125 protein-coding genes and 1 pseudogene (2 of these 126 only partly in view) are annotated in these 115343 nt (G+C 35.3%); 67 read left to right on the plus strand and 59 right to left on the minus strand.

Annotated elements, in window-relative coordinates; genetic code table 11:
• Together HS129_15935 and HS129_15940 are read right to left on the minus strand one after the other, a co-directional pair.
• Positions 1–1134: the 5' portion of an MFS transporter gene (locus HS129_15935; GenBank protein ID MBE7413525.1), read on the minus strand. The gene continues 114 nt to the left of window position 1, outside the view; the window shows 1134 of its 1248 coding nt (coding positions 1–1134); its start codon is at positions 1132–1134; its stop codon lies beyond the left edge, outside the window.
• Entirely contained in the window at positions 1131–1721 is a 591-nt protein-coding gene (locus HS129_15940) for an NUDIX hydrolase (GenBank protein MBE7413526.1), read from the minus strand. The genes HS129_15935 and HS129_15940 overlap by 4 nt, the downstream gene beginning before the upstream one ends.
• An 86-nt stretch (positions 1722–1807) precedes the next feature.
• Between HS129_15940 and HS129_15945 the strand changes: the two genes are divergently transcribed.
• Genes HS129_15945 through HS129_15955 form a run of 3 tightly spaced genes read left to right on the plus strand, consistent with a single transcriptional unit; the run spans position 1808 to position 3988 of the window.
• A complete protein-coding gene (locus tag HS129_15945) occupies positions 1808–2368 on the plus strand; it encodes a hypothetical protein (GenBank protein ID MBE7413527.1) in 561 nt (186 codons plus the stop codon).
• Positions 2365–3234 carry a hypothetical protein gene (locus tag HS129_15950; GenBank protein ID MBE7413528.1) on the plus strand — a complete coding sequence of 290 codons (870 nt, stop codon included), beginning with the start codon at positions 2365–2367 and terminating at the stop codon, positions 3232–3234. The genes HS129_15945 and HS129_15950 overlap by 4 nt, the downstream gene beginning before the upstream one ends.
• 40 nt (positions 3235–3274) lie before the next feature.
• Entirely contained in the window at positions 3275–3988 is a 714-nt protein-coding gene (locus tag HS129_15955; protein ID MBE7413529.1) for an ATP-binding cassette domain-containing protein, read from the plus strand.
• Here HS129_15955 and moeB read toward each other — a convergent pair.
• The 5 genes from moeB to HS129_15980 form a co-directional block, all read right to left on the minus strand.
• Positions 3968–4807, minus strand: coding sequence for a molybdopterin-synthase adenylyltransferase MoeB (moeB, locus tag HS129_15960; protein ID MBE7413530.1), 840 nt, complete (start codon positions 4805–4807; stop codon positions 3968–3970). The genes HS129_15955 and moeB overlap by 21 nt on opposite strands.
• Positions 4767–5246: a HEAT repeat domain-containing protein gene (locus HS129_15965; GenBank protein MBE7413531.1), complete on the minus strand. Its 480-nt coding sequence runs from the start codon at positions 5244–5246 to the stop codon at positions 4767–4769. Before HS129_15965 ends, moeB begins: the two co-directional genes overlap by 41 nt.
• 73 nt (positions 5247–5319) lie before the next feature.
• The gene (locus HS129_15970; protein MBE7413532.1) at positions 5320–5988 is read right to left on the minus strand and encodes a rhomboid family intramembrane serine protease; all 669 of its coding nucleotides are present in this window, start codon (positions 5986–5988) and stop codon (positions 5320–5322) included.
• Positions 5985–6554 carry a DinB family protein gene (locus HS129_15975; GenBank protein MBE7413533.1) on the minus strand — a complete coding sequence of 190 codons (570 nt, stop codon included), beginning with the start codon at positions 6552–6554 and terminating at the stop codon, positions 5985–5987. Before HS129_15975 ends, HS129_15970 begins: the two co-directional genes overlap by 4 nt.
• A 55-nt stretch (positions 6555–6609) precedes the next feature.
• Positions 6610–6789 carry a hypothetical protein gene (locus HS129_15980; protein MBE7413534.1) on the minus strand — a complete coding sequence of 60 codons (180 nt, stop codon included), beginning with the start codon at positions 6787–6789 and terminating at the stop codon, positions 6610–6612.
• A gap of 113 nt (positions 6790–6902) precedes the next feature.
• Here HS129_15980 and HS129_15985 point away from each other — a divergent pair, with 113 nt between their 5' ends.
• Positions 6903–7253 carry a PilZ domain-containing protein gene (locus HS129_15985; GenBank protein ID MBE7413535.1) on the plus strand — a complete coding sequence of 117 codons (351 nt, stop codon included), beginning with the start codon at positions 6903–6905 and terminating at the stop codon, positions 7251–7253.
• A 36-nt stretch (positions 7254–7289) separates the two neighbouring features.
• Positions 7290–9209 (plus strand): PAS domain S-box protein, encoded by a 1920-nt coding sequence (locus HS129_15990; GenBank protein ID MBE7413536.1) that lies wholly within the window; start codon positions 7290–7292, stop codon positions 9207–9209.
• A 13-nt stretch (positions 9210–9222) separates the two neighbouring features.
• On the opposite strand, the gene HS129_15995 is transcribed toward HS129_15990, so the two are convergent.
• The 4 genes from HS129_15995 to tnpA all read right to left on the minus strand — a co-directional run bounded on the left by HS129_15995 (position 9223) and on the right by tnpA (position 12318).
• A complete protein-coding gene (locus HS129_15995; GenBank protein ID MBE7413537.1) occupies positions 9223–9708 on the minus strand; it encodes a DUF1564 family protein in 486 nt (161 codons plus the stop codon).
• A gap of 347 nt (positions 9709–10055) precedes the next feature.
• Complete coding sequence (locus HS129_16000; GenBank protein MBE7413538.1) at positions 10056–10601, minus strand: cob(I)yrinic acid a,c-diamide adenosyltransferase; 546 nt, start codon at positions 10599–10601, stop codon at positions 10056–10058.
• 89 nt (positions 10602–10690) lie between these two features.
• Positions 10691–11797, minus strand: coding sequence for a thermonuclease family protein (locus HS129_16005; protein MBE7413539.1), 1107 nt, complete (start codon positions 11795–11797; stop codon positions 10691–10693).
• An 83-nt stretch (positions 11798–11880) separates the two neighbouring features.
• Positions 11881–12318 (minus strand): IS200/IS605 family transposase, encoded by a 438-nt coding sequence (gene tnpA / locus HS129_16010; GenBank protein ID MBE7413540.1) that lies wholly within the window; start codon positions 12316–12318, stop codon positions 11881–11883.
• A 72-nt stretch (positions 12319–12390) separates the two neighbouring features.
• Here tnpA and HS129_16015 point away from each other — a divergent pair, with 72 nt between their 5' ends.
• On the plus strand, positions 12391–12555 hold the full coding sequence (locus tag HS129_16015) for a hypothetical protein (protein MBE7413541.1): 165 nt from the start codon (positions 12391–12393) through the stop codon (positions 12553–12555).
• On the opposite strand, the gene HS129_16020 is transcribed toward HS129_16015, so the two are convergent.
• From HS129_16020 to HS129_16100, 17 genes and pseudogenes are all read right to left on the minus strand, one after another.
• Entirely contained in the window at positions 12518–13891 is a 1374-nt protein-coding gene (locus HS129_16020; GenBank protein MBE7413542.1) for an LIC20035 family adhesin, read from the minus strand. The genes HS129_16015 and HS129_16020 overlap by 38 nt on opposite strands.
• Positions 13888–14436, minus strand: coding sequence for a PaaI family thioesterase (locus HS129_16025; GenBank protein ID MBE7413543.1), 549 nt, complete (start codon positions 14434–14436; stop codon positions 13888–13890). Before HS129_16025 ends, HS129_16020 begins: the two co-directional genes overlap by 4 nt.
• A 52-nt stretch (positions 14437–14488) precedes the next feature.
• Positions 14489–15880: an MBOAT family protein gene (locus HS129_16030; GenBank protein ID MBE7413544.1), complete on the minus strand. Its 1392-nt coding sequence runs from the start codon at positions 15878–15880 to the stop codon at positions 14489–14491.
• Entirely contained in the window at positions 15880–17025 is a 1146-nt protein-coding gene (locus HS129_16035; protein ID MBE7413545.1) for an SGNH/GDSL hydrolase family protein, read from the minus strand. The genes HS129_16030 and HS129_16035 overlap by 1 nt, the downstream gene beginning before the upstream one ends.
• 1 nt (position 17026) lies before the next feature.
• Complete coding sequence (locus tag HS129_16040) at positions 17027–18436, minus strand: MBOAT family protein (protein ID MBE7413546.1); 1410 nt, start codon at positions 18434–18436, stop codon at positions 17027–17029.
• Positions 18437–18508: 72 nt separating this feature from the next.
• A complete protein-coding gene (locus HS129_16045) occupies positions 18509–19252 on the minus strand; it encodes a hypothetical protein (GenBank protein MBE7413547.1) in 744 nt (247 codons plus the stop codon).
• A gap of 11 nt (positions 19253–19263) precedes the next feature.
• The gene (locus tag HS129_16050) at positions 19264–19500 is read right to left on the minus strand and encodes a hypothetical protein (GenBank protein MBE7413548.1); all 237 of its coding nucleotides are present in this window, start codon (positions 19498–19500) and stop codon (positions 19264–19266) included.
• A 108-nt stretch (positions 19501–19608) separates the two neighbouring features.
• Positions 19609–20580 (minus strand): hypothetical protein, encoded by a 972-nt coding sequence (locus tag HS129_16055; GenBank protein MBE7413549.1) that lies wholly within the window; start codon positions 20578–20580, stop codon positions 19609–19611.
• Between the two features lie 259 nt (positions 20581–20839).
• Positions 20840–21355, minus strand: coding sequence for a type II toxin-antitoxin system VapC family toxin (locus tag HS129_16060; GenBank protein ID MBE7413550.1), 516 nt, complete (start codon positions 21353–21355; stop codon positions 20840–20842).
• Positions 21352–21582, minus strand: coding sequence for an AbrB/MazE/SpoVT family DNA-binding domain-containing protein (locus HS129_16065; GenBank protein ID MBE7413551.1), 231 nt, complete (start codon positions 21580–21582; stop codon positions 21352–21354). The genes HS129_16060 and HS129_16065 overlap by 4 nt, the downstream gene beginning before the upstream one ends.
• Before the next feature lie 218 nt (positions 21583–21800).
• Complete coding sequence (rsgA, locus tag HS129_16070; GenBank protein ID MBE7413552.1) at positions 21801–22877, minus strand: ribosome small subunit-dependent GTPase A; 1077 nt, start codon at positions 22875–22877, stop codon at positions 21801–21803.
• A gap of 251 nt (positions 22878–23128) precedes the next feature.
• Positions 23129–23986, minus strand: a pseudogene (locus HS129_16075) (DNA adenine methylase).
• Positions 23987–24175: 189 nt separating this feature from the next.
• Positions 24176–25060, minus strand: a complete 885-nt coding sequence (gene htpX, locus HS129_16080; GenBank protein MBE7413553.1) for a protease HtpX — start codon at positions 25058–25060, stop codon at positions 24176–24178.
• A 41-nt stretch (positions 25061–25101) separates the two neighbouring features.
• A complete protein-coding gene (locus HS129_16085; GenBank protein MBE7413554.1) occupies positions 25102–25947 on the minus strand; it encodes a hypothetical protein in 846 nt (281 codons plus the stop codon).
• Positions 25944–27551, minus strand: a complete 1608-nt coding sequence (locus HS129_16090) for an NCS2 family permease (protein ID MBE7413555.1) — start codon at positions 27549–27551, stop codon at positions 25944–25946. The genes HS129_16085 and HS129_16090 overlap by 4 nt, the downstream gene beginning before the upstream one ends.
• Position 27552: 1 nt before the next feature.
• Positions 27553–28017, minus strand: coding sequence for a stringent starvation protein B (locus tag HS129_16095; GenBank protein MBE7413556.1), 465 nt, complete (start codon positions 28015–28017; stop codon positions 27553–27555).
• Between the two features lie 10 nt (positions 28018–28027).
• Entirely contained in the window at positions 28028–29845 is a 1818-nt protein-coding gene (locus HS129_16100) for a polysaccharide biosynthesis protein (protein MBE7413557.1), read from the minus strand.
• Positions 29846–29993: 148 nt separating this feature from the next.
• On the opposite strand from HS129_16100, the gene HS129_16105 reads away from it, so the two are divergent.
• The 4 genes from HS129_16105 to HS129_16120 are packed head-to-tail and all read left to right on the plus strand — an operon-like array spanning position 29994 to position 38756.
• Positions 29994–30491 carry a hypothetical protein gene (locus tag HS129_16105; GenBank protein ID MBE7413558.1) on the plus strand — a complete coding sequence of 166 codons (498 nt, stop codon included), beginning with the start codon at positions 29994–29996 and terminating at the stop codon, positions 30489–30491.
• Positions 30488–33604 carry an exodeoxyribonuclease V subunit gamma gene (locus HS129_16110; protein ID MBE7413559.1) on the plus strand — a complete coding sequence of 1039 codons (3117 nt, stop codon included), beginning with the start codon at positions 30488–30490 and terminating at the stop codon, positions 33602–33604. The genes HS129_16105 and HS129_16110 overlap by 4 nt, the downstream gene beginning before the upstream one ends.
• The gene (locus HS129_16115; GenBank protein MBE7413560.1) at positions 33604–37005 is read left to right on the plus strand and encodes a UvrD-helicase domain-containing protein; all 3402 of its coding nucleotides are present in this window, start codon (positions 33604–33606) and stop codon (positions 37003–37005) included. Before HS129_16110 ends, HS129_16115 begins: the two co-directional genes overlap by 1 nt.
• The gene (locus HS129_16120) at positions 37002–38756 is read left to right on the plus strand and encodes an AAA family ATPase (protein ID MBE7413561.1); all 1755 of its coding nucleotides are present in this window, start codon (positions 37002–37004) and stop codon (positions 38754–38756) included. The genes HS129_16115 and HS129_16120 overlap by 4 nt, the downstream gene beginning before the upstream one ends.
• Here HS129_16120 and HS129_16125 read toward each other — a convergent pair.
• From HS129_16125 to HS129_16160, 8 genes are all read right to left on the minus strand, one after another.
• Positions 38753–39661, minus strand: coding sequence for a UDP-3-O-acyl-N-acetylglucosamine deacetylase (locus tag HS129_16125; GenBank protein ID MBE7413562.1), 909 nt, complete (start codon positions 39659–39661; stop codon positions 38753–38755). The genes HS129_16120 and HS129_16125 overlap by 4 nt on opposite strands.
• Positions 39662–40141: 480 nt before the next feature.
• The gene (htpG, locus tag HS129_16130; GenBank protein ID MBE7413563.1) at positions 40142–41959 is read right to left on the minus strand and encodes a molecular chaperone HtpG; all 1818 of its coding nucleotides are present in this window, start codon (positions 41957–41959) and stop codon (positions 40142–40144) included.
• Between the two features lie 94 nt (positions 41960–42053).
• On the minus strand, positions 42054–42497 hold the full coding sequence (locus HS129_16135) for a TraR/DksA family transcriptional regulator (protein MBE7413564.1): 444 nt from the start codon (positions 42495–42497) through the stop codon (positions 42054–42056).
• Positions 42498–42653, minus strand: a complete 156-nt coding sequence (gene rpmG, locus HS129_16140) for a 50S ribosomal protein L33 (GenBank protein ID MBE7413565.1) — start codon at positions 42651–42653, stop codon at positions 42498–42500.
• An 85-nt stretch (positions 42654–42738) separates the two neighbouring features.
• The gene (locus HS129_16145) at positions 42739–43692 is read right to left on the minus strand and encodes a bile acid:sodium symporter family protein (GenBank protein MBE7413566.1); all 954 of its coding nucleotides are present in this window, start codon (positions 43690–43692) and stop codon (positions 42739–42741) included.
• Positions 43693–43709: 17 nt separating this feature from the next.
• Positions 43710–44870, minus strand: coding sequence for an aminotransferase class V-fold PLP-dependent enzyme (locus HS129_16150; GenBank protein MBE7413567.1), 1161 nt, complete (start codon positions 44868–44870; stop codon positions 43710–43712).
• A complete protein-coding gene (locus HS129_16155) occupies positions 44867–47449 on the minus strand; it encodes a SpoIIE family protein phosphatase (protein ID MBE7413568.1) in 2583 nt (860 codons plus the stop codon). Before HS129_16155 ends, HS129_16150 begins: the two co-directional genes overlap by 4 nt.
• A 5-nt stretch (positions 47450–47454) precedes the next feature.
• Entirely contained in the window at positions 47455–48318 is an 864-nt protein-coding gene (locus tag HS129_16160; GenBank protein ID MBE7413569.1) for an alpha/beta hydrolase, read from the minus strand.
• A gap of 122 nt (positions 48319–48440) precedes the next feature.
• Between HS129_16160 and HS129_16165 the strand changes: the two genes are divergently transcribed.
• Genes HS129_16165 through HS129_16175 form a run of 3 tightly spaced genes read left to right on the plus strand, consistent with a single transcriptional unit; the run spans position 48441 to position 50993 of the window.
• On the plus strand, positions 48441–48836 hold the full coding sequence (locus tag HS129_16165) for a hypothetical protein (GenBank protein MBE7413570.1): 396 nt from the start codon (positions 48441–48443) through the stop codon (positions 48834–48836).
• Between the two features lie 29 nt (positions 48837–48865).
• Positions 48866–50248: a UTP--glucose-1-phosphate uridylyltransferase gene (locus tag HS129_16170; GenBank protein MBE7413571.1), complete on the plus strand. Its 1383-nt coding sequence runs from the start codon at positions 48866–48868 to the stop codon at positions 50246–50248.
• Between the two features lie 19 nt (positions 50249–50267).
• Entirely contained in the window at positions 50268–50993 is a 726-nt protein-coding gene (locus tag HS129_16175) for a ubiquinone/menaquinone biosynthesis methyltransferase (GenBank protein MBE7413572.1), read from the plus strand.
• Here the strand turns inward: HS129_16175 and HS129_16180 are convergent, their stop codons facing one another.
• The gene (locus HS129_16180; protein MBE7413573.1) at positions 50994–53069 is read right to left on the minus strand and encodes an O-antigen ligase family protein; all 2076 of its coding nucleotides are present in this window, start codon (positions 53067–53069) and stop codon (positions 50994–50996) included. It lies immediately after the preceding gene.
• A complete protein-coding gene (locus tag HS129_16185; GenBank protein ID MBE7413574.1) occupies positions 53070–54524 on the minus strand; it encodes an amino acid permease in 1455 nt (484 codons plus the stop codon). It lies immediately after the preceding gene.
• Positions 54525–54903: 379 nt separating this feature from the next.
• Between HS129_16185 and HS129_16190 the strand changes: the two genes are divergently transcribed.
• The 11 genes from HS129_16190 (at position 54904) to HS129_16240 (ending at position 63060) form a co-directional block, all read left to right on the plus strand.
• Entirely contained in the window at positions 54904–55383 is a 480-nt protein-coding gene (locus HS129_16190; GenBank protein MBE7413575.1) for a DUF1564 family protein, read from the plus strand.
• An 81-nt stretch (positions 55384–55464) separates the two neighbouring features.
• Complete coding sequence (meaB, locus tag HS129_16195; protein ID MBE7413576.1) at positions 55465–56442, plus strand: methylmalonyl Co-A mutase-associated GTPase MeaB; 978 nt, start codon at positions 55465–55467, stop codon at positions 56440–56442.
• 60 nt (positions 56443–56502) lie between these two features.
• On the plus strand, positions 56503–57012 hold the full coding sequence (locus tag HS129_16200) for a hypothetical protein (protein MBE7413577.1): 510 nt from the start codon (positions 56503–56505) through the stop codon (positions 57010–57012).
• Between the two features lie 62 nt (positions 57013–57074).
• Entirely contained in the window at positions 57075–57449 is a 375-nt protein-coding gene (locus tag HS129_16205) for a hypothetical protein (GenBank protein ID MBE7413578.1), read from the plus strand.
• Positions 57430–57909 carry a hypothetical protein gene (locus HS129_16210; protein MBE7413579.1) on the plus strand — a complete coding sequence of 160 codons (480 nt, stop codon included), beginning with the start codon at positions 57430–57432 and terminating at the stop codon, positions 57907–57909. The genes HS129_16205 and HS129_16210 overlap by 20 nt, the downstream gene beginning before the upstream one ends.
• Before the next feature lie 7 nt (positions 57910–57916).
• Positions 57917–58285 (plus strand): hypothetical protein, encoded by a 369-nt coding sequence (locus tag HS129_16215; GenBank protein MBE7413580.1) that lies wholly within the window; start codon positions 57917–57919, stop codon positions 58283–58285.
• A gap of 16 nt (positions 58286–58301) precedes the next feature.
• Positions 58302–60797: a TonB-dependent receptor plug domain-containing protein gene (locus HS129_16220; protein MBE7413581.1), complete on the plus strand. Its 2496-nt coding sequence runs from the start codon at positions 58302–58304 to the stop codon at positions 60795–60797.
• The gene (locus HS129_16225; protein ID MBE7413582.1) at positions 60794–61300 is read left to right on the plus strand and encodes a hypothetical protein; all 507 of its coding nucleotides are present in this window, start codon (positions 60794–60796) and stop codon (positions 61298–61300) included. Before HS129_16220 ends, HS129_16225 begins: the two co-directional genes overlap by 4 nt.
• Before the next feature lie 83 nt (positions 61301–61383).
• On the plus strand, positions 61384–62004 hold the full coding sequence (locus HS129_16230; protein ID MBE7413583.1) for a MotA/TolQ/ExbB proton channel family protein: 621 nt from the start codon (positions 61384–61386) through the stop codon (positions 62002–62004).
• Positions 62005–62008: 4 nt separating this feature from the next.
• Positions 62009–62410 carry a biopolymer transporter ExbD gene (locus HS129_16235; GenBank protein MBE7413584.1) on the plus strand — a complete coding sequence of 134 codons (402 nt, stop codon included), beginning with the start codon at positions 62009–62011 and terminating at the stop codon, positions 62408–62410.
• Positions 62407–63060 carry an energy transducer TonB gene (locus tag HS129_16240; GenBank protein MBE7413585.1) on the plus strand — a complete coding sequence of 218 codons (654 nt, stop codon included), beginning with the start codon at positions 62407–62409 and terminating at the stop codon, positions 63058–63060. The genes HS129_16235 and HS129_16240 overlap by 4 nt, the downstream gene beginning before the upstream one ends.
• Before the next feature lie 9 nt (positions 63061–63069).
• Here the strand turns inward: HS129_16240 and HS129_16245 are convergent, their stop codons facing one another.
• The gene (locus HS129_16245; GenBank protein MBE7413586.1) at positions 63070–64308 is read right to left on the minus strand and encodes a diguanylate cyclase; all 1239 of its coding nucleotides are present in this window, start codon (positions 64306–64308) and stop codon (positions 63070–63072) included.
• Positions 64309–64462: 154 nt separating this feature from the next.
• Here HS129_16245 and HS129_16250 point away from each other — a divergent pair, with 154 nt between their 5' ends.
• Entirely contained in the window at positions 64463–64906 is a 444-nt protein-coding gene (locus HS129_16250; protein ID MBE7413587.1) for a hypothetical protein, read from the plus strand.
• A gap of 103 nt (positions 64907–65009) precedes the next feature.
• Positions 65010–67334: a C39 family peptidase gene (locus tag HS129_16255; protein ID MBE7413588.1), complete on the plus strand. Its 2325-nt coding sequence runs from the start codon at positions 65010–65012 to the stop codon at positions 67332–67334.
• A 305-nt stretch (positions 67335–67639) separates the two neighbouring features.
• On the opposite strand, the gene HS129_16260 is transcribed toward HS129_16255, so the two are convergent.
• Positions 67640–68932 carry an ATP-dependent 6-phosphofructokinase gene (locus HS129_16260; protein ID MBE7413589.1) on the minus strand — a complete coding sequence of 431 codons (1293 nt, stop codon included), beginning with the start codon at positions 68930–68932 and terminating at the stop codon, positions 67640–67642.
• A 130-nt stretch (positions 68933–69062) separates the two neighbouring features.
• Between HS129_16260 and HS129_16265 the strand changes: the two genes are divergently transcribed.
• Complete coding sequence (locus tag HS129_16265) at positions 69063–69971, plus strand: hypothetical protein (GenBank protein ID MBE7413590.1); 909 nt, start codon at positions 69063–69065, stop codon at positions 69969–69971.
• Positions 69972–69975: 4 nt separating this feature from the next.
• Here the strand turns inward: HS129_16265 and HS129_16270 are convergent, their stop codons facing one another.
• Complete coding sequence (locus tag HS129_16270; GenBank protein ID MBE7413591.1) at positions 69976–70491, minus strand: hypothetical protein; 516 nt, start codon at positions 70489–70491, stop codon at positions 69976–69978.
• A gap of 169 nt (positions 70492–70660) precedes the next feature.
• Between HS129_16270 and HS129_16275 the strand changes: the two genes are divergently transcribed.
• The 6 genes from HS129_16275 to HS129_16300 all read left to right on the plus strand — a co-directional run bounded on the left by HS129_16275 (position 70661) and on the right by HS129_16300 (position 75890).
• Positions 70661–71419: an SDR family NAD(P)-dependent oxidoreductase gene (locus HS129_16275; GenBank protein ID MBE7413592.1), complete on the plus strand. Its 759-nt coding sequence runs from the start codon at positions 70661–70663 to the stop codon at positions 71417–71419.
• Positions 71389–71910, plus strand: coding sequence for a low molecular weight phosphotyrosine protein phosphatase (locus tag HS129_16280; GenBank protein ID MBE7413593.1), 522 nt, complete (start codon positions 71389–71391; stop codon positions 71908–71910). The genes HS129_16275 and HS129_16280 overlap by 31 nt, the downstream gene beginning before the upstream one ends.
• 116 nt (positions 71911–72026) lie before the next feature.
• Positions 72027–72725 carry a fructosamine kinase family protein gene (locus HS129_16285; protein ID MBE7413594.1) on the plus strand — a complete coding sequence of 233 codons (699 nt, stop codon included), beginning with the start codon at positions 72027–72029 and terminating at the stop codon, positions 72723–72725.
• A gap of 52 nt (positions 72726–72777) precedes the next feature.
• The gene (locus HS129_16290; protein ID MBE7413595.1) at positions 72778–73653 is read left to right on the plus strand and encodes a patatin-like phospholipase family protein; all 876 of its coding nucleotides are present in this window, start codon (positions 72778–72780) and stop codon (positions 73651–73653) included.
• Positions 73653–75551 carry a cellulase family glycosylhydrolase gene (locus tag HS129_16295; protein ID MBE7413596.1) on the plus strand — a complete coding sequence of 633 codons (1899 nt, stop codon included), beginning with the start codon at positions 73653–73655 and terminating at the stop codon, positions 75549–75551. The genes HS129_16290 and HS129_16295 overlap by 1 nt, the downstream gene beginning before the upstream one ends.
• A gap of 63 nt (positions 75552–75614) precedes the next feature.
• Positions 75615–75890: a TIGR04454 family lipoprotein gene (locus HS129_16300; protein ID MBE7413597.1), complete on the plus strand. Its 276-nt coding sequence runs from the start codon at positions 75615–75617 to the stop codon at positions 75888–75890.
• 357 nt (positions 75891–76247) lie between these two features.
• Here the strand turns inward: HS129_16300 and HS129_16305 are convergent, their stop codons facing one another.
• From HS129_16305 to HS129_16330, 6 genes are all read right to left on the minus strand, one after another.
• Positions 76248–77288, minus strand: coding sequence for a DUF1574 domain-containing protein (locus HS129_16305; protein ID MBE7413598.1), 1041 nt, complete (start codon positions 77286–77288; stop codon positions 76248–76250).
• On the minus strand, positions 77275–78345 hold the full coding sequence (locus tag HS129_16310) for a DUF1574 family protein (protein ID MBE7413599.1): 1071 nt from the start codon (positions 78343–78345) through the stop codon (positions 77275–77277). Before HS129_16310 ends, HS129_16305 begins: the two co-directional genes overlap by 14 nt.
• Positions 78320–79738, minus strand: coding sequence for an MBOAT family protein (locus HS129_16315; protein MBE7413600.1), 1419 nt, complete (start codon positions 79736–79738; stop codon positions 78320–78322). Before HS129_16315 ends, HS129_16310 begins: the two co-directional genes overlap by 26 nt.
• Before the next feature lie 119 nt (positions 79739–79857).
• Entirely contained in the window at positions 79858–80217 is a 360-nt protein-coding gene (locus HS129_16320; GenBank protein ID MBE7413601.1) for a PLU-1-like domain protein, read from the minus strand.
• 52 nt (positions 80218–80269) lie between these two features.
• On the minus strand, positions 80270–80725 hold the full coding sequence (locus tag HS129_16325) for an SRPBCC domain-containing protein (protein ID MBE7413602.1): 456 nt from the start codon (positions 80723–80725) through the stop codon (positions 80270–80272).
• A gap of 4 nt (positions 80726–80729) precedes the next feature.
• Positions 80730–81518 carry an SDR family NAD(P)-dependent oxidoreductase gene (locus HS129_16330; GenBank protein MBE7413603.1) on the minus strand — a complete coding sequence of 263 codons (789 nt, stop codon included), beginning with the start codon at positions 81516–81518 and terminating at the stop codon, positions 80730–80732.
• Between the two features lie 155 nt (positions 81519–81673).
• On the opposite strand from HS129_16330, the gene HS129_16335 reads away from it, so the two are divergent.
• From HS129_16335 to pyk, 5 genes are all read left to right on the plus strand, one after another.
• Positions 81674–82363, plus strand: a complete 690-nt coding sequence (locus HS129_16335; protein MBE7413604.1) for a hypothetical protein — start codon at positions 81674–81676, stop codon at positions 82361–82363.
• Positions 82364–82421: 58 nt separating this feature from the next.
• Complete coding sequence (locus HS129_16340; GenBank protein ID MBE7413605.1) at positions 82422–84167, plus strand: SpoIIE family protein phosphatase; 1746 nt, start codon at positions 82422–82424, stop codon at positions 84165–84167.
• Positions 84168–84247: 80 nt separating this feature from the next.
• Complete coding sequence (asd, locus tag HS129_16345; GenBank protein ID MBE7413606.1) at positions 84248–85300, plus strand: aspartate-semialdehyde dehydrogenase; 1053 nt, start codon at positions 84248–84250, stop codon at positions 85298–85300.
• 112 nt (positions 85301–85412) lie between these two features.
• Positions 85413–87377 carry a hypothetical protein gene (locus tag HS129_16350; protein MBE7413607.1) on the plus strand — a complete coding sequence of 655 codons (1965 nt, stop codon included), beginning with the start codon at positions 85413–85415 and terminating at the stop codon, positions 87375–87377.
• A gap of 25 nt (positions 87378–87402) precedes the next feature.
• Complete coding sequence (gene pyk / locus HS129_16355; GenBank protein ID MBE7413608.1) at positions 87403–88824, plus strand: pyruvate kinase; 1422 nt, start codon at positions 87403–87405, stop codon at positions 88822–88824.
• Positions 88825–88835: 11 nt separating this feature from the next.
• Here the strand turns inward: pyk and HS129_16360 are convergent, their stop codons facing one another.
• The 4 genes from HS129_16360 to HS129_16375 form a co-directional block, all read right to left on the minus strand.
• Positions 88836–89066, minus strand: a complete 231-nt coding sequence (locus tag HS129_16360; protein ID MBE7413609.1) for a hypothetical protein — start codon at positions 89064–89066, stop codon at positions 88836–88838.
• 62 nt (positions 89067–89128) lie between these two features.
• The gene (locus HS129_16365) at positions 89129–89503 is read right to left on the minus strand and encodes a hypothetical protein (protein MBE7413610.1); all 375 of its coding nucleotides are present in this window, start codon (positions 89501–89503) and stop codon (positions 89129–89131) included.
• Positions 89504–89788, minus strand: a complete 285-nt coding sequence (locus HS129_16370) for a DUF883 family protein (protein ID MBE7413611.1) — start codon at positions 89786–89788, stop codon at positions 89504–89506.
• A 69-nt stretch (positions 89789–89857) separates the two neighbouring features.
• The gene (locus HS129_16375; GenBank protein ID MBE7413612.1) at positions 89858–90286 is read right to left on the minus strand and encodes a thioredoxin family protein; all 429 of its coding nucleotides are present in this window, start codon (positions 90284–90286) and stop codon (positions 89858–89860) included.
• A gap of 210 nt (positions 90287–90496) precedes the next feature.
• Here HS129_16375 and HS129_16380 point away from each other — a divergent pair, with 210 nt between their 5' ends.
• The 6 genes from HS129_16380 to HS129_16405 all read left to right on the plus strand — a co-directional run bounded on the left by HS129_16380 (position 90497) and on the right by HS129_16405 (position 94427).
• On the plus strand, positions 90497–90925 hold the full coding sequence (locus tag HS129_16380) for an S-adenosylmethionine decarboxylase proenzyme (protein ID MBE7413613.1): 429 nt from the start codon (positions 90497–90499) through the stop codon (positions 90923–90925).
• 225 nt (positions 90926–91150) lie between these two features.
• Positions 91151–92050 carry an S-adenosylmethionine decarboxylase gene (locus HS129_16385; protein MBE7413614.1) on the plus strand — a complete coding sequence of 300 codons (900 nt, stop codon included), beginning with the start codon at positions 91151–91153 and terminating at the stop codon, positions 92048–92050.
• 85 nt (positions 92051–92135) lie between these two features.
• Positions 92136–92513, plus strand: coding sequence for a hypothetical protein (locus tag HS129_16390; GenBank protein ID MBE7413615.1), 378 nt, complete (start codon positions 92136–92138; stop codon positions 92511–92513).
• Positions 92503–92835: a DUF86 domain-containing protein gene (locus HS129_16395; protein MBE7413616.1), complete on the plus strand. Its 333-nt coding sequence runs from the start codon at positions 92503–92505 to the stop codon at positions 92833–92835. The genes HS129_16390 and HS129_16395 overlap by 11 nt, the downstream gene beginning before the upstream one ends.
• Positions 92825–93925: a carboxynorspermidine decarboxylase gene (gene nspC, locus HS129_16400; GenBank protein ID MBE7413617.1), complete on the plus strand. Its 1101-nt coding sequence runs from the start codon at positions 92825–92827 to the stop codon at positions 93923–93925. The genes HS129_16395 and nspC overlap by 11 nt, the downstream gene beginning before the upstream one ends.
• Before the next feature lie 316 nt (positions 93926–94241).
• On the plus strand, positions 94242–94427 hold the full coding sequence (locus tag HS129_16405) for a hypothetical protein (protein ID MBE7413618.1): 186 nt from the start codon (positions 94242–94244) through the stop codon (positions 94425–94427).
• 133 nt (positions 94428–94560) lie between these two features.
• Here the strand turns inward: HS129_16405 and HS129_16410 are convergent, their stop codons facing one another.
• On the minus strand, positions 94561–94890 hold the full coding sequence (locus tag HS129_16410; protein MBE7413619.1) for a hypothetical protein: 330 nt from the start codon (positions 94888–94890) through the stop codon (positions 94561–94563).
• Positions 94891–95100: 210 nt separating this feature from the next.
• Positions 95101–95550 carry a hypothetical protein gene (locus HS129_16415; GenBank protein MBE7413620.1) on the minus strand — a complete coding sequence of 150 codons (450 nt, stop codon included), beginning with the start codon at positions 95548–95550 and terminating at the stop codon, positions 95101–95103.
• Between the two features lie 65 nt (positions 95551–95615).
• Here HS129_16415 and HS129_16420 point away from each other — a divergent pair, with 65 nt between their 5' ends.
• From HS129_16420 to HS129_16445, 6 genes are all read left to right on the plus strand, one after another.
• Positions 95616–96044 carry a helix-turn-helix transcriptional regulator gene (locus HS129_16420; GenBank protein ID MBE7413621.1) on the plus strand — a complete coding sequence of 143 codons (429 nt, stop codon included), beginning with the start codon at positions 95616–95618 and terminating at the stop codon, positions 96042–96044.
• Between the two features lie 611 nt (positions 96045–96655).
• Positions 96656–97210, plus strand: a complete 555-nt coding sequence (locus HS129_16425) for a hypothetical protein (protein ID MBE7413622.1) — start codon at positions 96656–96658, stop codon at positions 97208–97210.
• Positions 97200–98633: a terminase gene (locus HS129_16430; protein ID MBE7413623.1), complete on the plus strand. Its 1434-nt coding sequence runs from the start codon at positions 97200–97202 to the stop codon at positions 98631–98633. The genes HS129_16425 and HS129_16430 overlap by 11 nt, the downstream gene beginning before the upstream one ends.
• Positions 98633–99994, plus strand: coding sequence for a DUF1073 domain-containing protein (locus HS129_16435; protein ID MBE7413624.1), 1362 nt, complete (start codon positions 98633–98635; stop codon positions 99992–99994). The genes HS129_16430 and HS129_16435 overlap by 1 nt, the downstream gene beginning before the upstream one ends.
• A 55-nt stretch (positions 99995–100049) precedes the next feature.
• Complete coding sequence (locus HS129_16440; GenBank protein MBE7413625.1) at positions 100050–101447, plus strand: phage head morphogenesis protein; 1398 nt, start codon at positions 100050–100052, stop codon at positions 101445–101447.
• Positions 101444–101647, plus strand: a complete 204-nt coding sequence (locus HS129_16445) for a hypothetical protein (GenBank protein MBE7413626.1) — start codon at positions 101444–101446, stop codon at positions 101645–101647. Before HS129_16440 ends, HS129_16445 begins: the two co-directional genes overlap by 4 nt.
• Before the next feature lie 190 nt (positions 101648–101837).
• Here the strand turns inward: HS129_16445 and HS129_16450 are convergent, their stop codons facing one another.
• On the minus strand, positions 101838–102038 hold the full coding sequence (locus HS129_16450) for a hypothetical protein (protein ID MBE7413627.1): 201 nt from the start codon (positions 102036–102038) through the stop codon (positions 101838–101840).
• A 92-nt stretch (positions 102039–102130) separates the two neighbouring features.
• On the opposite strand from HS129_16450, the gene HS129_16455 reads away from it, so the two are divergent.
• The 8 genes from HS129_16455 to HS129_16490 all read left to right on the plus strand — a co-directional run bounded on the left by HS129_16455 (position 102131) and on the right by HS129_16490 (position 106969).
• The gene (locus HS129_16455) at positions 102131–103297 is read left to right on the plus strand and encodes a DUF2213 domain-containing protein (protein MBE7413628.1); all 1167 of its coding nucleotides are present in this window, start codon (positions 102131–102133) and stop codon (positions 103295–103297) included.
• Positions 103297–103791, plus strand: a complete 495-nt coding sequence (locus HS129_16460; GenBank protein MBE7413629.1) for a hypothetical protein — start codon at positions 103297–103299, stop codon at positions 103789–103791. Before HS129_16455 ends, HS129_16460 begins: the two co-directional genes overlap by 1 nt.
• Before the next feature lie 16 nt (positions 103792–103807).
• Complete coding sequence (locus HS129_16465; GenBank protein MBE7413630.1) at positions 103808–104755, plus strand: DUF2184 domain-containing protein; 948 nt, start codon at positions 103808–103810, stop codon at positions 104753–104755.
• Positions 104756–104771: 16 nt separating this feature from the next.
• Positions 104772–105182, plus strand: coding sequence for a hypothetical protein (locus tag HS129_16470; protein ID MBE7413631.1), 411 nt, complete (start codon positions 104772–104774; stop codon positions 105180–105182).
• Positions 105179–105529, plus strand: a complete 351-nt coding sequence (locus HS129_16475; GenBank protein MBE7413632.1) for a hypothetical protein — start codon at positions 105179–105181, stop codon at positions 105527–105529. The genes HS129_16470 and HS129_16475 overlap by 4 nt, the downstream gene beginning before the upstream one ends.
• Entirely contained in the window at positions 105514–106056 is a 543-nt protein-coding gene (locus HS129_16480; GenBank protein ID MBE7413633.1) for a hypothetical protein, read from the plus strand. The genes HS129_16475 and HS129_16480 overlap by 16 nt, the downstream gene beginning before the upstream one ends.
• Before the next feature lie 104 nt (positions 106057–106160).
• Complete coding sequence (locus HS129_16485; GenBank protein ID MBE7413634.1) at positions 106161–106646, plus strand: hypothetical protein; 486 nt, start codon at positions 106161–106163, stop codon at positions 106644–106646.
• An 11-nt stretch (positions 106647–106657) separates the two neighbouring features.
• Complete coding sequence (locus HS129_16490) at positions 106658–106969, plus strand: hypothetical protein (GenBank protein ID MBE7413635.1); 312 nt, start codon at positions 106658–106660, stop codon at positions 106967–106969.
• Positions 106970–106975: 6 nt separating this feature from the next.
• Here the strand turns inward: HS129_16490 and HS129_16495 are convergent, their stop codons facing one another.
• Genes HS129_16495 through HS129_16505 form a run of 3 tightly spaced genes read right to left on the minus strand, consistent with a single transcriptional unit; the run spans position 106976 to position 107826 of the window.
• Entirely contained in the window at positions 106976–107389 is a 414-nt protein-coding gene (locus tag HS129_16495) for a DUF1018 domain-containing protein (GenBank protein ID MBE7413636.1), read from the minus strand.
• Entirely contained in the window at positions 107367–107585 is a 219-nt protein-coding gene (locus HS129_16500) for a helix-turn-helix domain-containing protein (GenBank protein MBE7413637.1), read from the minus strand. Before HS129_16500 ends, HS129_16495 begins: the two co-directional genes overlap by 23 nt.
• A complete protein-coding gene (locus tag HS129_16505) occupies positions 107548–107826 on the minus strand; it encodes a helix-turn-helix domain-containing protein (protein MBE7413638.1) in 279 nt (92 codons plus the stop codon). The genes HS129_16500 and HS129_16505 overlap by 38 nt, the downstream gene beginning before the upstream one ends.
• 109 nt (positions 107827–107935) lie before the next feature.
• Between HS129_16505 and HS129_16510 the strand changes: the two genes are divergently transcribed.
• The 6 genes from HS129_16510 (at position 107936) to HS129_16535 (ending at position 109846) form a co-directional block, all read left to right on the plus strand.
• Positions 107936–108184 (plus strand): hypothetical protein, encoded by a 249-nt coding sequence (locus HS129_16510; protein ID MBE7413639.1) that lies wholly within the window; start codon positions 107936–107938, stop codon positions 108182–108184.
• Positions 108171–108455: a hypothetical protein gene (locus HS129_16515; GenBank protein ID MBE7413640.1), complete on the plus strand. Its 285-nt coding sequence runs from the start codon at positions 108171–108173 to the stop codon at positions 108453–108455. Before HS129_16510 ends, HS129_16515 begins: the two co-directional genes overlap by 14 nt.
• Before the next feature lie 272 nt (positions 108456–108727).
• Entirely contained in the window at positions 108728–108913 is a 186-nt protein-coding gene (locus HS129_16520) for a hypothetical protein (protein ID MBE7413641.1), read from the plus strand.
• Positions 108885–109418 carry a host-nuclease inhibitor Gam family protein gene (locus HS129_16525; GenBank protein ID MBE7413642.1) on the plus strand — a complete coding sequence of 178 codons (534 nt, stop codon included), beginning with the start codon at positions 108885–108887 and terminating at the stop codon, positions 109416–109418. Before HS129_16520 ends, HS129_16525 begins: the two co-directional genes overlap by 29 nt.
• Entirely contained in the window at positions 109419–109616 is a 198-nt protein-coding gene (locus HS129_16530) for a winged helix DNA-binding protein (protein ID MBE7413643.1), read from the plus strand.
• Entirely contained in the window at positions 109613–109846 is a 234-nt protein-coding gene (locus HS129_16535; GenBank protein MBE7413644.1) for a hypothetical protein, read from the plus strand. Before HS129_16530 ends, HS129_16535 begins: the two co-directional genes overlap by 4 nt.
• A 553-nt stretch (positions 109847–110399) precedes the next feature.
• On the opposite strand, the gene HS129_16540 is transcribed toward HS129_16535, so the two are convergent.
• The gene (locus HS129_16540) at positions 110400–111263 is read right to left on the minus strand and encodes an IS3 family transposase (GenBank protein MBE7413645.1); all 864 of its coding nucleotides are present in this window, start codon (positions 111261–111263) and stop codon (positions 110400–110402) included.
• Positions 111194–111526, minus strand: a complete 333-nt coding sequence (locus HS129_16545) for a transposase (protein ID MBE7413646.1) — start codon at positions 111524–111526, stop codon at positions 111194–111196. Before HS129_16545 ends, HS129_16540 begins: the two co-directional genes overlap by 70 nt.
• A 105-nt stretch (positions 111527–111631) precedes the next feature.
• Between HS129_16545 and cas6 the strand changes: the two genes are divergently transcribed.
• The 3 genes in view from cas6 to cas8a1 are tightly spaced (each overlapping or abutting the next) and all read left to right on the plus strand, a layout consistent with a single transcriptional unit that may run on beyond the window.
• Entirely contained in the window at positions 111632–112036 is a 405-nt protein-coding gene (gene cas6 / locus HS129_16550) for a type I-MYXAN CRISPR-associated protein Cas6/Cmx6 (GenBank protein MBE7413647.1), read from the plus strand.
• Entirely contained in the window at positions 112036–114324 is a 2289-nt protein-coding gene (gene cas3 / locus HS129_16555) for a CRISPR-associated helicase Cas3' (GenBank protein ID MBE7413648.1), read from the plus strand. Before cas6 ends, cas3 begins: the two co-directional genes overlap by 1 nt.
• Positions 114312–115343 carry the 5' portion of a type I-MYXAN CRISPR-associated Cas8a1/Cmx1 gene (gene cas8a1 / locus HS129_16560; GenBank protein ID MBE7413649.1) on the plus strand. It continues 570 nt past the right edge of the window, so only the first 1032 of its 1602 coding nucleotides appear in the window; the start codon lies at positions 114312–114314; its stop codon lies off the right edge, out of view. Before cas3 ends, cas8a1 begins: the two co-directional genes overlap by 13 nt.

Consider the following 115343-nt stretch of genomic DNA (forward strand, 5'->3'; position numbering starts at 1 on the left):
AAGTAGTTTGGCAGCCACACCAGATTCAAAAGCTCCAAGTTCGTTGGAAGAGCCGATAAAAATACTATTTACTGCGGATACTCTGCCACGCATATTTTCCGGAGTATTCGTTTGAACTACCGTTGATCGAATTACAACACTTACCATGTCCAACATTCCACTGACCGCAAGAATAAATACAGACAAGAAAAATGATTTGGATAAAGCAAAAAGAATCATACAAACTCCAAAACCAGCAACAGAAAAAAGAAGAAATTTGCCTGCTTTTTTTAATGGAGGTTTGTAAGCTAAAAAAACTGCCATGATCGATGCGCCGATACTCGGTGATGCTCTGAGTAGTCCTAAGCCCTCCGGTCCAACCATTAATATTTCGCCTGCAAAGATTGGTAAAAGAGCAACGGCTCCACCGAATAAAACTGCAAATAAATCAAGAGTCAAAGCTCCTAATATGATTTGATTTCTAAATACATATCGAATTCCGGAAAAAAGTCTTTCGCTAATTGTATCGTCAATAGAAGTTTTAGGGATTTCTTTTTTGGAAACTCTTAAAAATAAAAATAAAGAAATACAAATCAATATCGCTACAATAGAAAAAGTATGGGTTGCATCAAAAAATCCGTAGATAGCTCCACCAAGTGCAGGACCGCCTACTGCTGCGATTTGCCATGCTGTGCTATTCCATGTTGCAGCATTTGGAAAAATATCTTTCGGAACAAGTTGTGCTGCAAATGCAGAAAGTGACGGGACTAAAAATCCTCTTACTATTCCACTAAAAAATATGACGAGGTAGATTTCCCATACGGAAGAATTATAACTTGGTAAAGATAGTCCGACTAAAGCCAGATAGCACAACAGAAGTCCGATGATGCAAGTGACTATAATAAATCTTCGATCGGTCTTGTCTGCTATATGCCCTGCATAGAGCGCCACAGATATTGCAGGGACAACTTCACAAAGACCGATGAGTCCGAGAGACAGCGGGTCTTTTGTTTTTTCGTAAACTAACCAACCCACTACAACAGCCTGCATTTGAATTGCAAAAACAGATACAAACCGAGCCACTAAAAAATATCGGAAGTCTTGAAATCTTAAAGATGAGTAAGGGTCTCTTTTTTCTTCGTTTGAGATTTTCATTTTACAATATGTTTTTCACAAAGAAAATACAAACCAAGTGCAGCTACCATAAGAGAATGATGAAAAATTCCTTTTTGAATCAGATCGGGAATTTCATTTATAGAAATTTCGTGTATCTCTATCATTTCATGAATGTCTAAATTTTGCTTGTTGGTTCTTTCTGCGTTCTTGGCTAAAAAAGTATGACTAAAATTATTTAGGATACCGGGGTTTGCGCTTAATTTTCCGAGATATTTCCAGTCATTAGAAGTGTATCCGCATTCTTCCGTAAGCTCTGCTTTTGCGGCTCTTAATAATTTATCTTCACCTTCAAATTCACAAATCCCTCCGGGAAGTTCCAAGCTCATCTGGTTTATCCCATGTCTATACTGTTCAACTAAAATAAGTTTCTCGTTATTGTTAAAACAAATTACATTCACCCAATCATTGGTTTCTAATCCGTAAAATGTGCCTTTGATTTTTTTATCGGGAGATTCTGAATCCCAAGAAATTGTGTCAAAAATTCTGTTTGAATGGAGCCGATTTTTATTTTCTCTTTTCCATAGTTTACCGGGGTTAAAAAAATCAGAAAGGTTAAAATTACTCATAAATCCATATTTTTAAAAAATCACAGATTGTCATTTTTTATTATAGTTATACTTGCCAGAAAAATGAAATATTATAAAATATAAATGTGTTTGAATTAGACTCAAATCTGAATCTGTCTGCGAAAGGAATGATTCCTGACGAATTGGCAAAAGACATCTCTTTTAGAGATTGGGCTTCCATAGTTATTCAAAAATTTATTGAACTCGGAACGTATTACGAAAAATCTATTGGAGGAGATGGTAAAATCATCGGAGGCGAAAAAAAAGAAATCATAGATCAACTTTGTATCATTTTTCAATCTATTCTGTCTTTAAGGATACGAACTCTATCCGAAAAAGAATTTCAATTTATGTTGACTCACGAAAATCGTGGCTCTGTCAGTTTTAATTTTTCCAGTTATAATTTCTGGGAAATGACGGGTACTCTACCCATGAATTATAAAATACAACCTACTAAATTTAGTAATTGGATTAATAAAAAACTTTTACCTCAAATTAAAGAACTGATCTCTGTTTATGGGAAGGCACTGGAAGACGGGGTTATCACTCCAAAGGAGAGAGGTGAAATTTATAAAGTGATAGACCCTTTACTCTTTGAAATAATAATTATAGTGATCTATCTCGAAAGATACTTGGTAGTGAAATGAATAAAAAAGAAATGCCCGCGTATTTCACACACCATGAAAGAAATTTCGAGGATCATCTCTATACCTATCCTGTTATTTCCAGAAGAGCAGGAGGTCTGTCGATAGGAATTAATTTATCTTTGATTAAAGAGTGCAATTTTGCTTGTGAGTATTGCCAAGTAGATAGAAATATTCCTATTTCGAGAAACAGAAAAGTTGATTTTCAAATTTTGTTGGATGAATTAAACACACTAACTAATCTTGCCGTATCCAAAGAATTATTTATGTATAAAATTTTTGAAAGTACTCCTGAAAATTTTCAAGTAATACGAGATATTTCTTTTAGTGGAGATGGAGAATCTACAGCCAGTCCTTACTTCATAGAATCTGCAAAACTTGTAATGCATTTTATTGCACAAAAAAAATCTTCAGGAATTGAGATAAAGCCGATAGTGATTACAAATGGAACCATGCTCCACAAAGAAGCGATATGCGACATCCTACGTCAGATGTATGCAATGGGAGGAGGAGCTTGGATAAAACTTGATGCAGGGAATGAAAGGGAATTTCAAAAGGTTTCAGATACAAGTATCTCTTTTGAAAAAATTCAAAATAATATTATAGAGTTTTCTAAAACAACTCCTGTCATTCTTCAAACTATACTTTATCAATATAGCAATGGAAATTATTCATTTACCTTAGATGACTATATAGATTGTATCTTAAAGCTAACCTCAAAAGAAGCTCAATTGGAGTGCATTCAACTCTACACTCTTGCAAGATCAACAAAAGTAAAAGGCCTTGAGTCTGCGTCTGTAGAAGAGCTTGAAAGGCGAGCAAAATCTATAAAAGAAAGATCAGGAGTAGAGGTTAAAATCTATCCTTAATAATTAGATGCGAATTGCCCTTGAAATAAAAAATATCAATGTGCGAATATTTGATAAATTTCTCCTAAAAGATATAAATGTAAAAATTTCAAATAACACCATAACAGGTTTAATTGGAAATTCGGGATCAGGGAAATCAACATTATTCAAATGTATTTTTGGAATTCAGATCCCGCATAACGCCAATGTTACTGGTGAGATTTTTATTTTTGGAGAGAAATTGAATAGAGTAAATATTCAACAAATTCAGCCTGTTTTTCAAGACCCTATTAGCTATTTTAATCCACGCTGGAATCTATTCAAGATATTGAAAGAACCTTTAGATATTCGATTTCATCTTACTGAAAATGAAAAAAGACAGAGAATAGTTTCCTTACTCGAAGAATTTGGATTTTATGAGAGTTCGCTAAATAAAAATATCGGTAAATTTTCCGGTGGAGAGATGCAAAGACTATCTATTCTACGCGCAATCTTAGCAGAACCAAAAATTATTCTAATGGATGAGCCGGTGAGTGCGTTAGACCCCCTTGTTCAAAAAGAAGCGGTAATATTTATAAAAAAAATTTGTGAATTAAAAAAACTCACAATTCTATTTATTTCCCATGATATTGAAATTGTCCGATGGCTTTGTGAAGAAATATACGTTATGCGAAATGGTCAGATTGTGGAAAATGGAAAAACAAAAAAAGTCTTTCTTGACCCGGAACAAGAATACACTAAGTCTTTATTGGATTTAACATACTCTACTAACTGAATCGTGTAATTCTGTTATCAAAGGATTTTTTCCGCAAAGAGGACAGTTTGGATTTTTGTTTATAGAAATTTTACGAAAGTCTAAACTTTTTGCATCGTAATTTAAAATTTTTCCGAAAACCCTGGACTCTTCTATTTTTAAAATGAATTTAATTGCTTCAGTTGCTTGAAGACTGCCAATTACTCCCGCTACCCCTCCAATTACTCCAGCCTCTGCACAGCTCGGTATTTCATCTGGAGGAGGAGGAGAATGAAAAATGCATCTATAACAGGGAGTACTATCCGGGAGAATTCCAATCAATTGCCCTTCAAATCTTAAAATCCCGCCGATAATTAGAGGAATTTTTAAAAAATAGCAAGCGTCATTGATCAAAAATTTTGTTTCAAAGTTATCCGATCCTTCAAGCACGATATCAGAGCCTTCAATAATCGAAAGGATATTGTCGGCTTTTCCCCTGAAAGAAAATTTTTTTATATTGATCCATGGATTTAGACTATGGAGTGTTTCTTCGGCTGAATCGGTTTTGAGTTTGGAAATATTTTCTGTACGGTGCAAAATTTGTCTTTGCAGATTTGTTAAATCTAAAATATCCGAATCAATGATTCGAATGTTCCCGATACCACAAGCAGCCAAATAAAAAAGAGCAGGGCTACCCAAGCCTCCTGCTCCCATAACGGTTACTGTAGAATTTTTAAGTTTCTCTTGCCCTTTTTTACCAACTTCATTTAGAAGTATGTTTCTTGAATATCTTGTTATCTCTTCTTTAGAAAGAGTGAAGTTAGGATTTTTTTGCTCGTTTTTTGATTTTGTCGATTGCATCAGCTACAAACTCATTTTGTCTGTGATGAATGTCTGCATATTCTAATGCTGCCCTTGCATCGTCTTCAAGAACTTCATTGGCAACTTCGATATTGTAAATTCCCAAAAGACAAGCGTAAACAATATTTGAGTCTGTTTCACTCATTATTTTTTCTTTTAGTGCCTTTGTAGATGGCCCTTTTTCTTTGATGTAACCCAATGCAACTGCTGCAGAAACCGCAACTTTAGAATTATCTGTAGCTTTTAACAATGCAATAATCTGTGGAAGTGCATCCTTTCCCTTTTTCACTTCTTTACCAAAATAAACACAGGCTGCGATTTTTTCTTCGTCTGTACCAGAACTAAGTGCTTTTAAATGCTCATCAGCAGATTTCTCTGCGGCAATCAAGCCGGTACTAAAAATAATAGAAATTAAAGTAATCGTAAAAATTTTTCTCATGGCGACCTCTATGAGTATTTTTTAATAGGACTTACTTTTTAGTCAAGTGAAAAAAAATTGTGAAATCTAAAAATCACCTTTCTTTCAAAAGATACAATAAAATCACCGTCAAAACAAAAAAAACCAAATTTAGGGAAAAGCCGTTCCTAAGTTTTTTTCTGTCGTTTGAATTTAAAAAATACGCTGCAATAAAAACCGAAAAAAATCCCCCTAGATGAGAATAGTGGGCTACGTAATCTGTAGTAGAGGAAAACCCGGTCAGATCAGAATAGATCATAATCCAAGAGACAAGAAAAACAGGAAAAGGGATTGTTTTTCCTGAAACCTTAAAGCTAAAAGGGGATAAAAGTGCCGAAACAGCCGCAATTCCTGAAATCGCACCACTTGCACCAACAGTCGGTAAATTATATCCTGAAACAATAAATCCTCTAATTATTGAATCTGTAATCACCGAAATAAACCCTGCCATAAAATAAAAAAACAGCCACTTTAACTTACCGATTCTATCTTCTACAATTCTCCCCAAAAAAAAAAGATAAGCCATGTTGGATAATAGATGGAATGGAGAACCATGGAAAAAAGTGCTGAGTAGCCAATTTATCGGAATGAATTGTCCGGGATAGGAAACAAAATAGTTTTGAATGATTTCTTTTGGAACAAAAGCTATTGTTATAAAATAAAATGCAATCGTGAACAACACAAAAGAAGATGTCAAGGGGAACTCCCAGAATATCTTTTTCATACAGATGGATAGTTTTTGATTTTTTCCTTTAGGGCAACTAAGTGAGAATATTCGTGTAAAGACATAACCCAAAACCAGTTAAATAAATTCAATGGACCGAGTATTGGATGTTCAAATCCTCTTTTTTGAAGATCGCTTTTAGAAAAGTTTTTGATTGAGGAACCTATTTTCTCTTCTGATTTTTGGAGAAGTTTTAATACCTCATTTAGAGGGTATTTGTTTAAAGGATTTACAGTATCCGGATTTTTTATTCCACTGGGTTTTAGAAATCCGTCTCGGATTTTTTCGTACTGTAGATTGGGTTGTTCGTCCATATCGTTTCCGAACTTTCTACTCATCACAACAGGAATCATTCTGGCTAAGTTGAATTGTGAAAGGTATAAATGCTCGGCTATTTCAGATACAGACCATTTGTCTGGAGTTGGATTTTCAGTAAAATTTTCTTGAGGGGTTTTTTTAAAACAGGTAATTACCTCTTCGCGAACTTGTTTCCAGAATTCAAAAACTTCATTTGGTGTTTTGTATTCGGAAGCAGTCTTTAAAATTAAGCTACCTTCCTGAGACATAAATAATATTTAATCGTAGAATTAAATTTTGTAAAAAATATTTTACGAAAATTGATTATTTCTTCTTAAATTTTTCTAAAAGGTTGCCTTCTTGAATTTGTGCAGTTACATTTCCGCCAAATGCAGCAAGAACTAACTTTACTACAATCGCAGGACAAACTCCAAGCCCGATGAATGGAATCCCAAATCCTATAAAAGCAATCACCCAAAGTGAATAATGAACAACATTTTCCATTTTTTCTCCTCTTTTACGCCAATATAGAAGAGATATTTTGAAAAACAAGAAGGTTTTTCAGTTGTTTAAAAAAATTCTTGAAATAATCGTATCGGATGATATTCTATAGCAATATGAATAAAAGAAAATATATCAGGATTTCAGAGTTAATTGGAGTTAAATGCAAAATCTTATCCAAATCAGAAGACTCAGACGTAAACCAAAAAATTTCAATCAAAGGGTTGACGGAGAATATTTCAGGTGGTGGAATTCTCATGGTATTAACTGAAAATCTAAAAGTTGATACAATTTTAGAATTGGAATTGGAATTGGGAAAATCTATTCATCCGATTCAAGTCATCGGAAATGTTGTACGCTCTGAAAAAGTAGATGCTGGTGTTTATGAATCTGGAATTGAATTTACTCACTATTCTTTAAACGATAAAAAATTATTGGATGAGTTTTTAAATAACAAGATGGAGTAGCTCTTACGTGTTATATGCAGAGAATCAATTTTTACCATGATCGTTAATCGAGATGCAATTCTTAATTTTACAAGTAATTCAGTTATAGTAATAGATACAAGTGACGTAATTCTTTATTGGAATCCTGCTGCCGAAAAAACTTTCGGTTGGTCAAATTCGGAAATTATCGGAAAGAAAATATACACTATTATCCCTCCAGAATTCCACGAAGCACATTTTATAGGAAGGACTCGAGCTACGGCTGGTGAATACAGGTCTATCGGAAAAACCTTAGAAGTCCGAGGTCTTCATAAAGAAGGATATGAATTTCCAATTGAGCTAACACTTTCTACTTGGACAGACGACGAGGGAACGTTCTTTGGTGGAATCATACGAAATATCTCTGAAAGAAAATTTGCAGAAGAAAAACAAAATATACTTGTAGAGCGAATGCAAGCTCTGACAAATTCAGCGCAAGATGCGATCATTTCTATAGCCTCTGACAACAAGGTACTTTCCTGGAACAATGGTGCAAAAAAATTATTTGGATATTCAGAAGAAGAAATATTGGGAAGTGAAATTTTAAAAATTATCCCAAAGAGATTTCACGACTTACACAATAATGGGATCCGGCGATTTCTTTCTACAGGAATTCCAAGTTCCATTGGAAAAACTGTTGAAGTCGCAGGACTTCATAAAGATGGACATGAATTTCCTATTGAATTAACTCTTTCTACTTGGAGCGAAGGGAATATTAAATTTTTTTCTGGTATAATTCGAGATATTACCGAAAGAAAAAAAGCAGAAGAAAATCAAACTATTTTTATGGAGCGTTTGCAAGCAATCACAAGCTCGGCTCAAGACGCAATCATATCTATTGCAAAAAACAATGAGGTGCTTTCTTGGAATAAGGGAGCTGTAAAAATGTTCGGATATTCGGAAGAAGAAATCATTGGAAAAGAAATCTTAGTAATCATCCCTGAAAGGTTTCGTAAATTTCACAATGAAGGAATCCAAAGATTTTTGAAAACGAAAGTCCCAAGCTCAATAGGGAAAACTGTAGAGGTGGCCGGTCTCCATAAAGATGGGCATGAGTTTCCGATTGAGTTGACTCTATCTACTTGGAATGAAGGGCAAGTTCCATTTTTTGCCGGAATTATCCGTAATATTTCAGAAAGAAAAAAAATCGAGAGTGAATTAGAAAAAGAAAGAAAGCTGTTAGTTACAGAAAAAGAATTATCGGATAAATTAATTTTAAATATTTTACCGGAAAAAATCGCCCATGAATTAAGATATACTGGTCAAGTAATCCCACAAAGACACAACGACGTAACTATTCTCTTTTCTGATTTTGTAGGATTTAGTAGAATTGCATCTACAATGGAGCCTGCACTTTTAGTTGGGGAGTTAAATTATTATTTCAATGAATTTGATAAAATTATCGGAAAATATAGATTAGAAAAAATTAAAACAATCGGTGATTCTTACATGTGTGCCGCAGGTGTACCGGAAGAGAATAAAGGATGTGCAGTGGATGTGGTACTAGCTGCGATTGAAATGCAACGAATTGTAAAAAAACAAACTGCTACAAAATCTGAAGGCTTGCAATGGAAATTAAGAATAGGGATAAATACCGGCAATGTAGTAGCAGGTGTTGTTGGCAGCAAAAAATTTGTTTACGATATTTGGGGAGATTCAGTAAATCTTGCCAGTCGAATTGAGAATTCCGGAGAGCCGGATAAAATATGCGTTTCAGGAAGTACTCGAGATAGATTAGGTGACTTGTTTGAGTTTGAAAAAAGAGGCTCAGTCTTTATGAAAAATATGGGGGAATTTGATGTGTTTACGATAAAAAATTTCCATCCAAAAGTGTCTCGAGATGAAAAAGGTTCGAGGCCTTCTCGTGAATTTTATTTTTCATGTAAAAAATTAGCCAAATGTGAAAGCACAAGTTGTGCAGTTTCTCGTTTGCAATAGCAATGGATTTTTATTATTGTGCTGAGGTTTTTTGTTTTTCGTCGGGTTTATGTCGTTTTAGTCTATTGTAGCGGGTCGTTTTTCTCTTGGAAAGGTAGGCTCCTCCCGCAATCGTGGTTACCGGGGTGGGAACTCCATTCTCGAAGAATCTGGTGAGGAGAATTATGTCCCATTCGGCAAGGTCAAGCACTAACAGAAGAGTAAAAAGAGCGGTCTTTGTGGTACCAAGCCAGTCTGCAAGAATCCCCAATTCAATCCAGTCCTCGTTATTTGGGGTAAAATTCTTCTTCTGCAAATTTTGCCCGACTTCTTGATACGCTTTCTTTACCCTCTCCATCTTCTCAAAAGTCCCCCAAAGAATCACATTTCTGTATCTGTTCAGCAATGCGTGCAAATATTTTCGTCTCGAAAAACCCGTCGTTCTTCTATTGAACTCGTCCATATATTTTGCTGGAACAAGCAAGCTCGATTGGGTTTCTGTAAATTTTTGTGGGTTCATAAATTTCTCCTTAAAGTAAAATTTTCTGCTCTCCTTTATAAGGTAAAAAAAGTTTGCTTTAGAAAAAAAATTTTTGCAATTTTTGGAAAATTTTTTTAGCTTTTACAGAAAAAGTCCCAAATCTGCACTAAATGCGTAATTTTTTTTAATCCCCCAAAAAAGTGGAGATCCCACATTTTTGCGTGAAAGGTGAACAATTGGTATAAAACATGCACTTTACAGAAAAGAGTGGAGATCCCACATTGGAGGCAGAGGACAAAAGATAGATTTGTAGATTTTGAAGGCTGAAGAATAAAAGAGGATTTAAGTTAAGGAGAAAAGCCTTTTATTGTGTAGGAAGTATGATTTTACCTTGCTTCCCAGAAAATATCCTGAAGCCCATTTTCAAAATTAGAAAATCTAGCTGCTACAAAAAAATAATCAGATAGACGGTTGATATACTGAATAGAAATTTCAGGAATTGAATCACCGGTTTCAATCGCGAGAACCATTTTTCTTTCTAGTCTTCTACAAATCGTTCTAGACAGGTGTAAAAATGAAGAAGGCTGGGAGCCACCAGGTAAAATAAAATTTTTGATTGGAGAAAGACTTTCTTGCATCTTGTCGATTGAGTTTTCTAAAAATTGTACATCGGATTGGAGTAGGGCAGACTCTCTTTCTTGATTTTTGTAGCCCGCAAGTTCTGAGCCTAATTCAAATAAAATATTTTGTATTTGTGTTAAATCGCTAATTATTTTGGAGCCTTCAGGTAAAAAAGAAATCACAATTCCTACAGTAGAATTTAGCTCATCACAGGTTCCATACAAGTCAACTTTGGGACTAGACTTAGATACTCTTTTCCCAGAAGCAAGAGAAGTCTGACCCTTGTCCCCTGTTTTAGTATAAATTTTCATAAATAGACATTTTCCTTAAAATTAGACTTTGGAGAATACAATATTGAAGAAAATAAAAAATTAAGAAACTCATAAATTTCCCCTTAAAATTACGCAGGAAGAGCTAAACCTTTTTCTAACATCTCGTTATTTAAAAAAATCCCCTCTTCAATAATTTTTTGTGCGTTAGTTTCATTTTCCAGATAAAATATATCTACCAAATATCTGCCATATTTATCAGACCCGTGAGTCTTAATGATTAAAAAAGGAAGGTCTTTTAATTTAGACTCTAAAAATTTTTTAGCCTTAGCTCCTTGTCTAGTTCCAAGCTCAAAAGCGTCAAGTCCCCTAAGCCGTAATCTCTCTTCAATAAAAATATCAAACCCAAGATCAATGGTCACAACTAGAGTATCTCCATCCACAATTTTTTCTAGAAAGGCCTTGTAAGTAAAAAGCTCTTTTGGATTTGTTCGTTCCTCAAATAGAAAACCTTCACTATTTTTGATAATTTTTACAATAGAGCCAATTTTTAATCCACTTAAAACTAACCCCTCTTGACTATCTTTTTTATCTTTTACGATGCCGTCTAACGTCCTCATTCTAATATAGAACCCTAAGTCTAGATTTTGCACACTGTGTGCAAAATCAGAAGAAAATTTTTGTAAAACACGGTATGTATAAAGAGACATAACCGGGCGTTTTAACCTGTCTTTTAAAGGCTTATCTGCACTTTCAACCCCTGTTTTTGGAGCTTGGTCTTTTAGTGTTTTGCGAATGACATTTTTAAACTCAAATACAGATAAGTTACTCTGAATTGCCTTTTTTTCTAACCCAATTCGTTTTTCCATATCCGAAACTAATAACAACAATTTATAGTGTGACCAAGTAAGCTCTGAATGGATTTCACCTAAATCATACATAGAAAAAAATGTTCTCATATAGGCTAAATTCCTTTCTGAAAAGCCCTTCCCATATTTTTTATTCAAATCTTTTGATAATTGTAACAACACCCTGTCCCCATACCCGGCTCTTGTTTGATTTTTTTGCTCTATAGTTACAATACTTTCTCCAATTTTCCAATTAGAATAAAGCGTAGCCTTGTTCCAATTAGAATTACCATCACTCATAGCATCATCATAGATTTGGGAAATATCTTTAAACAAAGAACGATAAAGAGAAGGCGAAATCCCTGTGCCTTTTTTAGAATTCATACTCATAACCCATAATCCCCCTCCATGAATTCCCTCCAGCTTTAGCTGGAGGAAAAAACACAAAAAAATACTACATTTTAGTCAAAATACTATCCATCAAATACATCAAAACCATATTTGTAAATAAATTCATCGTACTCTTGTTGAAACAATATATTTTTATGATGCTCTTCTTGGTTTTTGATATATTCTCTAATATGGTTCACCATTGATTCAGAAACAGAAACTGCAAAATATTCGTCTTGCCATTCAAATTTTTCTTTAGTCAATTTATTTTTATTAATCCAAAAACTCGATTCACCTTTGATTAACTGTATCACTTTTTCTATTGACCAGTCTGTACCCATTGAAACTAAACAATGGCAGTGGTCAAAATAGCCATTTACAAAATCAACAAAAATTCCCTTACTTTTTGCATTCTCTCTAATATGGTTCCACACTTTTTGCCTCAATTCTTTGGAATCAAGAAAAGGAAATCTATTTTTCGTACTCCAAACAAAATGGATATATACTTTTACAAAAGGCATTTCAAAAAAAAGTAATACCTAATACCAATTTAGTATGACTAAACTACAACCCGCAACCATTGAAATCCCTCCATGAAATCCCTCCATGAATTCCCTCCAGCTTTAGCTGGAGGTAAAGATAGAGAAGGTAAAGATAGAGAAGGTAAAGATAGAGAAAGTAGAGATAGAGAAGAGATAGCTGGAGTGTTAAAACTATCTACTACTTACAACCCTGCATATCTCCCATTTTTGCGTTAGGTTTGTCCATAACGTAGTACACTTTTTTCCCGCCCTCAGTCCAGCATCCGTTTTTCTTTCTATTCATGGCGATCACAGGGCCTCTGCCGATTTCTCTTCCGCTTGAGTCGTACTGTACTCCCATAACGTTTCCTTCTTTGTCTTCTCCCAATACATCAAAGTCTTTTTTTCCATCTTTGTAATAGGTGTATGGGTTACTCGGTTTGAATCCTGCTTTAATATTTTGGGTTTCTTCGTCTATCTTTATAAGATTAAAAAACAGTTTTCCTTTTCCAATAATCTCACCTGTTTTCTCGTCATAGACTTCTGCGGATTCCATCCCAGCTTCGTTTGCCATTTTTCCTTTGAAGCGAAGTTTTCCGGTGTTATCAAAAAATTTCCATTCTCCTTTTCGGGTGTGCTCTCTTTGTCCTTCAGCAAAAACTTGACCGTTTTTGTAATATTCTTTCCAGTGTCCCATACGAAAGGCTTTCTTTTCAGGCTCTGGAGCAGTAACATCTCCACCGGGAGGAGGGGTAGCTGGTTTGACTGTTTCCTTTTCTCCCTTATCTTTAGGAGCTTCCCTTGGCGCATAACTTCCTTCGCTTTCGGGTTTTCCATTGTCGTAATAATTTTTCCAAGCGCCTGATTTCAAGCCATCTTTATACAACCCTTCTGCGCTTACTGTTGTTCCGTCTTTGTGGTAGCTTGTGGACTTTCCATTTTTTTTGTCTTTGGAATATTCAGACACATTCTTTTTTATCATGTCTGCTTCTTTAGCATGGTATTCAGTCCAAGTACCTTCTCTCAGATCATTTTTAAATAGACCTTCTGTTTCCATAAAGCCTTTGGAGTTTTTCTTCCAGTATTTACCGTCTTTTTTATTGTCAACAAAGTTGGTTTCTTCTGTTTGTTCGCCCTTCAGGTTGAATTTTTTTTCGACTCCATCTTTTTTTCCGAGTTTATAAGTAGTTTCTCTTAACTTCTCACCCTTCTCTCCGAGTTTTGTCCAGACACCATCTCTTTGTCCATCGACGTAGTTTCCTTGCATATCGAGTACGGAAAATTTTTTTTTCGATTCGTCTTCTTTCTCAACATATTCTTTCCATTCACCGTGTTTTTTCAGTGCTTTGATTTGGTCAGGTTTCAGGTTATCAATATCTCCATCGGTACAAGGTTTACCCCCGCAATCTTTTACGGGTCCCTCTCCTTTCATATTGAAAGTATCCTTGAACTTATCAATTCGGATGTTTGGTTTGATCATGGAAAATTCTGCTTTTTTCCCTTTCGATGTAACCCCCAAGGTAGCACAACCGCTAACAAGTGATATTGACAGTATAGTAATAATTATTTTCATAAAATCTCCTTTAGTAATTTCTCAAAACGAGTTCTCTTATTTTCTTCTAAAACTCCCTCTAAGTTAGGGTGTTTTCCTCCATCTATCTTTCTTAGAAAAAATCTTGGGGGTAGAATATGAAAAGAACCGTATCCATCTACATAAGATAAACTTTCGTCAAGTTTCGTCAACCTACATTCAAGGTGAATTTTTCGCTTTTCCTTGCTTTTGAACCAAGATGTGACAAGTAAGTCTTCCTCTATTGGTGTAGCTTTATGGAACTTAAAGGTCATTTGATCTGTCATTACAATATAACCCAAGTGAAAACAAAGTGCTCCCATAGCTTCATCCAACAATGTAGAAATAGCTCCACCATGAGCAAAGCCCGGAGCCCCATTGTAGTCTTTTCTAAATTTGTAGATGAACTTAACTTGGTTTAATTTTTCGTTGTAGGTAAAATCTGCTTTCAGTCCCAAAGGGTTGTTATGCCCGCATCCAAAGCATTGGTCGTGGTGGATTTCATGCCCATGAAAAGATGGGGATATTTTTTGTATTTCTTTTTCCATTAATTGTCAGGATGAAAATAGTTTTTGATTCTGCAATTAGGAAACATTTTCTCTAAAACTGAAAATACACAAATTCTTTTCCCGATCTGGAATATAGCCCAATGGATACGAGTAACACAATAGAGCTAAATAGAATTAGAGGTTTTTGGTATTTTACAATTCCACTTGGTAGTTTGTCGAAATATTGAGGCAGCTGGGAAAGAAACCCAAGAATAAATAGGTACACCAGTGTTTCTGAGCCGGTTGCATTTACTCCCGGACTAATTGTAAGAATTTTTTTTACCATCACCCATAGTGAGGTCATGTTGTTGGAACGAAAAAACAACACACCTACTAAAAATATGTGATAGGTGAATACAATTCTGAAATATTTGCCTGCTTTGTTTTGCAAGGTGAGAGTCAATTGAAATCGCTCGGTTAGTCTTTCTAAGGCGAGCATAACTCCGTGAAAAAATCCCCAGAGTATATATGTCCAGTTGGCTCCGTGCCAAAAACCTCCAAGAGTAAATGTAACGATTAAATTAAAATAGGATCGAAGTTCACTTGTTCTACTGCCACCGAGTGGAATATATAGATAATCACGAAGCCAAGTTGCAAGCGTTATGTGCCATCGCCTCCATAGGTCTTTTGGAGATTCAGCTAAATAGGGGGCTTTAAAATTTTCTGGGATTTGAAAACCGAGAAGATAGGCGACACCTCGAGCGATGTCTGTGTATCCGCTAAAATCACAATACACTTGCCACGAAAAACCATAAATGGAAAGTATCAGACTAATTGCGGAATATTCAGAAGGGTTGTTCCATATTGGGTCAATGATACCTGCAATACTATCGGCGATTAATACTTTTTTGAATACTCCAAGAATTATGAAAGACATACCCGGATAGATAAACTCTTTGTTGGGTTTGATTTTTTTTAATTCAGGGATAAAATCTCCCGATCTCATAATGGGTCCTGCGATTAGCTGTGGGAAAAACATTATAAAAATCGTAAAGTCTAACAGGCTTTCCTTTTCTTTGATGTCTCCTCTATAAGAGTCGATAACGTATGCTAACATTTGGAAAGTATAAAAGCTAATTGCGAGAGGGAGTAGAATTTTAAATGAGCCTTTGGATAGCTCTGTAAAAAAAGACGAGCCTGAAATATGGTAGAGTGTATCCGTAAAAAAATAAAAGTATTTGAATACCCCAAGATTGAGTAAATTAATGATTACTGCCAGTCGTAAGATAGATTTACTTTTGTGTTGTAGTAAATAGACAGAAAAGATATAGTTGATCAACACAAAAAATAAAAAATGGAATAGAAACGAAACACTCCAAGTGCCATAAAAGACAAAAGACGACAATAACAGAATCCATTTTTTCCCTTTATCGGAAGGAATAGACCAGTAAATTAGATATACGATAGAGAAAAATATCAGAAATGTAATAGATGTAAATAGCATTATGGAATCAGAGTCCTTATATTTTTATTTAGATAGTCGCCTAACGCTTCTGAAAATTTTTCCATTCCATACATATTCAAATGGACTATATCATAGTAGTAGTCTCCATTATTTTTGTTTGGCAGGATATTTTGCATATCAACTACTATTGTATTTTCTTTCCCTTGTATTTTTTCGAGTTCTTTAGTCCAAAGTTCAACTCTTTCTTTTCCGCCTAAATTGTTCATCAGTGTGCTATAGGGCGCAAAAACATTTATAGTCTTTATGCCACGTTTTTGGAATTCAGAAAAAAGTTGTGACAACCTTTTAAAATACAGGTTAGTTTTATCGGTTTGTTTTGATTCGGTGGAAGTAACTCCTGCAAGCGCACAGGTTTTAAATAACGCAATTTTATGCTCTGCGTTAGACGAAATCGGGATAGGGTCTGCATTTTCCTGGGAGGTTTTGGCTTTGCATTCTTCTATTGTTTTTACATTGTAGGAGCTGATTTTTTCGTTGTATGAGTTTTCATAATCCCAAGGATTCAGGTTTGGCTCTTTTTTCATTTTCTTAAGGTGTTTCAGCCTTTTGTTTGGGTCCAAAACAAATTCTCTGAAATCTCTTCTGTAAGCAATACTCCTCGATAAAATATAAAAGATATCTTCTGCGCGAACATCGTAATCGTAATTATAAGCTCTCTTTATTGCGTCAATTCGGTTGAATTCTGAAATCATGGAAAGGGTAGGTAGAGAAAGATCTGTTTGGCTTACCCAAGGGATTAGCACTTCACCTACATAGATTATCAGTTTCACTTTTTTGAATTTTGGCAGAGACTTTGAGATGACTTGGTGTTGAACTATCACCTCTGAACCGGGGATGGCAATAGATTGAATTTTCAGTCCTGTGCTATGAACTTTTTCATTTAAAATTTTTACGCTTAATCCTTGATAGGCAACCGATGTACCTACAATTAAAATATCGGGATCGAATTCAGTTTGTTTGTTTAAAATATGGTTTGTAATTCTGTTTACGTTTGCTGCGTAAGAATTCTTTTTTAAGAAAGGAGAATATATCCCCGTTTGGAGAATTGCCTCAAATAGCAAAATAGTTAGTATTGGGATGAAAAATCTTTTATCTTTGTAAAATGTGTTAAATTCTTTTTTCATATCAGAATGCGAAGTATAGGAAATTTTGACTTTCGGTTACGCCAAATATCAACAGCAAAAATATTGCAGCAATATTCAGATAGGTGAGCTTATTTTTACTTGTAGCCATAAACTCGATATTCCTTTTAGAAAAAAAGGAGCTTGCAAAAAAGCAAATTATAAGTAAAACTCCATATTCCCAATTCGCATAACGCTTGATTTGCGAAATATTTTTTAGAAATAGCATTGATTGTATCATCTCCCATGCTTTTGTCATTGTCTCTGCTCGAAACATTACAAAGCCAAACCCAAGACAGTACATCGTTAAGAATCTGGAAAATATATTGTAAATGAGCCCTCCCTTTGAGTGAAAAAATTCTCTTAGTTTTGTTTTTGAGTATTCCCGATGAATTGTAATCATAATACCTTGCCACACACCCCATGCAATGTAATGGTAGGCAGCACCGTGCCAAACTCCACCAAACAACCAGGTAATAAATATATTTCTATAAGTAAAAAGAACAGAGCCTCTTGAGCCTCCGAGAGGTATAAAAATATAGTCTCGAATCCAAGTAGTGAATGATATGTGCCATTTAGTCCAATGCTCTGAAATATTTCTCACAGTCATTGGAAACTGGAAATTTGCATCGAACTTAAAACCAAAAAGTCGAGCTACTCCTATGGCAATATCTGTGTACCCAGCAAAATCAAAATAGATCTGCCAGCCAAATGCAATAGCACCAGTCCAGATTTCAAGAGGATTCATCATAGAATAGTTTCTAAAAGTTTCATCTACCACTTTTCCAAGGTTATCTGCAAAAACAATTTTTCTCGTAAAGCCGATAAGAATTCTGGAAATTGCAATTTGTATATCTTCGTTTAAGATATTGAGCCGGTCATCCAAGTCGCGAAAAAAAGTAGTAGCTCGAACTATCGGACCTGCTACAAGCTGCGGGAAAAATGCCACATACAAAGAAAAATCTATAAAAGATTTTCTGGCTTCGATTTGTTTTCTGTAAACATCAATCGTATAGCTCATAGATTGAAATGTATAAAATGAAATCCCGACAGGCAAAGTGATATTGTATATCGGGAATCTATAAGAGTTTATAAAATTGAGGTCGCCGACTACACCGAGTAAAAAATTTGTGTATTTAAAATAAGACAATAGACCAAGATTTCCGAATATAGAAAGGCTTAGTAAAAGTTTCCTTTGTTTTTCGCTTGCTCCAACTTTATCAATTCCGAGAGCAACAAGATAGTCTAAAACTGTGGATGAAAGTAGCAGTACGATAAAATTTATATTCCAAGCCATGTAAAAATAAAAACTTGCGAATAGTAAAAATATTCTTTGGGGTCTTTGTTTTAAGATATTGCCGATTACAATAGTTACTAAAAAAAAACCTAAGAAGTGGACTGAGTTAAAGAGCATTTTTTATAATTATTATCTTAAGATTCACGATTTATTTTTTTTCGTTTTCTTACAAATAAAATATTTTAAAAATTATTCTAATAAACTTTTTCTTTTATCGTTTAGGATGATTAGAAAATCTCCGATTTCTACGCCTTCAGCAATATAACTTCCTGAAGAGTCAACTGTTTCTTGAACTTGCACAGGAATCTTTTTATTAGAATTTCTTTTTTCTATATATTGAGTTGAGCCTTTTCTTGTTTGGTTGAGTCTCAGTCCCCAGCTTGTAAAATTTTTGCTGTCGGTTAAAATTACAATAGACTGTATATAGTTTGGATTGGTTTGGATTCTCTGAAAATTCTCCGAAGCATGAAAATTCATCGAAGGAGTCAAGGTCATTTCTTGGTCGGTTGAAATTTTAGAATAAAAAATCAGATGATCGCAGTCAAACGCACGGATAAGAGCCCATCTTTTGCCAAGCTCTGATGTTGCGTACACAGAGCAATTTTCGGCTTGCAGTCGAATAGAGTCATTCTTTTCATTCTCATAACTCCATTTGCCGAAATATCTGGTTTCTTCCCATTTTCTGGTTTCGTTGAAGTTAATTTGGCTGAGTACAAACTTTCTTGAATGAAAAGTTTTGAATACATACAGCTCTCTTACAGAAAAACCTTTTGGTTCGCGGCTCACATTTGAAAACCATTCTCCTTCATAGGGAGGTAAGTTTTCTTTGTTTTTTGCAGATAAGAAAGAATTTACAAGTCCAAGAATTAATAGGGAAAAAAGTAAGACTCTTTTTTTAGAAAGAATTTTCTTTACATGAATATTTGGGATCAATACTAAAAAAATTAGTCTCTGTAATTTCTTCCGGTAAACATTCTAAGAATCATGCTGATAATCGTCGGAATAAATCCAAGTACCATCATTAACATGCTTTGTTTCATCATATTTCCACCCATTTGATTTTGCATGTTTTGGGGGCTGGACTGGTTTGATTGAGCACCTTGTAAATAAGTACGTTTTTGTTCGGGTGTAAGCGTATTCCATGTTTCTTTAGTAAAGCCTTGTGGTATTTGTTCTTCCATATTTGACCTCATTGTATGTAGATGAAGAATATCGTATAAAAATTTTGCTTAATTGTATATACATCATTTGTTTTATTTGTTTTGCAAGCAAAAAAAATTTTGTATTTACTATTTAATAGATTGAAAATCAAAATCAGCTTTGTATCCGAAGGTGTAAAATTTATCTATCTGTGAGGATACGTTAGGCGAGTATCCAAGTGAACTTGTCCTTGCTACAGAATAATCCATAAAAAACCCTCTGTCTCCGGTAAATGTTTTTGTCTCGTGTCTAAAAAATGCGTCTAATAGATTGATAATATAGATTCCGGCGACTAAGTACCCTAATCTTTTTACCTCACTGTAGTGTTTTTCTACGGCTTGTCTTTGCAATATAGAGCTATTGGTATTGTAGTATAAATACGCTCCAACTGGATCGTTTAAAGAAGTAGAACTTACAGTTGCAGTGGATGCTCCATAAAAATTAGTGTAGTATTGAGATTCAGAATATGGGTTCCCATAATTTTCATAGTCTCTTTTTGCGTTTAGATATTCTCTATTTTTATTGTAAAGAAGGAATGCGGAAGAGAAAAACAGTGCACCGTAAATAAGACCTGTAGTCTTTCTGTCATTTTCATATTGCCCCCAACCCGGTAGGATTGCAGACCTTCCGAGAGAGCCAAATCTTGTAACTTGCTTAGATTCCCAAAGAGTTCTCCTTCTTTCTAAATCGGCTTGTCTCTGCCTTTCTTCTTCTTCGGCTCTTTGTTTAGCTGAAAGATCTTCTTCCTCTTTTTTTTTGCGTTCTTCTTCGTCACTAAGTTTATCTTCTTCTAATTTACGGAGTCTTGCTATTTCATCGTTATCAACATCTTTATAAATTACTTTTTGAATATCTGCCTTTGAAACTTCGATTGTTTTTGGCTCTCCTGTTCCATCCTTATCTTTAGTTTCTAAAAATATCTTAGAATAATTTTGGTTCAGGATTTTTCCTTTTAGAGTTTCTCCATTTCTAAGTAAAATTGTCTCGGACAATAATGGAAATGCGGTTAGAATAGAAAAGAAAGTAAGAATTTGAGATAGAGTATTGATTTTCCCTTTCATACGAATAGTCCTGTATTTGTTTTTTCACAAAGCATCGGATCAAAATGAATATAGTGTGATTTTTGAATAGAGTTTATAAAATTGTTCTGATTTTTCATTATGCACCAACTTTGTGACCCAATAGTGTATATAAATTGAATCGAAAAAAATGGTCAGTTTTATAATTTTTTTTAGAAAAATTCGTCAAATTATTTTTAAATTGCCTGTCTGCAAAAAGCCTTTCATAGAAATAAATATACTTAAAAATTCGGGAAAACCGCTATTTGCTAATAGTACAAAAACCTATTTTAGGGTTTTTTTGCAGAAGTGTCATAATTTTTTTCTCGGAGTAGTTTTTTTTCAGAAAAATTACGGAGAAATATATTTTGATTGAATATTGGAAGTTAAAATTCCGATAAGAAATCCTCATATAGCGTACTCCGGATTCGCGAAGTTTAACGATGCGAGTATTTTTGTATAAGTAAAAATTGCAACAAGGTCGGATTTCCAGTAGGGGAAGCCCTGTCTTTGTATGCAAAAGCAGGGTGCACAGCGCAATTGATGCCGCTTTGCTATCAAAAGGAATAATATCCAAATAACTCAAAAACTCATCTAAAATTTTTGAATTGTAGTTATTTTTTGAACTTTTCTGGACACCGTATCTCAATTCAAAATCAGTAACAGAGGATATATGAATATTCTCCAGTTTAACTTTCTTGAATTTTGTGTAGACTTCTTGCGGTCGATTGTTGATCAAATAAATACAAATATTAGTGTCGAGAAGATAATGATTCAAAAAATTTCTCTCTTATCAAAATCTTTCGGCTGACTTCTTTCTACATTCAAATTGTTTGAGAAATCAAATAGTATCTTCCAAATTCTATCAACTGCATCGTCAATGGGAGATAATACAACATTGTTACCATCTTTTCTAATGTAAACTTCCTTTCCTTTAAAGCGAAACTGCTTTGGAAGCCTGATAGCTTGACTTTCCCCGTTTTTAAATAATTTTGCTCGATTCATGTGTATATATTACATAATATATACTTTTTGTTAATTTTTTAAAGAAGTTTTTGTTCACAATTTTGGTTATTCGTTGCATTCTACTAGCGTTTTTGCCGCTTGGCGCAGTTGTGGAATTCGGAACTTTATCTCAATACACTAAAAGTTGATGCGTTGTAGAATGTTCAATTAAGCACTGTACTGTAGGCTTGCTGTTCAGTATATTTTGTTTTCCAAATCTATTTTTTATCTTTATGGTCTTTATAATAATTTTTTATCAATTTACTAATTTTTTTACCGCGTGCTTTTTCAATAGCGCTGGCTTTCATAGTTTGACGATCTGCTAAGTAAGAAAATTCTTTTTTTAATTTATAAAAACTTTCTAAACGACCGGAATCGAGTGTGCCATTGTTTGTAGCTTCAATGATAGCACACCCGGGTTCGTTTTCATGGCTACAATTTTTAAAACGACAGTTTGAGGCTAATTCTTCAATATCATCAAATACATGTTTTAATCCCTCTTCATCACCCCAAACCTGCAATTCACGCATTCCAGGAGTATCTATAACAATACCACCGTTGGGAAGCAATATTAATTCGCGATGAGTTGTTGTATGTCTGCCTCGGCTCCCCAATTCACTCACTTCATTTACTTTAAGTTTATTTTTACCAAGAAGCGAATTAATTATTGTGGACTTTCCAACACCGGACGAACCCACGAATGCCACAGTTTCTCCAGGTCGGATATATCTATTCAGGATTTCTATACCAATATTTTGAGCAGCACTAATTGTGTGTATATCAACTCCGAATGCAATACTTTCGACTTCACTTTTTCGTATTTCATTTTCTGGACAAAGATCGGATTTATTTAAAATTATTACAGGTGTAGCTCCGCTATTCCATGCCATAGCTAAATACCTTTCAATGCGTCTTAAATTAAAATTCAAATCCAACCCGGTAACGATAAAAATTGTGTTAATGTTAGCTGCTACAACTTGTTCATCAGTAATTTGGTCTGCAACCTTACGGCTAAAGACACTTCTTCTGGGTAAAATAGCATGTATAGTGGCTTTATTTTCATCAAGTCGAATAGTGCTTACGACCCAATCACCTACTGTGGGGAATTCTGCTTTACTGTCTTTGTCAAATCTATATTTACCTGATATTTCACATAGAAATTCTCCAAATTCACCATAAGCTATATATTTTTCTCGATTTTCTCTGATTATTCTTAAAGGAGAATATTTTTCATTTCGATATTGTTCAAAATGATTTTCAAAAAATGAATTCCACCCTAAATCAACCAGTTGCATTTTTCATCCTTGAAATTTTTTTTTATTGCCGCCACAGACAGCTCGGAGGATGGATTCGACAAGTTCACCAACCGAGCCACATCTTCTCGTGTCTTCGCAGTGGCTACTCTTGGTTAGACGGTGTTTTCGGTTCGCCTAATACAGCAAGGCCCAACTGACGCTTTATGAGAACCAGTCCCGACACGATGTTGGGTGTAAAACTTACTCTGCCTGCAATACTAAGAAAGTTTATTTTTAGAACAAGGTCTTTTTTAAACTAAAATTAGTTTTCTTGAAAACAAATCCAATTGCTTCATAGAAGGAAGCTCTTCTAAATAATTAGAGATAAACAACTCTTTGCCGTTTTGATCTGATGAATCAGTTACATTTCGCATTCCATAAGTTAAATTCCAAGACATGACATTCGCAAATTGAAAAAGTTCTCGTATATGTTCACAATCATCATAAGTAATAAGCCATGTATGATTACAATTTCTCATAGTTTCAGCAAATCGCACATGATCAAATTTTTTATGCATATTCCCATTTTTTCCATACAATGCTGACTTTGTAGCAGAATAGTAAGGTGGGTCTAAAAAAATAAAAATATTTTTTCCCTTTTCATTGACGACTTCCTCAAAATCTAAATTTGTAATTTGTAAATTTTCTAGAATACGATTCATATTTTGTAGTCTTACAATACTTGATTCCGTAAATCTTCCACGAAAGGCTTGTTCGGAGTATCCGCCAGATTCGCTTGTTCCCGAAAAAGTAATTCGGTTATAAATAAAGAAAGCACTTGCAATTTGGACAGAATTAAATTTTGAAATATTTTCGTTTAAGAATTTATGTAAGTCTTTACCATTTTCAAATTCATTGCGCCAATTCCATATTTGCTTTACCACGGCATTCAAATCTTTCTGGCACATATCCCAAAATGTATAAAGCTGAAAATATAAATCATTAATTCAAAATTTTTTATTCGGATATTTTTGTTTTAAATAAATAAAAACTGAACCTCCTCCAACAAAAGGCTCTCGGAATTCTTGGAATTCAGGAACAAGCGTTGAAATAAGTTCAATCGCTCTACTTTTTCCGCCGGGGTATCTTAAAGGACTTTTTATGAACATTTACTTAGCCCCCTTTATTCTAACGAGAAAATTATTTCCATTTCCTTTATGGACTAAAACTCAATTTTAAACCTTTCCGAGACACCACATTGAGGAAACCTACTCCTGAAATATTTCGTAAGTTTCTTAACTCTATCGAGCCGTGTTTGAAATTTCACCTATCGTTAAGATAGGTGAAGTATTGAAAAATTACATAATGGTTGCAGATTTTAAAGCCGCAATTCTTACTTCAAGGGGAGGGTGAGTAGAAAATAGTGCAAACCATTTTGATCTGCCGGAAATTTTCATAGAAGCAAAAGCATCTCCTTTATTGTCTTCAGGCCCGTCGATAGTTCTTTTAAGGCTTTCTAAGGCAGCGATCATATTGCTTCTTCCGGCAAGTTTTGCTCCACCATAGTCTGCTCGAAACTCTCTTTGTCTTGAGAAATAAGCAACTACGAGTGAGCCAAGGATACTGAACACTATATCGAGTACGATTGTAGTGACCATTCTTACTACAACTTCGAGGTCTTCTTTTACCATCTGTCCTACGGCAAAGCTGATGATTCTGGACAAGAACATTGCAAAAGAGTTTACAATTCCTTGGATTAGAGTCATAGTCACCATGTCCCCGTTGGCAACGTGAGACAATTCGTGTGCCAATACACCTTCTACTTCAGAAGAGTTCATTCTTTGCAATAGTCCTGTGGAAACCGCTACTAAGGCGCTGGATTTAGAAGGGCCAGTCGCAAAAGCGTTGATTTCTGGGGATTCATAGACTCCCACTTCGGGCATTGGAAGTTTTGCAGTTTGGCTGAGTCTTTTTACTGTATTTAGGATTTCATTGTATTGACCGCCCGTCCTTGGATCAATAATTTTGACTCCCATCATCCATTTTGCCATTTGCTTGGATAAAAGTAGAGAAATAAATGAGCCGGTCATCCCCCAGATAAGGCAGAAAGTAATTAAGGCTCCAAAATTGATCCCACTTGCATCGAGATAGTGCCTTACACCAAAAATGCTTGTAATAATCGAAATTGTGGCGACAATTAAAATATTTGTCAGCATGAAAAGTCCGATACGCTTAAACCACATAGAGTGTATTCTCCTTGAAAAATATATTATTATTAGTTAGACTAAGATGATGAAGATTTTAGGTAGTGTTCGTCAATGCTTTTATTTTCGCTTTCTGTAATCCAGCCCTTATCCTGAAAAATTTGAAGTGCAACTTTTAGAGAATCCGGCGGAATATTGGAACAAATTTGGTGGATTTCTGTATATGATAGGTTTCTGCCTTGTTTTTTGACTAAGTTTTCTACGTCTTCCACAAAACTGGATGCAAGTCGTATCTGAACAAAAAGTGTGGTGTATTCTTCTAAAAAAGACAAAAATTCTTGATCGGAATTATCCACTGCAAGATCAAAAATAAAGTCATAGATATTCATATCTTTTGCGATTACTTTTTGAAGTTCGTTTCCTAACTTTTTGAATAGAGATAAAATTTTTTCAGATTTGATCTCTCCATTTGAGGTCATTAGTTTTAAATGTACTAAGTCTATTTTTTGTAAGAGAGGTTTTGCGATATCTAAATTTGTAGTTTTGGACAATACGTATTTGAATAGGATGGCGTATTCTGCATTGCTTAAAATTTTCCAATAAGAAGAAAATAGCTCCGGTTTTTCTTTTTTATTTAAAACAGATTTATAAATAGATGCAATTTGGCAATAAAAAAGTTCAGCCAATGCTTCCGGGGTAAACATCGGATTTTGAAGAATCTTTTTTACGATTTTTGAATCAATGTATCTGAAATAATAATCTAATAAAAAAGTAAAAGCTACATCTTCTTGAATTTTCATGGAGATTGCAGCAGGTGGAATCTTTTCTATTTCAGATTCAATTTTTTTAAAATTCGGTACCGGACTTGATATAAGTTGTTCAAATCCTTCAAAAAGATGGTTGTAGTTGTCTTTCATAGTATTCATTTTGTATTTCTATTCTCAAAAAAATGGATAAGAAAAAATAATCCGGAAAGTAAAAGATACCCCTGTGTAAATGTTGTTGACGATAGAAAGGAATAATCGTTTAGGATTGAGTTTCCTTTTAGAATGTATGAGTGTATAATTCCAATCGAAGATAGAATTGCAGCTATGACGCACCAATATGCAGATCGAATAAAATCTCTATCAATTATAAATACAATGATAGCCGCCCAGATCATAGAAACAAGTAAAAATCCTTGCGACAAAGATAGTAGTCCACCGATTGGGTAGGGGAGAAAAGGCAAGTCGGAAGGAAGTTCAGATAAAGCAATAGAATAAGGCTTAGTGATTTTCTCGGTTGCTAAGATTTCAGATAATTTTCCGTTTGCGAACAGAAAAGAATTTTGAACGAGTAAAACTGCCCAACCAGCCAAAGCCGGGAAAAGCCCTACAATGATCGCTGGTGCATGACGTTTAGGGGAGGATTCAAAAGCCTGTGAGCCGATAATAATACCGATCCAGAGTATTATTGCCATACCGGCTTCTATCGGGACGAGAGCTTTTATTAACCCCATAAAACCAAAAATACAAATCAGTGTAATAAATATTCCGTTTAGAATTGAGTATCCGTATCTCGCTCCGATACCCTTCCAGCCGGGGTGACCAATGTAGATAGTAGTAGGGAATGGAGAGCCGAAAATTGCACCGATTAGAGTGCCTGTACCGTTTATGAGTAAAGAATTTCTGGTGTGAAATTTGTCTCCGGCAGCTTCGGCGGATTCTATATTTTGAAGAGAGCCTATTACATTGAATATTCCCATAGGGATGATTACGGATAAGTATTCTTTTATATTTACAAGATTGAATACAGAGTATAGGTCTTGAATAGAAAGTATAGGGAAGTAAAAAGAAATATATTGAACTGAATCGCTTAGCAGAGTCTTATCCATCATCGGTTTTCCCCAGAAACCACTCATCCATGCAAGGCTTATTCCAAGAAGAACAGAAATCAGCCCTCCGGGTAAATGGAATGGAAATTTGACTTTACCAAAATATTGAAGTAGTATAACACCAAAAGGAATGAACGCAACCAATGGGTTTTGGTAGGTTCTGATTAGAAAATCCATAGAAATAAAAGTAATTGCAATTCCTGCAAGTGCAGACAGAAGGGCTGCTCTTGGAGTGATTTTACGGATTTTCTCTGCTACAAAGGATCCAAAGAATTCTATTAACCCGCTTGTGAAACTTGCAAGTAGCCCGATTTTCCATGCGAGTGTATAGTCCTTGGTAGAGTTGTAAACAGGAGAGATTACAAAAAATATAAATGCAAAAAGAGATACGGTATTGATTCCGTACGGAAGGGCAGTAACATCGTTTCTATTTTCTTTAATTGCTAACTTTCTTGCTTGAATAGAATATAAAATATTTCCTATTACGAGAGAAACTGCGACACCGGGCAATATTACTTTGTAAATAAATTCAAAAGGGAAACCACACAGACTATGGCAAAGCCCAAGAATTACGAGTAATTGGATTAGGTTATCTACGACTAATCCAAAAAAACCGTCTAAGTCACCTTTTACAAACCAACGAAATGAATTTTGCATTTTACTTTTTTGCCCCAAAATCCACCTGAATCACATTTGAGTTAGGGCTTTTCTTTTTTCCTGTAGGTTTTTTTTCAGCTTTACTTACAGATTCGACAGGCTCTTCATTGCTATAGTCTGTAAATACTTTGGTTTGGAATACAGCGCTTTGGGATTTATCGTACATTCTAAAAACTGCATCCCAAGGGATGACCAATTTTTCCCATTTATATCCAAACTGCAATTCCACAAAAAGATGATCGGGTTGAGAGGATATATCTCGAATAGCTTTCGGACCAATAACGATAACTATTCCTGATTCTTGCTCTTCTTTTAATAGCCCTCGTTTTCCAATTTCCAAACCGGGATGAGGTAAAATATGCAAAAAGAAAGTTCCGAATCTTTCCCAAAATGTATCAAAAACCTGAGCCTTGAATCCTCTGAGAACAAGTCTTTCTTCGTATTTTTCATTATCTTTATCTGACATTTTTCCTCTTTTACTTGGAAGCTCGGCTTATGGAAATATACTCATCGTGTTTTTTGTATTCTGGAATAATTTCCTTGAATAGATCGTAAATTTCTTTTTCTTTGTTTGCTTTTGCTGCCCCAAAAAGTTGGTTTAGTTTGTTTTGAAATAATAATTGATTATAATTTTCCATTGGAGAAGCTATCCTGATTTTTGGATGGTATGTTTTTTTTAATTCTTCAAAATTCAAAAGCAACTCTTCGTATAGTTTTTCGCCCGGACGAAGACCGGTGAATTGTATGTCTATGTCTTTGTAAGGAGTAAATCCGGATAGACGAATCATATCTTCCGCCAAATCAAGAATTTTGACCGGCTCACCCATATCGAGTATATAAATTTCTCCACATTCCCCCATGCTGCCCGCTTGTAGAACCAATTGAGAGGCTTCTGGTATTGTCATAAAAAAGCGAATAATTTCAGGATGAGTAACAGTAACCGGACCTCCGCTTTGAATTTGCTCTTTGAATCTCGGGATCACACTGCCGTTTGAGCCCAGAACATTTCCAAAACGAACTGTTATAAACTTTGTTCTGGAATTCTGGGCAATGTGTTGAAGATACAGTTCGGCTGCTCTTTTAGAAGCGCCCATGATATTTACAGGGTTGACTGCTTTATCTGTAGAAATTAATACAAATCTATTTACCCCGGAAAGTCTGGACACATCTGCGATATTTTTTGTCCCGAGAATATTGTTTAGTACGGCTTCTCCGGGGTTGCACTCCATCATAGGTACGTGTTTATAGGCTGCACAATGGAACACGACTGATGGCGCATAACGTTCAAAAATATGCCCGAGTCTAGAAATATTTTTAACGTCTGCAATTACGGGAAAATATTTTATATCCGGATAGGCTTTGGAAAGCTCGTATTCGATTTCATACAATGGGGTTTCGGCGGCATCCAATAACACGATAGTAGTTGGTTGAAAATGACTAACCTGTCTTGCGATTTCACTTCCTATGGAACCACCCGCACCTGAAATCAAAATAGTTTTTTCTTTTAAGTAAGATTCAATAGAGGTAATTTCTAAATCTACTACTTCTCGACCGAGCAGGTCTTCTACTCGAACTTCTCTCAATTGACTAACTGCTGGATTGCCGGCAAGAAACATCTCATTGATAGAGGGTAGTATCCTGAGAACAATATTGTGCCTCTCACAGAGATGCCGGATTTCTGTCAGAATTTCTCTTTTTGGAGAGTTCATTGTGATAATCACTTCTTGGATCAAAAATTTAGAAATGATTTCTTCTGCCTGTGAAATATTTCCTAAAATCGGAAGACCGTGAATGTGTGCTCCTAATTTTTCTTTGTCGTCATCTAAAAAGCCAATCGGCTTTAGATTGAGAGAAGGTTGTCTCCTGATTTCGGCTAAAAGTAGAGCGCCTAACTTCCCAGCTCCTAAAAATAGAGTGGGCTTTCCTGATTTGACTTTTTGCCCTAAATACTGGTCTCGAATGATCCTCCAGAAAAAACTTCTAAAACATAAAAAACTTAGAAGTATCAATGTATCTAAAACAGGAACCATTCTCGACTGTTGTTCAAACCTATTGTAAAATACGATTGCAGTGGTTGAGACTAAGGAGGAGATTAGGGTGGTTTTAATAATTTCGATTAAATCGTGGATAGACGCATGCGCCCATATAGACCTGTATATATTCGAGAAAATAAAAATAACAGATCTTGTGCTGATTACGATAAGTAAGGACATGTAGAATTCGGTCTCTCTTCCAAGATAGAATTCAAGGCTTTCATAACGGATTAGATGAGCTAAACAAAATGATACAACCATAAGGGCGATATCAAAAGGAAAAACTAAGTATCTGCGGTTAATTTTTTTCATCTTGATGATTATATTATCATAGAAAGTCAAATTGTCTATTCTTTATTCTTGTAAAAAAAATAGGATTTTTGTAATTTACCGATAGGAGAGAATTTCTTTGACTAAAAAACAGGATATTATTATACACTTTACGGGAACCTTAAATTCTTCGATGGTCGCAGATTTAGACTCACAAATTTTTAAAGAGTTGCTGCCGGACTCTAATATTATATTCCATTTTTCTAAATTAGAATCTGTAGAATCGGATGGGGCGAGGGATTTGGAAATTTTATGTATGAAAATTGGCAATTCTATGGGGAATGTGGTTTTTTCGGGTCTAAGACACGACTTCTTTGGCTTTTGCCCGGAGCAGTTGCCCGGCTTTTCAAGCATAGAAGATGCTAAAAAATTTTTTCAAAAAAATATCAGCGAAAAAACCCAAGGCGATACACCTTCAGAATTAAACTCAAAAAACCAAAATACTTTCGTAACTTGTCCGGCTTGCGGCACTTCTCTAAATACTCGAGGCAAGGGGAATTATCGGTGCCCTTTGTGTAGGGTGCATTTTTTTATACATGGAAATGGCAGAATTTCAATTTATGAAAAATTAGTATGAACAACTTTTCGGTAAATTTTTTTAAAGATAATGAAGAACTGTACAATGAGTTTCAAATTGCTCTAAAAAATTTTATTCAAAAAGATTTTAATCTGTTGAATGACGAAGTTTTTATATTTACTCGTGAAAACCACACTGCCGAATATCTAAACATCAATCTTGTAAAAGAGGGTCTTCCTTCTTTGTCTTTTCAGGCAGTTCCTGTCAGAAACGGAATTTTTCGTTTTGTATCAGGTGTTTGGAATCCTGAAGTATTATTGAATGACTTAGCCGGTACTCTTTTATTTAAGCAATTGTTAGAAAAAGAAAAAGGAAAACTATCCGAGAAGGCAATTTGGAAAATTTCAGAAGAGTTATTTTCTCAAAGAGAAAAGTCAATTCAATCCATGAAATCTATTTCTCGTAGCCACCCTTATTTTCACTTATTTGAAAAATTTGAAACACTAAAAAAAGAAAAGAAGACTCGAAGTGAATATTTACAATCTATTTTTTTTCAAGAAAATTTTTCTATCCCTGAGCCCTTAGCCCAAAACATTTACAAGAAAACCATTTTTTGCTATGCGTTATTTGAAACCGATATGCTTACAATTCGGATTTTAGAAAAGATTTCCGAATTTGTGAGTATCCATTTTTTTATGACAGAGTATCCGATTTTTTCTGATAAGGAAGAAAAAATACACGGTGAGTATTCTTCAACGAGTATTTATAACTATTTATCTAAACAAAAAAACTATACAAAAAAAAGCGAGAATACAATTCCTGTAGTTCGGTTTGCAAAATCTATAGAGGTTAGAAGAGAGGTTGAGTTTGTAGGAAGAAATATATTAAGAAAAATTTCTGATAATAAGGATAAGGATTTGAAGTTGTATCACTTTAAATTGATTCTGCCAAAGTTGGATTTGTATATTCAATCAGTGAGGGAAGTTTTTAGAGAGATGGGGATCTCGGTTTCTTTTACTTTTGACAACTCTTTGAATTTAACACCGTACTATTCTGCTGTATTTTCAATTATCAATTTTTTAAAAACTGATTTTGAAGCAGAGGCTTTCAGAAATATTTTTTGCAATCCTTGTTTCAATCCCAAGCTATCAGGCAGCTCCGTACAGTTTCAGCCTGATTATTGGAGTGAGTGTATTTCACTTGCGTCTATTGTGAAATACGCAGATTCTTTTCACAGGGAAACAAGGGGAATTTCTACAGAGGATTTTTACACTTGGGACAGGGGTTGGAGAATTCTAACTAAAAAAATTATCGGGATCGAAGAAGAAGGATATTCGTTATCTGATGAAAATGAAAAAAAGGAAGCAATGAAATTCATTCAGATTTCTTCGTCTTTGATTTACGATCTTTTGTATTTGAGAGAAGGGCTGCATAGCTTAAAGGAGAGAACAGAATTTTTAAGGTCTATTCTATCAGTATATCTGACCTCTACTATAGCGGGTGAAGATTCAGCCAATAGAAATAACAAGAATGCAGAGAATTCGGTGTTTAGGATATTGGATGAAATTTCAGAGTGTGAAGAAAAAATCGGGACGTTAGGCGATATAAGTATATCTCTTTTTTTAGAAATTGTGAAAGATCGAATACTTAATTTATCGAGGGGAGAGGCGGGTGTATTAAAAAAGGGTGTTGTAGCAGGTACAGTTCGAGATACTTCGGACATAGTTTTTCGGTATATTTATGCACTTGGTATGGATGAGTCCAATTTTAACCCGGATACAGGGAGGTCTTTTGAAGATGAAGTTTCAAGACATGAACTACAAAAAGACAAAGCCATACTCAATAAGATGTATTTTTATAAAATTTTTCAGCATAGTCCAAAAGAAATACTATTTAGTTATGTTTGTTTGGATACGATTCGAGATAGTCCTACATACCCTTATCTCGAATTGGAAGATTTCAAAAAAAATAATTTTCCAAAATCTAATTGGGAAAACATACCGTTGTATGGACATAGTGAGGTTTTACAAAACGAAAGCTTAATTTTGTTAGAGAAAGAGGCTGCGAAATTTACGGAATTGAAACAGTCTGAATTAAATTCTAAGTATGTAAAGTTTGCCTCTTTTGGGTTTAAGGGGGAAAATGAAAAAGAAAAATTTCTACAAAATGAAATTCAGTCTTTGTCTATAAGTAATGATTTAAAGCTAAGTATTGAAAATTATTTTTTAAGAGATAGGTTTTTGGCAATTTCTAATTTTGAATCTAAGAAAATATATTCTCCCTTAACTGATTTCATAAAATATATAGAATGTCCGCAAAAATATTTTTTTGAAAAAAGTTTAGCCTTAGACGAAGAAACTGAATATACGCAAGAAGGGTATGAAGTGGGAGGTCTCACTCGAAACATAATTTTAAAAAGATTAATAAAAGAATTTTTGATCAACTCTGACAAGAATTTTGATTCTATTTTTTCAAAATCTTTCATTTCTACTTTAATAGAAAAAGGGGAACTATCATCCGGGATTTTTGGAGCAGTTGAGTTAGAAAGATTTAGAAAGTATTTTGATGAGTTTCTTGTATCGGTTAAAGATTCCATACTCAGTCAATATTCAGTAATAACAGATTTGAAATTTCAGGATAGATTTTTAAAACAAAGTGAATATAGTTATATCATTCGCCCCCCGGTTTTTTTTGGAGAAAATATTTTTCAAGGACCGGAAATGTTGTTCTATTCAAAAGATCGTACCTTGCTCGTAACTTTAGAGACCTCTCCAAAAAAAAAGTCAGGCAAGCCATACCTTAAGCAAAAACTAAAATCTATTTTTTATACTCAATCTATTTTAAACTCTCAATATGCGTTAGACGACATCGAATCTATTACAGGAAATAGGAACACTCTGCCTGCAATTTTGAGAACCCCCTTGGACTCTGTGCCATTTCTACAAATTGGAGAGAGTAGTTACACTAACGATTTTGATAAATATTTTTCTTTGTATAAAGAGAATTTTACAAAGGGGAAATTCCCTGCATCTCCAATCGATAGATCAAGGCTTCCTTGCGAATATTGCAAAGAGAAAGAGGTGTGCTTAAGTTATAAAACCGAAAATTATGAAAATTTTCTAAATAATGAAAAAGCTGAGATTCTTGAATTTTTAAAAGGGTGCTTTGAGTGATGGATTTTAAAAAAGCCCTTGAAACTCATACCGCAATCGAGGCTTCTGCCGGAACGGGAAAAACATACTCTATTGAAAATATAATCATTGCTGCGATTAAAGAAAACATTCCAATCGAAAAAATAGCGGTAATTACTTTTACAGAAAAAGCTGCAATGGAATTGCAAGAGAGGATTCGTTTAGAAATTACAAAACAGTGCAATTCAAAGAATGAGTTTACAGAAATTTTTCAAAAAGCCAAAGAAGACTTTCCTTTTGCTACCATAGGCACAATCCATCAGTTTTGTAGAGTGATACTAAGAGCGAATTCTTTTGTTTCAGGACTATCTCCAAAATTTGAAGAGACTAAGGAAGAATGGAAAGAGATAGAATCGGTTTTTTCTATTTTTAAAGGAAAATTAGACTTAAATAAGAAAGAAGAAGTTATCGAGCTAATCCAATCTATCGGTGTATCCTTATTTCAAAATTTTATAATAGAATCTGCGATTTTGTTTCAGGGGAAATCTTGGTCTTTACCTGAATTGGACAAAAGAACTCTTCAAGAAGATTTAGAAAAAATTATTGGAATGAAAAGCGCTGTACTTTCAGAGAAAAAGTCGGCTAATTACATTCAAGAATTAAAAGAAGTTTTTGAATTGGATTCAATTGAAAAATTAGCAAATAATTTTCAAAAATTTGAAAGTACTTTTTTTACTAAAGAAGGAAAAATAAAAAAAGTATCAAAAGATTTTTTACTATCTAAACTTTCTATAACCGAAACAGATTATGAAAATTTACTTTTTTCTTTTAAAAGTTCATTAGAATATTTGAATTCTTTTCAAAATTTAAGGATTCTTTGTAAACTGTCCAATGAATTTATTTTAGAAGTAAAAAAATACTTTTTAGAAAATGACAAACTTACTACAAGTGAAATTATTTTACTGACTAGAGATTTAATTCAAAATAATGAAGAAGTTTTAAAAAAAGTGCAAAGTGACTACCAATATATTATAGTAGATGAATTTCAAGATACAAGCCCTATCCAAGCCGATCTATTTACTACGATTCTTGGTGGGAAAGAAAAAGGTTTAATTTTTGTAGGAGACCCAAAGCAGTCAATCTATGGATTTTTAAATTCTGATATTGAGTCTTATAAAAATACTATAGAAATATTCCAACACAATAAGGAAGTGCTTTCAGAAACAAGAAGAAGTACAACTCAATTGACCGAAGTTTTTAATCGTATATTTTCATTCTTATTAGAGGGAATGTACTCTAATGTAAAATCTGAAAGAGACGACAGAGATACTTATGAGTATAGTAATAATCTTACTCCACTGATTCTACTTGGACTGGATGAGAATAATATCCCAAGGTCTCGAAATGAATCTGGAGAAGATTTAAAAACTGAAGAAATAAGAAAACTAAGCTCGATAGAAATCTCAAATCTAATTCGTTTTATGATAGACCAAGAAGTTGAAATTTACGATAAAGAATTGAAAAAAACAAGAAAAATTACTTATTCAGACATTACGATTCTATCAGAAAAAAGAACAAATTTTTCCTATCTGGAAGAAGAATTTTCTAAATCAGGCATCCCTTCATCTATTTATAAAAACGAAAAATTTTATGAAAGTAGTTTAATTCAGTCGATTTCTTATTTACTTCACTCGATAGAAAATCCTAATGATTCTTTGTCTTTGATTAAAGCACTAAAATCAGAGTTATTTTTGGTTTCGGATGAGAGTTTGTTTCATCTTTCTGAAAATGAAGAAGTATCTTACTTATCCAAAGCAACCGATAAATCTATTCAAGAAATTTTTCTTATACTAAGTAAATTGCACTATAAGAAAAATATTCAGTCGGCTTCTTTGACCTTGGCAGACGCTTTAAATGAATTTAAAATTTTAGAAAAAGTATCGCTTGGTTTTTATGGGAATAGAAATATAACTGACATTAATCATTTGCACGAAATTTTAGATTCTTACCAAACAGAAGAGAATTTGAGTTATGGAGAGGTGGTAAGAAGGTTAAAGAAAAATATTTCAGAAAGCACGAAACAAAACGTGAAAATCAGCTCCGATAAAAATTCGGGTGAATCTTCCGTATCTGTGATGACAATACACGCATCTAAGGGCTTGGAGTTTCCTGTAGTAATTCTTTTTGATTTAACTGCAAAGCCAAAACCGGAAATAAAAAATTCTTTTCTAATTCCAAACGATAAATTGTATCTAAAAGAGCCTATTGTAACTGAAGTAAAAATCAAATCTGAAATAAGTTTAAGCACTCCTTCAATTGAAGAGAAACTTAAAATCAAGAGAGAAAAAGAAAAAGATGAGAAGAAAAGATTGCTCTATGTAGCATTTACAAGAGCGAGAGATTATCTTGTTTTACCTTTGTATCATGTTTCCAAAGGGTCGAGTGGGTCACTACGAGAAGTATTAAATATAGACAACCAAATACAAAGCTTTATCCAAGACAGTCTTGGTCATAATTTTCAGTCTTCTCAATTTGCAATTTCAAAGAGTTCAGTAAAAAAAGAAAACCCGAAAGTCAAATCTTCTAATTTGGACAAAATTCCATTTTTTGATTCAGAAAAATTATTGAAGGAAATGGAAAAACTTGAAATAGAGTCTTATTCTTCTTTACACAGAAAAGACTCTCGAACTATCGAAAAGAAAATTGAAGAAGAAACAGAAGAGGAAATTCTAACAAAATCAGAAGAGGAAAATAGAAGTAAGTCGAGGCATTTATTATACGGAACAAAAGATATTGGAAAAAAATTCGGCTCTCTTTCTCATTTGATTTTAGAAGAATATTCTTTAGATAAATTTCAGTCTGAAAAAATAATAGAAAATGAGCTTACAAGTTTAATAGACTACCATTATCCGAGAAGTGGAATTATAGAAGAAGTGAATTATAGTAAATCTGACTTATTTGAAATTTGCTTTTCAGCACTCACTAAACTCCATTTAATAAATCCTAATCCCGAAACTTATGCTAAATTTTCCGAGTGGAAAAACTTGTGGAGAGAAAGGGAGTTTTTTCATTATATAGGAAAGAAAAACAAAACAGAAGATAGTTTTTTTTATGGTATAGGGGATGGGATTTTTACTTACAATTCAAAATATTATATTTTAGATTGGAAGTCCAATTTACTAAAAGACTACTCAGAGCCTACACTTTTTAAAGTTGTCAATGAGTCGTATTTTTACCAGTATCATATTTATTCTTTGAATTTACTAAAAAACTTAGAGTATTTTTATAAAGAGAGTATAGAAAAATTTTGGGACGAGAATTTTGGCGGAATGGTATTTATATTTATCAGAGAGACTGAAAATAAAAAAGGAAATTTTTCTGTAAAGCCGAGTTATAAAGAATTGATGGACTTTCAAGATAAAATTTTAAGTAACGAGTTATGACAAAAATTGAAAAGCAAAATATTTTTGAATGGAATGGCTCCGGGCTTATTCGGAACTTAGGTAGTGCAAGAATTTATTATGAACAAGTAAGTAAGAAAAAAAAATCTATAGAATCCGATATATACAACTGGTTTCAAAAGATTGACCCGAATGTATTTTCCAAAGATATTTTACACAAATCTATTAGGCTAATTCCGAAAAGTGAAAAAATAGACGAGCCTGTGCTTTGGTTGGTGTTATTTTTGGTGAGGTCTTACGAGGAAGGTGAGATTTGCATTCCAAAAGAAACTATGTATCGTTGGATTGCGGAAAAAGCTCCACTTTCTGAGCCTGCTAAATCTATAGAAGAATTTTTGAAAAATAATAAAGTCGGGTTTTTGACGGACGAAGTTCCTTTTTTAGAAGACATGGATTCTTTTTATTTAGTGCATTTGCAAAAGGCCGAAAAAGAGTTATCAGAAAATATGTTTTCTTTGTTACATTCTTTTCAAATTTCTCAATCAAAAGAATTAGAAAATTCTTCTTTAAGTGAAGAACAAAAAAGTGTAATAGGAAACTCCCTAAAAAATACAATCAGCTTTATCAGTGGAGGTCCCGGGACTGGAAAAACTACTATCATCATATCTATCGTTAGAGAGTCGATTCTAAGAGGAATAGATATTTCTAAAATTGCACTTACCGCTCCAACAGGAAAGGCAACAAAGCGTTTAAGAGAAAGTGCAAATAAATTGTATAAAGACTACCCAAGTTTACAATCTCCTATTACGATCCATAAACTACTTAGTTATAGCAATTCAAGAAAAACCTTTTTAAAAAACGAATCGAACCCCTTGAATTTGGAGTTATTAATCGTAGATGAGTCTTCCATGATAGATATTTTTATAAGTAACGCTTTATTAAAGGCTCTACCAAAATCGGAAGATTTAAGAGTTGTATTTCTTGGAGACCCCGATCAATTGATGAGCGTTGGTGCAGGAAATATCTTTTCTGAGCTTGTTCAAATAAAAGATTTTTCTTTTAAGCTAACTAAATCATTCCGTATAACGTCCCAAAAAGAAGATATTACAAAGCTAAAAGAAGCTATCAAAGAAAACAAAGATTTTGATTTAAACCCGTATCTAGTTCAAACTGTAGAGAAAAGTTTAAGAGAGTTTTCTTTTGTCGAAGTTTTAGAACCAAAAGAAAATTTATACATAGAGTTATCTCTTTGGAGAGAGCTTGCAAAAAATATGAAAGAGACCTATCAAATTCTTACCCCGTTCAACGAGGGAAAGGGTGGCGTAAGTGAAATAAACGAATACTTACACAAAAAATACACAGAAAATATAGATAGTATTGATTCTAGTACACCTGTAATAGTAAAAAGAAATCTTTACGATTACGATTTATTTAATGGCGAGACAGGGTATTTGAAAAATGTAAATGGAAAAAATATTTTCTTAAACAGCGATTCTAAAGTTGAAATAGAAATTTCTCATGGGTTGTTGAGCTATTTAGAAAAGGCGTATTCAATTACGGTACACAAAAGCCAAGGTTCTGAATACGACCATGTATGCTTAGTCCTTCCAAATAGAGAAGACTTTAAGAATTCTATTTTGACTAAAAGAATTCTTTATACAGCGATTACAAGGTGTAAAAAAACTTTAACAATTATAGGCTCTGTTTCCACTTTTGATTCTGCAATAAAAAACCCCGGGAATAGGGGTAGCTCCAATTTTCTAAAAAGAATAGAAAACTTGAAGATTCCTTAAGCTTCTTTTGAGATAGATTTTCTTTTTTGGAATAGTGGTACTCTTCTACTTTTGAATTTGCTGATTTCGTCTCCACTGATCTTACTCAAGATATATTTTCCGAGTGACACATCCAATGCGTGACCTGCCTTAGATGCAAGGAAGTGTCCTATAATCGGTCTTCCTACGATGGATAAGTCACCAATCAAGTCTAAAATTTTATGACGAACACATTCGTTTTCAAATCGTAAGTTATCGTTTAGAAATCCTGTGTCTGTTAAAACAACTGCGTTTTCAATCGAACCGCCTAAGGCAAGTCCGCGAGCTTGAAGTGCTTCCACATCTCTTAAAAATCCAAAAGTTCTTGCCGGGAGGATTTCATTTTTTAGGATTTCTCTGTTTAATTTGGTAGTGTAGCTTTGACCTCTTAGTAGAGGGTGCTTGAAGTCAATATTGTAGCTAACTTTTAATTCATCGCTTGGGAGTACTACAAGGTATTTATCTCCGTCCACTACCCAGAGTGGATTTTGGATTTTGATTGGCTGTATTTCTGTTTGAAATTCAATAAATCCAAGGTCTTCTATAGCCTGAACAAAAGGAAGAGAAGAGCCGTCTAAAATCGGAATTTCTATAGCGTCTATTTCCATGATTAGGTCTGTAATTCCAAGCGTATAGAGTGCTGCGAGTAAGTGCTCTATGGTTTGGATTACATTGTGCCCGTCTCCAAGAGTAACTGCATTGCTTGTATCTACTACATTTTCTAAAGCTACCTTGATTTCAGAAACTTTTTTGGATGAATTGGTTCTAAATATAAGTCCGGTGTTTTCTTCTGCCGGGAATAGCCTTAAATTCACATTCTTGCCGGAATGCAGTCCTATCCCTGTAATGGTACCTGAATTTTTAATGGTTTTTCTATACTCTTTCATAACTATTGGTTTTTTTTCTCTTTCCTCAATATATCTTATGCAAGCATTGTACCTAAATTTTAAAAATTTAAAATAAAAAGTAAATCTGTAACTTGCATACATTATGCAAGTTATCCTATATCATAGAGAAACATTTTTTTTTAATAGGACTTATCCTGTTGTATTTTTGCAACATTGTCTCAAAACTACAACAAACTAGTTTTCCTGCTTCAAAAACTGCGTAAACAGGTTTTGCTTAAAAACCGTTACTGCCTTCACCCTTCCGACAAGCTCAGGGTTCGGAAGAATTTTTCTTTTAAAGTGGTTCTTTGAGCAACAACCCAATAAGTTCTTTGTCAAAATTCTAGGCTTTGTTCAGCGCCACCCATTTTTTCAGTTTTCCATTGCCAGTCACAATGTTAGGCTCTTCATATACTAAAACTGAGTGTGAATAAAAAAATAGAGAGTCATGCAAAAGGAACTATCGAAAAAAAAGGAATCTCAATTACTCATTTCTTCAAGAAGCTGATTAGATCTTTTTATAAATAGACCAATCTCTGACTCGTCCATTGCCTTAGAAGAAAGTAGAGCCAAGTCGTAAATATGGCGAGCTAATAATTTCCCTTTTTCTGTGTTTGGACCTTCTCCGATTTTTAGTGCATTTTTTACTAATTTAGAATTGGAGTTTAGTACCAAAGAATGGTTTTTTAAAATAGATAGACTGTCTTGACCAAGACCCGCATTCATTTCAGTCATTCTGCGTAAAAATTCTGGTAGTAAAATCACTGCGGGAACCTCAGATGATTTCAACGCTTCTACTTTTATTTCCATTCCTTCTTTTCCGATTGCCGAAGTAAAAAATTCTTTGATCCGATCTTTTTCGGTTTTGTTGTTTGAGTCTAAGATTTCTTGCTTTTGGTCTGTACTTACTACTTGCTCTGCGATATCCGAATCCACTCTTTTGAACTTCATATCAGGGTTTTTTGTTTCTAAAAACTGTACTAGGTGTGAGTCTATCCTTGAGTCAACGAGTATTGCCTCAAGTCCTTGGGATTTAAAAAGATCCATAAATACAGATGTGCCTTCTGTTTCTGTAGCGTAATAGACTGTATTTTTATTGTTCTCTTTGTTTTTATCCCAATATTCATTTAGGGTAGTGTAGTTTCCATTTGTAGATTTGAAAATCAGTACGTCTTTTGCTCCTTCGTAAAATTTTTCTTCGCTTATCATTCCAAATTTGACGAATAGAGACATCTCTTCCCAATTTTTTTCAAACTCGGCACGGTCTTTTTTAAAGTCTTCGCTTAGGCGATCTGTTATTTTTTTCATTATGTGACTGGAGATTTTTTTTACTAAAGGATCGTTTTGTAAGTACGATCTGGAAACGTTTAAAGGCAGGTCAGGAATATCAATAGTTCCTTTTAATACTGTTAAAAATTGTGGGATTAACTCACTCGACTCGTCACTTACAAATACGTGATTACAGTACAGTTTTACCCCATTTTTACTTGCGTCGAGTTCGTGCTTTAGTTTTGGAAAATACAAAATCCCTTGCAGTTTAAAAGGGTAGTCCACATTTAAATGAACCCAAAAATGAGGCTCTCCCGAAAAAGGAAATAGGTAATTGTAAAACTCTGTATAGTCTTCTTTCTTTAAAGAAGAAGGCTGCTCTGACCAGAGCGGGCGCTTTTTATTTGCTTCTTCTCCTTCTACTGTAATTGGGATAGGTAGGAAATCACAATATTTTTTTACTAATTCTTTTAACTTCCACTTGTCTAAGTATTCTCCTGAGTCAGAATCTAGGATAAGTGTAATTTTTGTACCTCGATCTTTTTTGTCTATTTCGGTTATTTTAAATTCTGTTCCAGATTCACTCTCCCATTTTACTCCTTTAGAGTCTTTTTTGTAGGACTTGGTTTCGATTTCTACTTTTGTAGAAACCATAAAAGAAGAATAAAACCCTAACCCAAAATGACCTATGATCCCGGCTTTAGAGTCTTTTTCATATTTTTTAATAAAGTCCTCAGCTCCACTAAATGCAATTTGGTTGATGTATTTTTTTATTTCCTCACCGGTCATCCCGATTCCGTTGTCTTCAATGGAAAGAGTTCTTTTTTCTTTGTCAAAGCTAAGTTTTATTTGGTAGTCTGTCCCACCTTCAAACTCTTCGGATAGTGCAATTTTTTTAAGTTTCGTTATAGCGTCTGTAGAATTAGAAATCAACTCTCTTAAAAAAATATCTTTTTCTGAATACAGCCATTTTTTGATAATAGGAAAAATGTTTTCTGTTTCTACGGATATTTTACCTTGTTCATTCATAGTTTTCCTCTACTGATTTTTTTTGAATTGGGTTGTTTTGAATTAATAAAAATTGCTTGAAATTTCATTTTTCGTCAAATGAAAAAAAGAGAGTTTAATCTAAATTTTCTGAATCACTGCCACTACCTGAGGAGGCCGAAAATGCAGAGTAGTCTGGGCGAGCAGATTTTTTATTCTTCGCTGCAATTTCTGCGTATTCAATAGTATATAAAGTCCAAGGGATTGCTTTTAATCTTGCGATAGGAATTTTCTTCCCTGTTCCTTCGCATATACCGTAGGTACCTTTTTCGATTTTATTTAAAGCGCCTTCGATTTGATTGAGTAAGTCTATTTCATTCTCCGTTAATACCGAGCTTAAAGTTTCTTCGTTGATATTCGAAGCCATATCTGCGAAGTCTCCCATTTCTTTTAGACCTGAAGGAGAGCTTTTGTCTTCCCAAGTATTTAATTTCTGAAGAAGAGAGCTCTTTTTTTCTAAAAGAGATGATTTTAACTCAGATACTAACTTTTTATCGTATTTTGGTGTTGCTTTTGCCATCTATGCTTTCGTTTCTTTGTGATCTACGTGTTTTCTGCAAAATTTACAGTATTTTTTAGTAATAAGTTTTTCAGACTTAGTTTTTTTATTTTTAGTCTGGTAATATGCGGATTTACCGGAGCATCCGGTACAAGCCAATTTAATAATTTCTCTCATAATTTAGCCATGAATTTCTATTCTTTCTATAAGTCAAGGTACTCTATAATTCTTTTTCAACTTTTCTATATACTTTGAATTCTTTTTATTTGACGAAAATCTTCTTGAAAAATGGAAATTTTTCTCTATTTTTTTCCTTTTTTTGCCAATAGGAGGCTAAAACGCTTGCAATTAATGAGTGAAAAAGGCTGGAAATTGCGCTTGGGACAGCTACAAGTGGGTCAGAGAAGTTATTTTTTGCTAAAACTACTCCAAGTCCTGAATTTTGCATTCCAACTTCAATGGAGACGGTTCTGGATACGATTTCGTTTTTTGTAAAAATTTTGGAAAAAATATAGCCTAATAAAAAACCTAAAAAGTGTAGTAAAAATACAGATACGACTAACTTCCACCCGGAAGATAAAATAGCTTTTCTTGAAGAACCGATTACTGAAGCTACAATTAAGACGATACATGCCACTGCGAGCACTACAAAAATAGAACGAATTTTTTTAGTGAAAAAGGGTAGAATTTTATTGAGTAGAACTCCGAGAAACACTGGAAAAACAACTACTTGTATTGTGCTTATGAATAGTCCTAATGCGTTTACATTGATCTTGTTTCCTGCAAGAATCCAAGTTAGTATTGGAGTTGCAATTACAGAAAATAGTGTAGATACGGAGGTCATGGTAACAGATAGAGCTAAATCTCCTCTCGCAATATACGTGATTACGTTAGACGCTGTTCCTCCCGGGCAAGAGGCTACTAAGATTAATCCTACTGCAAAAAATGTCGGTAGGTTTAAGATTAGCCCTATACTCCATCCAAGTAGGGGCATAATAGTAAATTGTAAGAGAACTCCTATAAACACATAGAATGGGGATTTGAGTATATTCGTAAAATCTTTTGCTTCTAAGGTAACTCCCATACCAAGCATAATAAGCCCAAGTCCAAAAGTGATCCAGTTTCCTGAAAACCAAACAAATAGCTCGGGTTTCAATAGAGTGAATACACTTGCAATCAGTACAAAAATTGGAAAGTATTTCGTAGCTATATTCATGACGCGATTGGAAAACTTTAAGGAAGATTTTTTAGGAGATCAACTACTTTTTGTAATTGCTCTATAGAATTGTAAACATGGGGAGCGAGGCGAATTCTGTTTAGTCTCACTGCGCATACTATATTATTTTTTTGTAATATCTTAGCGACCTCTGTACTATCTTTGCCGGGTGCTTCAAACACAATAATTGCAGTCGGGTTTTGAAAATTATCCGAATACACTGTCATACCAATTTCTGTGAGTTTTTTAGAAAGAAATCCACTAAGGGCTAAGAGTCTTTCTTGGATATTTTGAAAACCTGCCTCGTCTAAAATTTCCAAGGAAGAGAGAAAATACACCCAGTCTGTAAAATTGGAAGTAGATATTTCAAATCTATCAGCACTATTTCTAAAATTATTTTTATAAGGGAGATATTCCTCACCATTATCAACAGAGTTTTGTCCTTTGAAAATTGGTTTTAACTTTTTCAGTTTATCTCTTCGGATATACAGCACTCCCATTCCAAGTGGTCCAAGAAGCCATTTCCAAGTAGGGAAGGCCATGTAAGAAATATTAGAAGATTGCAAATTTATCGGAATATGACCGACCCCTTGCGCACCGTCTAAAATAAAGTCTATATTATTTTCGTGGCATAGCTCACCGATCTTTTGTAAAGGAAACACCATCCCTGTACACCAGTGAACCGTAGATATTGAAATTACTTTTACGTTTTTAGAAATCTTTTTTTTGAGATTTTGAAAAAACTCTTCTTCACTGGGTGCAAGCGAAATAAATTCTAACTCTACTCCTTTTTCTTTCCAGTGTTCAAAAGGATATACATTACTCGGATACTCGTCTTGAAGAAGTAAAATTTTATCTCCTTTTTGTAAATTCAATCCATAAGAAATAAAATTCATTCCTTCTGAAGTGTTGTGAATGAGTGCAAGCTCAATTGGGTCACAGTTTAGCAGTTTTGAAAGTATAGATTTTATTTTATTTTTTACTTCGATATATTTAAAAGAATCGTTGAGTATCCCTTTTTGTGAATATTCTTTTAAATAAGAAGTTACCTTTCCTATAATTCGATTGCTTACAGGAGTTGTGCCGCAATTATTCAGCCAAATAAATTCATTATTTACCGGATAGTCTTCATAGAAACTTTTCCATAAAGACTCTTCTTTTGGATTGAAAGATTCTATTCTATTACCTCCGGTGAAGGAACAAAATCTTTCAGCATCTTATCCAATTTCAAGGCGTTCGGATTTTCCGGATCTAAAAATATAGCCTTGGCTAAAATTTTCCGTGCCCTCTCTATGTTTCCGAGCAATCTATAAGTATCTGATAGATTGATTAGATTTTTTGTATTTTTCGGGTCTCTCAATTTCAATCTTTCGCCATAGTCTGCAGAGAGTACGTAGTCTTTATTCATTTTATTTGCGAATGAAGCGAGGTAGATAAATTCATTGTCTGAAGGATTCAGAAATGTATAAATATCGCAAAGAGAGCTTGCTCTTGCGTAGTCTTTTTGTTTTAGAGATAATTTTCCCATTTCTTTGATCAGGTCTAAATTTTTTGAATGAATCGAATATGCTTTTTCAAAGAATTCCATTGCAATCGGTAGATTCCCTGATCTTAGTTCTTTTTTTCCGTTTTCAAATTCTTCCCAAAATTTTTCAGGCAAAGAACTTTCGTCTGCATACTCTTCGTTTTCTTTGTAGCCAATTCTAAGCATGGTAAAGTCATCTGATAATTCTCCTGCATTTTGAACCGAGAGAGCAATTTTTTCCAGTGTGCCTTCTCCATTTTCTACGTGGTGCAAGAATTGATTTTCGTCTTCGTTAATAATCCTATTTCCGTCTTCATCTATCCCAAGAATAATATCGTCTCTACCGTCAGATCCGATAATCACTACATCTTGAGGCAAGAGTTGAACTGTTTTAATCGACAAGTCTCCGTCTAACCCCATGACCCCGATTTTATGAAGAGAGAGGTCATTGTCTATAAAACTTGCCTTTCCATCTCTATATAGTACACTCCAAGGATGCTCTGCATTTATGTAGTACATAAATCCGGTGAAGTCTTCTACCATACCTATAACCATGGACACAAGCATGGAGCCGTCGAACGAGACAAACACGTCTTGTAATTCTATAAATGCATGTTTTAACCATTGCTCTGGAAATTTGTCCTGACTGATTGGATCCATCTGAGTTCGTACGATTATAGATTTTAGTACTACCCCAAGAACTAAGGCTCCTCCTGCTCCTTGGATCGATTTTCCCATTGCGTCCCCATTTAAAAATACCGTATAATCCTTACCTTTTAGTTGGATGCTGTGTGCAATACAGAGGTCTCCACCGATTTCGGTGTCTTTATTTTTGAATTCAAAATGCTTTTTCTGTCTTACAAAAAAATCTATATGTACAAAATCTCCTTTGGAACGATTGACTCCAAGCGGTTTGATGAGTAGAGAAGTAAGAAAGTAGTCACCGTCTTGCTGCACTTTCAATTCTTTTACTTCGGTTAGAGTTTTTTGTAATTCTGCAGTTCTTTCTTCAACTTTTCTCTCAAGGTGTGCATTCAATTCTTCTACCTGATTGTGAACTCTCAAGAATTTATTTGCGAGAACTACTGCAATTCCCATGATGAATGTAAAAAATCCATACCTCATCAGTCCGAGATTTCTAAGTCCTCCCACAGGGATTGCTCCAAGCAAATCCCAAAGAGCTGTAATAACGAGAATAGAGAATCCGATCAATAAACGAAAAGCGTCTTTATTTTTTAATTTCACTGCTTTGGTCATAACGTATCCGAGATAACCAAGGACAGAAAGTGCAGACAATTGCCAGATAAGTAAAATCTGAGTAGTCACCCATCTTGGAACAAAGAGCATCAATAGACCAAGAATCGAAACGAATCCAAGATATATTCTTGAATACAGAGAGGCTTTTTTTTCAAAGAAGAAATTTTCAAAAAATAGAATTGCGAGTGCCGGGATAAAAAAGAGAAAAATGTATTCTACTCTTACAATTACTTTAAAAGGGTCCAACCCCCATTCAAAAACTGCGTTGGAGCGAGTGTAATTGTACACTGATATTAAAACAGAAAACAATCCAAAGTATAAATTGTATTTTTCTTTTGGTCGCTTTGCATACAATAGAAGGTGATAAAGCCCTACAAACATATACATAAACAAAAGCATCAGAGTCACCCTGTCGGATGCTTTTTGAATATTATTTTTGTAATAATCTAACTCAAAAGTATTGTCTCCTTCCTTCCCCCATAAACCTACTTCTTCTTTGTATCCCCCCTGAACAACAAATCTAAGTGTGTTTTCTTCCTTGATAGTGTTCTGTGGTAGGATCACGACAAGTCCTCTCACCATACCGTATTTCAGAACCTTTGTTCCGTCTAACTTCCCACCTGAGGCAATCTTTTGCCCGTTGAAATAAACATCATAAATATTTGTGATAAATGGAATAAGGATAGAAATATCTTCGTTTAGGTTTTTCAAGAAAGACTTTTCAAATTGGAATTTTTTTAAGAGTGTGATTCTTCTAAAAGTTTCATTTGGGTCGTTTGGCTCTATGTCTTTTATGGTAATTCTTAACTTTTCAAATTTTTTCCATGAAGGGTCGGTTTCATTTGTAGTTAAATCAATTCCATCTTTTGCATACCAGTCTTCGATCAAAGAAGACGGAAGAGGAGAGGCTTCTAAGGATAGGGCAACGGAAATATTTAATAAAAGCGCAATTGTTATTTGTAATTTTTTTTTCATTCGATTTACTTTTTCTTCCTTTTTATCGGTTTGCCAAATTTTTTCTTTACGAAAGGTTTCTTTATTGTTTTTTTTGAGGTCGGGTGAATTTTCTTTTGAGGTTTCTTTTTGGCATGTTTTGGTCTGGGTAAAATTTTTTCTGGATGAGAGATTTCTGCTTCTTTGCGAATTTCTTTTTCAAAAATATTTTTAAAAGCAGGGATCGACTTCAAAAATTCCATAAGAGTTCGTAAATTTTCACTTCTGGTTACTAAGTTGTAATTTCCGGGAATATCAAACCACCAATCTCTTCCTTGTCCAAATTCAGCACTTTTTTTTGGAGGAAAGCTAATATCAGAGATAGGAGAAAATGGGTAGAAGTAATTGAACAAAAGAGAGTTGTTGAGAATATTTTGCAAATATTCCGACTTATATTTCCATTTTTTGAAAAAGCCGAAAATTGAAGTAAAATTAAAAATATACGAGCCATAAAATGGAGTTCCGAGCGTTAGGAATGTTTCAATTTTTTGTCTGCTTTCATCGGGGAGCACCATCGTTTTTAATCCACCGGTGTTGTGAGCAATCACTGTAAGATTTTTTGGAGATTGCTTTAGAATTTCTGAAAGCTCATGAACTTGATTTTGAATTCCGAACTTACTGAACTCGGCAATCTCTGTGGACAGACCTTCGTTTTCTAAATAGTTTTGCAATTTCCTATAAAAAAATCTATTTCCAAAAAGTCCAGGAACGATAAGTATCTGAAAGTTCTTCTTCAAGTCTTTTTTGGGAAGAACAAGCGTAGAGATATTGAAAATTATACAGATGAAGATTTCGATAAGTTCAAGGGTAGAATAATACACCGTCCTAATTTTCAAAAGAGCTTTTTTCATAAGATAAACTATGGCAATAGATTTAAGAAAACATTGTAATTGTATAGGTCAAGTAGTTTATGCTCTTTTTAGATTCTGCTTGCTATATTTAGAATTCTAAGTAGTATGACCATTTATATTGAATGAAACGGGAATTCCTTATTACTTTTATTTTTCTAATTTTGCCGGGTATTGTGTCGGCTTATCCGAATTACAAAACTGCCGAAAAACATCTGCAAGAAACTTGGGAAAATTCTTTTCCTATCAGTTACTCTAAAATTGTAAAGGTAAATCCTACAAGCAAAGGGATATTGGAAATTCGTGATAAAAAAAAACGACTCTATCTTTATACTTTTATAGTATTTGTTCCGCGATATACATTGGAGGATAAATCTTTGATAGCATTAGAAGAAGGAAAAGAGGTTTTTGTGAAATTGTATTTTGATCCTAATAATTCAGAAATTCCCTATAGTATAAAACTCGGAGAGTTTGAGGAAAAATATTTTTCAAAATCAAGAATTCGTTGGATTGGAAAGTGAAAGATATTCAAGAACAAATCATAGCAAAAATGAAAAAAGAAAATTTAAGTGATGCTTTAATTTTCGATTTTCTTCAAAAAGTAACCCAAGTGCAAAATGGAGAAACCGGCAAAGTCAATTGGTCGGAGGTAGGAGATTTAATTCCTGATACAGACGAAAAAGAGTTATCAAAAATTCATTCTGAATATTCTGGCTCTCTAAATAATTTAAAAAAATTGGTTGTGATCAAGTTAAACGGCGGACTTGGTACTTCGATGGGGCTTTCTTATGCTAAGTCTTTAATAGAAGTCAAAGAAGGATTTTCTTTTTTAAGTATTATCGCAAAACAGATTAAGTACATTAGAGAAAAATTCGGAGTAGAAGTCCCTTTAATTCTCATGGATAGTTACAATACACAAAAAGATTCTTCAATCGAGCTTAAAAAAATTGGATTCACGCAAAATTTTCCAATAAGTTTTTTACAAAATAAAGTGCCTCGTATTTTAAAAGATAGCTTACTCCCTGTTTCATTGCAAAATTCAAAAGAAGAATGGTGTCCTCCCGGCCACGGGGATATTTATTTATCCTTAAAAGAAACAGGCTTATTAAAAAAATTATTGGAGAGTGGGTACGAATATGCATTTATTTCTAATGGAGATAATCTTGGAGCAACTGTAGATCCATATATTTTAGAATATTTTATAGATCAAAATTTAGATTTTGCAATGGAGATGACCCCTAAGACTTTAGCCGATACGAAGGGAGGAGCAATTTACCGAAAATTGAAAGATGGAAAATTTCTTCACTTAGAGTTATTGGAAACAGCTCAAGTACCAGAGGAGAATGAAGACGAATTTTCAGGACTTGGGAAATTTAGAACTTTTTCAACTAATAATTTATGGATTAATCTAAGGTCGTTAGATGTATTATTGCAAGAAAAATCTATTTCTTTGTCGTTAATCGTAAATCCGAAAGTTATAGAAGGACAAGAAGTTTTGCAATTAGAATCTGCTATGGGGTCTGCAATAGGAAATTTTTCAAATACTAAAGGAATTGTCATACCCCGAGATCGATTTGCACCTGTGAAAAAATGCGAAGACTATCTTATTAGAAGGAGTGATGCGTATATCTTGAATGAAGACTATTCGCTTGCCATGAGTCCTGTTCGTAAAGAATTAGGTTTGAGTGAAAATATTGTTATCTTGGACGATACATATTATAAAAAAATGAAGGACTTTGAAAAATTGTTTCGAGTTTATCCTTCACTGATTTTTAGCAAGAGTTTGAAAGTAGAAGGGGAAGTAGAATTTGATACATTTGTTGTTTTAAAAGGCGACGTTAAGATTATCAATAAGACAAATAGAAAAAGGAAAATCTCAGAGTTTCAGTCGGATGAATTTTCAGATGAATCAATTACTTTTTCGTCGGTTTAACACAAAGGAATAAATACCAATGAGTAAATTCACAATGCCCGTATCCGAGAAAAAAGCCGATTTTGTACGGGAGAATTTTAACACGATTGCAAAAAAATACGATCTCTTCAACGACCTGAATAGTTTTGGGCTTCATAGAGTTTGGAAAAATACGATTTGCAATATTGTAGATTCTGTTCCTGCAAAAAATCTTACCTGTCTCGATTTGTGCTCCGGTACAGGGGATATCACTTTGCGTCTTTCTAAATTAGAAAAAGTATCTGAAATCTATTCTGTGGATTTTTCTGAATCTATGTTAGACATTGCAAAAAGAAAAGTAACGGAAAAGTCCAAAGTCCATTTTCAAGTAGGAGATGCTACGAATCTCAAAAATTTCAAAAAAAATGGTTTTGATATAGTAACAATCGGGTTTGGGCTTAGGAATGTGAATGATTTGAAAAAAGCCTTACGAGAAATTTACAGAGTATTGAAGATGGGTGGAACTTTTATAAATTTAGATGTAGGGAAGGTAAGAAATCCATTTATTCGATTTTTTGCAGACTTTTACTTTTTTAAGATTGTGCCTATTTTTGGTTATATTATCTGGGGAGGGAAGAATGATATGTTTGATTATTTACCTGTTTCTTCTATAAGTTATCCGGATCAAAAAAATTTAAAGCTGATTATGGAAGAGATAGGGTTTAAAGAGATTCAGGTTCAGGAGTTTGTTTTCGGAAATGCAGTCCTTCATGTTTGCAAAAAATAGTTATTGGATTTGATTTATTGTATTGAATTGAGTTGTTGGAATACAAAATGGAGTATCTCCGTATCTTCTTGTTTCGTTCTTAGAGTTTAATTCTTCTACTTGAATGTATTTTGCGATTTTGTTGGAAAACCAAATACTGAGATGAGAATTTTTTTGAACAAGAATATTTTTTGACTCTAAAATATTTCCGCCTTGGTCTAATAAGCTCCATTTTTGGTTTAGAGAAGTTTTTGAAGTAGAATTATCTAAAAACACAGTAACCTTCGTTTGAGAAGGATTTATCAGAGTCCAAATAGTTTTTCCTTTGAATATATGATAAGTGAGGTTGAATCCTTTTTTATTTTTTTCATAAGCGAGTAGTTGATGAGAATGCAGTTCCTTATACCTGAAATCTGTTATCTGACCTTCTTTGTTGATCTTGAATAGAGAATGTAAAATAAAAAGTACTGAAAATCCATAGATTAGGATTACAGAAATAATTTCAGTTTTTTTATAAAGTTTTACGTTAGGCGAAATAGCTAAAATTAGAAATATTGATACAAAGGCTCCATCCGGGTGAACTACTTGGTAACCGATGAAAAAGGGCAAGATAAGGAATAGAGGCAAGTATTTTAATTTCCTGCCTATTGTAGATGTGATAAGCCAAAGCAAGATAACGACTACACCAATAAGTCCAACTTCAGATAGAAGACCAAGATACAAAGAAGGTGCGCTATCCATTATAGTAAATTTTTTATTTTCTGTGTAAGACTTGTCGTGTAGCACAGGGATAAAACTGCCAACCCCATTTCCAAAAAGAATATTTTTAGAAAATACTTTTATGGCGATTTCACTGAATGTGATTCTATTTTGATCGATTTTTTCTATTGTTGACTTTAGGTTTGTTTCTTTATTGAAGAACATTTTAATATAGGTAGAGGTTTTATGGATCGGATTTTCAGTAGAGGTTTTTCCACCTGCATAAATCAGTAACAATACATACAGCCCTAAAACAATAAACACTATAGGGAAAAAAGAAATTTTTAAATAGGTGTTTTTTATTTTTTGAAAAATCAAAATAACAACAATTACAAAAAAATTAATAGAAAAAATTAACCAATAAGCTCTGCCTTGTTTTATTCCTACAAGTATTGCAATTAGAGTTAAAATAATTAGGATGAATGATTTTGTAACAGTTCTCCATTCTCCTTTTTTATTTAGGATCTTCCAAACAAAAACAGACAACAAGGTTGAGAGAATCCAAGAGGAACTTCCAGAATCTCTAAGAAGTCCCATTGTACGATTTGCTTCCATTGAAAGATTTGTATGCCCTGAAAAAATATTTAAAGAATAAAATGTTTGTGAGAAAATTACGACAATGTTTGCAACTAAGCCAATAGAAATTCCTGTCAGCCAATGGGTTTGAGGAGGATTCAATTGGGGCGAAGTTCTTTCTTCGTAAAAAAAATACAGCAAGGGAAAAATGAGAGAATCTATAGTTTTCATGCTAAGACCAAAAGCAGTCTTGGAAGAAATTTCGGGTAAGTACATAGTTTCTAAAATTCCGAAACCTTTTAAATAAGGAGCATTAAAATAAGTGATAAACCTATCTAATGTGAGAACTACAAGAAAAATAATTATAGAAAATTGTACGTCCAAGTACACTTTTTTGTTTTCTTTCGGTGGAGGGTTTAAAACAAATAGTCTCCGAAAAAAATCAGATTCTTTTGAAGAAATACTTGGATCGTTTCTTCCTAAAAATTCTAAAAATATTTCTCTAAGACAAATCCCACTAATCGCTCCAAAAAAAAGTCCATTCAATACAGGAATATCAAATTCAGAATTCGTGTGGGCAGATAGCCTAACTAAAATCATAGCCCCCGTAGCTACAAATATTCGACCCAATCTTCTTGAATATAAATTGGGCAAAAAACCAAAAGAGAATTGTAAAAATAAATTACCGTAAAATTCTTTTTTTGGAAAAGGATTTGCAAAATGATAGATTTCAATCCAATAGTAAGATACCAAAAATACAAAAGCCATTGTAAAAATCGGAAGATTTTTGAGATTTTTGAATTTTTGTAGCATATCTTTCATTTAAAGATTCATTTTTTTAAATTTTTTCCAAATGTCAAAAACAATAATTCCAATAAAAGTACAAATAATACTCCCAAAAATAACAGAATAATTGCTTTGATGAATATATTGTATCACCACCAATGCAATGATTCCCAATGAAAAAAAGGCATATACGATTGGAGTTATTGGGTAACCAAATGCTTTGTACAAAGATTGCTTTTCTTTTCCTTTTAATCGGAAAATAAAAATTGAAAGCACTGTAAGCACAGACAAAAAAGTTATAGATAAAAATGAAAAATTCAGTAAATCAGAATCTTTTGGAATAAACAGTATCATAATGGAAGCAAAAAAGCTCTGTAAGATGAAACTATACACAGGAGTGTTTCGTTTAGGGTGAATGATTCCGATTTTTTCCCAAAATAGACCGTCTCTCGACATTGCTACAGCTATCCTTGTTCCTGTAATCATACTTGAGTTTACATTTCCAATTACCAAAAGTAAGATGATAATAGACAGTATTTCCGGAATGATTTCTAAAGAATGAGATATGTCTGTTACGAGGGATAAAAAATATTTTCCGATCAAAAAATAGGGATCGTTATTCCCGTCTTGAATAGTAGAAAATGGAAGTACTGAAATAAATACAAACGCAAATAATAAATAAATAATTGTTACTATGAAAACTCCACTAATCATAATCTTTGGGATTACTTTTTCAGGGTCACGAATTTCACTTCCAAGTGTTAGTGGAGAATTCCAACCAGTGAAAGTCCAATATACAGGAACAAGCGCTGAGCCAAGTTTTAGAATATCAGGAGTTCGTAGAGGAGCATTTAGATTTTTTTGAAGCATAGATACATTGGAAGAGCCAACTGTTAGAGCTTTGAATATCAAGAAAAGAATAAACGATGAGATTGCAATCAGTGTAAATAGTGGAGTTAGCGTAGTCACTTTTTGCAAAAAAATAGAAACACTTAAACCAAATTGATTTAGATATGTTAATACGATTAGAATTCCAAGAGCTATTAATTGAAAGTAGGATATATTGAATTGAACTCCAGGAATAGTGAATGCCGTATTTCTTACCCAATCTCCAAAAATTGTAAGTCCTTGATAATACACAGTGAGGCTTAGACCAATCGCAATAGAGCTTGGAAACGTAATGAATTGAGTCAAAAATCCGAAAAGAAAAGACCATCTTTGCCCGTAAGCATTTTTTAAGAATACATAGTCCCCGCCAACTTCTGGAAAAAGAACTGCAAGCTCTGCTGAACTTAAAGCACCTGTGATCGCAATAAACCCTCCAAGAATCCATACAGTCAAAAACCAAATTGGATGAGTAAGCGAAGAAGCAATAAGCGATGGATAAATAAATATTCCTACACCTATCATATTTCCAATCATAATTAGAATTGCACGATTTCTTCCGAGGTTGCGAGTAAATGGAGTAGGTGAGTTTTGTTGGATTTGCAAAGATTTATCCGAATTGTGGTCAAGCTAAAATTTTTCTTTTCCTTGTCAATGAATAGGACACTTAGTTATACCGTAGAAAATGTGGGATCTCCACTCTTTGCTGTAAAGTGCATGTTTTATACCAATTGTGAACCTTTTCTGCAAAAATGTGGGATCTCCACTTTTTTCAGTAAAGTGTATGCTTTATACCAATTGTTCACCTTTCACGCAAAAATGTGGGAACTCTATCGTTTTCGGTGGATTACGCATTTAGTGCAGATTTGGGACTTTTTCTGTAAAAGCTAAAAAAATTTTCCAAAAATTGCAAAATTTTTTTTCTAAATCAAACTTTTTTTACCTTATAAAGAAGAGCAGAAAATTTTACTTTAAGGAGAAATTTATGAACCCACAAAAATTTACAGAAACCCAATCGAGTTTGCTTATTCCGGCAAAATACATGGACGAGTTCAATAGAAGAACGACGGGTTTTTCGAGACGAAAATATTTGCACGCATTGCTGAACAGATACAGAAATGTGATTCTTTGGGGGACTTTTGAGAAAATGGATAGAGTAAAGAAAGCGTATCAAGAAGTCGGGCAAAATTTGCAGAAGAAGAATTTTACCCCGAATAACGATGACTGGATTGAATTGGGGATTCTTGCAGATTGGCTTGGCACCACGAAGACCGCTCTTTTTACTCTTCTGTTAGTGCTTGACCTTGCCGAATGGGACATAATTCTTCCAAGCCGATTCTTCGAGAATGGAGTTCCCTCCCCGGTAACCACGATTGCGGGTGGAGCTTACCTTTCCAAGAGAAAAACAACCCGCTACAACAGACTAAAACGACACAAACCCGACGAAAAGAAAAGAACACCCTAAAAACAAATCGAAAGAAAATAGTAGGATAATTTATCTTTTACAAAAGATTGAAATAAAATAGTTTCGATTTCGGGACTATACGTGAAAGAAAAAATAGTATCAGACTTGCTTAAAGGAATTTTAGAAAAAAACAGAAGAGTTTTATCTAAGTCCATTACATTAGTAGAAAGCACATCTGAAAAAGACAAAAATATATCTGAGCTTTTACTATCCAATTTACCACTTATTTCAAGGGCAACATTTAGAATAGGGATTAGCGGTACGCCTGGAGTAGGAAAGTCCACTTTTATCGAAAGTTTTGGTTTGTATTTAATTTCGCAAGGTTTGCAAGTCGCAGTGCTCGCAGTAGATCCCAGTTCTCCAATTACGGGGGGGAGTATTTTGGGAGATAAAACAAGAATGGTAAATTTGTCGAATCACCCGAATTCTTTTATTCGACCTTCGCCTTCTGGGGGGAGTCTTGGGGGAGTTGCTCGAAAAACAAAGGACGTGATTTCTCTTTGTGAAGCTTTTGGTTTTGATGTAGTGCTTGTTGAGACTGTAGGCGTTGGCCAATCAGAGGTTGCTGTTTGTGATATTACGGATATATTTATACTTTTATTGCAACCGGGAGCAGGGGATGAATTGCAGGGGATCAAGAAAGGTATAATGGAAATTGCCGATATCATAGCAATAAATAAAAGCGATGGCAAAAATAAAATCTCGGCAGAAATTACAAAGTCTGAAATTCAATCTGCATTATCCTTTACTCATCCAAAGAATTCATTTTGGAAGACCCCCGTTCATTTAATTAGTTCTATTGAAAATACCGGATTAGAAGAAGTTTGGACTGATATAAAAGATTTTTTTGAAAAATCGAAAGATTTGATTTTTATAAAAAGAAAAGAGCAAACAGAAAAATGGTTTTGGGCATCGATAGAGGAATTAATATTTTCAAAACTTACAGAAATCAAAACAAAACAAGAATCAATAGAAATTCTCAATCTGTACAAAGCAAATGTAATTTCTCATCAAAAAGCAATAGAGAATATCCTGTCTTTTCTTAAGTCTGAAATTTAGAAAGTTTAGTCTTGACTGAACTGACTAAATAAAAAGAATTGGAAAAAAGTTAAATTTAGCATGAACAAGAAACACAGTATTCAATCGTCATCGAAGTTGATTTCTATAGAAGAAGTTGAGTTTATCGAAAAGTGCGGGGTAATTTATGAAAAAAAAATCGGCCTGCCCCGAATTGCAGGGAAAATTATTGGGTTTCTGTTAATTTCAGACCCTTTGGAGCAGAATTTAAGCGAAATACAAAAAACTTTGAAAGTAAGCAAGGCGTCTGTTAGTAACATGATGCGGATTATAGAAAAGGTCGGGTTTATCGAGAAGATAACACTACCCGGAGAGCGAACAGCTTTCTATAGAATGGCTTCTCTGAATGAAGAATTCTTACGCAGTTCAGTTGACGATAACAGAGAATTCAGGAAATTGATGGAGGTTGGTTTAAAAGTTGTCAAAAAAAAACAATCCCATCTACAGCTAAGAATAAAAGAGTGGCATAGTTTTTATAAGTTTGCAGAAGAAAAGTTTCCAAGCCTTTTTCGGCAATGGTTAAAAAAAAGAAAAGCAAGTTTAAAGATTTAGAAAGTTTAGTCTTGACTGAACTAATTAAATAAAAAATATGTAATGAAAGTAGGAAATAGATTATGAAAAAAATAGTTTTTCTATACTTGTCAATTTTTATACTATGGAATTGTGCAAGCTCAACTGCGGGGATTGCTACCAGCAATATTCCTATCTCAAACAAAAGATACAAAGTAATTTCTCCTATTGAGGAGCAGTTGTCATGGTATAGTTTTGATATTGGAATTCTTGGCATTCCTTTTAAAAAGCCTCCTATAGATGAAATGATTTCTAAAATATTGAAAGATAAAAATGCGGATGCTTTGGTAAATATTAGATATTGGACTGATAAAACTATTATTTTATTTCTCACCAGAAGCCGTTTTGGGTTAAATGCAGAAGCAATTAAATTTGAAGAAGAAGTATTGCCACCAGTCAATGAAAAAAAGAAGCGTTAGTTTCCTTCTAATAGCACAGCTATTTTTTGCAAGTTGCATGGGAGGAGGATATTCTCGCGATATTTCTATAACTCCTTCTGCAACTGTAATACGTACTGATAATTATAAAATTCTCGGAAAATCAGAAGGTCGTTCTTCTGTATTTTTTCTTTTCAATCTTTTCCCTGTGACGAACCCTTTGAATATAGAATACGCTTTAAGTCAAGCCGTGCAAAAAATCCCGGGTGGTCAATCAATGGTGAATATTAAAATATGGCACGAGACCCAATATTATTTCCCACTTGGCAGAGTTCATATTGTGAATGTAGAGGGAGATGTTGTGAGTTTTGAAACGTCCCCCATTCAGGAAATACTCCCTGATAAAAAAGACCCAACGAAAAAACAAAAACTTCCTGATGGCGGGATAAAGGTAGGGAATGAAAAACCTCCGGCAGGTGGAATTACGGTAGGGGGAAAGTAATTTGGCCATGAAGTTTTTTATAGCAATTTTTTTGACTCTATTCGCATGGAATTGTGCAATTGACAATACTGTAGATTCTTTTGATGCACAAAGTCAAGTAAATGCAGCCGTGCAGTTTAAAGTAGATAAATGCAATGAAGAAGAAAAAAAGAATCACCCAAGCTCCAATATAACTTACTTTCCTCCACAACCTTGGTTGTATATAGTCAACAATCCGATAAGAAGAAATTTGGATTTATGTACGATAGCAATTACAAAATCAGAATGCCCATTTTTAAACTATCCATTAATTTGTATGTATATTTATCAAAAGAAAGAGGTTGGGAAATTCCCGAATATTATATTCAATGAATTTATTAAATTTAAGATTAAATAGAATGTTGTCAGGTACGATCCTTCTTCGGCCTGTATTATTTTTCATTGGATTACTCTTTTTTATATCTTCAGATATTTTTGCAGTTTCTTTTCGAGCAAGACTTTACAGTCAAGTGAATAGCAAAGGCGATGGGCCTTTCTCTGTAATGATTTTTGAGACCAAGAAATTTTATCAAGCCAATGCGGATGGTTATTTTGAGGCAGAGGTGCCTTCTTTCGGCACTTATACTTTTAGAATTTTACGCCCTACAGGAATGCAAGAAATCAAAAAATCTATTACCTTGGAAGATGAGCTTGTTACTATTTATACGGATAAAAAAGAAATTCCAAAAGGTGCAATCCAAGTTCAAGGAGATAAAGAAAAAACCGTAGTCTCTCGTTACAAAGTGCGTTATGACGAAATCCAAAGGATGCCCGGTACTTTTGGTGAGCCTTTAAAAGGCTTAGAAACTTTACCTGGTATCACTCCAAACCCGGGTGTCGGTCCCGGTGCAAATTCTTTAATTGTTCGTGGAGCAGATCCGGATTGGAATACATATTTATACGATGACCTTCCTATACTCTATCCTTTTCATTGGGATGGTTTGACTTCGGTGATTCACGGAAATCTAATCAAGTCTATAGATCTTTACACAGGTGCGTTTCCAGCAAATTACAATAACGCTCTGGGTGGTGTGATTGAAATTGAAACTGTAGACAAGGTAGAAAAGAAAACCGGTTCAGCGAAAATGTCTCTTTGGAATGCAAATGCAATGTACCAAACTCCAATTTTTGATGGGAAGGGGTACTTGGCAGTGGCTACACAGGTTGGGTATTTAGACAAGACTATCGGTGCATCGGGACTTGTTCCTGAAGGAATCCGACTTCCGAGATTTACAGACTCACAAGTAAAGTTTGTGTACAATATCAATCCAGAAAACCAACTTTCGTTTACCTTCCTTCACGCGAAAGACGATTTTGCTGCAAGTATAGAAGCAAAATCATCCGATGACCCTACAAGCTCCATGCAAGCTCTATCTGGTGCCAAGATTTCGGCAGGACAGGGTTTTAGAACCATGGGGCTAAGACATATATGGACACCGGGAACTAAGTTTACAAACAGATTTACTCTTATTAATTTTGAGCCTTTTATTGATACTAATTTTTCTTTCGGTCAATACAAAAGCCTCCTTACAGCAAAAGTCCCGTACACAGGTGTGAGGCAGGATGCGACTTGGGATGCAATGAAAATTCTAAAAGTAGAATTTGGCACTGAAGCCCGGGTTGTTTCTGCCAATGCGGGGGGTGAGGGTTTAAGAGTAAAGGATCCTACAAATCCTTCGCCCAATCCCTACGATACTACAAACCCGGCTTTTGAAAAAATGCCTTTGAATGTTAGAAGACACACACAATACTATAATTCTTATCTTACATTTAAGTTTAAATTGGGAAATTTTGAATTTACGCCCGGTGCAAGATACGACTACATTTATGCAGTAAAACAAGGTGCACTCGGTCCAAGAGCTACAATTTCTTATAAATTTGACAATATCGGAAAAGGTTTGACTCTTTTTGGTGGAAGCGGGGAATACGCCAGATTCAGTTATTTCTCTCCTGCCTACAATAAAGACTCGGGGAATTTAGATATAGGATTTGAGAAAGCCAGAAAATCCAGTGTGGGAGCTGAACAGCAGCTAACTTCCGAGTGGTTAGTAAAAGCAGAAGTGTTCAAGAATGAATTTTATAATATTATAATCGACGACCCTTATATTTCAGATCCTATAGGTATGAATCCTGATAAGGGGCAGTGGTTGACAAAACCGGTAGTTAGAAACAGACCCAGAAATTATTCCAATAGCGGGGATGGTTGGTCACATGGGTATGAGTTATTAATCAAGAAAACAAATAAGCAAGGAAGTAGAGATTGGTTTGGCTGGATTTCTTATACATGGACTCAATCTTTTCGTAACAACAATCTGTATCAACAGTACGAGGGAGAAAATACTGTGTATACTGCCGACGAAAAAAGACTATTGGCTTCTGTTTATAAAAATTCAAAAGAAACTATTGCGAGTTTTGACAGAACCCATGTTATCAATATAATTTATGGTTGGAGAGTTTCTGAAGATTGGCAAGTAGGGGGACGCTGGACATACCTCACTCAACGTCCGATTGATCCGGTGGTAGGAGATGATGGAGGACAGTTTGCAAACCCAGCTAACAATCAAATTTTTTGGAATCCAAAATTTTCCAATAATCCTTACTCGGCAGAGTATAAAAATTCCAGAAGATTAAAACCTTATCATAGATTAGATATTCGGATAGATAAATTTTATAATTACGAGTGGGGGTATTTGAGTATTTATTTTGAAATCATAAATTTGTATATAAGAAAGAATGTGGATGGAGAGAACTTCGATCCTACAAGACCGTATTCCAGAACCAATCCAAGTCCTTCTCCTACCTTTGGAACTTTAGAAGTCGGCAAGACTGTGATTCCATTTTTTAATATTGGAATGGAGGCGAGGTTTTGAAAAAAATCATTCTGTTACTTTTCATATTTATAATTTTCCAATTTCAGTGCAAAACGAAAGAGTCTGATTATGAAAAAAAATACAATACTCGTGTACTGTTAAGCTATCTTATTCTTCCACCTCCTCTTCCTCTGGACGCTTGTATTCATTCTTACCAGACAGCAGAAAATTGCTTAAAAAATTCTACAGAATTTCCTCTATCTCCATATCCGGTAAATGAAACTACGCTTGTAACAATACTAAATCAATCGTCTGTGAATCCAACGTATTCTTCACTTTGTACAAAAATACTTTCTTCTGCAAATTTTAAAAATTACACAGAAAGAGGAAAAGAATGTATAATGAATTGCAATCAGTCGTATTGGCAATTAAGAATTGATACCAACTTGTGTACAGAAAAATTTACAGTCCAAATTAATTCTTCTTTAACGGGACCTAACTCTTGCTATGCCAATTGTTTTAAAACTTCAAATAACGACAGGAGTATAAAACAATTGGAATGAATTTTACGATTTACAAAAAAGAGATAGAAACCTGTACAAATAATATTAGGTCATATTTTTAAATTTTATGGTAAGGATAGAAAATGGAAACTTTAGTTGATTTAGGGGAGATAACGGTATTTATAGTGATGCTTATTGCAAGTATTGTTGCAGTTGCGGTAGGTATAGAAAGAACTATTGTATTTAAAAGAAATACTAAGGGAAGCGACTCTATCTTAAAAGATGTAATCCCGAAAATCAGGAGTAAGGATATACAAGGTGCAGAAGAAATTGTGAAGGCATCGTCGCATAACGTCTATTCCAGATTTACAGAATTCTCTTTAGAGCATTACAAAACTGGGCACGATGGATTATCCGAGCTAATGACCGGTAAGATGATCGAGGAAAAAATCAGCTTAGAAAAAAGACTGCCTATTCTAAACACTCTTGGAAATAACGCTCCCTTTATTGGGCTGTTAGGAACAGTGTTTGGAGTAATTAAAGCATTTCACGGACTCGGCACAATGGGAAATGCTGGGTCAGAGGTAGTGATGAGAAGTATTTCTACGGCTTTACTTGCGACTGCAGCAGGTCTATTCGTTGCTATACCTGTAGTGATGGTGAATAATTATTTTTCCAGAAAAGTGAAAGTGATTTTACAAACCTTAGAAATTCTCTCTAACGAATTTTTAGCAAGTCATTCCAATTCAAAAAAAAGAGGGTAGTGCAATGGCAATGCAATCAGGTTCAGACGAAGAAGAAATCGGCAATATCAATATCACCCCGATGGTGGACATCATCTTGGTGTTACTCGTAATCTTTATGGTGACAGCCAATTTTCTGAAAAAGGAATCTATCAACATCAATCTTCCCAAAGTAGGTGCATCCGATCCTAATGTGGCACAATCCGTACAAGTGGCACTAACCAAAGACGGAAAGATTCTTCTTGAAGGACAAGAGGTAAACGAACAAAAACTTATGTCCACTCTAACCAGAGACTCAAAGTACAGACCCAATATGAGGGTAACTCTTTCGGCAGACGAAAGACTTAGCTATGGCACAATTGCAAAGCTAATGGGAGTAATCAGAAAATCAGGAGTTAATAGAATCGCTCTATCAGTAAAAAAATGAGAACGATGCATATAGCAAACGATAAAATTCATCTTATATTGCAGTTAATAAAAAAAACAGATCTATTTAAGTTATGTATTTTTCTTTCCCTGTTTTTACACCTATCTGGATTTTTGGCGTATTATATTGCTACCTTGCCTGTAGATATAAGCTCTGACGATTTAAAAATCGAAAACATAGAGGTTGATTTTAATGAGATCCCTCCTGAATTGATTGGAGGCAAGTCCAGTCCGGCACCTGTAGAAAAACAAGAGTGGGTAGAAGGAAAAAATAAAAACGCAGACGACCCAAGCGACGAAGATATAAATCCAAACGCAGTTTCAGGAAATGGTACGGATAAAGACGGGTATTTATTTTCTTATAATGGAGACAAACAACCGACCCCGATAATAGATTTTGATTTGAAACAATTTTTTCCGGCACAAGCCAAGGCAGCCAACATTACAAGTAAGACTGTAGTCGTTCTGATCCAAGTAGAAGAAGATGGAAAGTTAACTAGTGCTAAAATTGTATCTGGAAAAGCAGGTTACGGATTTGACGAGGCTGCAATAAAAATTGTAAACATGGCGAGATTTTCACCCGGATACTTGGGAGGAAAGCCCGTCAAGATGAGTCACAGACTCCCGATTAGTTTTGTATTGGATGATTGAGGGAGAATTTTAAGTAAACTTCAATCCAATTTTATTTTTTCCGTCTTCAGTTGGCTTAACCCAAACAACTCTGGCTGTTTTGTTTTGAAAATTCAAACTATTTCTATCATGAAAAACAATATTCAAAACATCGTCCACCTTATGTTGTGAGTTTGTAACAAAACAAAGCCCGTCTAAACTAACGTCAAATGTCTGGCATAGATGGAATTCTTCTTCTGGCAAGGCAGGGCTTTCAGTGCTACCTAAAACAGAATAGGAAATATTCCAATTCACTTCGATCCGAATTTTATTTCTTCTGTCATTTCCGTAAATACAAATCTGATCTTTCCCATTGGCTTTGGAGAGATACATTGCTTTATCAGCTTTTATAAAAAGCTCATCTTTGCTTTCTGTGTCCTTTGGGTATTCTGAAATTCCGCAACTAAATGAAACAGACTCTCCGTGGAAGTTTTCTTTTTTTAATTCTTCTTTAATTCTGTGCATTACTATATAAGAATTTTCAGAATTGGAATCAGGCATGATGACTACAAACTCTTCTCCACCATATCTGCAAACAATATCTTCTCTACGAAGATTTTTTTTAACGATAGAAGCTGCAGATTTTAAAACATTGTCACCTTCTACATGTCCATAAGTATCATTAAAATATTTAAAATTGTCTATGTCGAGCACGCAAAGTGAAATCACTCCTTTTCTTCTTCTGGCACGATTGATTTCATTTTGAATTATTTCTTCGTAGTATCTTCTGTTGTAAACTCCGGTCAGTGCATCTATCAGAGCACTTTTTAGAGTTTTTTCGTAAATTTTTATTTCAATAATTTTTGGATTTGCTAACTTTTTATTTTCAGTAATAAAATAATTCAACATAGCTGCCCGAAAACTGAAAGGAGTACCGAGTAGTTTAGAACAAGAGTTTTTGTATTCTATGATTTGATTCCAGAGATTTTTTGCGATTTCTTCCGAATCCATTTCAATGCTTACTAGTACTTTAAATAGTTCTGTATAGATTTTCCTTTCTGAGTTTTCCTCACTCAGTGTTTGCAATTTTTGGATAATAAAATCTTCGTTATTTGCGTCTTCGTCTAATATATTTATGATTTCTTTTTCCATAGTACCCGAAGTTAAGTTTGTATCAGAGTCCGACTGCCTTTTTAATTGAATTTGAGGATTTTTTTCATCTTTGAAATATGAGATATTCAAGGTAACATTTCCGAAATCTCTTTTTTCTATAATTGTACCCGAACGCACAAATCTTACTCGCCAATATCTTGAATTCTATTTACCAAAATCCTATGAAACTAAATTTTATGTCAACTGAAATTGAAATTTTTTATAAATCTTTTCTTGCCAATTCAGGTATTTTGTTTTATCATATCACAAAATAGTCTAAAACAGGTATTTTATGAAAAAATTTCTATTTGGAATTACTCTCTTTCTAATTTTAGCTGCACCGGGGTTTTCTATTCCTACTCCACCCGAATTTGAAGAATTAGTAAAGAACTCCGATTTTATTGCAAAGTCAAAACTGACGAATGTAAGACAAAATAAACTTGGGAAAAACACTATTTCAGTCGGTGCTGAAGTGGAAATCCTTAAATTGTATAAATCTAAAGGAAGTATTCCAAACAAACTGAACATTGCCTTTATTATTTTTCCAGAGTATTTTGGAAAATGGCTAAGAGAAGCTCCTCCAGAAGGAGAATATATTATTTTTTATATTAAAAAAAAGGTGAAAGACAGTTCAGGAAAAGAAGGAGAGATAATCACTCTTTTTGAGCCTCACCCTTTTGCTTTTAAAGAATATTCTGAAGAAACTGAAAAAAGAATACTAAACTTATCAAAATAATTTATAAGGAGAATACAATATGAAGCATATACTATTAGTCGTAATTTTTCTTACTGGCTCAATCCAAGCACAAGGATTTGATCCAAGGTCTGTAAAAGTTAGGTTGAAACCAGATTCCCCGGAGCTTGTAGCCTCATTAAAAGAAGCCAATCCAAATAGGGCAAGGCATAGAAATCTTTCTTCAAAATTAGATTTAACCGAGTTAATGCCCCCAGTAGGGAATCAAGGCTCTCAAGGAAGTTGTGTTGCTTGGTCAACTGCCTATGCAGCTAAATCTTATCAAGAGTACCTTGAAAGAAAAGATAAAGTTTCTTCGTGGAAACTTATTACTGACAAGCAAACTCCAAACTACAATGCAATTTTTTCACCTGCATTTATCTACAACCAAATCAATGGTGGGAAAGACGATGGCTCTGCTATTTCTGATGCAATGAGTTTAATAGTTGATAAAGGTGCCGCCACTTGGGATAAAATGCCCTACAATGAAAAAGATTTCAAAACTCAACCAACTATTGAGATTCTAAAAAGTGCAAGTCAATACAAAGCCAAAGAATTTATGAAGGTAAGATACAACGAACCGGATGAGATCAAAGCTCAACTTGCAAAAGGAAGGCCAGTTGTAGTTGGAGTAATAATTTATGAAAATTTTTACAACTTAAAAGGAAAGGACGTTTACAACAAATCAGGCGGGGCTGCACTTGGAGGTCATGCAATCACTATAGTCGGTTATGACGACTCCAACCAAACTTTTAAATTTATCAATTCTTGGTCACAGTATTGGGGAGACAAAGGATATGGTTATATAGACTATAAGTGGCTTGCCAGAGTTTGTCAGGCGGCTTATGTGATGGTAGATGAAATTGATCCGAACATCGCCTCTGATTCTTCATCTGAAAAAACTCCAGATTCTACTTCACAAAACGAAAAACCTGGTCAAGAAGATGAACCCCAAGAATTATCGGCTCCGGAGGAAATTCAAGCTACAAATGGTATATATTCTCAAAAAATTGTACTAACTTGGAGTGGGGTAAAAGGTGCAGTAGGGTATGAAATCCACAGACAAGGTGCTGGAGATTCCAAATACACAAAAATAGGGCTATCTCATACTACCAATTTTGAAGATACAGGAGTGAATAATGATATTTCTTATAATTACAAAATTGCCTCTATTGGAGAATATAAGATTTCAGAGCCAAGCGAAGGATACGCGGTAGGGTATGCGAAAGAAACAAAATCCGACATTCCTCCAAAAATTGTTGGACTTTTTGCAACTGACGCAAAATTCCACGATAGGATTGTTTTAGAATGGGAGCCATTAGAAAATGTGACAGGATATCAAATATTCAAATGGAACTCCTCTTCAAAATCGTATAAGTCAATAGGTAAGACAAATAAAACGTATTTTGAAGATACCTCTGCTAAAAAAAATGGGGGGAGCGAAACTTATACAGTTGCCGGGTTAAACAATAATAAAACTGGAATTCTATCCGATGCAGCCGTAGGAAAAACTTCTATTGCAAGAAAACCAGCACCACCTGAAAAATTGCAAGCCTCAAGAGGAATCTATAAAGACAAAGTGGTTTTACAGTGGCAAAAGGTAAATAGCGCATCTCAGTATATTGTGTATCGCTATATATACGGAAAAAACAAATGGGAAAGATTGAATAGCGTAACCAATGAAATGTTTGAAGATACAAAGGCATCTAACAAAAAAACGTACTACTCTGTTGCCGCTATCAGCAAGGAGGGTTTGTGGAGTAATTTTTCCAGGTATGCCCTTGGTTTCACGGATCCAAAATCAAAACGAGCCGGGTTGAAACTTGAGCCTCCAAAAGATCTGCAAGCAAACTTGGATAAAAAAACAAAAACAGTGAAACTAACATGGAAAGGTGTAGATAAATCTAATGAGTACAGTGTTTGGCAGAAAAAACAAGGTGAGTCTGGTTGGTCCCCGTTTAAAACACTAACCAACAAAGAAACGAGTGTTAGTTTTTCTCTCCCTGAGGAAAATACTCTATTTTTATATACAGTTACATCAAAACCTGAATTGGGTGAAGAAAGCGAAAAATCCAATTTGGTTAGTGCAGTGTATTCTACTCCTAAGCAACACGCAAGAAAAAGGGCATTTGGCGGGGATTCTAAACTTGAAAAATTTAAAGGTACTTGGACTGCAATGCAATGGGATGGAAAATCTCAAGTGAAGAACGTAATCATTGAAATAGAGCCTATTGACGATAACACTGCTTACAATATCAAAGTTGATAAGAAAAAGGTCTTTTCAGGAAAATATATTCAGGACTCTCCTGTTTTAGATATTAATGGAAAATTAAAAGTTACACTTTCTTCAAATGAGGATTCACTAACTGTAGATATGCAGGATAAGTCTATTGTAAACGGGAAAGGGGAGTTGTCTTTTCTAAAAGAATAATCATTTCTTTAAAAAATAATATTTAAAAAGCGGTTCTGTTTTCAGAATCGCTGTTTTTTTATAGCAATGTTTTAAATATTTATTCAAATAAAATATATGGAAAATAATTTAGGTAGATTTTTAATCGCCCAGAAAAATGATTTTAAATGGCGTACCTGCAAAAAGTCGTTTTTTGAAAAAGCAATTGTTCAAAAAGCCAATAAAAGCTCCATTTTCTAGCGTTGTAAAAAGCCCTGAAAGGGGTTTTTGCAGTAGCGTCATAAAACTATTAACTGAGTTCAACTGAATGATTCTTTTTTAAAAAACTATCTTGCCTTCATGGAATCGGGTTGACCTGTATTTGCAAGTGTAGCCCTCCATAGAGTACTTCTTTCAGGATAGAGTACTTTTCTTTCACTCGTGGCAACATGAATCGGTAGATTTGTAAATACGTTATTCCATATTCCTACTACCATTCCTGTTTTTCCTGCCATTCCTGCGTGAACTGCATTTTGTGCTAAAAATCCACAGAAAACGGAGTCTTCTGAATTGGCAGGAATGCTTCTTATGATATAACTTGGATCGATATATTTTAAATTGATTGGGATATTTTCTTTTTTAAAATATTTAGATATTTCTTCTTTTAGAAAAATTCCGATGTCGTTTAATTTTTTATTTCCTGAAGCGTCTGTTCCTGTAGAGCCTTCAAAAAACTTCTGCCCTGCGCCCTCTGCGGTTACAATTACTGCATGACCTCTTTTTAAAATTCGGTCTTTGAGTACAGAAAAAAATGCACCTTCTCCTTCCAAGTCAAAATCTTTTTCAGGAATTAAAACAAAATTCACATCTCTGGAAGCGAGTGCCGCATTGACTGCGATAAAGCCCGAATGTCGTCCCATGAGTTTGACAAGACCGATTCCATTGGGTGCACCTTTGGCTTCCACGTGTGCAGAGTCGATTGCATCAATTGCTTTAGAAAATGCAGTAGAAAAACCAAAAGTTTTCTGAATCATGTTTATGTCGTTGTCGATTGTTTTTGGAATTCCGATTACTGAGATTGCTTCATTTCTTTTTTTAATTTCTTCGTGGATTGCCTGTGCTCCTCTGAGAGTACCATCTCCACCGATACAAAATAAAATTTTCACACCGTAAAGAGAAAGAAAATCAACCATATCTTCTACATTTTGATTTCCCCTCGAGGAAGACAGAAAAGAACCTCCTTCTTTATTTACGCGAGCCACTAATTCAGGAGTTAGCTCTATGGGTTTGTGCCCGTATTTTTTCACTAAACCTTCATACCCGTATTGAAATCCAAGAATTCTTTGCACTCCGTATCTATAGTGCAGTTCCATGACTAAACCTTGGATTACGTTATTGATACCCGGACAAAGCCCGCCACAGGTAACAACCCCTGCCGTTACCATTTTTGGGTCAAAAAAAATTTTTTCGTAAGGGCCGGATTGTTCAAAAAAAACAGGATCTTTTGCAAACTGAGCTTCTTCATCAGGAGATTCATAAACTGCTCGAAAAATTACAGACGCATTTTCTTTTGTGTAAAACTCATACCCTGCCGGGTTAGGAATCTTACATTCGCCCAGGTTCTCAATAGTATATTTCATCAAATCCCCTTCTTTTCAGTCTCAAACTCACAAAGATAACTATAAATGTAAACTGATTTTTTAGTAGATTTTTTTTTGTGAATATAATAATAATGTCTTTTTGGAGCAGAAATCTTTAGGATAATGGAAATTGAAAACATCTATTTTTAAAAAAGTCATACTTTGTGTAGGTTTTCTGACAGCTTGGTCTGTGACGAATTCCCAAGACATAGCATTCCATGATGTTGGATTTTTTAAAGATCCGTATTTTAATTTTTCGTTATTAGCTCCATCGTATAGGATTGAGGAAAAGGATCCAAATTTTTACGCAATCTCTATCCCTTTCAAATTTCCTGCTGAGGCAGCTTTAGTTCCAGAGTTAAATAGGCTCAACTACCAACAAATGCCTCCTTTAAGTGCATCGTCTGATTTTCCTTTCTTAGGGCTTTCACAAAATGTATTTACTATTTCTGATTATGTGTCCGGCTCTACAAGCTGGAAGATTGCAAGTTATGAAAACAATCAAATGAATTCAGGCGATTTAATGAAGAAAGACCTTTATTCTAGAATGCCGGCACTTTGGCAAAACAACTCATCTCCTCTCGTGAATACGAGACCGGGTGCAGTGTTTATGGTACTAAAGAAAAACATGGGATTGAATTTTGATCTTTCTATTCGACTTATGGGAAGAGAGTCCGGTCACGTCGCAGCAGAGTCTCTTGGTACAGGACTAACATTTTCTTATAGGTTAGCCAACAATCTATTCAAGCATTTTGAGAACTCCAGTTTTAATTTCTTCTTAGGATTGTCCGGTTTACAAAAATTAGATGATAGGACATTAGCTTTTTTAAAGCAGGAATTAACCGTAAATGGTAAGGCAAAGTCTATGTATGTTAATCCGGGTTTTTCCTTAGCTACAAGAAATATGATTCTTGAAGGTACTTTTCAACTTCCGGTGTATCAAAATACAAACATAGGTGATGTTGATACTCTCTGGAAGTATGAGTATCAGGGAAGGCTTGGGATGAAGTGGTATTTACCTGAATTTATCAAGCCGTAACTTTCTAAATTCCTTCATCTGGACCCGGCACGTAAAAAGTTTCTTCTGCACTCAAAATAATTCCTGTTTTTGCATCAATCATTCTGCAATTGATATCAATTCCTTGACCGCTGTAGCTAATCATCCCTGTTACGATAGCGTCTAACTTCAATATTTCACCGATTTTTTTTACAACAGAAATATCCATAGCTCCATTTATGGAAACTTTATTATCTTGGAGTATTTTTTCATACATTAGTCTGTCTAAAATTTTCATACTCCCTTTTTTGACTAATTCGGTCGTCACCTTTTCGGCGATAATTTTCCCTAATTTGTGTGGTTGGCCGTTTGTGAAAGTAAAAGAGACTACAATTAGTTTCAAAGGAGGATTTTGGTTGTAATTTTTAGAAAGAGTCTCTGCAATTTTTTCCATCGGAGAAGGAGGGTTTGGGTCTATATAGGCAAGAGAAGTCTTTTTTTTATCTCCAAGACAATAACTAAAAAAAATAAGACACAGGGTAGTGTAAGATATTTGCTGCATATACTTTGAGATGTTTATATTAAAAATATTTTTATTCATTTTTTAAAGTTAAAAAATAATTATTAGTTTATCTTTTCAGGTCAAGATAAATTTGTATTTTGAAAATGGATTTATGACGCTACTGCAAAAACCTTAAAACGGGGTTTTTTATAAAATGAATACAGGGATAATGAAAAATATCGATACAAAATCCGTAATTATTACCGGAGCGAGCAGTGGGATCGGCGAAGGTCTTGCGTGGGAATTTGCCAAGCTCGGATACAACTTGGGACTGGCCGCAAGAAATATTGATAAATTAGACAAAATAAAATCAAAGATTCATACACAATTCCCTGAAATTTTAGTCGAAACTGCCAAATTAGACGTTATGCAATATGATAGTGTAGAAAAAGTGATCACTTCTTTAGACAGAAGGCTTTCTAATTCTACTGAGATTCTCATTGCAAATTCAGGGATCGCCGGCTCTAAAGAATCAGGAATCGGCAAGTTCGAAGACAATAGAAAAGTAATAGAAACAAATTTATTGGGGGCAATTGCCACTATTGATGCGGGTTTAAGTTTTTTTAAACCACGAAAAAAAGGGACGATAGTCGGAATTTCATCTGTTGCCGGTTTTAGAGGGTTGCCGGGGAGTGCTGCTTACTCTTCTTCAAAAGCTGGGCTTTCTACATATCTTGAATCACTTAGAGGGGAAGTTAGGCGCTATGGGATCCATGTGTGCTGTATTCATCCGGGATTTATAGACACTCCGATTAAAAACAAAAAACGAGCCTTCGAGATTTCGGTAGAAAAAGGCTCTTCACTGATTGCGAGTGCGATTTTAAAGAAAAAGAAATCGTCAACTATTCCTTGGTTTCCTTGGGCTATGGTAGGATTTGCAATGAGAAATATTCCTGAATGGATTTGGTCGAGGGTCTCAACAAAATGAAGAAAAAAATTTTATTTGTATGTCTTGGAAATATTTGTCGGTCTCCCGCAGCAGAAGGGGCGTTTAAGCATTTGATTAAATCGAAAAATTTAGAGCACATGTTTGAAATCGACTCTTGCGGGACAGCCGGTTATCATATTGGAGAACTCCCTCACTCGACTACGAGGGAAGTTTCAAGAAAAAGAGGGATACAATTAGACCACAGGTGTAGGAAATTTGATTTAAAAGATTTTGACTATTTTGATTTTATTCTTGTGATGGACGATTCAAATTACAATGATGTAATCGCTAAAACAAAAAATACTCTCCACCAAAAAAAAGTAATAAAATTCAGAAAGTTTGATGAAGGAGTGAGTGGCTCGCCTGACGTACCAGACCCGTATTACGGAGGAATAGACGGATTTGAAGAAGTTCAAGATATTGTGAGCAGGTCATCTGAAGGATTTTTAAATTGGATACTGAAAGAGTTCAAAGAATTATCAAATAGGTAAAAGATTTTTCAAATATCCCAAAAGAAGAAATCCAAGTATTCGATAAATTTTCTATACTGCAAAAAGTAAAAATAAAGAATAAAGAATATAGTATAAAAAAAGTTATTTCCCAAGACATGGGAGAATCGGAGTTAGACGGGCTGAACGTCTTACGAAGCAAAACGCCTAACGTCCCAAAAGCCTTTGGAACTATTTCGGATAGAGGAGAATACTTTATTGTATTGGAATACATAGAAAATATTCCATTACAAGATTCAGACTCAATATACGAGACTCTACTTCCAGTGTATTCCTGCCAAGGAGAATACTGGGGCTGGAAGATGAATAATTATGTAGGTAATCTCTTACAAAAAAATTCTATTCACAGGGATTTTACTTCTTATTTTTTGCAAGATAGAATAGAACCTCTTCTCTTTATGGGCTCAGAAAAAGATTGGATAGACTTTGCTTTTAAAAAGAGCATTCTTTCTTTAATAGAAAAAAAATCTATTGAGTGGGGGCTTGGGGAAACTACTCCACGGCTCATCCAAGGTGATTTATGGTCAGGAAATTTTTTACAAAACAAAAACAATAAAGTATTCCTGATCGATCCTTCGGTTTCCTACGGTCACCCGGAACAAGATTTTGCTATGGCGCATTTATTTGGTGGAGTTCCCACAAACTGGATTCATCCTATTTCAAAAAAATTAGGAATAGAAGAAGGATTTTCAGAGAGACTTCTTTTTTGGCAGATATATCCACTACTTGTTCATTTACGATTGTTCGGAGGGAGTTATTTGGAATCACTAAAACATGCGGTTAGGCGCTATTTGTAACCAAAATAGTATTGTAAGAAAACTTCATTGAAAGAAATTAGAAATTAAAAATATGAAAAAAGCATTAATATTGTCGGGTGGGGGAGCAAGAGGCGCATACCAAGCCGGAGTTTATAAATATTTAGAAGAGAATAATTTTATACCGGATGTTATTTGTGGAACTTCTGTAGGAGCGATCAATGCAACTGCAATTGGTTGCGGTATGGACTATAAAAAATTAATTGAACTGTGGAAGTCTATTGAAGTCGGAAAAGTTTTACAGTATTCGATATGGCACAACATATTGGATATATTTTTTCGCAGATTTTCTCCACTGGCAGATACTACACCACTGAAAAATCTAATGTATCAAGAATTGGATTTTAGAAATCTAAGAAAAAATAAACAAGAAATTATCATTACAGCAGTAAATATTTTAACTTCCGAGCTTGTTTTTTTTGGGAACAAAGACATAGACATAGAGCACGTAATGGCTTCTTCTGCGATCCCATTATTCTTTCCTTGGCAATATGTAGATGGAAGACCTCACTGGGACGGGGGTCTTATGGCAAACACTCCATTGCTTCCCGCAATCGAAAGAGAAGCAAAAGATATAATTGTAGTACTTCTATCTCCTGTAGGTGGTGTTCAGATGAATATTCCTAAATCAAGGGTCGAAGCATTGGAGAGAGTTTTTGAATTATCTTTGATTGGCTCTTATCAAACTATTCGTTCCGACTTAAGTTATGATAAAAGCTCTATCAAAAAAAATGGAGCCTTTAGCAATATGTTAGATTTTTTTAAATCAAGACCTGATATTAGAATTCGTTCTGTAGGACCAAAAAATTCATTGGGGATGAAAAGTATCTTAAACTTTAGTCTTGTTCAAGCAGATTATTTGATTCAAAGAGGATACGAAGACGCAAAAGAACAACTCGGAAAATTATAATGGATAGGCTAACTTCAAAAAATGGTTTTTTTACCGACCCAAAAGGAAATATCATATTTTTAAGAGGAGTAAATTTTTCAGGCAGTGCCAAAGTTCCCACTACACCTGATGGAACAACTCATTACGATCAAAGCCAAAGTTTTGATAACCATAGAGACGTTTCTTTCATAGGAAGACCGGTTTTAGAAGAAGAAGCCGATGAGCACTTTAGAAGACTAAAGAAATGGGGTTTTAATTTTTTACGATTTCTTGTGACTTGGGAAGCAATCGAGCACAAAGCACCAGGAAAATACGACGAAGCCTATTTAAACTATATTGTAAGAATGGTAGAGCTTGCAGGGAAGTATGGATTTTATTTATTTATAGACCCGCATCAAGACGTTTGGTCCAGATTTACCGGTGGAGATGGCGCACCCGGTTGGACATTGGAATCTGTCGGAATGGATATTTCTAAATTTAGAAATTCTGATACTACTATTGTTCACCACGAAATGGGTAGTAAATACAAAAAGATGGTATGGCCTCTCAACTACCAGAAGTATCCAACCGCTACAATGTTTTCTCTCTTTTTTGGTGGCAAAGTGTTTGCACCAAATTGTAAAATCGAAGGAAAAAATATTCAAGACTATCTCCAAGACCACTTCATCGCAGCTATATCCCGACTTGCAAAAAAATTGTCTCGATTTAAACATGTTGTTGGGTTTGACTCTTTGAACGAGCCTCATCCGGGTTTTATTGCAAGAAAAAATTTGGGAGAGTTTGAAGGAATCGGTTTTGGAAGTCTAATCGGCTCAACCCCATTTCAGGAAATGTATATGTCTGAAGGAATATCGTCTAACGTACACAATCGACTTTTCTTCGGAAATCTAAGTATTCCGTTTAAAAAAGTTGTCTTAAACCCTAAGAAAATTTCTATATGGAAAGAAAAATTTGGCTGTGTTTGGAAAAAACACGGAGTTTGGGAGTTAGATCCGAATGGAGCCCCCATGCTTTTGAAACCAGATTACTTTTACAAAGTTCGAGGAAAAAAACTTGAGTTCTTTAATGACTTTATGAAACCTTTTATTCAAAAGTATAAAACTTCTATTCAGAAATCTCAAAAAGGATTTTTTATTTTTATAGAGAGCGATCCGAGTAAATTAGAATTAAATTGGTCGGAAAGTTACAAACCGAGCCATGCTTCTGTTGTGAATGCAACCCATTGGTACAATGTTGTACTTCTTTTTACAAAAAAATATTTTGATTGGTTCGGAATCCATAATTTTAAAGAGAAAATTGTTTTTGGAAAAAATAAAACGAAAGAAATCTATGCCGATACAATCAAGATGATAAAAGATATGTCGAAAAATTCGATGATGAATTGTCCAACCGTAATCGGAGAAACAGGAATTCCCATGGATCTGAACAATCGAATCGGATATACGAATAAAGACTATTCTATGCACGAAAAGGCGTTAGACGAAATCCTATACGCTGTCGAAAAAAATCTTGTCAATGTCACTCTTTGGAATTATACCCCTGATAATACCCACAGTCTTGGGGATAGGTGGAACGAAGAGGACTTATCCATCTACTCGATGGATACTCCTGTGCATGTTGACCCGGATGGAGGAAGAGGGGTAAGAGCTTTTTCAAGGCCGTACCCGATAAAAACAAACGGTGAGCCTTTGTCGATTTTGTTTGAAATAGAGAAAAGCCTTTTTAAATATTCATTCAAGGTGAATCCAAAAGAAGAAGGGCAGTGTACTATTTACCTGCCTCCAATCCACTATAAAAATGGTTTTAAAGTTCTCGTAAATTCCGGCAGTTTTTCCTATTCAAAAACCGACAATTTGCTCTACTTCAAAGGAACAAAAGGAATTGAGCTATATGGAATCACAATTCTTCCAGAAAAATGACTTTTCAATCATAAGGCTGAATAAAAATTAGTATTCAAAAACTATTTAGAGGATAAATCACTTATGAAAAAAATTTTATTTTTAATCGTAGTAGTTGGCTTTGTTTTGACAATGAATTGCAAAGGTAGTTCTGTAAGCTCTGCAGAATGCGAGCCTATCGTAAATAAACTATTCGAAAATCTATCTAAGGAATTGAAACCTGAAGAAGCTGAAAAAGTGTCTATGATGAAAGCTACACTTCTTCCTACAATTCAAAAAGAATGTATGTCCGGCAAATACGACTTAGATTGCTTATCAAAAGCTACAAATATTGCTGCATTGCAAGCGTGTAAAAAATAATTTCTATTTAGAGATTAATTTAAAGAGCCTGAAGCTGTCAAAAGCAGTTTCAGGTTTTTTAATTTTTTTCAAATAGAATTACTCTAATACATAAAAACCTTTTGAGTCAGTATAACAGCCGTGCACCCTATAAATTTTTTCTTTTAAGAAGTATATTTTTTGAGCGTATCTTTCCTTTTTACGGATACACTTTAAACAAATATCAAACCGAATTGCCCACTCACATTCTTCAATACGATAAATCGGAAATATTCTCAAAAGTGGCTTTGACTCTTCTTCAGCAAATAGACTAATAGAACAAAAAGCAATTGAGACTATTGAGTTTACGATAAATAATTGGCGTACCCGCAAGATAGATCAATTGTACTTTTTGAAATAGTTGTACATCACGAATCTCATAAACGGGTGGTAGCAATCTTTTGATATATGCCCGCCATCTGCAAAGCTATTGCAATAGTATTCCTTGGTGTTGTCCATATCTAAAATTTCAAAATTGTATGTAGAAGTTAGTTTCTTTGTTTTCTCTTCCCAATTAGTAACAAATTTTGAGCTTTTCAATTTTTGTTGCATCGGAATCGAACTTTGAGGCCATACGATTAGCAATGGAATTTTCTCGCTTGCAATCTTTCTTAGGATTTCTTCAAAAAAGTAGTATTGCATTTTAGAATCTCGATAATTTGAAAAAAGCCAATCAATAGTCCTTTGGCTTGTAGCTTCCAAAATTCCAAAATCTTTTTCGACATAGTTTTCGATTGGAGAAAGTGCATTTCCTTTGTTGTCCAATAAAAATTTCTTGGTAGTTTTACCCATCTCTGCTACTGCAATAAACCTCGGATCACTTAATCTTTTTAATGCAACATTCAAATAGGGTTTATTTTTACTAACTCCAAAAAAAGTCTTTCCAAGATAAAAACTCAAATTATCTTTACCGAAAGCGGTTGCGTATTTGAATACAAAGGGAAGATCAAAACTATAGGTAAGATTGGAACCACGAAAAACTTTTGAGTTTTCGTTAAATTGGTTTGGGTCTGTTTCGAGCAAGATCAGATCTGGCCGGATTCCGTTTTCTAAAATTTTTTCTAAATAGAATAAGTAGTAAGCAGGTGTAGTCACCGCAGAAGAAAAATTATAAATATCCCAATCAGGATAAAAGTCAGAAAGGTCTTTCGCATCAAAGTACAAAAGCCTTGACGATCCAAGTACAATCATGAGTTTTTTCTTTCTACTTGAATTTTCCTTAACAAGGTTTTGTAGTAATGTCTTTTTTGTTTCGTAATAGATATAGGTAAAATCTGTCTTTAAATAAGACTTCACTTCTTCTAAAAAAAATATTTTATCAAATAAAAAAATTATCGTGAATAAAAAAATCGGATACAGTAAAAATTTATTTTTTCTCATGCTTTTTCACAAACTCTAAAATTTTTGGATATACATACAAGTCAAATTCCTCGTTTACTTTCTTTTCCCCTTTAGTATTGTAATGAATAGACTCAGAAAATAAATTGTATGGATAGTCATTTTCAGGAAATCGCAAATAGATTGCTTTTGGAGTTTTTGCAACTTCCTCATGAATAGCGTTATACACTGACTTATAAAATGGGGTTGAGTTTAGCCCTATTGCATGAGGAATTTCAAGAACTACAACAGGAAGTTCTTCCTTATTGCAATACTCTAAAAATTCCTTGAGTGGGTCTATATTGAATTCTGTTTTCTGCATCGCTGCAATATATGGCTTCATATTTTCAAGAGAAGAGGCATCTTCCGGTGCAAGAAAAAATGTCCCGAGGTTGATTTGTCCGTTTGTCTTACTCACCATTGTTTCAATAATTTTATTTCTCTCCACATTCGGAGGTTGAATATTGTTGAACTTATGTAGCTTCAATCCGGAAAAAAACTTTTCTATTCCTTCTCTATATTTTACGGATAATAACAGCTCAGGAATAGATTCCTTCATAATAAAAAAAAGCTCTTCACCTTTGTATTGCTCAAAATTTTCTTTCATAGAAAATAAATTCAATAGTCTGTGCTTGTATTGACTCCAGAGTGCCTTGTCTGTGTGAAATGACAATCCCTTAGACAACTGAAACTGTTCTGGATCGGCAGCCCATATTACCATCTTTGGCTTTGGATGGTTGTCTAAATATTTTTTCAAATAGAATTTAAAATACCTCGGACCTGCTGCGGGAAGGCTAAAATTGTACATGGAATATAAAGTTTTCTCGCTTTTTTTCTTACCAAAAATAGAAAGAGATCGACTGTCTCCATACATTACAAAATCAAAACTTTCATTTTTATTTTCAGCGATCTTTCTTTTGTATGTAGTAAAAAATGCTCCACCACTATCGATATAGTAAAGGTTGGGGATAAAGTGAAGGCTAACTTCCAATGCGATTACAACAAGTATCACAAGATACAGTGCAGGAGTTTTTTTAAAATACGAAATAAATAAATTCATTTTTATTAAAATTCCCCAAAATCAAAATAGAATAAAACATCGCAAGATACGCTATAGTTCTTACACCTGTACTTAGCTTAAAAATAGAAAATTCGTCATTTGTCCTGTATTGGTGAATCTCTATTAACACGAGTAAGAAAATTATTTTTAATACTTTCTCAAACAATATAGGGTCTATTAACCCAAACTCAAAGAATAATTTTTTTAACAATAGAAATGAAACCGAAACCTCTGACGCTCTAAAAAATACCGCAGATATTGCAAAGAGACCAACCGTAAAAAATATTTTTATGATGAGCTTACCATTTTTTATGAATCGAATATTGTCTCCCCCAAGTTTGGGGATATAGGGTTGCATGATTCTGTACAGACTCGTAAGAATACCACCATAAAGCCCCCAAAGTACAAAGTGCCAACTCGCACCATGCCAAAGCCCCGAAACAAAAAAAGTAATGATATTGTTTGCATGTTGCCGAAATACGCTGACCTTACTTCCACCGAGAGAGTAATACAAGTAATCTCTAAGCCAAGTCATAAAAGAAATATGCCATCTCTTCCATAGGTCAACAATGTTTGAAGAAAACATCGGTAGATTAAAATTTCTCATAAGCTCAAACCCCATGAATTTAGAAAGCCCTCTGGCAATGTCTGAGTATCCTGAAAAATCTCCGTAAATCTGAAAAAAGAAAGCCCAACAAGCAATAAACACTTCAAAGCCAGTGGCGCTTTTATTTGAAAAAATCGGATCTACAATAAACGAAAGATTGTCTGCCACAAATACTTTTTTAAAAAAACCGAGTAAGCAAAGAAAAGCACCTTTTTGTAATTCGTCATAACTAATTTTTCTTTCGCTTAACACTTGCGGAAGTAGTCTTGTCGCTCTTTCAATAGGTCCTGCTACAAGCTGAGGAAAAAATGAAACGAACAGAGCGAAGTCAAAAAAATTTCTGACAGGCTTCAACTCTCCTCTGTAAACATCAATAGTGTAGGACATTGTTTGAAAAGTATAAAATGAAATTCCAAGCGGCAAAGCGTAATTCAACAAAACAGGGTTTACACTAAACCCAAGACCGCCTAACGCATCTTTTGCGCTAACCACAAAAAAATTGTAGTATTTGAAAAATCCTAAAATACCAAGATTAGAACAAACGCTTAGGGTAAGATAAAGTTTTTTTCTCTTTAAATTATCACTTGAATTTTCAATTCCAATAGAAGCAATATAATCAATTACACTCGATACAAAAAGTAGCACTAAATAACGCACATCCCAATAGCCATAGAAAAAATAACTGGCTACAAGGAGCATGCGATTTTGAACTTTATGGGTTGTTTTTAGATATAAAAAATATACGATTGGGAAAAATAACAGAAAATCTAATGAATTAAATATCATTGCTTAAAAATTATGCCCGTATAGCAAAGAAAAACCCGGCTATACGAGATTACAAGAGATATATGTCAAACGATTAGAAATTTTTCACCAAGATAAAACTTCATGCACTACAGTGGACATCAAACTGCAATCATCGAAGATTTTCTTTTTTTCTTTAACGCACTAAACCAATCATCTGCTTCTTTTTTATAGGAAACTAATTTCTTCAAATAGTCTCTCTTTTCAGGATTTAAGATTTCTCTTGCTTCCTTTATAATCTCTTCAATTATTTTTATATGAAACGTAAAATAACTCGTGAATAAATTATAAAATTTATCATCAGACATTTCCCACGGTCTTGAAAAAATATCTTGAGAGAAATTCTCCAAGTCCTTGAAATCTGTATCATGGTCTCTTTCGTAGTGAGTATTAATAATCGCTACATTATCTGTTATGTCAGTCAATTGCTGAAAATATGGTTCTAATTCCGGGAAGTCCAAAGCTCATACCTTCCTAAAAAAAATTACTACAATGTCATGTTTTTAAAATGGCTTAAACTTTCAACTTATTTTTAGGAGGAACAACTCCATTCCATTTCCCAAGAAATTCTTTTAGTTTTTCTACCTGATCGTCCCAGCCGGCTTTTGCGCCCAAAACCCAGTTGTCAAATTTTTCTAAAATGGGGTAGCCGGAATTGATTAACTCCAACTTAGAGTTTTCACCATCTTGGATAAAGTTTAGCTTCAATTCTATATCTCCCGCAGGGTGATCCAACCACTTCAATTCAATACTTTTTCCGGGCTCAATTGATTTGTATATACCATTTGTTGTATATTCTCCTTCATTTCCGAATTTCCAGCTCCATGAAAATTTTTCACCGAGTATCGGACGACCGGTTACTTTATCTGCAAGCCATTGAACCAAAACTTCGTTTACTGTCACGGCATTCCAAACCCTGTCAATTGGATAGGGGATAGAGTAGGTCAATTTTAAATCTCTCGTATTCATAGAATCAATGGAAATCTTTATACAATTTCTTGAAAAGAATTTTCTCTAATTTCGCAGGAGCAAAAAGCCTCATCCATTTTACAAAATTACCAGACTTATCCATAGTTACAAGCCTAGATCTTGGATTTTCTACTGCTTGCAACATAGCCTGTGCGACCTCTTCTGGAGTTTTAATCTTTCCGTGGTGTTGGCTTTCGTCTAACGTATTGCCTTTTGCGTCTAACCCGGAAGTTCTTAAATTTGTTTTTGTGTAAGGTGGACAGAATAAAATCGACCGCACTTTTTCTTCCATAAGCTCAATTCTAAGAGATTCAAAAACTGCATGCAAAGCTGATTTAGAAGAAGAGTACGCCGATCTACCCGGGATCCCATACAATCCGGATACAGTTGAGGTAGTAATAATCACCCCTTTTGCGGCTTTAATCAAAGGAAGTAAAAGCATAGTCAAGTGAACTGTGCCAAAAAAATTAATATCGAAAGTTTTTCTAAACACTTCTATTTTCGTTTCATCAAACCTGCCGTGAGTCGTGATCCCTGCATTATTGAAAAGTACATCTAAATTTTCGGTATTGGAAAATACTTTCTTTTGTAGTTTTTTTAAATCCTTATCTGAGCTAATGTCGCATTGAACAGGTACGATTTCTGCCATTCCTTTTGAAACAACCGGCAAGTCTTTTGCAACCGCAAAAATCTTACACGGAATCGTTGACAACACATTTGCAAGAGCGAGTCCGATTCCACTGGAAGCACCGGATATTAGTATAGTTTTAGTTTTCCACAAATCAAGTTTCATAATTTAATGAATAACTTGAATTGGTCGAATATTCTTACAAGTCGTTTTTGCAAGAGTATAAATAAATTTTGGATACAAAATCAAAATATATTCTTTCTCAAAACAAAAAAATAATAGGAATAAAAACATAAATTTTCATTATAACTTTTGAACCTATGAAAGAGTTTACTTGGTTAATTGGATTTTTATTTTTATTTAACTCTATACTATCAACCTCAGAAATACCAATCCCTATCATAAAAGCTGCGGAAAAATATCGATCAGAAAGAGAAAAGCTAAAAACGTACCAAGTCGAGCAGGAAATCTTAACAACAACTATCGTTCAAAATACTTCTGAATCTCAAACAGAAAAACGAAAACAAATAGGGTATTTTGTCTCACCAAATAAATACTACTTTCTTATCAAAGAAAAAAAAATCAATGGGATAGAGCAGGAGATATACGGAAACTTAGAGAAAACCGAAAGACAAAAAAATGATTGGTTATCCAAAAATGGGATGTCTCTATTTCGATTTCAGGTTATTTCTTATCACGATAACTTTATAAAATACTCTGTCACTCCCAAACAAACCAAAAGCCACAAAAATGAAAAAGGAGAGATTTGGATAAGACTAAAAGATTACAGAATTAAAAAAATCATCTCTGAGCCTGTTTTACTTGGAAAAGAAATTCAGAGTTATCAATTGAGTTTGAACTTTGAGGATGAATTAGAATTTCAAGAGCCAAGCCAATCCATTCTAAATGTAGTGTTACGAGAAAAAGATACGATAAAAAAAATCCGAATTCAGGCTGATTTCAGAAAATATAAATTCAACACTCCCATCCCTTCTTCTATAACGAGATAATAAATAATACAACCCCTAAATATCTTGACAATCCCATTCAAGTTCAGAAAATAGAAACATGTCGCAAAAACGGCTCACCCTTCAACTGATTTCCTATATTACAAGTCGAATCAACTCTACAGATGATTTGAAAGAACTGCTTGGAAATATTATGGACACCACCAGAGAAATTTTGAACACAGAGGGTTGCTCACTACTTTTGTACGACAAAGAATCGGACTCTCTTATTTTCAAAGTAGTGAAAGGAGACAAAGGAGAAAATTTGTCTGACCTGAAAGTCCCCCGTGGAAAGGGAATCGCAGGGTATGTACTGGAAACTTTAGAATCTATAATTGTAAACGATGCAAAAAATGACCCTAGGATTTACAGGAACATAGACGAAAAAGCAGGATTTCAAACTAAAAATCTGATTTGTGTACCAATGATTGCACAAGGAGAGATTCAAGGAGTACTGGAAGCAGTAAATTCTATCGACAGGCAATTATTTGAAGAAAAAGATATTCAATTATTAAAATACCTATCTGACCTTGCAGCAATCGCAATCAGAAATAGAATCCTGATCGATGAATTAAAATCCAGAGTAAGTGAGCTGGACTGTTTATTTCAAATCAGCCAAGCTCTATCTTCTATTTCTGACCTTGATAAATTTTTAGAGCTCGCAGTAAAAACAATTTCAGAAGTGTTATCGGTAAACAGAGTGTCGATTGTTTTTAAAGATCCGAATTCTGATTTTTATAAGGTGTCCAATTCTTCAGGATTTTCTTTAGACGAAGACTCTGCTATAATTTCATCTTCTTCAAATATTATTACAAAAGTACTCAAGACCGGTGAGCCTATTTTAGTAGAGAATACAGAGCAATCAGAATTTAATTATTCAAGACCGGAAATTTACCAAACAAAATCTTTTCTATCCGTCCCTATTAAGAATGATACCGAGGTAATTGGAGTTCTAAGTGTTGCGGACAAAAAATCAAAGCAAGCCTTTGACCTTATGGATTTACGGGTAGTGACAACTATTTCAAATCAAATATCAGATGCGTATAACGCACTTCTCGTAAAAGAACAAAACGAAAAATTAGAGGCTATCGACAGAGACATGCAGATAGCCTCTGAAATTCAAAAATATTCTCTACCTAACATTCCTAAAAAAATCGGTGAATTAGAAATCGAAACATTTTATGAGGCATCGAAAGAAATTGGAGGAGACTTCTATGACTTAATTTATCACAACCCGGAAGAAGTATCTATTATCATCGCAGACGTTTCCGGGAAGGGAATTCCAGCAGCGCTATTTATGGAGTTTTCAAAAACAATTATTGCCCAAGAAACAGCAAGATGCACCTCCACAAGTCAAAGTCTTGCCAACACGAATTATTTAGTCAGAGAAAGATCCGGATATTTTATGTTTGTAACACTCATGCTTATTCGGATCAACTCTAAAACCAAAAAACTACTCTACTCCAGTGCAGGTCACAATAGACAATTGCTTTACAAGTCAAAGGAAAAAAAAGTAGAATTTCTATCAGGGAAGGGAACTCCTCTCGGAATTGGGGAATCTGTTTTTTCTGAGCATACCGTAAATTATTCCACAGGAGATTTGATCTTACTCTACACAGACGGAATCACCGAGACAGAAAACGAATCAGGGGATTTGTTTGGAGAAGAAAGACTTGTCAACCTAATTGAATCCAATGGCGATTTACCAATTGGTGAGTTGAAGAAATTGATTCGCTCTACTACTCAAAATTTTCAAGGAAAAGCCGAGGTTCACGACGATTATACTTTTCTATTAATGAGACTCTAATGAAAGTTCTTGTTTTCAACACCTGCCCTGAAATCTCTGGTAAATAAAAGAATTTTATTAAAAAATCAGGTCAAATAGATATGAAAGTAAAAGTTGGTATATTAGGCGCAACCGGATCCGTAGGACAAAGATTTGTTCAACTCTTAGAAAATCACGAATACTTTGAAGTAGTTTCTCTTGCTGCTTCAGAAAAAAGTGCCGGGAAAACTTACGAAGAAGTTATGTCTTCCAGATGGAAAATTTCCTCTGATATTCCTGACTACGCCAAAAAAATCAAGATTGTTCTTCCAAAACCTTCTGAAACCCCCGGAGTTTCCATTGTGTTTTCAGGGCTTGATAGCGATATTGCAGGAGAAGTAGAAACAGAATATGCAAATGCGGGGGTTCTTGTAATCTCCAATTCTAAAAATCATAGATACGATAAAAATGTTCCTATACTTTCTGCCGAAGTCAATCCAGACCACCTAAGCGTGTTAGAATTCCAGAAAACAAAAGGAAAAATCATTACAAATTCCAATTGCACGATCATGGGAGCTACAATTAGTTTGAAACCCATTTATGATAACTTTGGCATTGATTCCGTTTTTTTTGTATCCATGCAAGCAATTTCTGGAGCCGGTTATCCGGGAGTACCGACTATGGATATTTTGGGAAACGTAATTCCGTATATTTCAGGTGAAGAAGAAAAAGTTCAATTAGAGCCTTTGAAATGCCTCGGAAGAATTGAAAATGGGCAAATTGTAAACGCTTCCTTTCAGATTTCTGCTCACTGCAATAGAGTGCCTGTTTTTGACGGACACACAGTATGTATTTCTGTAAAATTAAAATCAAAAACCACAGAATCCGAAATAAAAAAACTCTGGGAAAATTTTTCGGGAGAGCCTCAAAAGTTAAACTTGCCCTCAGCTCCAAAAAAAGCTATTCTTTATAGAGAAGAGGCAGACAGACCTCAACCAAGACTCGACTTGAATACAGGAGGAGGGATGACTACCGTAGTTGGAAGGTTGAGACAGGATCCGATTTTTGACTTCAAATATGTTGTTCTAAGCCACAACACTATTCGGGGAGCCGCAGGTGCAGCTATCCTGAATGCAGAGCTTGCTTACAAAAAAGGATTAGTCAAAATAAATTAGAAACATTGTAAATTTTTCTTAGTTAAATAGAAATTTAACTAAGAAAAATGCCGAAAATTGAATTACCAGTCCAACAATCAAGTAATATTGGGACAAACCGGTTAGTGCAATTATGTTAGATAATAGTTTACAAGAGCTAAGAGTATTGGATTTCCCGACTGCATTGCAAACTGTGCAAGGTTTAGAATCAAGAGGAGATTTTCAGTACAAGGGAATTCATAAAATGTTCAGCCTCACAGCAGAAATGGCTGATAAATACTTAGCAAATAAAATCTTACCGACAGCCGATCAATTAGCAAAAGATGTAGGCTTAGAAAAACAAAAAGTTGACCTATTCATCAAAGAGCTTTGCACAAAATACACTCCTCCCATTTTCCGTATGATTTCTACAGTGGAATTTGATTTGACTGCACAAGATAGTTCAGGTACAATTTCTTCCTTTTTAAAATCTAAAGTTGTTTTTTGTCGTCCTTCTCATTTAGATTCTGGCTCAGCCCACAGATATGTAAACTACTCAAACGAAATTAGTGTAAATGCAATAAAAAAATGGATCACAAATCACAGGAAACCACCTTCAATAGAAAAATTAAGAGAAGTTCTATTCGCAAAAATTGAAGCCAACAGACTTTCAGACACATACGCGTCATCCGAAATCGAAAAGCTATTTTCCAATCCTTTTGACGAAACAAAGGAAATGAAAGAAGTTACCATAGCCATTAATTTACGACCTGTATTAAAGGATCTTGTAGAAGGGAAACAACTCTATGTTTTCAAAAATGAAAATGCAATCAAGGCAAGAGGACGAACTGTATTTTTTTATAATAACAAAGATGAAATATTTAATCGAATGCGAATTTATGCGGAGTTTCTTGAAACTAGAATTATCCCAGACTTGCAAAATATAGGCGTAATCGGAAGTTTATCTAAAGAAGAAAAAGAAGACTTTGCAAACCTTGGGAATCTTGCTTTGCCATATTTAAACGAATCTTATGGTGATCAGAAAACAATTGTTCAGGAGCTTTTGATTCTTTCTGATTTTTACAAGAGCTATCTAGAAGAAAAAGAAAAAAAAGAGAAGAAAGAAAAAATCACTGAGATCATTTCTATTTTAGAGAATACAGGGAAGATAGTGGATGTGTCCCAAATTAAAATCAAAGGAGAGCCTATCGACAGAGATTTAATTTCAGCAATTTCTTCAAACGAAAATATTCTGTTTACGGAATACGCAGATAAGGGTAGAGATTATTTTGAATACCTCCTCCATAAAAATTGTGTTCCTCAAGCAGTGGCTATGGCAAAAAAAACCTATAACTCATCTAAGAACGATACAGAAATCAGAATTCTTTCCAGAATGAATGTTATGGATATTTTAGACACCGAGCAAAAAAAAGAATTTGAAGATTTAGAATCCACAAGCTTTTTTAACTATCTCCCATTTTTTACAAAAATTTGGAGAAGTATTTTCGGTTTATTTAAAGTAAGCAAGCAAGAAAAAGAGCAGATCAAAGCAAGACAAGAAATTTTACAAAGACAAAGAATTGCTTCTGGGAAAATCAAAAAGTTGGAAAGAGAGAAGGCAAAAATAGTAGCAAGCCGAATGAAAGAAGAATCTTTTGAAGAAAATCCAGATGAATCAGAAAATATTGTAGAAAATTCTACGAACACTGAAAATGATCTACCTATGAATGCAGACGAAGAAAAACAGGTAAAAGAATTACTGCAAAAAATTATTGACCTTTTAGACGACGCATGGAATGCGGGAGAATATCCAGATAGAACATATCTACTACAAAAACTTGGAAGCTCTATGACCGAAGATGCTTTCGTCATGTTCTTAAAAAAGCATTCACAAAAGGAAATTTACTCTTATCAAATTCGGTCTAAAGCAAACCCGGATAAATATCCTTGGCCAATATTGATTAGCCGACATTATCTAAAAAGATTTGGAAGAAAACTTTTAGATAAAGCAAAAAAAGAATCAGACGAGCAAAGAAATAGTCTTATGCCAAACCAAGAAAAATTCGATCTATCTAGTTCACTCGAAGAGTTTCTAGAAAGAATCCTACCAAAATTATAAGGCTATTCGACAAAAAGGGGCGTGTGTGGAAAATAGAACTATTTTTCGTAAAACAAAAATCATCTGTACAATAGGTCCTGCAACTTCAAGTACAGAAATGATCAAAAAACTTGCAGAAGCAGGAATGAATATCGCAAGACTCAACATGAGCCACGGAAATCACGAGTCTCACGGTAAGATTATCAAAAAAATAAAAAGTCTAAACAAAGATTTAAAATATCCGATTGCTTTACTCATGGATACTCAAGGACCTGAAATTCGTACAGGCGAATTGAATACTGAATTAGATTTAAAAGTTGGAGAGAAATTTACATTTCACATCATACCTGGAAAAGAAGCAGAAGAAACCTCGGTGTATGTAAACTACAACGATATTGTAAAAGACCTAAAAATTGGTGATAAGGTCACTGTAGATAACGGTCTCATTAATTTAAAAGTACTCGAAATCAAAGAAAATGAATTGGTATGCGAAGTTATAGATGGTGGAAAACTTGGAAGTAGAAAGCATATTAATCTACCCGGAATCAGGGTCAATATGCCGTCTATTACCCCGAGAGATTATAAGGATATATTATTTGGGTTATCCGAAGATATAGATTTTATCGCACTTTCTTTTGTTCGCTCTCCTGATGACGTAATTCAACTAAGACAAATTATAGAAGAAAACAACGGTCACGCTCAAATCATCGCAAAAATAGAAGACCAAGAAGGAGTCAGGAATTTTAAAGAAATCATTGCTGTTGCAGATGGAGTCATGGTTGCAAGAGGTGACCTTGGAGTAGAAATTGAAATCGAAGAACTCCCAATCATCCAAAGAAAGATCATTAAAGAATGTGCACTTGCAGGCAAAAGAGTAATCGTCGCTACTCATTTACTCGAAAGTATGATTCACAATCCTTCTCCCACCAGAGCAGAGGTTACAGACGTAGCCAACGCAGTCTATGAAGAGGCAGACGCGATTATGCTTTCAGGAGAAACCGCTTCAGGAAAGTTTCCAATCCGGTGTGTTGAAATGTTGAATAAAATTGCTATGAGAATTGAACAATCGGAAGGAGTAGGGTATGTCAGAGAAAAAACTCCTTCCTCAAAAAAAGAAGAACTCGCAAGGTCAGCTGCAAGACTGGCAGATTCTATTTCTGCACCTGCAATCATAGTCATTACAAGAAGAGGCACGACTGCAAATAACGTTACCAATTTTCATCCATCTTACCCTGCAATCCACGCATTTACGAATATGACCTCTGTCAGAAGAAAGCTCTGGTTGAATCGAGGAGTACTTCCTTACAGGGTTGATTTTTCCAGTGACCCAGAAAAAACGATAACTCACGCAATTGAAATTCTGAAAAAAAATAATATGGTACTAAGCGGGGATCAGGTAGTCATACTTTCTGATGTTATAGCCGGTGCAGACAGAGTAGATACCATTCAAATCAGAGACGTGAAATAAGTGTAGGGATTCTAATGAGGAAAAAGTTTTTCAATTTTTTCTAATAAGCCGGAATCTTTTAAAATTTTTGTAATAGCTTTCGTATAGTTAATTTTTGAGTTGAGCTTTTCTATATCGAGTTTCAAATTTTGCCTTTGGATATGCAGTAACATTCTAAGCTCAGTTGGACTCATATCTTTTGGAGATTTTTCACTAAACTCATTATCGCCTTCAAAAGGATTCAAAGGAATATTCTTAAACATAGAATTCCTTTTCGATCGAGCTTGAGATTTTCCAAAGTTTCAATTGAAGATGAGCCATAAAATTAGAGTATTTTTTTCAATTTTCCGGAAACAAAAATAAATACAACAATCAAAATCAAGAAATACACCCCACCCATAGTAAAACAAGCAAGCATATAATTCCCCGAATAAGTTTGAAGAATATAGAAAAATAGCCCCGCAGATAAAAAAACAATCATCCCAAAAATGAAAATAGAAAAAATAAAGAGTAAAAAGAATAGAAGGAACACATCCTTTACTTTTTGCCGGATAATTTTACCGAAATATACCAGTAAAGTCTCAAAATACTCAATGATTCGGTCAAAAATCCGAAGGATATACCCGATTATAGAATTGCTTCTATTTTGTTTTAACTTTCCTGAAGTAGTTTCTTTATTTGATCTGGACTTTGTTGCCAATTATTTTCTACGGATTAACATCCCGATCAAAACTCCAATTCCTACTCCGACTGAAAGCCCGATTAGTGCAGATTTTTGAGGATTTTCTTTAATATACTCACCTGCATTATCAATGATCTGCTTTGCCTTCTCACCGGCTTCTCCACCAAATTGCTTAATTCTTTCTTTTATATCTGATACATGTTCCAAGTATTTTTCCCTCGCTCTTTCATTAACTAATTTTCTTTCGTGCTTTCTTGCTTCAATTTCGGACTTAAAATTTTTTGACTCGTCTGAAGTTTTCATTCCAATTCCTCATATTTCAAAAAATTCTTTCCTTTGCAAGAAAAATTCATAATTTTAATTAAAAATAATTTATTTTTTAAAATTCCCTATAAAATCTTTTAATAGGTTAAAATCTTGGGTTTCAAATAAAATTTCCTCAGAAAAATTGGATATTACAAAAAAAAATTCTTTATTTACCAAGAAAGAGTACCTATCGTCAGAAAGAAATTCTTCAAAATCGGGCTGACCTTCCTTGATCAACAAAAAAACAAAACTATTTTGACTTAAATTTAGTTTTTCTGCTAAAATAAATACTCTTTCGAGTTCCTTACACTCTCTACAATTCGTTTTTTGAAAAAATAAAATTATTTTCTTATTTTCTTTCTCTGCAATTTGAAACGCTTCTTTTTTTTCTGTCTGCCAAGAAAGAGTACGATTCAAATTTTGTTTACACTTGATTTGAAAAAGATTAATAATTAAAATAAAAACTGCCACAGCTTGAAAATATTTATTTTCCATATGGAATGTATGATTCTTTTTACCAAAATATTCCAGATACTAAAAATTATTTGTGAAACCTCTGTTTTTCATCTTTTTTTTAAAAAATTTTGCAGAAAAAGAAAAAAAATGTACTTAAATGATTTATTCGATTGACTTTTTAGCTCGATATATTCCACAGTCAAATTTCAAATTTATTATTTTATTTCGGAGGTGGAATAACCCTTTTTCATGAACGGACTTGGAAAGCATGTAATAGCAGAACTATACGACTGCGACAAAGAAATTATCAACAATCAAGAATTGATTGAAGATGTGATGCTTGAAACAGTTGAGCTTTCAGGTGCAACGATTGAAAAATCCATCTTTCATAAATTCAACCCCCATGGAATCACCGGGGTAGTGGTTGTATCTGAGTCTCACTTTGCAATCCATACTTGGCCGGAATATGGTTATTCTGCAGTAGATATTTTTACTTGTGGAGATTTAATTGATAACTACAAGGCACTAAACCACCTTAGAGACAAGCTTTTTGCTAAAAACCTTTCTGTTGTAGAATTAAAGAGAGGATTACTCGACTTAGGCGTGGATTTACCACACAAACCGGGGATTACTCCTCACTCACCTATGCTTTCAAAGCCCCCGGTACCAAAAACATGAATTTCTTAGTTAAAGAAGAAAAAGAGGAACCCGGCGGGTTTCTCTCCTCAGTCAAAAGAAAAATCCAGAGATTCTCTGTGGACAACACAGACACCTTCTTAGGGACCTTACTCAAAGGTCTCGCTGGGTCTATCAAAAAATCTATTTCTTTCAGAAAAGATTTTTTGTCAAAATTGAGATATTTGCCGGCCTACTATCTCTCGAACCACCTCCTGGGTTTGAATTATGCGGCAGAAAACCAATTTTTGTCTATGGAGAAAGCCATTGAAACTAAAAAATAAAAATGTAGTTAATTCACAGTTTTCTTATATTTCCAGAAAACTGGATTTGATTGAGTTACCTGCTAATGAATTTACATTAGTTGCATCTAATGAAATTCAGAAAGGAGAAACTGTTGCGGTTTGGGGTGGAAAAGTAATCCACAGAAACGAGCTTCCTGATATGATCGAACAGGGAACAACCCACCAGATCAGCGAAGACTTGTATCTTTTTAGCCCTGTGCACGACGACGGTCCGGATCCAATCAATCTAATCAAGCATAGCTCTAACCCCAACTGTGGTTTTAACGGACAAATTGCACTTGTTGCAATGAGAGCTATCTCAGAAGGTGAAGAGATTACTTTTGACCCTTTAATGAATCGTAGTTTCGCAAATAAAAAAAGCGGCTATGCAAAAAGGGATTTAAGAGAAAAATACAATGGATATTTTTCAGACTATATCCAGCGTAAAATCGACTCTGACCCAAGTTTAAGAGTTCTTCCTAAATTTGAAGACAAGGCATGGGGAATGCTCACAAGTATAGACTTAGAAAATTGTGACGGCTCTCTTATTCGAGACGCAGAAGCAATTCGTAAGTATGTCTATGAGCTTTGCGATCTAATCGAGATGAAAAGATTTGGAGAATGCCATGTAGTTCATTTTGGTGAAGACGAAAGGGTAGCTGGATACTCTATGTTTCAACTAATTGAAACTTCTTGTATCTCTGCCCACTTTGCAAACGAGACAAATACTTCTTACATAGATATTTTCTCTTGTAAGGCATATAACCCTAAGGTTGCATCCGAGTTTACAAAAAAATATTTTAAAGGCGGAGATATGCGCCTCACAGTAACGAATCGTTACTAAAAAAACTTTACCGGCAGAAGATCTTTCTCTGCCGGTAATTTTTCTGTTTGACCAAAAATAGTAATCCAATTAGTCTTAAATAATTATGAAGGCTGTAAGTGTCGATATACTAAAATCCAATCTTGAAAAGATTCATCCTTCTATAAAAAAAAATATACCGAACCTGCTTAGTCTATTCCGAAAATATATATTAAAAAATGACTTCAACACAAAAAGTGATTTAGATATTTTAATAATTGGCGTACCTGCAAAAAGCCCTGAAAGGGGTTTTTACAGTAGCGTCATAAATTTTAATCCTGAAATAAATGACCCACTTCTAAAAGGAAAAATAATGTGGGATTTACAATTTGCAATTGAAGATGAATTACAAAGGAATGTAAACATTTTCCAAGAATCAACACCTAAAAACCCATATTTTAAAAAAGAATTAAATAGTACTAAATTACTCATCTATGAAGAATAGATATTTCCAATCTCTATACTCTATTCACAGTTCATTAGAAAATATCGAAAACTATTTTGGCACAGATAAAAATTTTGAGAAATACGATAGTATGCTTCAACATGCTGTAGAAAGAAATTTAGAGATAATCGGAGAGGCGATAAAAAGAATTTTTGAATTAGACCCAAATGTTCCTATAGCTAGTTCGAGAGCAATTATCAATACTCGCAACAAAATAGCACACAGCTATGATGAAATTGAAAATACTCAAATCTGGGAAATACTAGTAAATCATTTACCAATACTAAAAAAGGAAGTTTTTAAACTTTTAAATGAAAATTGAAACACCATACTACCTAATAGATGAAGCCAAACTTGTAAAGAATCTAGAAAAGATTGCACTTCTTAAAACTAGGACAGATGCAAAATCGGTACTCGCACTAAAATGTTTTTCCACTTGGTCAGTTTTTGATTTAATGAAAAAATATATGGACGGAACAACTTCCAGCTCTCTATATGAAGCAAAACTTGGAAAAGAAAAATTCGGGAAAGAAGTACATGCCTATAGTGTTGCATGGTCTGAAGAAGAAATCCTAGAAGTGAAAAACTTTAGTACAAAAATTATTTTTAATTCCTATTCTCAACTCCAGCGATTCTACCCAATTGTAAAAAATTCCAATCTTGGAATCCGTATCAACCCTAGAATCAGCCATTCCAATTTTGATCTTGCAAACCCTGCAAGAAAATATTCACGACTCGGGGTTACTAACTCAGAGGAAATACAAAAGTCAATTGGAATTATTCGTGGTGTAATGTTCCATTGCAATTGTGATAACGATGACTTTGAAAGTTTTTGTAATATATTAGATACTATTTCAAAAAACTATTACGATATTTTACAAAAATTAGAATGGGTGAGCCTCGGTGGCGGGATTTATTTTACCAAAGAAAATTATCCGTTCGATAAATTCTGTGATAGAATTAAAAAATTCTCCGATGAATTTCAAGTTCAAGTTTACTTTGAACCGGGAGAGGCTTCGATCACTATGTCTGGACAGCTTGTTACGAGTATACTAGATATAGTTCACAACGAAAAAGAAATTGCAATCGTAGATTCTTCAGTAGAAGCGCACGCTTTAGATCTACTTATCTACAACCTTTCCGCTAAAATAGAAAATGAAAAAGGAAGCTATGAGTATATCATTGCAGGTAGAACTTGTCTTGCAGGAGATGTATTCGGAACTTATAGTTTCTCTAAAAAACTTAGAGTAGGGGATACGATTACTTTTTCAGACATGGCAGGCTATACTATGGTAAAAAAGAATTGGTTTAATGGAGTAAAGATGCCCTCCATAGTAGTGAAACGGTTAGACGGTAAATTGGAAGTTATAAGAAGTTTTTGTTACGAAGATTTCCTAAATTGTCTTAGTTAAATAGCAGTATCGTATAACGCTTATATATCTAATTAAAACTTTCCATCTGCACGAATCTTATAGAATAGACCATCAGAAACTGAAGAGTAAGGAAACAAAGGTGTTTTTGACCCTATTGAAGAAATATTTCCACTTATTTGTCCAACTAATGAAGAGTATTTAAAGCAATTTTAGAGTGAAATCTATATTTTCGATTAATTATGTTGACTTTTTCAAATTATTCTAAATTTTTTTAAAATTTAATTTAAAAAATATTCTGTAACATACCTAATTTGTCCGGTTGTTGTGGTATAGTACTATTAAAGATAGAGGAAATATGAAAGTAATTGAAATTGCAATGCCAGTTATTGGAGAAAGGATTACGAGTGACCATGGATATAAACTCTATAGTGCACTATGTAAAATTGCTCCTGAAATTCACGAAATCGAAAAAATTTCCATTTGTGGAATTTCAGGAATTCCAGACAAATTCAGGACTCTTCATTTAACGAAATCTATATAAGTGCAAAATTGAAAGTGGCTTTGTGCGGGTAAGTGTGAACTATATATAGGGATTGAAAAAGACTTTTCAGAAAGTTGCTTTTCGGAATAAAATTTGACAATTTTCCGTGCCGAAAAGCAACTTTGTACAAAAATTAATCATTTTTCTTTTTCGGACGACCGCCTTTTTTCCCGTTCTCACGGGATGTTTTGGCTTTTATGAGAGATATTACCGACCCCCCTTTTTTACCAAGAAATGAGGCTGCTGAACTGTATTCCTCCGGCTCATCTCGTACAAACTGAAAAAACATGTCGAACTCTGGTTTGTCCTGAATCCCGAATGTCGCCAATAGATCGCATACACGTCCAATACGCTCATCGTCTGTGATTGAATAATCGGTTGCGGATTTGATTGCCTTCCTCTCCATGAGTGTCATATCCCACTCATAGTAATTAGTAAGAACATATCCTATTGCATCGTTCATTGATTTTTTAAATTCTTTGTCCCCGGAGAATTACTAATAATAGCAACCGAGGATTGGTATTCAAAAGGATGCGATACCAGCCAAATCGGTTTTTTATCTTTACATAAAGATAATTCAAAAAACCTGAATTAGTTGATTCATTGATTCTAAGCAACATTGACCTATGTCCTTCAGTTGACCTTTTTACAGACTCTTCCACTTTACTTTCTCTCATATTATCCCTCCAAAAATTTGATTCCTGATTTCCTGCAGCTCCTCCACGGACTTGCCCATCTTGCGGGCGCGGACCTGATCTGCGAAGGACTTGATCTCTTCCTCCGTATAGTAAAGCCCCCTGGCCTTGCGGTCTAACCAGTCCCGTGTGACCGCCTGAAACTCTGCGATGGAGATCCCCCATTCCTTGCGGATGATCTCCTCGACCCGCTTCGATTTCTTGCGCCCGTGCAGGACACGGGAGATGGTTTCTCTGGCTATAGAGTGTTTTTTCGCGAGGGCATGAGTGGAGTTATATTCACGAATAACAAGCTTGGAGAGAAGTGGTGACAGAACGCCAACTGTTCCGGTTGCCAGAAAAGGGTCACTGTTTTGCTCATACAGTGACCCTGAAAGTTCTTGATTATTTTCTTTAGTCTGGTTATTATGTAGGAAAATAGAATTCATGACAACTATCGTAATTTACGATATATTTTCGTCAAGTTCAATCTCGTAAATTACGAATATTTATTATGAAAGATCGTGTGAAAAAAATTATTGAAGTATCCGGGCTAACCCAGACCGAGTTTTCGGAGAGATATGGAATAGCTCAATCTACGCTCTCGGAAATTGTCGGCGGACGAATTAAAAAATTACCAGTAGATGTAATGTCCAAACTACGATCTGAACTCAATATCGATCTTAATTGGTTACTAACAGGAAGTGGCGATATGTATCTTCCTGTGACTCCATTAACAGGGAAAACCACTGCCGAAAAACATGCTATAATCGAAGCAGATAGAAAGGCAAGATTTGCTGAAGAAAAAAATATTCCTCTTCGGGAAGCGGTTGAAGCAATGAAAAAAAAGCCCGAATCGATTGAGCTTGTAAAACTTGTCTTGAAAATCCCAACTGGCAAATACCAACAACTTAAAGCAATTCTCAAATCCTTTATTCGCTAAGCGGCTCGAATCACTGCTATCAGCTCTCGTGCCCGTTCCTCGACAATCTCCCGGAATTCATCATCCTCGAACCATCTAGTTTGCTCATAAAAGTGGTATAAAATCTCAACAACAAGTTTTTCTGTTTCCATATCTGTCCCCAAGTTTGCATACATTACAATTGTATAGTAACGTATAGCACAGGCAAATTCCTTTATCTACAAGATATTTTTTTTGCCGGATTCGGTTTTTTTTAATCCGGAGGTAATTATATTTCAAGGGAGTCATCTAAAAAATTCATCGATAAACCATAATTTTCTTCATGCAGCTTTTTAATTTTCTGCAAGTTTTCCGCTATTTCATTCAGCAAGACCTCGTGTTCTTTTTTTAGTTTTGTTATAGTCACAAAACCTGCAAGGATAGAATACCACGTTTTGTAATCGCGAAAATGTCAAACTTTCCGATATTTTCAAAATCGAAATGGGTTTGTGGGAAATTGATATACGTTATACAGGAGGGACAGATTCTTTTTTATATTATGCGAAAGACTATGATGCGACATAAAAAACTCAAAGCACTTTTTCGGAAAGTTTGACCTTTCCGAAAACCTGAAAATGTGCTAAATTCGACTTATGTCGGATAAGAAAAGGCACTACAAAGAATCTCTGTATGCGATTGCGTTCAGTTTGTATATTACCGGAAAGTTTGATAATGCTGAAAAACTTTCTGCGCATCTGGTATCCTCCGGTCACAAAATAACCTCCAACACAATCCGCTCCTGGATGAGCGAGAAGGACTTGGACGGGCTCACTTGGGAAGACCGGAAAATTCAGGTAGTCGAAGATATTCGAAAAAATTCTTTTGCAGTAGCAAAACTTGAAAGAGAAACCCTGCTTGGGGAACTTTCACAGATTTTGAGTGGAGTATTCGACGATGTAAAAAGTAACGCACTGCAATTTCGCACGAAAGATGCCGCAATATATTCCGCAACGAATCTCATCCAGCTCATGCGTCAGTTGGAATCCAAGGATGACAAACTGAAAAATCCGTTGTATGTGATTCAGTTTTACACCGACATATTATCGGAAATCCCCTCTATCAGAAAAGCTCTGACTCAGAATCAGACAAAATTGAAAAAGCTGCTATCGGAAAGACTGCTCAGTAGAGAGGAGAAAGCTGTTGAGTAGCAACATTCTGCTTGAAGCGATCGCAGAGGAGACGACCAAGAAATTCGGCAAACTTGATCCGTCCGACCGGAAAATTTATGGAAAGGTTCATGGCGAAAATGATTTAATCGCTTTTGCGAAATACGTCGATCCGGATTTTGAAGCTCCATCACATATCCAAAAGATTGCAGAAAAATTAACTCAGGTAGAATCGGGAGAGATAGACCGGCTGATTATAAATCTTCCTCCGAGGCATGGCAAAAGTCTTTTTACCTCAAAAATATTCCCTGCGTGGTTTTTAGGGAAACACCCAAAACGGGAAATCATCACTACTGCGTACGGTGCTGACCTCGTTATAGATTTTACTGGCTATCAGAGAAATCTTTGCGAGTCCGAAAAATACAAGGATATTTTCCCGAAACTGAAAGTCCGTCAGGATACGAGAGCGCGTGAACGCTGGATGACAGAGGACGGGGGTATGGTAATCGGAGCCGGTGTCGGCGGACCTATCACCGGACGCGGAGCTGATCTTCTACTCATCGACGACCCGATTAAAAATCCCGAAGAGGCAGTAAGCGAGCGCATTCAGGACAATATCTGGGACTGGTACAGAACCGTCGCGCTTACAAGACTATACCCGAAAGGCAGAATCGTTCTCATCATGACCCGATGGGCTACAAACGATCTGGCTGGAAGACTCATTGAATCGCAAGGCCTAAAAGAAAACGGAGGCGCGTGGAACATTCTGAAACTGCCTGCGTTAAGCGAAACAGGAGAAGCTCTCTGGCCCGAACGTTATTCCTCAGACATTCTTTTCAACGTCCGCAAAGACATGGGCGAGAAATATTTTTCTTCTCTCTACCAGCAAGAGCCTATGGACACACAGGAGCGTTTGTTTGACGATCCGGTGTTCGAGGAGCCTCCGGGAAATATTACAAACTTTGCGTACCTTGACCCTGCTTTCGGAGGAAAGGATTTTTCGGCATTAACCATTGGAGGAATAGACAAACAGGCAGACAAGCCACAGTCGGCTCCGATCTATATTGCATTCGGCGACATCTGGCGTAAACAAATCGACGAAACCTACGACAAGGTCACCTTTTATCTGAAAGAATACAAGGTTTCTGCTCTCTACGTCGAGTCCAATCAGGCGCAGACATTGATTGCCAGAGAATTTCGCAATCGTGGATTTCATGTAAAGGAAATCTATTCCTCGACCGCAAAACATTTGCGGATTATGAACAATGTAAAACTGAACTGGAGAAGGCTCAAATTTTCCAGAATGGTAAATCAGGATTATCTGAAACAAATCCTGCAATACAATGAGCTCGCCTCGCATGATGACGCGCCGGATTCTCTCGCAGGACTTTTGGCTCAGATCGTGAATAGTGGAAATAACCTATTCAATCGTTATGACTCTATATTGGAAAGGATATTTAGATAATGTCAAAACAGAAACTGCAAACAAGATACGATAGCCTGGTAGATGTTAATACGGGAATGGGGACAAATACAGATAAACTAACTCATTTAAGACCAAGGGCAACCTATTTATCCTCAGAGGAATGTAGGTCTTGGTACAAATCGAATGGATTTATACAAAATATAGTCGATGCTCCGGCAGAAGATTCTGTGCGAGAATGGATTACCATTAAAACCAATAAAGATGAGCTGAATATTTCCAGAATAATTGAAAATAGGCTAACTGAACTTAACGTCAAAAATAAACTTAAAAATTTAATTAGGTTTTCACGTTTATATCCTGAAGGTGGGTTTTTGTTTTACGGGGTGAATTCTCCTATTCCGCAGACATCTTTGAACCTCAAAGAAACTCTGCCAGATTCGATTTACCGAATCAGTTATCTAAACGTATTTGGTCCCGACAGAGTGACCATAACCGAAAGAAAACAAAGCCCTCTGGAAGCAGAATACCATAAACCGGAAATCAGAATTGATGGATATCCCCTTCATTCTTCACGTTTTTCGTGGCTATGCCCTTTTTATATGCCGGAAGAACAGACTGGTATTTCTATTATTGAAACCATCATGCACGCGATCATCGCGCAGCATACGGCTGTCCACTCGACCACAACCATGCTTTACGAAACCGGATCTAAAATATTCAAGAGTCCGAAAGTGGAGACCTTGCCTCCAAAAGAAATGGCTGAATTCGTAAGAAAAATCCGATCTGTTATGTCCTCTCAGTCAACGATGGCGATTGCAGGCGACGAAGAAATAAAACGACTCGAAACAAATCTCGGAGGACAGGGAATTAAAGACCTTCTCGAATTCATCTTCGATAATCTTTCTGGTCTTGCGAGAATTCCAAAATCTCGTCTCATGGGACAGGCTCAAGGAGCCATCGCATCCGGTCAGTATGACCTTCGTAGTTACTACGATGATATAGCCAGAGATCAGGAAAATGATCTGCGTCCGATTCTCGAAAAGATCATTGGACTTATCGTCCGTGAACAGGACGGGGAAATTTACAAGACGCTCGGCGGAAACGTTAACTCCCTCGACTGGGAGTTTACATTCAATCCTCTCTGGCAGTTGTCCGAAAAAGAAGAATCAGAGATTGAACTCAATCAGGCGAGAGCCGACGACATCTATCTCACAAGAGGAGTCGTTGGACCAAATGATGTCCGCACAAAGCGGTTTCAGGAATTTGAGGAATTTCCGGCAGTGGAAGGAAATACCGAATTCGGAAATCTATTTCCGGTTCCCGAAACTCCTCCGGAAAATACTGCAACCCCCGTAGAAAATCAACCGGGTAAGACTGATGTTTCCCTTCGGAATAGTTGAAGGCAACATAAAACTTTTTCTGCGCGAATTTGACGCTTATACAAAAGCGTTTTTTTTGATGCTGAAAAATTCCAACGAAATGCATATCTCCGGCGACCTTGACAAATTTCGTCTCGGTTACAAAGGTGATGCAAAATTCAAAGACCGTCTCAGAAGACAATTTGATCTGTTGAAATCGTGGTCTGTATCCAGGACAAATGTAGCGATTGCCCAAAAACTCGAAAAAAGATTCGGAACTGTAAATGTGCGTCTTGTCTCCTCAAAACAAACTTCCCATGACGCTGACGACAAACCGATGTTCCCGACAGTTTCTATTTCTGCTGAAAGATCAAGTCAGGTCCAGGAACTCGTCAATGAATACACAAATACAAATTTCGGATTGTCGGGAATGGCAAAGGATGATTTTTTTGCAAATGCCCAGTCCAAAATCTTTCAGGGACTCCGAGAAGGAAAAACTTTCAGATCCATCGCAGACGAATTGGAAAAACTCGGAGGAGGAATTTCCCGTAGCAAAGCGGAATCATGGATACGAGACCAGTCCGGAAAATTTTTCGGGACTCTCACAAGACTCGAACAAACAGAATCCGGCATCCCGGGCTATATCTGGAAAATCACGGGCTATCACACACGAGACCAGCACTCCAAACTCGCAGGCACATTTCACAAATGGGACAAACGCCCGAAAATGCTCTACGGAACACGCACAACAGAAGCTCATCCGGGAGAGGATTACAACTGCAGATGCTGGGCAGAACCAGCCTTCGGCGACGAACCGGACGTCAAACCCTGGAAGGACGAGTGGACCGCAACAGGCTCCGAGCAAAGTCTGAATGCCGGAGATGTTGTGATTGATGATACTTTTTCAAGTTTTCAGACTATCTCAATTCGAAAAGGCATAGTCGATGTCAATAGAACGCTTGATATTACGCCTGCAACGGATAAGCAGAAATTTGCCTTTCTTCCAATGACAAAAGCCCATAGTGAATTTTTTAATTCAGATGGATTTTACGACCCTTTTACTGGAGAAATATTCATAAAACCAGGAATTGAGTATTTAGAGTTGGCTGTCTATCATGAGACATACCATAAACTTGACAAAGAATATCTCTCCGTTTCGACAATCAGAGGAATTGAAACACCAGATGCTATGGAACTGCTCTACGCAATACATCAGACAAACTCGTTCAGGAGTCTAAACAAGTTGTGGGTGCAAAATAACAATATTATGAATATGATTTATACATTCAGAAAGGATTCGGAATGGATCGCCAGAATCTTTGAGCAGTTTATTAGTTTGAAACAAGAGAAAGGAACACTGGTCAATGAAATCGATAAACGCAATATGGACTTCGCAAAACGATACAATGCCAATTATTATTTAACAAAAAATGAACTTGACAAAGTCCTTCCTCTGTTCGAAAATTATCTCAGGAAAAAAGGTCTATTAAAATGATTGCCTTATTCAAAAAGAAACTAACGCAAGAAGAAATGGATAACATTGATAGGCGAATAGAAGACCCTGATAATTTTCCAACAGAAGATGAGTACATTCAATTTTTCAAGCAAAAATACGGCCTCACAAGAAAACGTGCCCTTTCCTTTATGCAGGTGATTCAGGGTGCATGCGTCAAAGCAAAATACAACATCGAATAATTATCGGAAAGTTTGACGTTGTCGGCACGAAAAATCCGTGCAATGATTCAATCATGAAAACCGTAAAAGTAAATATCGACTCGACGATAAATCTCTTTCAGTTATTAATGAAATTATCGACAGGCAAAAACAGATTGAAGTTTTGCAGAAAGAAATAAAGATCCTTCTATCGAAGAAACTAAGAGGAATTTTAACTTCCAAAACTGTCTAATGTTTTTTCTATCTTTTGGAGTTTCCGATCTGCGTCCTTACTATCGACTTGCAAAACAATTCGATTATTACAATTCGGACATGTGAGAATATTATCGTTGATAACATCTTCAGACTTAGCCTCAAATTCTTTTTCACAATAAGGGCAAGGTAAGTGCACAACATTTTCTTTCATCTGCATATTATTGCCTCTTTAAATCTATTTGTCAACACCCTTTTATCGGAAAGTTTGACCTTGTGAGTCTGCAAAACGTGACGTAAAATACGCTCACGATGTCTGTAAGATTCGATAGAGGAACCCTTGAAGTATTGGAAAGCCGTGACGGGTTTTTACGCGCTCGCGTAACAATCGCAAAGACCGGTGTATTTCCATACATTCGTAACGGAAAAATTCGACGTGAAGCAAAACTTCCCGAAGAACTTTTTTCCGATGCAACCCTCGACAGCGCGAAACTGAAACCCGTAATCGAAGACCATCCGCCCCTTTCCGATAACGACGGACTCCTTAATTCCGAAAATTACCGGAAATATGTGAAAGGCTCACTCGGAGATTCGATCGAGGTCATTGAAAAAAAATACATCAATGCAACCGAGACCGTATTCGACAAATCTCTCATCGATACGTTAGGCAAAGGCGACAAGCGCGAAGTGTCTATCGGCTTTGAATGTGAGATCGACGAGACCCCGGGAGTTTTTGACGGCGAGGAGTATGATGTGATCCAGAGAAATATCAAAATCAATCATATCGCTCATGTAGATCACGGAAGAGGAGGAGCGGACGTGAGAGCGCATCTCGATTCTTCGGACATATCCTATCAAACAAACGAGGAGGCAAACATGCCTACACCAAAAGAGGTCAGGAAGGATGGAGTAGATACTCCTCCGGAAAGCCCGGGTTCTGCCGGATCAAGCGCAGAAAACTGGCTAATACAATTTTTTCAGAAACTTGCGGCTACTCTGAATCCGTCGCAGTCACAGGCTCCGGTCGCAGACGCTCCAAAGCCAAGCGAAACCGAAACGCTGAAAGCTCAGATCGACGCACTCACAAAAGAGAACACAGATCTGAAAAAGAAACTGAATCCGTCAGGCGACAGCGCAAGCCAAAAACCTCCGCAGGATTCAAATGAGGCTATGATTGCCAAACGTGCAGACGAAAGAATGAAACTTGTAGAGACTGCAAAGGCAGTCGTGAAGGATTTCAAACACGACGGACTAACTGATCGAGAGATCAGGACACAGGTCATCAAAGCGATGACACCTAACGCAGAGATCAAACAGGACTGGAACGACGAGGTCGTGAAAGTTTCGTTTGACGCATCTGTAAACATTGCAAAAGAAAAATTCTTCATGGATAAAAAAACTTCGAACCTTCCCACGATGGACGAGGCGGAAATCGAAAAACTGAGAGCTGCGAGGCTTGACATGAGAGGAGGAAAATAATGGAACCAAATCCGCTATATTCACAAATAGAGCTTGGAGCTGGAAAACAACCGCAGGAATACCCCAACCAATACTCTGAGACCGGAGTCTCCGGAGAGACTATTCCTTTTGGAAAAGCTGTAGGTGAAGGCTCAGGTGGAAAAACAAGACTTGCACTAAAATCGCTTGCAATTCCTTTTAAAGGAGTAGCAAATTTTTCTACAGACGCAAAAGACCCGGACAACAACTCGTATCTCGACGGGGATCCGATGGGAATTACCAAAACCGGATTCATACAGGTAAAAGTTGAGGAAGCCGTGACACCATTGTCTACAGTTCGCATTCGCGTTGAAGACCATGCGTCAGACGTAACTAAAACTCACGGAAATTTCTGTACTACAGCAGAGGCAGGAAAAACCGCAAAACTCAAAGGCGCAGAATTTAAGTCAACTCTTACGTCAGCCGGAGTCGCAACTTTATTTCTGCCGGATAGCGTTGAGTACATAGCAGATTAACTTTAAGGAGAAAAACATGCCAGAAATCAGACATGATTCATTTTTAACCAAGAACGATCTTCTCTATATAGAGAGCGTTCTTTTGAAACCTCTCGATGAAGAGCTTGCTCTTCGTCAAATTGCGCGGGTCAATCCGAGCTATCCGAGATTTGCAAGAGAAATCGGCTACGATGTCTACAAACGCGAAGGCAAAGCGAAAGTTCACGCTGCAGGCGGACGCGTTAAAGACATTCCGTTTGTCGGTGAGGAAATCGATCGAACCACACAGCCGGCGGTTGATATCGCGACAGGAATCCGCTACAACGAAGACGAACTCGAGGCAATGCAGGCAAAACGCTCTCTCGGCAAAGGCCCTGCGTTTTCCCTCGATCAGTCCAGAATTGATGCTGCGAGAAGATTTGTTTCTGAACAAGAGGACTTCATCGGTTTCAACGGAGACTCATCCCTGAAAATTCAGGGAGTTCTGAATAAAACCGGAATCCAGGCAGAGGATGTCGCTGAAGGTGCGACAGGCGCGAATGCGACAGAAAAGAAAAAGTGGGAGAATAAAACCTCGCTCGAAATTCTGAAAGACCTCCATACCGCTAAAACCAAGGTTGAGAATTCAGGACACTTCAACGCGACGACTCTCGTCCTTTCAACAGAGGCAAAAAACAGAATGCTGAAACCGTTGAACGATGTGGCAACATTGACGCTTCTGAAATGGCTGGAAAGCGAAGGTCTTTTCTTCAAGAAGATCATTACGACTAACGCACTAAAAGGAGCGAATAACGTCCTCAACAAAAACTGTTTTCTTGTTCTCGACGACAACCCGGCAGTAATCGAACTGGCAATTCTGAAGGACATCACCCTCGGAACGCCGGAAACAGACTGGACCGGAGAAACAAAAATGCTTGTATCCGAAAGATTCGGAGGATCGATCATTCGATACCCATCCGCAATCTATGTAGGAAAGGGCATTTAATGGAACCCTAAAGACGATGGCAGAGATACCATTAGCAGACTTTAAAACTTACCTACCTGCGAATCACGGTCACGAAGATTCTTTTCTGCAAAGAATTCTAAGTGATGCAAGGAGGGAAGTGGAGATGGATGGTGTCTCTGCCGACCATATTCAATTTGATTATCTTCAAAGGTTGAAAGGACTTGCTCTATTACAGCAGGATTTTTCAACGAGGGAAGGGCTAAATTCCACATCATCCGCTCCTGCTGATTCTCCTTCGAGCTTTTCCATTTCCGGCGCATTTTCCGTAGGGTTTGGTACGCCGAAATCAGATTCAGAAAAAATTTTCGGAACCGGCGCAGACTCCATGACAGAGGCAAACTCTTTTGAAAAAGCCTACAAAACTGCTCTTGCAAAAATTGTCGGAATGAAAAGCCAGATCCTATGATAATCGATGCAAACAGTATTTCGATTCTGAAACAACTCCAAAGACCCGTTCAGGTTTACTCCCCGACCACAGGATACTACCAGGGAGAATACGAAGAATACGGAGGCGACCCAGTTACAAAAAATCTCATTATCATTCCCATATCCGGTGAGGATTTACGAAACGCCGAGCAGGGTTCCTATACCGCAGAGGACAAAATGGTTCTGGAAATCGGAAGTACGACATTGAAACTCAAAGACAAATTTACGTTCAATTCCGAAAACTACGAAATCCACAAGGTTTACGATTTCACATTCGAGGCAAACCTCGCAAAATACATAGCGAAAAAAATATGGGCGTCACAGTAAAAGACATAGACAATTTCCCGAAAATCATTTCGGATTTGAAAGAACTGAAAAATCTCTCAGCCTTTGTTGGAGTCTCCGCAGAACCGGATTCCGATCTTGCAATTTACGCCGGAGCTAATGAATTCGGAGCCGTAATCAAATCCAAAAAAGCAATTGCAAAACTCTATTATCTCATGGTCGAAGAAGGTCTTATCGATGAGAAAAAATTTCCTATATATATCTGGATGAAATCCAAAGACAAAATCGTAATTCCGGAAAGATCATTTCTTCGTAGCACTTTTCACGACGAATCCGTAATGGAAAAAGTAAAAAACACATTCACGAGAATTCTTTCATCGACGATGAGTCCAGAAAAAGCCCTGAGTGCGGCCGCAGATGTTCTTGTTTCTGCGGTAAAATCAAAAATCGTTTCCGGAGTCGGTCCCGGCAATCATCCACTCACCAGCGCCGGAAAATCCGGCCAGGGCACCCTCCAAAAGTCCTTTCAGCTTCATAGATCCATCCGGAAGCAGATTGTGAAGGAGTGACCGTGAATTTCGGTTGACTAAAATTTCTTTTTTTAAAAAGTCTAAGAAATAGATAAAAAACTTCCGTAAATATAGAAAAGGAAGATTCTGTAAGGGAAAAGAAAATGGAAAAGCCGGAATTTTATGAGAATCTTGAACCGATTGCTTTAGCATATTATCAGGCAGGATGTGACATTCCTGATTTACATGCGGATATGAAACCAAAATGGGATTTGCATGTTCTTTATTCTTTCAATAAAAATGATAACTATTATTATGTGCATTGCCTTGATATGGATCTGATTGCTTATGCAAGCGTCGAATCTCAGGCTGAATTGCGGTTAATGGATATGATTCAGGGACACATGTCCAGTGCCTTAGAAGAGAAAAGATTCGAGCATTTAATGGACTACCCGGCGGATGATTCAATCTTATTATATTACCATAATTTAAAAATGGAATACTATCGAAAACAAGGTGGAGTGATCGATAAAATTATTTCCAAAATTAAAGATTATGATTTACATAAAAAAAGAAGAATGGTAACCCAAAAGCTTGAAGAGGATATTATTCTCGTTGAAAAAATTCAGGAGTGGAGAATTGCAATCTAACATTTTCTCTTATGACACCTGGAAAGAATTATATTTTCGCCACCGATCTTGTAGAATATCTTGAATCGAAAGGCATTAAAGTCAAAAAACAGTTATTAAATCATAAAAAAGATTTTAGGCTTGTTATTCAGATAAAGGACAAAACAGATCCAGCTAAATTTGTGACCGCTTTTCCTTTCAGTAACAACCTCCTTGATGATATAGACAAGGTCGGGTTTACTAAAAAATATTTAACTCATCTGTTTCCGAAGATTATACGATTGGAAGAATATAGTAGTGTAAAGTTATCTATTGATGACTTAAAAGAGCAAGAATACAAATAATCCCCTCTAACCCACCCTAACCAAAATTTCTTTACAGGCAGTGATGATTTTCGACGCTTCGTAGCGCGTCAGATTTTGCGAATACGCTTTGTGGACAACCTTTGTAGAAAGCGCTTCGAGGGTGTAGCCATAGCCTCTTTTTTTGATCTCTCCAATCAAGCTTTCCAGATATGTTCTCTGGGCAAAACTCATCTTGGCGACTCTGCCGCTTGGCTGGAATTTGGATTGCTTTCTGCGCCCGCAAATCCGGTCGATTACGCGTTTTGCCTCGCCTAGATGCAGGTCTGAAATGTGTTCTTTGCCGGTTTTTTGATAGACGATTGTGTGGAGGAGATCGGAGTCTATCCCTTTGTCGCGCGCGCTCGCCCAGATTTTCCGCAATTGGGCAGGTGTGATTTTACTGGAAGTAGTGGTGTTCATCGTCAACGTAGCTTTTCAGCTTGTCGATGTCTGATTGCCGGTAGAGGTATTTCCGGTTGTTGACAATCTCGAACGGCAGTTTTCCCGACAGTCGGTAATTTGCGATAGTCCGGGGCTTGACTTTCAGCTCCTGCGCCGCCTCTGCGGGCGTGAGCAGTTTATTTGGATTCTGTGACATTTTTTCCTCCTGATACATCCAGCACTTGGGCGGTTGGGCAGGTGCTGGATAAAAACATTTCCCCTTCACCGGTTAGGAGCCAGTTTAGATTTACGTTGTAGTTTTTATTGAGAACGATCAACGAACGGTCAGGCAGACGCTTATATCTTTCTCCAGTTAAAAGCTCGGACATCGTAGATATATTAATACAGAGCTTTTGCGCAAACTCTGACTGAGTTATTCCTATACTCAAAATTATTTTTTTTAATCTATCTTTCATTTTTCGTAATTCATGAAAATTTTTAGTTGACAAATTATCGTAATTTACGATAGTCAAATCGTCAACTAAAAAAATACAGACGGGATTCAAAAAAGGGTAATCAAAAGCTATGAATACAAGTGAGAGAAAAATGAAAATACGAGATCGGATCGCATTCGCACGGACTGCAATAAATCTGAAATTAGGATTTGCGGGAAATGATTACGGATACAAAAAAATCCCCGACAAACATCTTGCTGATAAACTACTCAGCCGTTGTGCGATTCTTGAAACATTCATCAAAGATTTCGGTCTCGAAAAAGATTTTTTACGATGGTGTGATGACAACTTGGGGGAAGAGAGAAATGAACAGATCTAAAAGAGAAAAAGTGCGTCATGCGTTTATGGTCACCCACACGGTCGAACTTCGCAATGAAAGACTGAACCCGTCGGGCGTTTTTGACATTTGCTGGGCTCGGATTCCGGAGGCTCTAACGAAAAAGCTCAATGCAAACGAGCTTCTCGAATACATCAATCTTCACATTCTGCCCAAGGTCGTCACAGAGGAAAAATCGGTTCAGTGCAACGTATTTCCAAAATCTTATAAAATGAGCAATCTGAAAAAACACACCCTGGAGGTTTTCGCATGAATTTATTTGTTTCTACCCGGCGCGATGGTCAGCCAAACGCCGTGGATTCTCCTTTGTCAGAGCAACCACTCGGGGCGAAAGCCCCCGATTTTTGCGACCATTCAAAAGTTGTTCGTCACTGTCTCCGTACCGGAATCAGAATAGACCCTAATTTTGAATCCGAAACCTGCGGAAACATCGAAGAGCGCTACCAGTTCGGACTCTGCAAACCCTGCCTCATAGATAGATTCAAATCTTTACGAAATCTCATAGACGAGGTAAGGAGCTAACGCATGAAGAAAAAATCAAAAAAGAAAATTGCTCTGACAAAGGGCAAGAAGAAGGTCGCGAAAAAAAAGGCTAAGAAGATCATCTCGCTGAAATCCAAAAAGCGGGTACGAAAGATCGTAGCGAAAGCGACACGAGTAAAACTGAATAAGGAGATCGTCCATGAAACAAACCCAAACCAGGCCGCTTGAAACTTTGGAAGATCTAAACAACCGGATGAGTCGCCTCGTTGAAATCGAGTCTGAACTGAAAAAGATCGACGGAGAGAAAAACAAAAAGGTCGAGATGGCAAGAAATGAATTTGTCGAACTGGAGCGCGATCTCGTTTTTGAGCGTGAAGAACTCGATCAGATGGTCAGGGAATTTCTTCTGCAGAACAAGGACACGATTTTCGCATCCAAAAAAACAGTCGAGCTTCCATTCGCAACAGTCAAGAGAATCGATTCTCAGGAAATCGAAGTCCGGGACGAGAAATCTAAAGAGCTTCCTCCTTACACAATCGAACTCATCGAGAAAAATTTCCCTGACAGGGCGGACGAAGCAATCAAGATCGAAAAGAAAGTCCAGAAGAACACTTTGAAAAACTGGACAGACTCGGAGCTTGCAAAAATCGGAGCCACAAGATTCTACAATACGAACATCAACTACAAGCTCCGTCTGGAACTCGAAAAAACGGACATTGCAAAACCGGTGTAGATGGAGGATCTGAGCTTGAAAATTCTGAAATCTTTCATGAGACGACCCGAAAGAGACCGCTCTGTCGGCGAAATCTCAAGAATGCTTTCGATTCGTCCAAGATCAGCTTCTTACAACTTACGCAAACTTACTGTGAACGGAGTTCTTTGTTCGACGGGAAAAACCAAATCCCGTCGCTACAAGCTAATCGAAAAATGAAAGGATTTTTTATCGGAAAGAAGGGTATTGCGTTTTCCGAAACAACAGGAGAGAATAAGGAAATAGGAATCACTGCAAGAAAACTAACTGTCAAAATGACTTTCGAGGACTTAGAATTCGATGATCTTTGCGATGTAGTTCAATCAATCTACGGAACTGCCAGCGTTGGTAACATCGAAACCCATATCCGAAAATCTCTTCTCATCTCTGATACAAAAATCGTAAAGTAGAGATTATGAGCACAATGGAATATCTATACTGGCAAAATCTTTCTCTGATGATCGTTCAACTCGGATTTAGTTTTTTTGTTCTCTGTGTGGATTTTGTTGGAATCATCGCATGTGTTTGGTTTTTGAGGAAACTCTGGAAATAATGGAAACCGATTCACATATCCACTAACCGCCGATGCCGCGCAAGTTACTGGTTCGAGAAGGTATAGGATGGATGCAAATAGAAAACTGCTTTTGCGAAATAGACTGGATGATCCAGAATATATGGACAGGTCCGTCCATTCAATAACAATATGTAAAGTCTTCCTGAAAAAAAGAAATCAAGCCTTGCGTTGGGCTTGAAAACCCGAAAAGAACTCAAACACCTCAAGCATACCAAACAAGACACCTAAATTTTAGCCCCCTCCCCAAAACCAAAAATAGTAATAATCTGGCAAGAATCTTGCGTGATTGCTGTCAAAATCAGATATTTTCCTAAATTTTCCGATATTTGGTTTTGGATTAGTTGCACATTTGAGTTTGAAGTGCCCCCCTAAAACTGTAAAGAAAAAAATCATATTTTTTGTTTATTTTTAAATTGCAGAGGAGATAGTCCTCCTAAAGCTGAATGAGGTCTGATTGAATTGTACCGATCAATAAATTGAAAAATACTTTTGGCTGCTTCAATTTTATCAGCATAACAGGAGATATTTATCTCTTGATACTTGATAGTTTTATTAAAAGATTCTGCGTGTGCATTTTCATATGCATTACCAAGACACATTGAAATTTGTATTTTGGAATTGTTCAGAAGTTCTATATATTCATGCGAACAATATCTTCTATCAGAATCAGTATGATGAATGTAACCTTCGAGACTTCCTCTGTTCATGAGAGCCGACTCAAATGCAGACCTGACAAGTTCACTATTAAGTTTATCAGAAACAGCTCGTCCGATGACCTCTCTGTTTTCCATATCCATTAGTGATGCCAGATAATGATTTTTCCCCTGAACATCAAAAAAAGTAACATCACCAACTATTACTCGTGCATGATTAATTGACTTGTCCTTAAGAAGATTTGGATATTTTTTCAGGTTATGTTTTGAATCCGTGGTCGCATGATGATAAGCCCTCTTCGGACTGCATTTTAAAAGGTTTTCATGCATGATCCTGTAAACTCGCTTATGATTGATTTTCATATCATTTCTCAGAAAATAAGTGACAGACCTGTAACCTGATTGAGGCATTAAATCCAGATATGCTTCAATCTTTTCTATTAGTTGCTTATCCTCCTGTTTTCTTTTAATCTTTGCATCCGATTGGTAATAAAAGGAAGAGATACTGATCTCCAAAGCTTTACAGCTTTTTACAATTCCAAATTCTGGTGCGAGATACTTCCTGATAATTTCTCTTTTTGCTTCCAGTCTTGCAGATATTTTTGGGCTTTTTTTAAAATGTGATTATCTAACGCAAGGTTGGCAAGTGCACCTTCCAATTCTGCGACTCGTTTCCTTAAAGCAAATTCGGTTTGATTATTTTGTTCAAACTTTCCTGTATCTATCTCATTTCTCCAATTTCGGATTGTTTGAGGATTTACCTTTTCCCTTTGAGCTATTTGCGAAACGGAACTCTGCCCGGACAAAATTTCCATTACTATTTTTTCCTTAAATTCTTTGCCATAGTTATTTCTTCTTATCATATTATCAAGTCTCCTTTATCCCCTTTTTTTGTATTCCAGTTTTAGGGGGCAAGACCAGTTTTAATATAATAGTTTATATAGAAATCCAGTAAACTTAGAGTGCGAATGGATAATAATCATTTGCCCCTATTTCTCAAACTAGCTGGAAAACAAATTCTCATTGGTGATGAAAAGCTTAAATTAGGTATCCCAAAAGTATATATGCTAAAGCCGCACAAAACTTTATATAGCCGTCTCGTTACTATTAAAGGTTTTTTACAACCAAACGAATTCAAATCGGCTTTGATTCAAAAACTTGAAAGTATTGGAATCAAACAAGAACCTATTCTTTTTCATAAGGATTCTTCCGATTACCCCATTCGAAAAACTATCCGTATCAAAGACAAAGAAATTATAGGTTACCCTGTGTTAATCCCAAATCTTGACCCAAATGATTCTATCCTCTTACAAGAAGTCGGTCTCGGTGGTCGCCGTAAAATGGGCTGTGGTCACTTTGTGGGAGTTAGATGATGGAAAAATTGTGGGCGAAAAGATTTGATGAAAAAATTAAGAACAAAGAAGAATTGTATTTAGTTCCACATCTTAAAGCAGTTGAGTTAGCTGGGAAAAAGTTAAGTCAGTCCATCGGGAAAAATGTATTACACTCAGTTGGCTTAGAATCAGTTGTTTGGCAAGAGCGGCTAAATATAATTTTACCCTTATCTTGTCTTCTGCATGATTTAGGAAAAGCTAATGACTGGTTTCAGAAAATGATAACCAATAATATACGTGAAAGACAGCCGATTCGACATGAATTTCTATCTATTATTCTCATTCTTCGCTCTGAAAAGAAGCTAAGAAACTTTATTCTAAAAAGAATATCTTCTCTAGGTTCTAAATTTACTGAACCGCTTATCAATTCAATTTATAGTGGGATTTTAGCACATCATTTGAAGTTTGATAGAGAACTAAAGAAAGCATGTTTAGGTATGTTTGGTGATGGAGGTTATCCGACAGAATTAATTGCATATACAAATCATTCTGATTTTGATTCATTGTTTGGAGAAGATAAACCTAATAATGATTTCTTTTTTTCATTTTTGCCTAATCATAAAAATATAAAATACAAATATATTCTTGATTATATAGAAAAATTTCAAGAGATTAGCGATGAATGGGAATCTTTTTTGAAACAGAATTCGGATTGGTTAATCTTCTCCACAATCTTAAAGCCTTTAGTTATTTGTGCTGATGTAATTGCAAGTGCTCTCGTTCCAGAGGGAATTAAGTATGAAGATTGGATAGGTAAATCACTCAATAATTTCATTCAAAAAAATGACTTAGAAAAAATTATTCAAGAAAGACTCAATGGATTATCACCTAGAGAATTTCAGAAAAAAATTTCTGATTCTAAAGAACGAGTAACTTTAGTAGAAGCAGGTTGCGGTTCTGGAAAAACGATTGGAGCGTATCTCTGGGCACTGAGTAATGCAGAAAATCATAAGTTGTACTTTTGTTATCCGACAACACGAACTGCAACAGAAGGTTATCTTGGTTATGTGAATCATGCCGGATACGAAGCCGAGTTGATTCACTCTCGTTCTGATGTTGATTTAGATGGAATTCAAAATACAGGTGATGATGAGGATAATTCCGTTATATCCGATAAAATTCATGCTCTTACAACATACCATCCAAAAATTATAATCTGTACAATTGATACAGTTTTATCCCTGATGAAAAATGGCAGAAAATCCATTTTATCATTTCCATCTATCGCCACAGGAATATTTGTATTCGATGAAATTCATTCCTTTAATGATGAAATGTTTCAAGTCATGGTTAGTTTTATCAATCTATTCAAAAATATAAAATTTCTGTTAATGAGCGCATCATTACAACCCGAAAGAAAGGATTTATTAAAAAGAGAATTTACGACTCTAACAGAAATTGAATCGCCGCGCGATTTAATGGAATTGAAAAGGTATAAGTTTAATTCTAAAAGAGATAGTTTATCTTTAATTGAGGACGCTAAATTACATGCAGATGATAAGAAAATTTTAATCGTAGTAAATACAGTTGGGAGAGCACAGGCAATTTCTCGAGAGTTAAACGCAAGCGGTTATAATGTAAAAATTTACCACAGCAGATATAAATATATAGATAGGGTGAATAGACATAAGGAATTTATAGAAGCGTTTAAAGACTCGGCTCCATCGGTGATTGGTATTGCCACTCAAGTTGCAGAAATGTCTTTAGACATTGACTCAGATATATTGCTTATCGAGCTTGCACCTATTCCTTCTTTAATCCAAAGACTTGGCAGATTAAATCGAAGGACAAGTCCTGAAAAGCCTATAGCTAGTCGAGATGTGTTTTTTTATGAATTAGCTGATCCGATTAGAGCTATCAATAAACCATACAGTAAAGAAGAGTTAGAGTTGGGAAGAAAATGGATTCAAAAACTTGTGAGTATAAATGAAATTAGCCAGAATGATTTACAAAATTCTTTTCTAGGATTAAACTCTTCTGAGGAAGGATTAGATTTAGCCCCATACTACGACTTTACAAAGCCCAATTTCTTTTTCATTCCTGCTACAGAAGGTTTGCGCGGGGCAAGTAATACAATTAATTGCATTATCCAAAGTGACATCGAACTTATCACAAATAGAAAAGAAAAATTAGAGAATCTTATAATCCCAATGACAATGAACAATAAGCTAGATATGAATACTTTGAATTTATACAAGCATGCCTTTATTATTCCAAATAAACTAATAGAATATGATTCAATAGAAGGTGCAGAATGGCAGAACTAAAATTATCCCTATCCAATCCTGGAATGAGCGACTTACACAAAGTTGGCTTAGGTGGATTGTATATGACTCTACAATCATTAGAACAGAAAAAGAAAAAGATTTCTGGATTAGAATTCACTTTGAATGAAACAAGCGTTATCCTCAACTTTGATGATAGGAAATTAGGCAAAGCACTAGAGGAATTAATCAAATATTCTTTTCAAATTGATAAAACTGGTTTCTTTTATTTTCCCGCTTTGGAATTGGGCGGTAAGCAGCCGATTGAGAATAAATTGATTAATCAACGAAATCTTCTTTCTAGTTTTCTCCAACCAACTCTTTTCAGTTCAAACACTAAAAAAGCAATTCAGAAAAACTTTGCAGGCGAAGACCAAAGACCAATAGTTCTTAATTTTCAAGGTGTAATATCCTATAGCAGTCAACTTGCGGCTTCATTTCTGTATAATTCCAAGAAGAAAATTTTTGAAAATGAAATTGAAATAAAGAACTGGCTTTATATCGGTGGCTCTGTTAAGCATGCTGGCTTAGGGAATAATACAGTTTTATCGGAAAGAATTGAAACTCTTTTTCCTTTGCTTTATGCGATTATAGGTTGTGTATATGTTTACGTTAAAATTTTTGATCCTCATTTAAAATCAAAAATTAGAGCTTGTATAGTAATTCCACAAATTGACAATTTAGAAATTTTCTCCCAAATTCGTAGTAAAGTTGCATTATCCACTGAATTAAAACTTACAATGGCTGGACTTTCTGAATCTGCTCTCTATTTATCAAACGAATATGCTCACATATTAAAATCTAAACTAAAAAAATTTCCCATGATAACTGTGATAGGAATTGGCGATACAAAATGGAACTCCACGCAAAAAAGTAAAAACTTTGTTCATAAAATTAAATTAGATAAAGAAGACAAATTAAATCAATACGCTTTCATTTCCAAGGTTTTAAAATCAACTATTAGAGAACTAAAAGAAGAGAAAGACAAACAAGGAAAAATTAAAAAACCTAAAAGTACTTAT

Source organism: Leptospiraceae bacterium (assembly GCA_015075105.1).
GTDB lineage: Bacteria > Spirochaetota > Leptospiria > Leptospirales > Leptospiraceae > JABWCC01.

Bases quoted from the DNA above. Each gene is read 5' to 3' on its own strand.
- HS129_15940 (MBE7413526.1), bottom strand. From the start codon at position 1,721: ATGAGTAATTTTAACCTTTCTGATTTTTTTAACCCCGGTAAACTATGG.
- HS129_16160 (MBE7413569.1), bottom strand. From the start codon at position 48,318: ATGAAAAAAGCTCTTTTGAAAATTAGGACGGTGTATTATTCTACCCTT.
- HS129_16015 (MBE7413541.1), top strand. From the start codon at position 12,391: ATGAAATCCCTCCATGAATTCCCTCCAGCTTTAGCTGGAGGTAAAGAT.
- HS129_16510 (MBE7413639.1), top strand. From the start codon at position 107,936: ATGAATACAAGTGAGAGAAAAATGAAAATACGAGATCGGATCGCATTC.
- HS129_16200 (MBE7413577.1), top strand. From the start codon at position 56,503: ATGAACAAGAAACACAGTATTCAATCGTCATCGAAGTTGATTTCTATA.
- HS129_16360 (MBE7413609.1), bottom strand. From the start codon at position 89,066: ATGTTTAAGAATATTCCTTTGAATCCTTTTGAAGGCGATAATGAGTTT.
- HS129_16290 (MBE7413595.1), top strand. From the start codon at position 72,778: ATGAAAAAAGCATTAATATTGTCGGGTGGGGGAGCAAGAGGCGCATAC.
- HS129_16145 (MBE7413566.1), bottom strand. From the start codon at position 43,692: ATGAATATAGCTACGAAATACTTTCCAATTTTTGTACTGATTGCAAGT.
- HS129_16405 (MBE7413618.1), top strand. From the start codon at position 94,242: ATGAAAGTAATTGAAATTGCAATGCCAGTTATTGGAGAAAGGATTACG.
- HS129_16110 (MBE7413559.1), top strand. From the start codon at position 30,488: ATGAACAACTTTTCGGTAAATTTTTTTAAAGATAATGAAGAACTGTAC.
- HS129_16520 (MBE7413641.1), top strand. From the start codon at position 108,728: ATGAAGAAAAAATCAAAAAAGAAAATTGCTCTGACAAAGGGCAAGAAG.
- HS129_16035 (MBE7413545.1), bottom strand. From the start codon at position 17,025: ATGAAAAAAGAATTTAACACATTTTACAAAGATAAAAGATTTTTCATC.
- HS129_16120 (MBE7413561.1), top strand. From the start codon at position 37,002: ATGACAAAAATTGAAAAGCAAAATATTTTTGAATGGAATGGCTCCGGG.
- moeB (MBE7413530.1), bottom strand. From the start codon at position 4,807: ATGCAATCGACAAAATCAAAAAACGAGCAAAAAAATCCTAACTTCACT.
- htpG (MBE7413563.1), bottom strand. From the start codon at position 41,959: ATGAATGAACAAGGTAAAATATCCGTAGAAACAGAAAACATTTTTCCT.
- cas3 (MBE7413648.1), top strand. From the start codon at position 112,036: ATGGAAAAATTGTGGGCGAAAAGATTTGATGAAAAAATTAAGAACAAA.
- HS129_16500 (MBE7413637.1), bottom strand. From the start codon at position 107,585: ATGTATCAGGAGGAAAAAATGTCACAGAATCCAAATAAACTGCTCACG.
- HS129_16460 (MBE7413629.1), top strand. From the start codon at position 103,297: ATGGAACCAAATCCGCTATATTCACAAATAGAGCTTGGAGCTGGAAAA.
- HS129_16415 (MBE7413620.1), bottom strand. From the start codon at position 95,550: ATGAATTCTATTTTCCTACATAATAACCAGACTAAAGAAAATAATCAA.
- HS129_16240 (MBE7413585.1), top strand. From the start codon at position 62,407: ATGAGAACGATGCATATAGCAAACGATAAAATTCATCTTATATTGCAG.
- HS129_16170 (MBE7413571.1), top strand. From the start codon at position 48,866: ATGAAAAAAGAAAATTTAAGTGATGCTTTAATTTTCGATTTTCTTCAA.
- HS129_15965 (MBE7413531.1), bottom strand. From the start codon at position 5,246: ATGAGAAAAATTTTTACGATTACTTTAATTTCTATTATTTTTAGTACC.
- HS129_16480 (MBE7413633.1), top strand. From the start codon at position 105,514: ATGGGCGTCACAGTAAAAGACATAGACAATTTCCCGAAAATCATTTCG.
- HS129_16300 (MBE7413597.1), top strand. From the start codon at position 75,615: ATGAAAAAAATTTTATTTTTAATCGTAGTAGTTGGCTTTGTTTTGACA.
- htpX (MBE7413553.1), bottom strand. From the start codon at position 25,060: ATGTGGTTTAAGCGTATCGGACTTTTCATGCTGACAAATATTTTAATT.
- HS129_16125 (MBE7413562.1), bottom strand. From the start codon at position 39,661: ATGAAAGAGTATAGAAAAACCATTAAAAATTCAGGTACCATTACAGGG.
- HS129_16375 (MBE7413612.1), bottom strand. From the start codon at position 90,286: ATGGAAAATAAATATTTTCAAGCTGTGGCAGTTTTTATTTTAATTATT.
- HS129_16515 (MBE7413640.1), top strand. From the start codon at position 108,171: ATGAACAGATCTAAAAGAGAAAAAGTGCGTCATGCGTTTATGGTCACC.
- HS129_16025 (MBE7413543.1), bottom strand. From the start codon at position 14,436: ATGGAAAAAGAAATACAAAAAATATCCCCATCTTTTCATGGGCATGAA.
- HS129_16085 (MBE7413554.1), bottom strand. From the start codon at position 25,947: ATGAATACTATGAAAGACAACTACAACCATCTTTTTGAAGGATTTGAA.
- HS129_16525 (MBE7413642.1), top strand. From the start codon at position 108,885: ATGAAACAAACCCAAACCAGGCCGCTTGAAACTTTGGAAGATCTAAAC.
- HS129_16215 (MBE7413580.1), top strand. From the start codon at position 57,917: ATGAAGTTTTTTATAGCAATTTTTTTGACTCTATTCGCATGGAATTGT.
- HS129_16495 (MBE7413636.1), bottom strand. From the start codon at position 107,389: ATGAACACCACTACTTCCAGTAAAATCACACCTGCCCAATTGCGGAAA.
- HS129_15970 (MBE7413532.1), bottom strand. From the start codon at position 5,988: ATGAAAAAGATATTCTGGGAGTTCCCCTTGACATCTTCTTTTGTGTTG.
- HS129_16385 (MBE7413614.1), top strand. From the start codon at position 91,151: ATGCGGCAGAAAACCAATTTTTGTCTATGGAGAAAGCCATTGAAACTA.
- HS129_16410 (MBE7413619.1), bottom strand. From the start codon at position 94,890: ATGAACGATGCAATAGGATATGTTCTTACTAATTACTATGAGTGGGAT.
- HS129_16210 (MBE7413579.1), top strand. From the start codon at position 57,430: ATGAAAAAAAGAAGCGTTAGTTTCCTTCTAATAGCACAGCTATTTTTT.
- HS129_16050 (MBE7413548.1), bottom strand. From the start codon at position 19,500: ATGGAAGAACAAATACCACAAGGCTTTACTAAAGAAACATGGAATACG.
- HS129_16260 (MBE7413589.1), bottom strand. From the start codon at position 68,932: ATGAAATATACTATTGAGAACCTGGGCGAATGTAAGATTCCTAACCCG.
- HS129_16350 (MBE7413607.1), top strand. From the start codon at position 85,413: ATGTTAGATAATAGTTTACAAGAGCTAAGAGTATTGGATTTCCCGACT.
- HS129_16285 (MBE7413594.1), top strand. From the start codon at position 72,027: ATGGGAGAATCGGAGTTAGACGGGCTGAACGTCTTACGAAGCAAAACG.
- HS129_16425 (MBE7413622.1), top strand. From the start codon at position 96,656: ATGTCGGATAAGAAAAGGCACTACAAAGAATCTCTGTATGCGATTGCG.
- HS129_16435 (MBE7413624.1), top strand. From the start codon at position 98,633: ATGTCAAAACAGAAACTGCAAACAAGATACGATAGCCTGGTAGATGTT.
- HS129_15975 (MBE7413533.1), bottom strand. From the start codon at position 6,554: ATGTCTCAGGAAGGTAGCTTAATTTTAAAGACTGCTTCCGAATACAAA.
- HS129_16390 (MBE7413615.1), top strand. From the start codon at position 92,136: ATGAAGGCTGTAAGTGTCGATATACTAAAATCCAATCTTGAAAAGATT.
- HS129_16190 (MBE7413575.1), top strand. From the start codon at position 54,904: ATGAACCCACAAAAATTTACAGAAACCCAATCGAGTTTGCTTATTCCG.
- HS129_16465 (MBE7413630.1), top strand. From the start codon at position 103,808: ATGCCAGAAATCAGACATGATTCATTTTTAACCAAGAACGATCTTCTC.
- HS129_16330 (MBE7413603.1), bottom strand. From the start codon at position 81,518: ATGAAACTTGATTTGTGGAAAACTAAAACTATACTAATATCCGGTGCT.
- HS129_16535 (MBE7413644.1), top strand. From the start codon at position 109,613: ATGAAAGGATTTTTTATCGGAAAGAAGGGTATTGCGTTTTCCGAAACA.
- HS129_16275 (MBE7413592.1), top strand. From the start codon at position 70,661: ATGAAAAATATCGATACAAAATCCGTAATTATTACCGGAGCGAGCAGT.
- HS129_16310 (MBE7413599.1), bottom strand. From the start codon at position 78,345: ATGAATTTATTTATTTCGTATTTTAAAAAAACTCCTGCACTGTATCTT.
- HS129_16485 (MBE7413634.1), top strand. From the start codon at position 106,161: ATGGAAAAGCCGGAATTTTATGAGAATCTTGAACCGATTGCTTTAGCA.
- HS129_16165 (MBE7413570.1), top strand. From the start codon at position 48,441: ATGAAACGGGAATTCCTTATTACTTTTATTTTTCTAATTTTGCCGGGT.
- HS129_16115 (MBE7413560.1), top strand. From the start codon at position 33,604: ATGGATTTTAAAAAAGCCCTTGAAACTCATACCGCAATCGAGGCTTCT.
- HS129_16445 (MBE7413626.1), top strand. From the start codon at position 101,444: ATGATTGCCTTATTCAAAAAGAAACTAACGCAAGAAGAAATGGATAAC.
- HS129_16370 (MBE7413611.1), bottom strand. From the start codon at position 89,788: ATGAAAACTTCAGACGAGTCAAAAAATTTTAAGTCCGAAATTGAAGCA.
- HS129_16315 (MBE7413600.1), bottom strand. From the start codon at position 79,738: ATGATATTTAATTCATTAGATTTTCTGTTATTTTTCCCAATCGTATAT.
- HS129_16175 (MBE7413572.1), top strand. From the start codon at position 50,268: ATGAGTAAATTCACAATGCCCGTATCCGAGAAAAAAGCCGATTTTGTA.
- HS129_16295 (MBE7413596.1), top strand. From the start codon at position 73,653: ATGGATAGGCTAACTTCAAAAAATGGTTTTTTTACCGACCCAAAAGGA.
- HS129_15985 (MBE7413535.1), top strand. From the start codon at position 6,903: ATGAATAAAAGAAAATATATCAGGATTTCAGAGTTAATTGGAGTTAAA.
- rsgA (MBE7413552.1), bottom strand. From the start codon at position 22,877: ATGCAACTGGTTGATTTAGGGTGGAATTCATTTTTTGAAAATCATTTT.
- HS129_16000 (MBE7413538.1), bottom strand. From the start codon at position 10,601: ATGAAAATTTATACTAAAACAGGGGACAAGGGTCAGACTTCTCTTGCT.
- HS129_15990 (MBE7413536.1), top strand. From the start codon at position 7,290: ATGATCGTTAATCGAGATGCAATTCTTAATTTTACAAGTAATTCAGTT.
- HS129_16020 (MBE7413542.1), bottom strand. From the start codon at position 13,891: ATGAAAATAATTATTACTATACTGTCAATATCACTTGTTAGCGGTTGT.
- HS129_16455 (MBE7413628.1), top strand. From the start codon at position 102,131: ATGTCTGTAAGATTCGATAGAGGAACCCTTGAAGTATTGGAAAGCCGT.
- HS129_16545 (MBE7413646.1), bottom strand. From the start codon at position 111,526: ATGATAAGAAGAAATAACTATGGCAAAGAATTTAAGGAAAAAATAGTA.
- HS129_16230 (MBE7413583.1), top strand. From the start codon at position 61,384: ATGGAAACTTTAGTTGATTTAGGGGAGATAACGGTATTTATAGTGATG.
- HS129_16205 (MBE7413578.1), top strand. From the start codon at position 57,075: ATGAAAAAAATAGTTTTTCTATACTTGTCAATTTTTATACTATGGAAT.
- asd (MBE7413606.1), top strand. From the start codon at position 84,248: ATGAAAGTAAAAGTTGGTATATTAGGCGCAACCGGATCCGTAGGACAA.
- HS129_16530 (MBE7413643.1), top strand. From the start codon at position 109,419: ATGGAGGATCTGAGCTTGAAAATTCTGAAATCTTTCATGAGACGACCC.
- HS129_16030 (MBE7413544.1), bottom strand. From the start codon at position 15,880: ATGCTATTTACATCTATTACATTTCTGATATTTTTCTCTATCGTATAT.
- cas6 (MBE7413647.1), top strand. From the start codon at position 111,632: ATGGATAATAATCATTTGCCCCTATTTCTCAAACTAGCTGGAAAACAA.
- HS129_16055 (MBE7413549.1), bottom strand. From the start codon at position 20,580: ATGAAAGGGAAAATCAATACTCTATCTCAAATTCTTACTTTCTTTTCT.
- HS129_16380 (MBE7413613.1), top strand. From the start codon at position 90,497: ATGAACGGACTTGGAAAGCATGTAATAGCAGAACTATACGACTGCGAC.
- HS129_16470 (MBE7413631.1), top strand. From the start codon at position 104,772: ATGGCAGAGATACCATTAGCAGACTTTAAAACTTACCTACCTGCGAAT.
- HS129_16490 (MBE7413635.1), top strand. From the start codon at position 106,658: ATGACACCTGGAAAGAATTATATTTTCGCCACCGATCTTGTAGAATAT.
- HS129_16335 (MBE7413604.1), top strand. From the start codon at position 81,674: ATGAAAGAGTTTACTTGGTTAATTGGATTTTTATTTTTATTTAACTCT.
- HS129_16305 (MBE7413598.1), bottom strand. From the start codon at position 77,288: ATGAGAAAAAATAAATTTTTACTGTATCCGATTTTTTTATTCACGATA.
- HS129_16420 (MBE7413621.1), top strand. From the start codon at position 95,616: ATGAAAGATCGTGTGAAAAAAATTATTGAAGTATCCGGGCTAACCCAG.
- HS129_16180 (MBE7413573.1), bottom strand. From the start codon at position 53,069: ATGAAAGATATGCTACAAAAATTCAAAAATCTCAAAAATCTTCCGATT.
- HS129_16325 (MBE7413602.1), bottom strand. From the start codon at position 80,725: ATGAATACGAGAGATTTAAAATTGACCTACTCTATCCCCTATCCAATT.
- HS129_16505 (MBE7413638.1), bottom strand. From the start codon at position 107,826: ATGAAAGATAGATTAAAAAAAATAATTTTGAGTATAGGAATAACTCAG.
- HS129_16450 (MBE7413627.1), bottom strand. From the start codon at position 102,038: ATGCAGATGAAAGAAAATGTTGTGCACTTACCTTGCCCTTATTGTGAA.
- HS129_16340 (MBE7413605.1), top strand. From the start codon at position 82,422: ATGTCGCAAAAACGGCTCACCCTTCAACTGATTTCCTATATTACAAGT.
- HS129_16155 (MBE7413568.1), bottom strand. From the start codon at position 47,449: ATGAAAAAAAAATTACAAATAACAATTGCGCTTTTATTAAATATTTCC.
- HS129_16475 (MBE7413632.1), top strand. From the start codon at position 105,179: ATGATAATCGATGCAAACAGTATTTCGATTCTGAAACAACTCCAAAGA.
- HS129_16250 (MBE7413587.1), top strand. From the start codon at position 64,463: ATGAAAAAATTTCTATTTGGAATTACTCTCTTTCTAATTTTAGCTGCA.
- tnpA (MBE7413540.1), bottom strand. From the start codon at position 12,318: ATGCCTTTTGTAAAAGTATATATCCATTTTGTTTGGAGTACGAAAAAT.
- HS129_16005 (MBE7413539.1), bottom strand. From the start codon at position 11,797: ATGAGTATGAATTCTAAAAAAGGCACAGGGATTTCGCCTTCTCTTTAT.
- HS129_16065 (MBE7413551.1), bottom strand. From the start codon at position 21,582: ATGAATCGAGCAAAATTATTTAAAAACGGGGAAAGTCAAGCTATCAGG.
- nspC (MBE7413617.1), top strand. From the start codon at position 92,825: ATGAAAATTGAAACACCATACTACCTAATAGATGAAGCCAAACTTGTA.
- rpmG (MBE7413565.1), bottom strand. From the start codon at position 42,653: ATGAGAGAAATTATTAAATTGGCTTGTACCGGATGCTCCGGTAAATCC.
- HS129_16280 (MBE7413593.1), top strand. From the start codon at position 71,389: ATGGATTTGGTCGAGGGTCTCAACAAAATGAAGAAAAAAATTTTATTT.
- HS129_15950 (MBE7413528.1), top strand. From the start codon at position 2,365: ATGAATAAAAAAGAAATGCCCGCGTATTTCACACACCATGAAAGAAAT.
- HS129_15995 (MBE7413537.1), bottom strand. From the start codon at position 9,708: ATGAACCCACAAAAATTTACAGAAACCCAATCGAGCTTGCTTGTTCCA.
- HS129_16100 (MBE7413557.1), bottom strand. From the start codon at position 29,845: ATGGTTGTATCATTTTGTTTAGCTCATCTAATCCGTTATGAAAGCCTT.
- HS129_16090 (MBE7413555.1), bottom strand. From the start codon at position 27,551: ATGCAAAATTCATTTCGTTGGTTTGTAAAAGGTGACTTAGACGGTTTT.
- HS129_16270 (MBE7413591.1), bottom strand. From the start codon at position 70,491: ATGCAGCAAATATCTTACACTACCCTGTGTCTTATTTTTTTTAGTTAT.
- HS129_16395 (MBE7413616.1), top strand. From the start codon at position 92,503: ATGAAGAATAGATATTTCCAATCTCTATACTCTATTCACAGTTCATTA.
- HS129_16095 (MBE7413556.1), bottom strand. From the start codon at position 28,017: ATGTCAGATAAAGATAATGAAAAATACGAAGAAAGACTTGTTCTCAGA.
- HS129_16235 (MBE7413584.1), top strand. From the start codon at position 62,009: ATGGCAATGCAATCAGGTTCAGACGAAGAAGAAATCGGCAATATCAAT.
- HS129_16040 (MBE7413546.1), bottom strand. From the start codon at position 18,436: ATGCTCTTTAACTCAGTCCACTTCTTAGGTTTTTTTTTAGTAACTATT.
- HS129_16135 (MBE7413564.1), bottom strand. From the start codon at position 42,497: ATGGCAAAAGCAACACCAAAATACGATAAAAAGTTAGTATCTGAGTTA.
- HS129_15980 (MBE7413534.1), bottom strand. From the start codon at position 6,789: ATGGAAAATGTTGTTCATTATTCACTTTGGGTGATTGCTTTTATAGGA.